At 73.2% G+C, this 110,304-nt stretch carries 104 protein-coding genes, 2 pseudogenes and 1 riboswitch (1 of these 107 only partly in view); of the genes and pseudogenes, 53 read left to right on the top strand and 53 right to left on the bottom strand.

Annotation, left to right across the window (positions count from 1 at the left end):
• Positions 1-181: 181 nt before the first annotated feature.
• On the bottom strand, positions 182-601 hold the full coding sequence (locus ASD33_RS06810; protein WP_056555013.1) for a hypothetical protein: 420 nt from the start codon (positions 599-601) through the stop codon (positions 182-184).
• A 133-nt stretch (positions 602-734) separates the two neighbouring features.
• On the opposite strand from ASD33_RS06810, the pseudogene ASD33_RS36095 reads away from it, so the two are divergent.
• Positions 735-1,025 (top strand): annotated as a pseudogene (locus ASD33_RS36095) (response regulator transcription factor); the annotation flags it as partial.
• Here the strand turns inward: ASD33_RS36095 and ASD33_RS36100 are convergent.
• The 5 genes from ASD33_RS36100 to ASD33_RS06835 all read right to left on the bottom strand — a co-directional run bounded on the left by ASD33_RS36100 (position 1,014) and on the right by ASD33_RS06835 (position 5,808).
• Complete coding sequence (locus ASD33_RS36100) at positions 1,014-1,400, bottom strand: STAS domain-containing protein (RefSeq protein ID WP_242426853.1); 387 nt, start codon at positions 1,398-1,400, stop codon at positions 1,014-1,016. The pseudogene ASD33_RS36095 and the gene ASD33_RS36100 sit on opposite strands and share 12 nt — an antisense overlap.
• 217 nt (positions 1,401-1,617) lie before the next feature.
• Positions 1,618-2,280: a response regulator transcription factor gene (locus ASD33_RS06820; RefSeq protein WP_242426854.1), complete on the bottom strand. Its 663-nt coding sequence runs from the start codon at positions 2,278-2,280 to the stop codon at positions 1,618-1,620.
• Positions 2,277-3,470 (bottom strand): sensor histidine kinase, encoded by a 1,194-nt coding sequence (locus ASD33_RS06825; RefSeq protein WP_056555019.1) that lies wholly within the window; start codon positions 3,468-3,470, stop codon positions 2,277-2,279. Before ASD33_RS06825 ends, ASD33_RS06820 begins: the two co-directional genes overlap by 4 nt.
• 266 nt (positions 3,471-3,736) lie before the next feature.
• A complete protein-coding gene (locus tag ASD33_RS06830; RefSeq protein WP_056555021.1) occupies positions 3,737-4,213 on the bottom strand; it encodes a nuclear transport factor 2 family protein in 477 nt (158 codons plus the stop codon).
• Positions 4,214-4,395: 182 nt separating this feature from the next.
• Complete coding sequence (locus ASD33_RS06835) at positions 4,396-5,808, bottom strand: aminopeptidase P family protein (RefSeq protein WP_056555578.1); 1,413 nt, start codon at positions 5,806-5,808, stop codon at positions 4,396-4,398.
• 149 nt (positions 5,809-5,957) lie between these two features.
• Here ASD33_RS06835 and ASD33_RS06840 point away from each other — a divergent pair, with 149 nt between their 5' ends.
• A complete protein-coding gene (locus ASD33_RS06840; protein ID WP_199863468.1) occupies positions 5,958-6,941 on the top strand; it encodes a LuxR C-terminal-related transcriptional regulator in 984 nt (327 codons plus the stop codon).
• Here the strand turns inward: ASD33_RS06840 and ASD33_RS06845 are convergent.
• Together ASD33_RS06845 and ASD33_RS06850 are read right to left on the bottom strand one after the other, a co-directional pair.
• Complete coding sequence (locus ASD33_RS06845; RefSeq protein WP_079044616.1) at positions 6,889-9,084, bottom strand: prolyl oligopeptidase family serine peptidase; 2,196 nt, start codon at positions 9,082-9,084, stop codon at positions 6,889-6,891. The two genes, ASD33_RS06840 and ASD33_RS06845, sit on opposite strands and share 53 nt — an antisense overlap.
• Positions 9,085-9,088: 4 nt before the next feature.
• Positions 9,089-9,637 carry an FABP family protein gene (locus ASD33_RS06850; RefSeq protein WP_056555028.1) on the bottom strand — a complete coding sequence of 183 codons (549 nt, stop codon included), beginning with the start codon at positions 9,635-9,637 and terminating at the stop codon, positions 9,089-9,091.
• A 427-nt stretch (positions 9,638-10,064) separates the two neighbouring features.
• Here ASD33_RS06850 and ASD33_RS06855 point away from each other — a divergent pair, with 427 nt between their 5' ends.
• From ASD33_RS06855 to ASD33_RS06875, 5 genes are all read left to right on the top strand, one after another.
• A complete protein-coding gene (locus tag ASD33_RS06855) occupies positions 10,065-10,934 on the top strand; it encodes an ABC transporter permease (RefSeq protein ID WP_079044617.1) in 870 nt (289 codons plus the stop codon).
• A complete protein-coding gene (locus ASD33_RS06860; RefSeq protein WP_056555031.1) occupies positions 10,907-11,638 on the top strand; it encodes an ABC transporter ATP-binding protein in 732 nt (243 codons plus the stop codon). The genes ASD33_RS06855 and ASD33_RS06860 overlap by 28 nt, the downstream gene beginning before the upstream one ends.
• A gap of 35 nt (positions 11,639-11,673) precedes the next feature.
• On the top strand, positions 11,674-12,699 hold the full coding sequence (locus ASD33_RS06865) for an ABC transporter substrate-binding protein (RefSeq protein WP_056555034.1): 1,026 nt from the start codon (positions 11,674-11,676) through the stop codon (positions 12,697-12,699).
• The gene (locus tag ASD33_RS06870) at positions 12,699-13,910 is read left to right on the top strand and encodes an LLM class flavin-dependent oxidoreductase (RefSeq protein WP_056555037.1); all 1,212 of its coding nucleotides are present in this window, start codon (positions 12,699-12,701) and stop codon (positions 13,908-13,910) included. The genes ASD33_RS06865 and ASD33_RS06870 overlap by 1 nt, the downstream gene beginning before the upstream one ends.
• 148 nt (positions 13,911-14,058) lie before the next feature.
• Complete coding sequence (locus ASD33_RS06875) at positions 14,059-15,168, top strand: NAD(P)-binding domain-containing protein (protein ID WP_056555039.1); 1,110 nt, start codon at positions 14,059-14,061, stop codon at positions 15,166-15,168.
• A gap of 12 nt (positions 15,169-15,180) precedes the next feature.
• Here ASD33_RS06875 and mltG read toward each other — a convergent pair whose 3' ends face one another.
• Both mltG and ASD33_RS06885 read right to left on the bottom strand, forming a co-directional pair.
• Positions 15,181-16,083, bottom strand: a complete 903-nt coding sequence (mltG, locus tag ASD33_RS06880) for an endolytic transglycosylase MltG (RefSeq protein ID WP_056555042.1) — start codon at positions 16,081-16,083, stop codon at positions 15,181-15,183.
• A gap of 287 nt (positions 16,084-16,370) precedes the next feature.
• Complete coding sequence (locus ASD33_RS06885; protein ID WP_056555585.1) at positions 16,371-18,239, bottom strand: ABC transporter ATP-binding protein; 1,869 nt, start codon at positions 18,237-18,239, stop codon at positions 16,371-16,373.
• A gap of 90 nt (positions 18,240-18,329) precedes the next feature.
• On the opposite strand from ASD33_RS06885, the gene ASD33_RS06890 reads away from it, so the two are divergent.
• From ASD33_RS06890 to ASD33_RS06900, 3 genes are all read left to right on the top strand, one after another.
• On the top strand, positions 18,330-18,809 hold the full coding sequence (locus tag ASD33_RS06890) for a MarR family transcriptional regulator (RefSeq protein ID WP_056555045.1): 480 nt from the start codon (positions 18,330-18,332) through the stop codon (positions 18,807-18,809).
• 74 nt (positions 18,810-18,883) lie between these two features.
• A complete protein-coding gene (locus tag ASD33_RS06895) occupies positions 18,884-21,808 on the top strand; it encodes an FAD-binding and (Fe-S)-binding domain-containing protein (protein WP_056555047.1) in 2,925 nt (974 codons plus the stop codon).
• Positions 21,809-22,066: 258 nt separating this feature from the next.
• Positions 22,067-23,491, top strand: coding sequence for a Gfo/Idh/MocA family oxidoreductase (locus ASD33_RS06900; protein WP_056555051.1), 1,425 nt, complete (start codon positions 22,067-22,069; stop codon positions 23,489-23,491).
• Between the two features lie 48 nt (positions 23,492-23,539).
• On the opposite strand, the gene ASD33_RS06905 is transcribed toward ASD33_RS06900, so the two are convergent.
• Positions 23,540-25,147: a peptide-N4-asparagine amidase gene (locus ASD33_RS06905; RefSeq protein ID WP_056555054.1), complete on the bottom strand. Its 1,608-nt coding sequence runs from the start codon at positions 25,145-25,147 to the stop codon at positions 23,540-23,542.
• Positions 25,148-25,340: 193 nt separating this feature from the next.
• On the opposite strand from ASD33_RS06905, the gene ASD33_RS06910 reads away from it, so the two are divergent.
• Complete coding sequence (locus ASD33_RS06910; RefSeq protein ID WP_056555057.1) at positions 25,341-27,146, top strand: ABC transporter ATP-binding protein; 1,806 nt, start codon at positions 25,341-25,343, stop codon at positions 27,144-27,146.
• Positions 27,143-28,924: an ABC transporter ATP-binding protein gene (locus tag ASD33_RS06915; RefSeq protein WP_056555060.1), complete on the top strand. Its 1,782-nt coding sequence runs from the start codon at positions 27,143-27,145 to the stop codon at positions 28,922-28,924. Before ASD33_RS06910 ends, ASD33_RS06915 begins: the two co-directional genes overlap by 4 nt.
• Positions 28,925-29,014: 90 nt before the next feature.
• Here ASD33_RS06915 and ASD33_RS06920 read toward each other — a convergent pair whose 3' ends face one another.
• Positions 29,015-29,806 carry a metal-dependent hydrolase gene (locus tag ASD33_RS06920; protein ID WP_056555064.1) on the bottom strand — a complete coding sequence of 264 codons (792 nt, stop codon included), beginning with the start codon at positions 29,804-29,806 and terminating at the stop codon, positions 29,015-29,017.
• Positions 29,807-29,876: 70 nt separating this feature from the next.
• Here ASD33_RS06920 and ASD33_RS06925 point away from each other — a divergent pair, with 70 nt between their 5' ends.
• Complete coding sequence (locus ASD33_RS06925) at positions 29,877-32,450, top strand: DEAD/DEAH box helicase (protein ID WP_079044618.1); 2,574 nt, start codon at positions 29,877-29,879, stop codon at positions 32,448-32,450.
• Positions 32,451-32,463: 13 nt separating this feature from the next.
• Positions 32,464-33,327: an acyl-CoA thioesterase II gene (locus ASD33_RS06930; RefSeq protein WP_056555069.1), complete on the top strand. Its 864-nt coding sequence runs from the start codon at positions 32,464-32,466 to the stop codon at positions 33,325-33,327.
• Between the two features lie 16 nt (positions 33,328-33,343).
• Here the strand turns inward: ASD33_RS06930 and ASD33_RS06935 are convergent, their stop codons facing one another.
• The 3 genes from ASD33_RS06935 to ASD33_RS06945 form a co-directional block, all read right to left on the bottom strand.
• Positions 33,344-34,414 carry an RNA ligase (ATP) gene (locus ASD33_RS06935; protein WP_056555070.1) on the bottom strand — a complete coding sequence of 357 codons (1,071 nt, stop codon included), beginning with the start codon at positions 34,412-34,414 and terminating at the stop codon, positions 33,344-33,346.
• A gap of 40 nt (positions 34,415-34,454) precedes the next feature.
• A complete protein-coding gene (locus ASD33_RS06940; RefSeq protein ID WP_056555071.1) occupies positions 34,455-35,246 on the bottom strand; it encodes a DUF2785 domain-containing protein in 792 nt (263 codons plus the stop codon).
• A gap of 103 nt (positions 35,247-35,349) precedes the next feature.
• Positions 35,350-35,577: a DUF6011 domain-containing protein gene (locus ASD33_RS06945; RefSeq protein WP_056555072.1), complete on the bottom strand. Its 228-nt coding sequence runs from the start codon at positions 35,575-35,577 to the stop codon at positions 35,350-35,352.
• Positions 35,578-35,613: 36 nt separating this feature from the next.
• Here ASD33_RS06945 and ASD33_RS06950 point away from each other — a divergent pair, with 36 nt between their 5' ends.
• Entirely contained in the window at positions 35,614-36,096 is a 483-nt protein-coding gene (locus ASD33_RS06950; protein ID WP_056555073.1) for a glutathione peroxidase, read from the top strand.
• The gene (locus ASD33_RS06955; protein WP_056555076.1) at positions 36,089-36,859 is read left to right on the top strand and encodes a putative protein N(5)-glutamine methyltransferase; all 771 of its coding nucleotides are present in this window, start codon (positions 36,089-36,091) and stop codon (positions 36,857-36,859) included. Before ASD33_RS06950 ends, ASD33_RS06955 begins: the two co-directional genes overlap by 8 nt.
• Before the next feature lie 56 nt (positions 36,860-36,915).
• Here the strand turns inward: ASD33_RS06955 and ASD33_RS06960 are convergent, their stop codons facing one another.
• From ASD33_RS06960 to ASD33_RS07020, 13 genes are read right to left on the bottom strand one after another with little or no spacing between them, the layout of a single operon-like run.
• Positions 36,916-37,701, bottom strand: coding sequence for a hypothetical protein (locus ASD33_RS06960; RefSeq protein ID WP_056555077.1), 786 nt, complete (start codon positions 37,699-37,701; stop codon positions 36,916-36,918).
• A 48-nt stretch (positions 37,702-37,749) separates the two neighbouring features.
• Positions 37,750-38,292 carry a nuclear transport factor 2 family protein gene (locus ASD33_RS06965; RefSeq protein WP_056555079.1) on the bottom strand — a complete coding sequence of 181 codons (543 nt, stop codon included), beginning with the start codon at positions 38,290-38,292 and terminating at the stop codon, positions 37,750-37,752.
• Positions 38,293-38,318: 26 nt separating this feature from the next.
• Positions 38,319-39,053 carry a hypothetical protein gene (locus tag ASD33_RS06970; RefSeq protein WP_242426855.1) on the bottom strand — a complete coding sequence of 245 codons (735 nt, stop codon included), beginning with the start codon at positions 39,051-39,053 and terminating at the stop codon, positions 38,319-38,321.
• Positions 39,050-39,565, bottom strand: coding sequence for a hypothetical protein (locus ASD33_RS06975; RefSeq protein ID WP_056555081.1), 516 nt, complete (start codon positions 39,563-39,565; stop codon positions 39,050-39,052). The genes ASD33_RS06970 and ASD33_RS06975 overlap by 4 nt, the downstream gene beginning before the upstream one ends.
• Positions 39,562-40,836: an MlaD family protein gene (locus tag ASD33_RS06980; RefSeq protein WP_056555084.1), complete on the bottom strand. Its 1,275-nt coding sequence runs from the start codon at positions 40,834-40,836 to the stop codon at positions 39,562-39,564. Before ASD33_RS06980 ends, ASD33_RS06975 begins: the two co-directional genes overlap by 4 nt.
• Positions 40,833-42,071 carry an MCE family protein gene (locus ASD33_RS06985; protein WP_056555087.1) on the bottom strand — a complete coding sequence of 413 codons (1,239 nt, stop codon included), beginning with the start codon at positions 42,069-42,071 and terminating at the stop codon, positions 40,833-40,835. Before ASD33_RS06985 ends, ASD33_RS06980 begins: the two co-directional genes overlap by 4 nt.
• Complete coding sequence (locus tag ASD33_RS06990; protein WP_056555088.1) at positions 42,068-43,093, bottom strand: MCE family protein; 1,026 nt, start codon at positions 43,091-43,093, stop codon at positions 42,068-42,070. The genes ASD33_RS06985 and ASD33_RS06990 overlap by 4 nt, the downstream gene beginning before the upstream one ends.
• Positions 43,090-44,136: an MCE family protein gene (locus ASD33_RS06995; RefSeq protein ID WP_056555591.1), complete on the bottom strand. Its 1,047-nt coding sequence runs from the start codon at positions 44,134-44,136 to the stop codon at positions 43,090-43,092. Before ASD33_RS06995 ends, ASD33_RS06990 begins: the two co-directional genes overlap by 4 nt.
• Positions 44,133-45,188, bottom strand: coding sequence for an MCE family protein (locus tag ASD33_RS07000; RefSeq protein WP_056555091.1), 1,056 nt, complete (start codon positions 45,186-45,188; stop codon positions 44,133-44,135). The genes ASD33_RS06995 and ASD33_RS07000 overlap by 4 nt, the downstream gene beginning before the upstream one ends.
• Positions 45,185-46,438, bottom strand: coding sequence for an MCE family protein (locus tag ASD33_RS07005; protein ID WP_056555095.1), 1,254 nt, complete (start codon positions 46,436-46,438; stop codon positions 45,185-45,187). Before ASD33_RS07005 ends, ASD33_RS07000 begins: the two co-directional genes overlap by 4 nt.
• 1 nt (position 46,439) lies before the next feature.
• The gene (locus ASD33_RS07010) at positions 46,440-47,246 is read right to left on the bottom strand and encodes an ABC transporter permease (RefSeq protein ID WP_056555096.1); all 807 of its coding nucleotides are present in this window, start codon (positions 47,244-47,246) and stop codon (positions 46,440-46,442) included.
• A gap of 5 nt (positions 47,247-47,251) precedes the next feature.
• Entirely contained in the window at positions 47,252-48,016 is a 765-nt protein-coding gene (locus tag ASD33_RS07015; RefSeq protein ID WP_056555098.1) for an ABC transporter permease, read from the bottom strand.
• On the bottom strand, positions 48,013-49,029 hold the full coding sequence (locus ASD33_RS07020; RefSeq protein WP_056555102.1) for an ATP-binding cassette domain-containing protein: 1,017 nt from the start codon (positions 49,027-49,029) through the stop codon (positions 48,013-48,015). Before ASD33_RS07020 ends, ASD33_RS07015 begins: the two co-directional genes overlap by 4 nt.
• A gap of 520 nt (positions 49,030-49,549) precedes the next feature.
• On the opposite strand from ASD33_RS07020, the gene ASD33_RS07025 reads away from it, so the two are divergent.
• The 4 genes from ASD33_RS07025 (at position 49,550) to ASD33_RS07040 (ending at position 54,336) form a co-directional block, all read left to right on the top strand.
• Positions 49,550-50,185 carry a hypothetical protein gene (locus ASD33_RS07025; RefSeq protein ID WP_056555105.1) on the top strand — a complete coding sequence of 212 codons (636 nt, stop codon included), beginning with the start codon at positions 49,550-49,552 and terminating at the stop codon, positions 50,183-50,185.
• Positions 50,186-50,261: 76 nt separating this feature from the next.
• Positions 50,262-51,911: a DUF6801 domain-containing protein gene (locus ASD33_RS07030; RefSeq protein ID WP_056555108.1), complete on the top strand. Its 1,650-nt coding sequence runs from the start codon at positions 50,262-50,264 to the stop codon at positions 51,909-51,911.
• 55 nt (positions 51,912-51,966) lie between these two features.
• Positions 51,967-52,908, top strand: coding sequence for a hypothetical protein (locus ASD33_RS07035; RefSeq protein ID WP_056555110.1), 942 nt, complete (start codon positions 51,967-51,969; stop codon positions 52,906-52,908).
• A 216-nt stretch (positions 52,909-53,124) separates the two neighbouring features.
• Complete coding sequence (locus ASD33_RS07040; protein ID WP_056555113.1) at positions 53,125-54,336, top strand: helix-turn-helix domain-containing protein; 1,212 nt, start codon at positions 53,125-53,127, stop codon at positions 54,334-54,336.
• A gap of 27 nt (positions 54,337-54,363) precedes the next feature.
• Here ASD33_RS07040 and ASD33_RS07045 read toward each other — a convergent pair whose 3' ends face one another.
• On the bottom strand, positions 54,364-55,737 hold the full coding sequence (locus ASD33_RS07045; protein ID WP_056555123.1) for a cytochrome P450: 1,374 nt from the start codon (positions 55,735-55,737) through the stop codon (positions 54,364-54,366).
• A 142-nt stretch (positions 55,738-55,879) separates the two neighbouring features.
• Between ASD33_RS07045 and ASD33_RS07050 the strand changes: the two genes are divergently transcribed.
• The gene (locus ASD33_RS07050; protein ID WP_056555127.1) at positions 55,880-56,374 is read left to right on the top strand and encodes a VOC family protein; all 495 of its coding nucleotides are present in this window, start codon (positions 55,880-55,882) and stop codon (positions 56,372-56,374) included.
• Between the two features lie 16 nt (positions 56,375-56,390).
• On the opposite strand, the gene ASD33_RS07055 is transcribed toward ASD33_RS07050, so the two are convergent.
• The 3 genes from ASD33_RS07055 to ASD33_RS07065 form a co-directional block, all read right to left on the bottom strand.
• Positions 56,391-57,332, bottom strand: coding sequence for a sigma-70 family RNA polymerase sigma factor (locus ASD33_RS07055; protein ID WP_056555129.1), 942 nt, complete (start codon positions 57,330-57,332; stop codon positions 56,391-56,393).
• Positions 57,333-57,342: 10 nt separating this feature from the next.
• Positions 57,343-58,533, bottom strand: coding sequence for an FAD-dependent oxidoreductase (locus tag ASD33_RS07060; RefSeq protein ID WP_056555131.1), 1,191 nt, complete (start codon positions 58,531-58,533; stop codon positions 57,343-57,345).
• 171 nt (positions 58,534-58,704) lie between these two features.
• Complete coding sequence (locus ASD33_RS07065) at positions 58,705-59,922, bottom strand: acyl-CoA dehydrogenase family protein (RefSeq protein ID WP_056555137.1); 1,218 nt, start codon at positions 59,920-59,922, stop codon at positions 58,705-58,707.
• Between the two features lie 164 nt (positions 59,923-60,086).
• On the opposite strand from ASD33_RS07065, the gene ASD33_RS07070 reads away from it, so the two are divergent.
• Complete coding sequence (locus ASD33_RS07070; RefSeq protein ID WP_056555142.1) at positions 60,087-60,737, top strand: TetR family transcriptional regulator; 651 nt, start codon at positions 60,087-60,089, stop codon at positions 60,735-60,737.
• 50 nt (positions 60,738-60,787) lie between these two features.
• Here the strand turns inward: ASD33_RS07070 and def are convergent, their stop codons facing one another.
• Positions 60,788-61,348 (bottom strand): peptide deformylase, encoded by a 561-nt coding sequence (gene def / locus ASD33_RS07075; RefSeq protein WP_056555145.1) that lies wholly within the window; start codon positions 61,346-61,348, stop codon positions 60,788-60,790.
• A 126-nt stretch (positions 61,349-61,474) separates the two neighbouring features.
• On the opposite strand from def, the gene ASD33_RS07080 reads away from it, so the two are divergent.
• The 5 genes from ASD33_RS07080 to ASD33_RS07100 all read left to right on the top strand — a co-directional run bounded on the left by ASD33_RS07080 (position 61,475) and on the right by ASD33_RS07100 (position 66,025).
• Positions 61,475-62,722: a MurT ligase domain-containing protein gene (locus tag ASD33_RS07080; RefSeq protein ID WP_056555148.1), complete on the top strand. Its 1,248-nt coding sequence runs from the start codon at positions 61,475-61,477 to the stop codon at positions 62,720-62,722.
• 19 nt (positions 62,723-62,741) lie between these two features.
• Positions 62,742-63,470 (top strand): glutamine amidotransferase, encoded by a 729-nt coding sequence (locus ASD33_RS07085; RefSeq protein ID WP_056555152.1) that lies wholly within the window; start codon positions 62,742-62,744, stop codon positions 63,468-63,470.
• 157 nt (positions 63,471-63,627) lie between these two features.
• Positions 63,628-64,653 (top strand): 6-phosphofructokinase, encoded by a 1,026-nt coding sequence (locus ASD33_RS07090; protein WP_056555155.1) that lies wholly within the window; start codon positions 63,628-63,630, stop codon positions 64,651-64,653.
• A gap of 104 nt (positions 64,654-64,757) precedes the next feature.
• Positions 64,758-65,708 carry a cytochrome c oxidase assembly protein gene (locus ASD33_RS07095; protein ID WP_056555157.1) on the top strand — a complete coding sequence of 317 codons (951 nt, stop codon included), beginning with the start codon at positions 64,758-64,760 and terminating at the stop codon, positions 65,706-65,708.
• Positions 65,709-65,812: 104 nt separating this feature from the next.
• The gene (locus tag ASD33_RS07100; RefSeq protein ID WP_056555160.1) at positions 65,813-66,025 is read left to right on the top strand and encodes a hypothetical protein; all 213 of its coding nucleotides are present in this window, start codon (positions 65,813-65,815) and stop codon (positions 66,023-66,025) included.
• Positions 66,026-66,035: 10 nt separating this feature from the next.
• Here the strand turns inward: ASD33_RS07100 and ASD33_RS07105 are convergent, their stop codons facing one another.
• Entirely contained in the window at positions 66,036-66,449 is a 414-nt protein-coding gene (locus ASD33_RS07105) for a hypothetical protein (RefSeq protein ID WP_056555164.1), read from the bottom strand.
• The gene (locus ASD33_RS07110) at positions 66,439-66,906 is read right to left on the bottom strand and encodes a hypothetical protein (RefSeq protein ID WP_056555166.1); all 468 of its coding nucleotides are present in this window, start codon (positions 66,904-66,906) and stop codon (positions 66,439-66,441) included. Before ASD33_RS07110 ends, ASD33_RS07105 begins: the two co-directional genes overlap by 11 nt.
• A 178-nt stretch (positions 66,907-67,084) precedes the next feature.
• Here ASD33_RS07110 and ASD33_RS07115 point away from each other — a divergent pair, with 178 nt between their 5' ends.
• Together ASD33_RS07115 and ASD33_RS07120 are read left to right on the top strand one after the other, a co-directional pair.
• A complete protein-coding gene (locus tag ASD33_RS07115) occupies positions 67,085-67,654 on the top strand; it encodes a sigma-70 family RNA polymerase sigma factor (RefSeq protein WP_056555168.1) in 570 nt (189 codons plus the stop codon).
• Complete coding sequence (locus ASD33_RS07120) at positions 67,651-68,427, top strand: zf-HC2 domain-containing protein (RefSeq protein ID WP_063991905.1); 777 nt, start codon at positions 67,651-67,653, stop codon at positions 68,425-68,427. The genes ASD33_RS07115 and ASD33_RS07120 overlap by 4 nt, the downstream gene beginning before the upstream one ends.
• Before the next feature lie 26 nt (positions 68,428-68,453).
• On the opposite strand, the gene ASD33_RS07125 is transcribed toward ASD33_RS07120, so the two are convergent.
• A complete protein-coding gene (locus tag ASD33_RS07125; RefSeq protein WP_056555173.1) occupies positions 68,454-69,479 on the bottom strand; it encodes a DUF3048 domain-containing protein in 1,026 nt (341 codons plus the stop codon).
• A gap of 78 nt (positions 69,480-69,557) precedes the next feature.
• On the opposite strand from ASD33_RS07125, the gene ASD33_RS07130 reads away from it, so the two are divergent.
• Entirely contained in the window at positions 69,558-70,277 is a 720-nt protein-coding gene (locus ASD33_RS07130; RefSeq protein WP_056555176.1) for a lysophospholipid acyltransferase family protein, read from the top strand.
• A gap of 64 nt (positions 70,278-70,341) precedes the next feature.
• A complete protein-coding gene (locus ASD33_RS07135) occupies positions 70,342-71,373 on the top strand; it encodes an NAD-dependent epimerase/dehydratase family protein (RefSeq protein ID WP_056555180.1) in 1,032 nt (343 codons plus the stop codon).
• 63 nt (positions 71,374-71,436) lie between these two features.
• On the opposite strand, the gene ASD33_RS07140 is transcribed toward ASD33_RS07135, so the two are convergent.
• The 8 genes from ASD33_RS07140 to ASD33_RS07175 all read right to left on the bottom strand — a co-directional run bounded on the left by ASD33_RS07140 (position 71,437) and on the right by ASD33_RS07175 (position 78,255).
• The gene (locus tag ASD33_RS07140; RefSeq protein WP_056555182.1) at positions 71,437-73,017 is read right to left on the bottom strand and encodes an alpha/beta hydrolase; all 1,581 of its coding nucleotides are present in this window, start codon (positions 73,015-73,017) and stop codon (positions 71,437-71,439) included.
• 175 nt (positions 73,018-73,192) lie between these two features.
• Positions 73,193-73,978, bottom strand: a complete 786-nt coding sequence (locus ASD33_RS07145) for an urease accessory protein UreD (protein WP_056555185.1) — start codon at positions 73,976-73,978, stop codon at positions 73,193-73,195.
• The gene (gene ureG, locus ASD33_RS07150) at positions 73,975-74,652 is read right to left on the bottom strand and encodes an urease accessory protein UreG (protein ID WP_056555194.1); all 678 of its coding nucleotides are present in this window, start codon (positions 74,650-74,652) and stop codon (positions 73,975-73,977) included. Before ureG ends, ASD33_RS07145 begins: the two co-directional genes overlap by 4 nt.
• Before the next feature lie 85 nt (positions 74,653-74,737).
• A complete protein-coding gene (locus ASD33_RS07155) occupies positions 74,738-75,403 on the bottom strand; it encodes an urease accessory UreF family protein (protein WP_056555200.1) in 666 nt (221 codons plus the stop codon).
• A complete protein-coding gene (locus ASD33_RS07160) occupies positions 75,403-77,124 on the bottom strand; it encodes an urease subunit alpha (RefSeq protein WP_056555201.1) in 1,722 nt (573 codons plus the stop codon). The genes ASD33_RS07155 and ASD33_RS07160 overlap by 1 nt, the downstream gene beginning before the upstream one ends.
• Positions 77,117-77,476: an urease subunit beta gene (locus ASD33_RS07165; RefSeq protein ID WP_056555202.1), complete on the bottom strand. Its 360-nt coding sequence runs from the start codon at positions 77,474-77,476 to the stop codon at positions 77,117-77,119. The genes ASD33_RS07160 and ASD33_RS07165 overlap by 8 nt, the downstream gene beginning before the upstream one ends.
• Before the next feature lie 14 nt (positions 77,477-77,490).
• Positions 77,491-77,793 (bottom strand): urease subunit gamma, encoded by a 303-nt coding sequence (locus ASD33_RS07170; RefSeq protein ID WP_056555205.1) that lies wholly within the window; start codon positions 77,791-77,793, stop codon positions 77,491-77,493.
• 183 nt (positions 77,794-77,976) lie between these two features.
• The gene (locus tag ASD33_RS07175; RefSeq protein WP_056555206.1) at positions 77,977-78,255 is read right to left on the bottom strand and encodes a type II toxin-antitoxin system Phd/YefM family antitoxin; all 279 of its coding nucleotides are present in this window, start codon (positions 78,253-78,255) and stop codon (positions 77,977-77,979) included.
• Positions 78,256-78,313: 58 nt separating this feature from the next.
• Between ASD33_RS07175 and ASD33_RS07180 the strand changes: the two genes are divergently transcribed.
• The 3 genes from ASD33_RS07180 (at position 78,314) to ASD33_RS07190 (ending at position 80,251) form a co-directional block, all read left to right on the top strand.
• Positions 78,314-78,937 carry an ATP-dependent Clp protease proteolytic subunit gene (locus ASD33_RS07180; RefSeq protein ID WP_079044620.1) on the top strand — a complete coding sequence of 208 codons (624 nt, stop codon included), beginning with the start codon at positions 78,314-78,316 and terminating at the stop codon, positions 78,935-78,937.
• 7 nt (positions 78,938-78,944) lie between these two features.
• The gene (locus ASD33_RS07185) at positions 78,945-79,250 is read left to right on the top strand and encodes a hypothetical protein (RefSeq protein WP_056555212.1); all 306 of its coding nucleotides are present in this window, start codon (positions 78,945-78,947) and stop codon (positions 79,248-79,250) included.
• A gap of 314 nt (positions 79,251-79,564) precedes the next feature.
• A riboswitch (cyclic di-AMP (ydaO/yuaA leader) is annotated at positions 79,565-79,771 on the top strand.
• A gap of 3 nt (positions 79,772-79,774) precedes the next feature.
• Positions 79,775-80,251, top strand: a complete 477-nt coding sequence (locus ASD33_RS07190; RefSeq protein WP_056555215.1) for a C40 family peptidase — start codon at positions 79,775-79,777, stop codon at positions 80,249-80,251.
• Between the two features lie 150 nt (positions 80,252-80,401).
• On the opposite strand, the gene ASD33_RS07195 is transcribed toward ASD33_RS07190, so the two are convergent.
• Together ASD33_RS07195 and ASD33_RS07200 are read right to left on the bottom strand one after the other, a co-directional pair.
• Positions 80,402-80,839, bottom strand: coding sequence for an ATP-binding protein (locus tag ASD33_RS07195; RefSeq protein ID WP_056555218.1), 438 nt, complete (start codon positions 80,837-80,839; stop codon positions 80,402-80,404).
• A 164-nt stretch (positions 80,840-81,003) separates the two neighbouring features.
• Positions 81,004-82,191, bottom strand: coding sequence for an 8-amino-7-oxononanoate synthase (locus tag ASD33_RS07200; RefSeq protein WP_056555221.1), 1,188 nt, complete (start codon positions 82,189-82,191; stop codon positions 81,004-81,006).
• 143 nt (positions 82,192-82,334) lie between these two features.
• Between ASD33_RS07200 and bioB the strand changes: the two genes are divergently transcribed.
• The 8 genes from bioB (at position 82,335) to ASD33_RS07240 (ending at position 89,886) form a co-directional block, all read left to right on the top strand.
• A complete protein-coding gene (gene bioB, locus ASD33_RS07205; protein ID WP_056555224.1) occupies positions 82,335-83,639 on the top strand; it encodes a biotin synthase BioB in 1,305 nt (434 codons plus the stop codon).
• A gap of 64 nt (positions 83,640-83,703) precedes the next feature.
• The gene (locus ASD33_RS07210; RefSeq protein ID WP_242426864.1) at positions 83,704-84,924 is read left to right on the top strand and encodes an adenosylmethionine--8-amino-7-oxononanoate transaminase; all 1,221 of its coding nucleotides are present in this window, start codon (positions 83,704-83,706) and stop codon (positions 84,922-84,924) included.
• A gap of 20 nt (positions 84,925-84,944) precedes the next feature.
• Positions 84,945-85,664 carry a dethiobiotin synthase gene (bioD, locus tag ASD33_RS07215; RefSeq protein ID WP_056555229.1) on the top strand — a complete coding sequence of 240 codons (720 nt, stop codon included), beginning with the start codon at positions 84,945-84,947 and terminating at the stop codon, positions 85,662-85,664.
• A gap of 35 nt (positions 85,665-85,699) precedes the next feature.
• Complete coding sequence (locus ASD33_RS07220) at positions 85,700-86,044, top strand: VOC family protein (RefSeq protein WP_056555232.1); 345 nt, start codon at positions 85,700-85,702, stop codon at positions 86,042-86,044.
• 10 nt (positions 86,045-86,054) lie between these two features.
• A complete protein-coding gene (locus ASD33_RS07225; protein ID WP_056555234.1) occupies positions 86,055-86,732 on the top strand; it encodes a class I SAM-dependent methyltransferase in 678 nt (225 codons plus the stop codon).
• Positions 86,733-86,818: 86 nt separating this feature from the next.
• Positions 86,819-87,247, top strand: a complete 429-nt coding sequence (locus ASD33_RS07230) for a GNAT family N-acetyltransferase (RefSeq protein ID WP_056555237.1) — start codon at positions 86,819-86,821, stop codon at positions 87,245-87,247.
• Between the two features lie 276 nt (positions 87,248-87,523).
• Positions 87,524-88,870: a hemolysin family protein gene (locus tag ASD33_RS07235; RefSeq protein ID WP_056555240.1), complete on the top strand. Its 1,347-nt coding sequence runs from the start codon at positions 87,524-87,526 to the stop codon at positions 88,868-88,870.
• A complete protein-coding gene (locus ASD33_RS07240) occupies positions 88,867-89,886 on the top strand; it encodes a hemolysin family protein (RefSeq protein ID WP_056555243.1) in 1,020 nt (339 codons plus the stop codon). Before ASD33_RS07235 ends, ASD33_RS07240 begins: the two co-directional genes overlap by 4 nt.
• A gap of 64 nt (positions 89,887-89,950) precedes the next feature.
• Here ASD33_RS07240 and ASD33_RS07245 read toward each other — a convergent pair whose 3' ends face one another.
• Positions 89,951-91,150, bottom strand: a complete 1,200-nt coding sequence (locus ASD33_RS07245; protein WP_079044621.1) for a maleylpyruvate isomerase N-terminal domain-containing protein — start codon at positions 91,148-91,150, stop codon at positions 89,951-89,953.
• Positions 91,151-91,214: 64 nt separating this feature from the next.
• On the opposite strand from ASD33_RS07245, the gene ASD33_RS07250 reads away from it, so the two are divergent.
• The 3 genes from ASD33_RS07250 to mug all read left to right on the top strand — a co-directional run bounded on the left by ASD33_RS07250 (position 91,215) and on the right by mug (position 94,091).
• The gene (locus ASD33_RS07250; RefSeq protein ID WP_056555246.1) at positions 91,215-91,997 is read left to right on the top strand and encodes an SGNH/GDSL hydrolase family protein; all 783 of its coding nucleotides are present in this window, start codon (positions 91,215-91,217) and stop codon (positions 91,995-91,997) included.
• A gap of 97 nt (positions 91,998-92,094) precedes the next feature.
• Positions 92,095-93,537 carry an adenylosuccinate lyase gene (gene purB / locus ASD33_RS07255; protein WP_056555249.1) on the top strand — a complete coding sequence of 481 codons (1,443 nt, stop codon included), beginning with the start codon at positions 92,095-92,097 and terminating at the stop codon, positions 93,535-93,537.
• A gap of 62 nt (positions 93,538-93,599) precedes the next feature.
• Complete coding sequence (mug, locus tag ASD33_RS07260; protein WP_056555252.1) at positions 93,600-94,091, top strand: G/U mismatch-specific DNA glycosylase; 492 nt, start codon at positions 93,600-93,602, stop codon at positions 94,089-94,091.
• A gap of 81 nt (positions 94,092-94,172) precedes the next feature.
• Here the strand turns inward: mug and ASD33_RS07265 are convergent, their stop codons facing one another.
• Positions 94,173-94,580 (bottom strand): hypothetical protein, encoded by a 408-nt coding sequence (locus ASD33_RS07265; RefSeq protein ID WP_056555255.1) that lies wholly within the window; start codon positions 94,578-94,580, stop codon positions 94,173-94,175.
• A gap of 207 nt (positions 94,581-94,787) precedes the next feature.
• On the opposite strand from ASD33_RS07265, the gene ASD33_RS07270 reads away from it, so the two are divergent.
• Entirely contained in the window at positions 94,788-95,945 is a 1,158-nt protein-coding gene (locus ASD33_RS07270) for an ROK family transcriptional regulator (RefSeq protein ID WP_056555258.1), read from the top strand.
• A gap of 117 nt (positions 95,946-96,062) precedes the next feature.
• Here ASD33_RS07270 and ASD33_RS07275 read toward each other — a convergent pair whose 3' ends face one another.
• The gene (locus ASD33_RS07275; protein WP_056555261.1) at positions 96,063-96,803 is read right to left on the bottom strand and encodes a GntR family transcriptional regulator; all 741 of its coding nucleotides are present in this window, start codon (positions 96,801-96,803) and stop codon (positions 96,063-96,065) included.
• A 297-nt stretch (positions 96,804-97,100) separates the two neighbouring features.
• A complete protein-coding gene (locus ASD33_RS07280; RefSeq protein ID WP_107103641.1) occupies positions 97,101-98,012 on the bottom strand; it encodes an RNA polymerase sigma-70 factor in 912 nt (303 codons plus the stop codon).
• A 148-nt stretch (positions 98,013-98,160) separates the two neighbouring features.
• Here ASD33_RS07280 and ASD33_RS33925 point away from each other — a divergent pair, with 148 nt between their 5' ends.
• Entirely contained in the window at positions 98,161-98,994 is an 834-nt protein-coding gene (locus ASD33_RS33925; protein ID WP_079044624.1) for an alpha/beta fold hydrolase, read from the top strand.
• Between the two features lie 474 nt (positions 98,995-99,468).
• Here ASD33_RS33925 and ASD33_RS36105 read toward each other — a convergent pair.
• Positions 99,469-99,873: pseudogene (locus tag ASD33_RS36105) on the bottom strand (EamA family transporter); the annotation flags it as partial.
• 173 nt (positions 99,874-100,046) lie between these two features.
• Here ASD33_RS36105 and ASD33_RS07290 point away from each other — a divergent pair.
• Positions 100,047-100,700: a M15 family metallopeptidase gene (locus ASD33_RS07290; RefSeq protein ID WP_056555266.1), complete on the top strand. Its 654-nt coding sequence runs from the start codon at positions 100,047-100,049 to the stop codon at positions 100,698-100,700.
• Here ASD33_RS07290 and ASD33_RS07295 read toward each other — a convergent pair.
• On the bottom strand, positions 100,676-101,707 hold the full coding sequence (locus tag ASD33_RS07295; protein ID WP_079044625.1) for a helix-turn-helix domain-containing protein: 1,032 nt from the start codon (positions 101,705-101,707) through the stop codon (positions 100,676-100,678). The two genes, ASD33_RS07290 and ASD33_RS07295, sit on opposite strands and share 25 nt — an antisense overlap.
• 111 nt (positions 101,708-101,818) lie before the next feature.
• On the opposite strand from ASD33_RS07295, the gene ASD33_RS07300 reads away from it, so the two are divergent.
• Positions 101,819-102,850 carry a saccharopine dehydrogenase NADP-binding domain-containing protein gene (locus ASD33_RS07300; RefSeq protein WP_056555269.1) on the top strand — a complete coding sequence of 344 codons (1,032 nt, stop codon included), beginning with the start codon at positions 101,819-101,821 and terminating at the stop codon, positions 102,848-102,850.
• Here the strand turns inward: ASD33_RS07300 and ASD33_RS07305 are convergent.
• The gene (locus tag ASD33_RS07305) at positions 102,741-104,213 is read right to left on the bottom strand and encodes a pentapeptide repeat-containing protein (protein WP_056555272.1); all 1,473 of its coding nucleotides are present in this window, start codon (positions 104,211-104,213) and stop codon (positions 102,741-102,743) included. The two genes, ASD33_RS07300 and ASD33_RS07305, sit on opposite strands and share 110 nt — an antisense overlap.
• Before the next feature lie 171 nt (positions 104,214-104,384).
• Here ASD33_RS07305 and ASD33_RS07310 point away from each other — a divergent pair, with 171 nt between their 5' ends.
• From ASD33_RS07310 to ASD33_RS07325, 4 genes are all read left to right on the top strand, one after another.
• Positions 104,385-105,887: a PLP-dependent aminotransferase family protein gene (locus ASD33_RS07310; protein WP_063991907.1), complete on the top strand. Its 1,503-nt coding sequence runs from the start codon at positions 104,385-104,387 to the stop codon at positions 105,885-105,887.
• A gap of 216 nt (positions 105,888-106,103) precedes the next feature.
• On the top strand, positions 106,104-107,714 hold the full coding sequence (locus tag ASD33_RS07315; protein WP_056555275.1) for an alkaline phosphatase D family protein: 1,611 nt from the start codon (positions 106,104-106,106) through the stop codon (positions 107,712-107,714).
• 69 nt (positions 107,715-107,783) lie between these two features.
• Entirely contained in the window at positions 107,784-109,196 is a 1,413-nt protein-coding gene (locus tag ASD33_RS07320; protein WP_056555278.1) for an SWIM zinc finger family protein, read from the top strand.
• Positions 109,197-109,273: 77 nt separating this feature from the next.
• Positions 109,274-110,304: the beginning of a DUF6493 family protein gene (locus tag ASD33_RS07325; RefSeq protein ID WP_242426856.1), read on the top strand. Its footprint extends 1,669 nt past the window's final position; the window shows 1,031 of its 2,700 coding nt (coding positions 1-1,031); it begins with the start codon at positions 109,274-109,276; the stop codon falls past the right edge of the window.

The following is a 110,304-nucleotide window of genomic DNA, read 5'->3' on the forward strand; positions in this document are numbered from 1 at the left end:
GCAGCAGACTCATCCCCACGGCCTTCGCGCTGAACGTGTGTGTTCCTTGGTCGGAGCACATGTTCAGACGAAGGCCGCTTCTACGTCCGGCGGATACCGCACCGAGTGATCAAGTACGACGCACCGTTCGACAGCGCACGTTAAAGATCAAGCTAGGAGCGGGACCCGCGCGGCCCCGTCGCTACAGTTCGTAGTCCTCGGCCAGCTCCTCCCAGGCGACGCCGCGGAGCGCGGGATCGGCGTCCTCGCCCGTCGGTACCTCCGGGGCGGGCTGGAACCAGGCGACGACGAGGGAGGAGCCGTCCATCGCCGGGTCGAGCGGCGCGGAGTCGAAGACGCCGACGCAGAACACGGAAGGCAGCACCTCGACGGGGCCGAAGGCTCCGGCGCGCTCGTCCGGGTACGCGCGGACCGGCGGAACGACGTGAACCGGCAGGGAGGAGTACGCGCGTTCGGCGTCCCGCTGAAGCCATTCGACCTTGCGGTCGTTGACTCGCTTGCACGGGTAGCCCTCCAGCATCCCCGCGTAGGTCGAGGACATCCGCAGCTGGGTGAGCCGGATCCGACGACCGGACGCGAGAACTATGTGACTCAGTGACATGCGGCCACCCTACGCACAGGATTCACGGGTGGCTTCCCTGAGGATCCGGTGGCCCGCGAGGCCCGCCAGGAGGAGGCCCGCCGGCGGGGAGACGCCGGGGCGTGGACCGCCAGGAGGGCTCCGGCGGCCACGCGGCGACGCCTCGGGCCCGGCGATCACCCGCCGGCTGGTGGAGCGCTTCGCCGCGTCCGCCGGGACGCCGACGGCGCCGCCCCGTGAGCTCGCCACGCTCACCCCGCGCGAACCGGAGGTGCTGGAAGCCCTCGCGCGCGGGCACAGCAACGCCGAGCTGGCCGTGCGGTTCGGGCTGAGTGAGGCGACGGTGAAGACCCATGTGGCCCGGATTTTGTCGAAGCTCCGGCTGCGCGACCGGGCCCAGGCCGTGATCGCCGCCTACGAGACGGGGCTCGTGTCACCGGGCTCGGAGGGGCGCGGGTCCACCGGGTACGCCGTCCCCCAGCCCCTCCGGCGGCCCGGCCTCCGGGCGCAGCACCTCGCCCAGCGCCGTCAGACGGATCAGCCGCAGGATCCACGGCTGGTCGCACAGGAGCCGCCAGCGCGCCCCGCGCCGGTGCACGCGCCCGGCGCAGTGGGCGAGGAGGCCGAGTCCGGTGGCGTCGCAGAAGGTGAGGCGCCGGATGTCGACCGTCAGGGCGTCGGACTCCCTGACGAGGGCGTCGAGCTCGGGCCGCAGGTGCCGCACCAGGACGAGGTCGAGTTCGCCCTGGAGGGCCGCGACGGTGTGACCGCCGGTCGAACGGACGACGAGGTACGGGTCATGACGGGGGATCAGCTGCATCGGACGCTCCACAGGGTGGCTCCATGTGTCGCTCCGAGAGTGACCGTCCCCCTTCCGGCAGGGACGTTTCGCCTCGGCCGCTGTCACCTGAATCGGTGAATACGGGGGCCACTTCCCCTCGTACGGGCGGTCGATGTGCGCACGGGATGCCGATACGGGGTGGGGCGCGTGCCCGGATACGCGTCCGGGTCCGCGGCCGTGCCCCGATCCGCGCCGTTCAGCCGGGCAGCGTCACGAGCCCCGTCTCGTACGCGGTGATCACCAGCTGGACCCGGTCCCTGGCGCCCAGTTTGGTGAGCAGGCGCGACACGTGCGACTTGGCGGTGGCCACGGTGATGAAGAGGTCCTCCGCGATCTCGGTGTTCGTCAGGCCGCGTCCGATGAGGGTCAGGACCTCCCGTTCCCGCTCGGTGATGCCCTCGACCGGCCGTGCGGAGCGCCGCGTGGGGCGCCCGACGAAGTCGGCGATCAGTCGGCGGGTGATCCCCGGCGCGATCAGCGCCTCGCCGCCGGCGACCACCCGGATCGCCGCGAGGATGTCGTTCAGCGCCATGTCCTTGACCACGAAGCCGCTCGCCCCGGCCCGCAGTGCGCCGTAGACGTGGTCGTCCTCGTCGAACGTGGTGAGGACGAGGACGCGCGTGGCGGCCGGCCCCTCGGTGATCAGGCGGGTGGCCTCGATCCCGTCCATGCCGGGCATGCGGATGTCCATCACCACGACGTCGGGGGCGAGTTCGCCGACCAGCTCGACCGCCTCGGCACCGTTCGCCGCTTCGCCGACGACCTCCAGGTCGGGGTGGTCGGCCATGACCAGGCGCAGGCCGGACCGCACCAGGGGCTGGTCGTCGGCGAGCACGATGCGCAGGGGGCCGGTGCTCACCGGGCCTCCAGCGGGGCCCGGTCGGGTTCGGCCAGCGGGAGTCGGGCCGTCACCCGGAAGCCGCCCTCGGCGCGGGTCCCGGCGCTGAACTCGCCGGACAGCAGGGCGACCCGCTCCCGCATGCCCACCAGGCCGAAACCGTGGGCCGGGCCGTTCCCCTCGGGGGCACCCCGCCCGGCGTCGACGACCTCCACGGTCAGCTCCTCGTCCCCGTAGTCGATGAGCACCCGGCAGTGTCCGGTGCCCGCGTGGCGGACCACGTTGGTCAGCGCCTCCTGAACGATACGGAAGGCGGACAGCTCGACATCGGCCGGCAGGGGCCGCTCCCGTCCGCCGCGGCGGACCTCCACGCACACCCCCGCGTCGGCCGTGGCCGCCGCCAGCCGGTCGAGGTCCGCGAGACCCGGCGAGGGCGCGAGGCCCGTGCCGCTCCCCGGGGCCGCCGCGTCCGGGTCCGTCCGGCGCAGTGCCGTCACGGTGCGCCGGAGGCCCGACAGGGTCTCCCTGCTGGTGGCCTCGATGGCCCGCAGCGCCTCACCGGCCTCCGTGGGCCGGGTCCGGACGACCTGGCCCGCCGCTCCGGCCTGGATGGCGATGATGCCGATGCTGTGCGCGACCATGTCGTGCAGTTCCCGTGCGATGCGCAGCCGTTCGGCGGTCACGGCCTCGGAGAGCTCCTGTGAGCGGAGCTCCGCCGCGTGTTCTCCGCGCTCGCGGACGAGCAGCCCGCCCGTACAGGCCGCGGCGGCCGCCAGGAGGGCGATGACGACGTTCACGACGAGGGTGTCCCCGTGCGAGAAGCCGGCGATGACGAGGAGCTGGACGACGAAGGACGCGGCCGCCGCGGCGACCGCCACCCGTCGGGCGCGGGTGGCGACGAGGAAGCCCAGGACGAGGTCCGCCGCGAGGAAGGAGAGGAACTGGCCCTGGTACGCGGCGGGCAGGCTCGTCCCTGCGGCGCCCGGGACGCCCACCACCACGAGGGTGGACCCGAGGAGCGTCAGAGACAGCGCCAGGAGGGGCCTGCGGCGCAGCACGCCGACGAGCAGGCTCGCCGCGAGCAGGGCCCCGGCCCCGTGGACCGTGCCCGAGGCGCGCGGGGCCCCTCCGATGAGCAGGGCCACCGCGAGGAGGTACAGGGCGGCTCCCGCCCAGGCCGTGAGGGCCGATCTCGTGCTCAGCGTGTCCATGCCGCGACACTATCCAGCCGTGATCTCCGCGGAATCCGCCCGTGGACCGACGCCCACGGGATGACCCGGATCGCCCCCGGGCGGGTACGGGGGTTCGCCGCGCGCGGTGGGGGTCCGTCAGCGGGTGGGCGACGCACGCGTGCGCGTACCCCGAGGCGGGGTCGGGCCGGATGCCGGCGTCCGGGCCCCGGCGCGTTGGAGACCGGCGGCGGTGAGCCCCGCGTTACCGGCGCCGACGACGACGGCGTCGAAGTCGCCGCCGCCGCTCACCGCCGGCCCTCGCCTCCGTCGCCGGTCTCCACGGCAGCGGCCTCCCCGTCGCCGGCCGCCGCGCCCGTCCCCGTGTCGCCGCTCGCGGCGAGGGCCTCCGCCGCGATGCGTTCGAACTGGGCGCCCATGGCGGCGGAGAGCGCCTGCGCGGCGGAGAAGGGCCTGACCATGACCATGAAGTCGTCGATCCTGCCCTCCTCGTCGAAGTGGAGGAAGTCGCAGCCGTTGATCTCCTTGTCCCCGACCTTCGCGGTGAAGACGAGCGCGTGGTCCCGGCCGTCCGCGCTCTCGATCTCGCGGACGTAGCGGAAGTCGGTGAAGACGCGGACGACCCCGCGCAGGATGGCGGCGGTGATGGCCTTGCCTGGATACGGGCGGAAGGCCACCGGGCTGGTGAAGACGACGTCCTCGGCGAGCATGGCCTCGATGGCGGCGTGGTCGCGGTGCTCCACGGCCTGACGGAACGGGTGCATGATGCGGCTCCATAGGCAACTTTTTGATTAGGTGCAGATGCATCTCATCGCATGTCCGCGTCGCCGTCCAGTGGTCGGCCCGTTCCGACCGCCGTGACACGGCGGATCGCCACCGGAAAGGGACGGGCGGCCGGGGCAGACCTCCCTCGGTCGCCCCGACCGCCCGCCCGGCTCTTCGCGGCTCAGCCGGCGAACCGCGCCATCCACGCCTCGACCTCGTCCGAGGAACGCGGCAGACCGGCGGACAGGTTCTCGTTGCCGTCCTCCGTGACCACCAGGTCGTCCTCGATCCGGACGCCGATGCCGCGCCACTCCTCCGGCACGGTCAGGTCGTCGGGCTGGAAGTAGAGGCCCGGCTCGACGGTGAGGACCATGCCCGGCTCCAGGACGCCGTCGACGTACTCCTCGGTGCGCGCCTGCGCGCAGTCGTGGACGTCCAGGCCGAGCATGTGGCCGGTGCCGGCCATGGTGAAGCGGCGCTGGAGACCCAGCTCGTACGCGCGGTCCGCGGGGCCCTCGATGAAGCCCCACTCGACGAGCCGCTCGGCCAGGTGGCGCTGGGACGCCTCGTGGAAGTCGCGGTAGGCGGCGCCCGGCTTCACGGCGGCGATGCCCGCCTCCTGGGCCTCGTACACCGCGTCGTACACCTTGCGCTGGACATCGGTGAAGGTGCCGCTGATGGGCAGGGTGCGGGTGACGTCGGCGGTGTAGAGGGAGTGGGTCTCCACGCCCGCGTCGAGCAGCAGCAGCTCGCCGGGGCGGACCGGTCCGTCGTTCTCCGTCCAGTGCATGATCGTGGCGTGGTCGCCCGCGGCGCAGATGGAGCCGTAGCCCAGGGCGTTGCCCTCCAGGCGCGCCCGGCGGAAGAAGGTGCCCTCGATCCAGCGCTCGGAGGTGGCGACCGCGCGGGAGAGCTCGCCGACGCAGTCGGTGAAGCCGCGGACGGTGGAGTCCACCGCCTTGCGCATCTCGCCGAGCTCCCACGCGTCCTTGACGAGCCGGAGGTCGCTGAGCGTGCCGTCCAGCTCGACGTCACGCTCCTCGTCGGTGGTGACGGCCGCTTCGAGGACGGGGTCGTGGCCGCGGACGATGCGGGTCGGGACGCCGTCGCCGGCGGCGAGGTCCTTCGCGAGGGAGCGGACGTCGCGGCAGGGCAGGCCGAGGACCGTCTCGTACTCGGCGAGGGAGGGGCGGCGGCCCATCCACAGCTCGGCCGTGTAGCCGATCCAGAACTCGTCGTTGTCCCGGCTGTCGCGGGGCAGCACGTAGCAGTACGCGTCGTGGCCGCCGTCGGCGCGGGGTTCGAGGACCAGGGCGCCGTCGCGGGCCTTGTCCCCGGTCATGTGGACGTAGCCGGAGTACGGGCGGAAGGGGTAGGTGTCGTCGTTGGAGCGGGTCTTCAGGTTGCCGGAGGGGATCACCAGGCGCTCGCCGGGGAAGCGGGCGGAGAGCTCGGCACGGCGCAGGGCCGTGTACGGGGCCTGCTCGGCGGGTTCGAGATCGTGCCGCTCGGTGTCCGCCCACCCGGTCCTCATCAGGGTGGAGAGTTCCTCGGAGACTCCTCCGTAGAGGCCGTTCTTGCGACCCTTCGCCACGTCCTGCTCCTTCTTCCGCATGGGTTCCACGGCCACCGGTCGTCGGCGGCAACCGGAAAGTACCGCTCACCGGCGACCCCGGGTGCCCAGGACCGCCAGTGGCACGAATCGGCCACGGCCGGGGAGCGGGCGCACCGATAATGGGCGTCATGGCGAACGAGAAGCTCGGTGAGGCCCTGCGGCTGCTGGGGATCGGTCCGGAGGCCGTCCGGGTCTACGGGAGGCTCCTGGACATGGGCCCGGCGCCCCTGAGCGCGATCGGCGCCGCCGCCGGTCTCGAAGGGGCCGCGCTGGGGGAGGCGTACCGCGAGCTCGTCGACTCCGGTCTGGCGAGCGCCGCCGAGGAGGGTCCCGACGTGGTGGCCCCGGTGCCGCCGGCCGCGGGCCTGGAGATCCTGGGGCGGCGGCGGGCGGCCGAGCTGGACGAGTCCCGGATCACGGTCGGGGGCGCGTTCGACTCGTTCCGCCGGCACCGGCTCGCCGGGTACCACGACCCGCTCGTGGAGGTCGTCACCGGGGACGCGATCGGGCTGCGGATGCGCCAGGCCTGGGCGAGCGCGCGGGAGCAGATCCGGCAGTTCGACTCGCCGCCGTACTTCCCGCTCGAAGGCGCCACGGACGACGCGCTGGCCACCCTCGCGCGGGGGGTGACGCAGCGGGTCGTGTACTCGCGGGAGTCCCTGGAGTACCCGGGGCAGCTGGAGAACGCCATCGAGCCGTGCGTGGAGGCCGGGGAGCAGGCCCGGGTGCTGCCCTCGGTGCCGGTCAAGCTGCTGATCATCGACGACGCGTACGCCCTGGTCGCGCTGGCGATACGGGAGACGGACGTCTACAACACCATGCTGGTGGTGCAGCCGTGCGGGCTGCTCTCGGCGCTCGTGGCGCTGTTCGAGCAGGGCTGGCAGAGCGCCCTGCCCCTGCACGGCCGCACGGCGCGGCCCGCCGCGCTGCTCCCGGCGGACCGCCGCCTGCTCCGGCTCCTCGCGGCCGGAGCGAGCGACGAGGTGATCGCGCGGGAGATCGGGGTCAGCCGCCGCACGCTGTTCCGCCGGGTGCAGATCCTGATGGCCCGCCTCGGCGCTACGAGCCGCTTCCAGATGGCGCTGCAGGCGCAGCGCGCGGGGTGGCTGTGAGCGGACCGGCCTCGTGCTCCCCTACGGGTGCGCCCTCCGGGGCTGTGGCGGCCGCCTCCCGTACGGGTACGCCCTCACGGGTGCCGGTCGCCGTCTCCCCCACGGGTACGCCCTCCGGGCCGGTGCGGGCGAGCCGCTGCCACAGGTAGGTGTGGACGAGCGCGCTGTTGTGCGCCGCCTGCTCGTTGTCGCCCGCGCCCGCGTGGCCGCCGCCCGTGTTCTCGTGGAACAGCACCGGGTGGCCCAGCTCCCGCAGCCGCGCCGCCGTCTTCCGGGCGTGCCCGGGGTGCACCCGGTCGTCGCGGGTAGAGGTCATCAGCAGGACCGGCGGGTACGCGCGGTCCGCCGCGAGCCGGTGGTACGGGGAGAGATCGTGCAGGTGGGGGCGGTCGGCCTCGTCGTCCGGGTCCCCGTACTCGGCGATCCACGACGCGCCCGCGAGGAGCTTGTGGAAGCGGGTCATGTCGAGCAGCGGCACCTGGGCGACGATCGCGCCGAACAGCTCGGGGTGGCGGGTGAGCATGGCGCCCATGAGCAGGCCGCCGTTGCTGCCGCCCCTCGCGCCCAGCATCGCCGGGGTGGTGATCCCCCGTGCGACGAGGTCCTCCGCGACGGCCGCGAAGTCCTCGAAGGCCCGGGGCCGTTCGGCGCGGAGGGCGGCCTGGTGCCAGTCGGGGCCGTACTCGCCGCCGCCCCGGATGTTGGCGATGACGTGGGTGCCGCCGCGCTCCAGCCAGGCCCGGCCCGTGACCGCCCCGTAGGACGGGGTGAGGGAGACCTCGAAGCCGCCGTACCCGTAGAGCAGGGTGGGGCCGGGGCCGGTGGCGGTGCGGTCGGGTCCGATGACGAAGTACGGGACCCGGGTGCCGTCCCGGGAGGTGGCGAAGTGCTGCTCGACGGCGAGACCGCCGGTGTCGAAGCGCTCCGGGGCCCGCTTGATGACCTCGGACCCGGCGCCGATCCGCCCGAAGCGGAGCGTGGAGGGCTGGAGGAAGCCGGACACGTCGAGGAAGTACTCGTCGGAGACGTCCGGGTCCGTGCCGAAGACGCTGACCGCCGACAGGGCGGGCACCCCGGCGAGCGGCTCGCGCGTCCAGCCGCCCTCCTCGGCGGGGGTCAGCACCTCGACATGGGTGCTGACGTCCCGCATCGTCTCCAGGACCAGGTGGTGCCGGGTCCAGGTGTGTCCGGCGAGCGCGGTCCGCGCGTCCGGCGTGAACAGCACCTCGTGGGTGCGGTCCCCCGCCAGGAACCCGTCGAAGTCGAACGCGAGCAGGGAACCCGTGGGGCGACCGAGCCACGCGGACTTCAGGGTGACGATCAGGTGCTCGCGGTGCGCGTAGGCGACGGCGTCGTCGGGCACGTCGATCCGTACGCTGCTGCCGTCGGGCCGCAGCAGACGGGTCTCGCTGCGGAAGAAGTCCACCGAGCGGCCGACGAACTCCCGCTCGAAGCCGGGCGTGGTGTCGCGGAAGCCCCAGGCGGCCACGTCGCCCCGCTCGGCCTCGAAGACGAGCGCGGCGTCCTCGACGGGGGTCCCGCGCCGCCATCTGCGGACCGTGCGCGGGTAGCCGGAGTCGGTGAGCGAGTCCGGCCCGGTCTCCGTGCCGACGAGGACGGTGTCGGCGCCGGCCCAGGAGATCCGGGTCTTGGCCTCGGGCAGCCGGAAGCCGTCCGCCACGAACTCCCTGGTGACAAGGTCGAATTCACGGACGACGACGGCGTCGCCGCCGTCGCGCGAGAGCCGCACGAGGGCCCGCTCGAAGTCGGGCCGCCGCACCCGCGCGCCGTCCCAGACCCACTTCTCGCCCTCGGCGTCGGCGAGCGCGTCGACGTCGAGGAGGACCTCCCACTCGGGCTCGTCCTCCCGGTACCGCTCCAGGGTGGTGCGCCGCCACACCCCGCGTACGTGCTCGGCGTCCCGCCAGAAGTTGTACAGGTACGCGCCCCGCCGCGCGGGGTAGGGAATCCGGTCCGAGGCGTCGAGCACCTCGCGCAGGCGCGTCTTCAGCGCCTCGAACCCGGAGTCGCCGGCCACGTCACGCGCGGTCTCGGCGTTCCGCTCGGCCACCCACGCGAGCGCGGCCTCGCCGGAGATGTCCTCCAGCCACAGGTACGGGTCGTCCTCGTTCGCCTTGTCCATGGCTCTACTGTCCACCCTCGCGCCGCAGCCGGGCCGCGAGGTGGTGCCCCAGGGGCCTGCCGACCGCCGCGAGGTCGTGGACGAAGTCCAGCGTGCCGTCGCCCGTGAGGGTGTAGCGCCGACGGCTGGCGTCGACCCGCTTGGCGGTGGGGGCGAGGGCGACCTCGTGACTGGTGAGGTCGATCGCGCCGTCCTCGGCGCGCCCGACGAGGATCTCCGCGATGCCGGTGGGCTGGGTGATCAGTGCCTCGATGTGGCCCTCCGGCTTGAGCCGCCACCAGCCGCTCTCGCGCGCGGCGGGCCGCAGCGGGGTCCCTTCGGCGTCGATCAGCCAGGCGCGGGCGTCGTAGTGGAGGAAGGGCCGCCCGTCGTGGCTGAAGGTGACCTCCTGAGCGTACGTGAACTCCTCGGCGAGCGTCGGGTACCCACCGCGCCCCCGGCCGGTCCAGACGCCGAGGAGTCCGGTCACCGGCGCGAGCAGCTCGTGCGGCGCGGGCGCCTCGTCCGCCCGGAGGGCGTCGGGGTAGGGGAACTTCCGGTCGCGGTCGGACATGTGCTGCGCTCCTGGGTCGAGACGTGGGCCGATGGGCAGCTTAGGCGGTGGCCCGCCCACCGGACCGGGAGCGCGGGCCCGGGGACGCGAGGCCTGGAACGCCGGGTCGGGAGCACGGGGCCGGGAGCAGCGGGCCGGGACCCACGGCGATGCGGGCGCGCGGCGGGGCGCCTCTCCGTCCATGGGGCGAGACGCCCGTTGACCCGGCGCGTCGGCGCCGCTACCTTCGCGCCATGTTGCGTACAGCCCTGCTCACCACGCGCGGTCACATCGACCTGCTGCGGGTGGCCTCCGCCGCGTGTCGCCGCGGTCGCTGACGCCCTTTCGCCCTCCCCTTCCTGACGCTCCGTCCGCCGTGCGCGCGTGCCCGCTCCGCGCCCACGGCCGCTGACGCGTACCCTCGCCCGCTCTCCTCCGGAGTCCCGCCATGACGGTCGACCATGCCCCACCCCCTTCACCGCCCGATATCTCGCCTTTGCCCGGACCGGACGTCGAGTCCCTGACGCCAGGCCGAGGCCCCGGCCGCGGCCGCCCCGCCGTACCCCGCCGGCTGCGCCGGACCGTCGGGCCGCTGCTCCTCCTGGCCCTGTGGCAGACCCTCAGCGCGACCGGGACGCTGCCCGCCGACGCGCTGGCCTCGCCGGGGACGATCGCCCGCGCCGGCGGCGAGCTGATCGGTGACGGGACCCTGCCGACCGCGATGGGCGTCTCCCTGCGACGGGTCGCCGCGGGACTGCTGCTCGGCGGGGCGGTCGGCATCGCGCTGGCCCTGCTGTCCGGCCTCTCGCGGCTCGGCGAGGACCTCGTCGACGCGCCCGTCCAGATGCTGCGGACCGTGCCCTGGGTGGGGCTGATCCCGCTGTTCATCATCTGGCTGGGCATCGGGGAGGCCCCGAAGGTCGCGCTGATCGCGCTCGGCGTCGCCTTCCACCTCTATCTGAACGTGTACGCCGGGATCCGCGGCGTCGACGCCCAACTCGTCGAGGCCGGGCAGTCCCTGGGGCTCGGCCGCTGGGGTCTGGTGCGGCACGTCGTCCTCCCGGGGGCGCTGCCGGGCGCGATGACCGGGCTGCGCTACTCGCTCGCCACGGCCTGGCTCGCGCTGGTCTTCGGCGAGTCCATCAACGCCGACGCGGGGATCGGCTTCCTGATGAACCAGGCGCGGGAGTTCTTCCGCACCGACGTGATCGTCGTCTGCCTGGTCGTCTACGCCTTCCTCGGCCTGCTCGCCGACGCCGTCGTCCGCACTCTCGAAAGGCTGCTGCTGCAATGGCGACCGACCTTCACCGGGCAGTGACCGTCCGGGGCCTCACCCGTTCCTTCGACGGACGCCCGGTCGTCGACGGGCTCGATCTGACCCTGCACGCGGGGCAGTTCACCGCGCTGCTCGGGCACAGCGGCTGCGGCAAGTCCACGCTGCTCCGGGTCCTCGCGGGGCTCGACCGGGAGATCTCGGGCACGGTGCTCGTGCCGCGCCGCCGCGCCGTGGCGTTCCAGGCACCGCGGCTGATGCCCTGGAAGCGCGTCTGGCGCAACGTCCTCCTCGGACTGCCGGGGAAGCCGGGTCGCACCGTCGCGGAGAAGGCGCTCGCGGAGGTCGGCCTCGGCAACCGCTCGGGCGCCTGGCCGAAGACACTGTCCGGCGGAGAGGCACAACGGGCCTCCCTGGCACGGGCGTTGGTACGCGACCCGGACCTGCTGCTGCTCGACGAGCCGTTCGGCGCGCTCGACGCGCTGACCCGGATCAAGGCCCAGCGGCTCGTGGCCGAGCTGTGGCAGCGGCGCGGCTGCACGGTCCTGCTGGTCACCCACGACGTGGACGAGGCGCTGCTGCTCGCGGACCGCGCCCTCGTCATGCGGGACGGCGTCATCGCGTACGACACGGCCGTCGATCTCGACCGCCCCCGCTCCCCCGGCGATCCCGCTCTCGCCCCGCTCCGGAGCCGTCTCCTCGCCGAACTCGGCGTGCACGAGGGCGAGTTCGCCGGACAGGCGGCCTGACCGATGACCGTTCCGTCCCCCGGGAAGAGAGACCAGTGAAGTCCTTCCGTCTGTCCACCGCCGCCCTGCTCGTACCGCTCGCGCTCCTCGCCTCCGCCTGCTCCGGCGCCTCCGCCGCGGGCCCGAACTCCGACGGCAAGGGTTCCCTCGTCCTGAACGTCGGCGACCAGAAGGGCGGCTCCGAGGCGCTGCTCCGGGCCGCCGGCGAGCTGGACGGCCTGCCGTACCGGATCACCTGGTCGACGTTCACCTCCGGCCCGCCCCTGCTCGAAGCGGTGAACGCCGGGGCCGTCGACATCGGTTCCGTCGGCAACACCCCGCCCGTCTTCGCCGCGGGCGCCGACTCGAAGATCACCGTGGTCTCCGCGACCCACGGCGACTCGGCGGGCGAGGCGCTGCTCGTCCCGAGGGACTCGCCCCTGCGCGGGGTGAAGGACCTGAAGGGGAAGAAGGTCGCCGTCGCCCAGGGCAGCTCCGCGCACTTCCAGCTGATCGCCTCGCTGGAGAAGGCCGGTCTGACGCTCGGCGACGTCCGGGTGACCCTGCTCCAGCCGGCCGACGCGCTGGCCGCGTTCACCACCGGCAAGGTGGACGCCTGGGCCGTCTGGGACCCGTACACCTCACAGGTCCTGCTCAGCGGCAAGGGACGGGTGCTCACCGACGGGCGAGGTCTCGTCAACGGCCTCGGCTTCCAGGTCGCCGCCCCCGCCGCGCTCGCGGACCCGGCGAAGGCGAAGGCCGTCGGCGACCTCGTCGAACGCCTGCGGCGGGCCCAGGGCTGGGTGTTCGAACATCCCGAGGAGTGGGCGAAGGTCTGGGCGAAGGAGACCGGCCTGCCGTACGAGGTGGCCCTGGCCGCCGTGAAGCGCAGCAACGGCACCCGCATCCCGGTGGCCCTCGACGACGCGGCGGTCGCCTCCGAGCAGCGGATCGCCGACACCTTCGCCGCGCTCGGGCTGATCCCGCGCACCTTCCGCTTCGCCGACTACGTCGACCGCCGTTTCAACAAGGACCTGCCGCCGTCCACCACCCCGGCGCGCAGCTACCGAAAGGCCTCCTGATGACCGTCCATCTGCACTGGTTCCTGCCGACCGGCGGCGACGGCCGGACCCTCGTCGACCGGCACGCCTACACCGACGGCGGGATCACCCGCGACCGCGCCGTGTCGGGGGTGCGGGCCCCCGACATCGACTATCTGATCCAGATCGCCAAGGCGGCCGAGCAGCTGGGCTTCGAAGCCGTGCTGACCCCGACCGGCACATGGTGCGAGGACGCCTGGCTGACCACGGTGGCGCTCGCCCAGCACACCGAACGCCTCAAGTTCCTGGTGGCCTTCCGGCCCGGGGTGATCTCGCCGGTGCTCGCGGCCCAGATGGCGTCCACGTACCAGCGGATCACCCGGGGACGGCTCCTCCTCAACGTGGTGACCGGCGGCGACTCCGCCGAGCAGCGCCGCTTCGGCGACCACCTGGACCACGACCGGCGGTACGCGCGCACGGCCGAGTTCCTCTCGGTGGTGCGGGGCGCGTGGGGCGGCCGGCCCTTCGACTTCGAGGGCGAGCACTTCCGGATCGAGGGCGGGCTGACCGCGCTGCCGCCGGACCCGCTGCCCGAGATCTTCTTCGGCGGCTCGTCGGCGGCGGCCGGCCCGGTGGCGGCGGAGCACGCGGACGTCTATCTGACCTGGGGCGAACCGCCCTGGCAGGTGAAGGAGAAGATCGACTGGATCCGGGGTCTCGCGGAGGAGCGCGGGCGGACCGTCCGCTTCGGCATCCGGCTGCACACGATCTCCCGCGACTCCTCGCGGGAGGCCTGGGCGACGGCGGACCGGCTGCTCTCCTATCTCGACGCGGAGACGGTCGCCGCCGCGCAGCGCGTCCTCGGCCGCAGCGAGTCGGTCGGCCAGCAGCGGATGCTGGCGCTCCACCGGGGCGGCTCCCTCGGCCGCGACCAGCTGGAGATCTCGCCGAACCTGTGGGCGGGGGTGGGTCTGGTGCGCGGTGGGGCGGGCACGGCCCTGGTCGGCAGCCACGCCGAGGTGGCCGACCGGATCGAGGAGTACCACAACCTGGGTGTGGAGCACTTCGTGCTGTCCGGCTACCCGCATCTGGAGGAGGCGTACTGGTTCTGCGAGGGCGTGCGGCCGGAGCTCGGGGCGCGCGGGCTGCTGCCGTCGCCCCCGGTCTCCCCGCTCCTCGGCGTCCCGGCCGCGAACGGCCGGCCGGCCTCGGCACCGGGGGGCGCGCCGCTGCTGGTGCCCGGCGGGCGGTAGACCCGGGAGCCGGGACCGCGCGGGGATGCCGGGCGCGGGCGTGGATGCCGGGCGCGGGCGGGGCACGGGGCACGGGAAGATCCGCGCCTCCGCCTCGGTTGGTAGAACCGTGAACGTCTTCGGGGCACAAGAGGTCGCGGCGGCAGAGGTGCGCGCCGTGGAGGTCGTCGTCATCGGTGCCGGGCAGGCCGGGCTCTCGGCCGCCTTCCACCTGTCCCGGTCCGGCCTGGAGCCGGACCGGGACTTCGTCGTCCTCGACCACGCCCCGCGGCCGGGCGGCGCCTGGCAGTTCCGCTGGCCCTCGCTGACGTACGGCAAGGTCCACGGAATGCACGCGCTGCCCGGCATGGAGCTGACCGGCGCCGACCCGGCGCGCCCCTCGTCCGAGGTGATCGGCGGCTACTTCGACACCTACGAGCGGACCTTCGGCCTGCGGGTGCACCGCCCGGTCGACGTCACCGCCGTCCGGGAGGGCGAGGGCGGCCGGCTGCGGGTCGAGACCTCCGAGGGCACGTACGCGACCCGGGCCCTGATCAACGCCACCGGCACCTGGGACCGCCCGTTCTGGCCCCGCTACCCGGGGCAGGAGACCTTCGGGGGGCGCCAGCTGCACACCTCCGGCTACCCCGGCCCCGAGGAGTTCGCGGGGAAGCGGGTGCTCGTCGTGGGCGGCGGGGCCTCGGGGACCCAGCACCTGATGGAGATCGCGGAGGTCGCCGCCGAGACGTTCTGGGTGACCCGGCGGGAGCCCGTCTTCCGCGAGGGCCCCTTCGGGGAGGCGGAGGGACGGGCGGCGGTGGCGCTCGTGGAGGAGCGGGTGCGGCGCGGACTGCCGCCGCAGAGCGTGGTCTCGGTGACCGGGCTCCCCCTCAACGACGCGATCCGCGCGGCCCGCGCGGGCGGGGTCCTGGACCGGCTGCCGATGTTCGACCGGATCACCCCGACGGGGGTGGCCTGGGACGACGGCCGGACGGTCGACGTGGACGTGATCCTCTGGGCGACCGGCTTCCGGGCGGCGATCGACCATCTCACCCCGCTGCGGCTGCGCGAGCCGGGCGGCGGCATCCGGGTCGAGGGGACGCGTGCGGTACGGGACGAGCGCGTCCACCTCGTCGGGTACGGGCCCTCGGCCTCGACGATCGGCGCCAACCGGGCGGGCCGTGCGGCGGTCTCGGACATCCGCCGCTTCCTGGCCGGCCACAGCGCGCGCCCGGCGGCGGACGCCGCGGACGAGCGGGCGGTCACGGTCGCGCGGTGACCAGGCTTCGGCTCAGCTCTTCTCCGCGCCCCGGCCGGCGTTGAACTCGGCCACGTTCGCCTGGTGGGCCGCGTAGTCGGCGGTGAAGCGGGTGTCGCCCGGGGCCACCGTGACGAAGTAGAGCCAGTCCCCGTCCGCCGGACGGATCACCGCGTCGAGCGCCTCGTCGCCCGGGTTGCCGATCGGCGTCGGCGGCAGGCCCTTGCGTGCGTAGGTGTTGTACGGGCTGGCGCTCCGGGTGTCCTCGTACGTGGTGTCCACGGTGCTGCGGCCCAGCGCGTAGTTGAGGGTCGAGTCCATCTGGAGGGCCATGCCCCGGGCCAGCCGGTTGTGGACGACCCGGGCGACCTTCGCCATGTCCTCCGGGTTGTCGGCCTCGGCCTGCACGATGCTGGCCGCGATCACCGTCTGGTAGACGCTGAGGCCGTGCGCCTTCGCCCCCTCGACGATCCGCGCGGCCCCGAACCGCTTGGCCGCGGTGTCCACCATGAAGCGCAGCAGCCCCTCGGGGGTGGTGGCGCCGACCACGGGATAGGTCGCGGGGAACAGATATCCCTCGGGGTTGCCGCCGGCGGCCGGGGGCAGCGCGAGGGTGGTGGCGGGTGCGGTCGCGGTCTTCCGTGCGGTCCCCTCGGGCAGTCCGAGGGCCCGGTCGACGGCCGTGTAGACCTGGCCGGCCCGCCAGCCCTCGGGGACGAGGAGCGCACGGGGCTGTTCGACGGCCGGTTCGCCCGTCGTCAGGAGCAGCGGGACGGTGACCGCGGCGGCGGCCGCGAGGACGGCGCCGAGGAGGAGTGCCAGCCGGCCGCGCCGGGTGAGGCGGGGGCGGCGGGGGCCCCGGGGCTCCCGGGGAAGGGAGGGAAGCCGGGAGCGGCGGCGTGGGGGTGCGTACGGTGACGGCGGCCGGTACGTCATGGCCGCACGCTAACCCGGCTCGAACCGGAATCCGGGGAACCGCGCACGCGGCGGCGCCGCCGACCCCCTGGGACGGGGGACCGACGGCGCCGGGCACTGCGATCGTCAGACGAGCCATCCCAGGAAGTGGAAGACGCCGGCGAGCAGGTTGGTGATGACGTTCATGGTGGTGATTCTCCTCGTACAGGTACATCAGTGGGACTGCGCGGTCACGGTCTGCAGCCCGTCGATCGCACAACGCAATCTTCCGACGCCGTACGGGAGTGGGGCAACGAATCCCGGAACGATCACACGTTCTGGGGAACAACCGCTCCCACGTTCGTTTGTTCGCCACCGTTCGGGGTCTCCAGGACGCTCCGTGCGTCCCGGCGGACCAGGGCGGCGTACCGCCCGTCCCGCGCGAGCAGCTCCTCGTGGGTGCCGCGCTCGGCGATCCGGCCCGCCTCCAGGACGACGATCTGGTCGGCGTCGCGGACGGTGGAGAGCCGGTGGGCGATGGTGATCGTGGTGCGGCCGGCCGAGAGGGCGTCGATGGCCTGCTGCACGGCGTGTTCCGTACGGGTGTCGAGGGCGCTGGTCGCCTCGTCGAGGATCAGCACCGGCGGGTCGCGCAGGATGGTCCGCGCGATGGCCAGGCGCTGCTTCTCGCCGCCCGAGAAGCGGTAGCCGCGCTCGCCGACGAGGGTGTCGTACCCGTCGGGGAGGGAGGCGATGTGCTCGTGGATCTGGGCGGCGCGCGCGGCGGCCTCGATCTCCTCGTCGGTGGCGTCCGGCTTCGCGAAGCGGAGGTTGTCGGCGACGGAGGCGTGGAACAGGTACGTCTCCTGGGAGACGACGCCCACCGCTCGGGCCAGGGTGTCGAAGTCCAGGTCGCGCACGTCGACGCCGTCGAGCGTGACGCGGCCGTCGGTGACGTCGTACAGCCGGGGCACGAGGTAGCTCAGGGTCGACTTGCCGGAGCCGGTGGGGCCGACGACGGCCAGGCTGCCCCCGGCGGGGACGGTCAGGTCGATGCCGTCGAGGGTGGCGCGGCCCTCGCCCTCGGGGTCGTACCGGAACACGACCTTCTCGAAGGAGACCTCGCCCCGGACCTCGGGGAGCCGGACGGGCTCGGCGGGCTCGGTGATGTCCACGGGCAGGTCGAGGTACTCGAAGATGCGCTGGAAGAGCGCGAGGGAGGTCTGCATCTGCACCCCGGTGGAGAGCAGGCTGACGGCGGGGCGGAAGAGGCCCTGCTGGAGCGAGACGAAGGCGACGAGCGTGCCGAGCGAGATCGTGGTGCCGCCCGAGCCGAGGGCGATGCCGGCGGCCCAGTAGATCAGGGCGGGCATGGCGGCCATGACGATGCCGATGGTGGACATCCGCCACCGCCCGGCCATGGAGGAGCGCACTTCGAGGTCGACGAGCCGCTCGGACTCCTCGGCGAAGGACTTGGTCAGCGAGTCGGCGCGGCCCATGGTGCGGCCGAGCAGGATGCCGCTGACCGAGAGGGACTCGGTGACGGTCGCGGCCATGGCCGCCATCTGCTTCTGGCGCTGGGTGGTGATCCGCTTGCGCTCGCGGCCCACGCGCCGGCTGATCCAGACGAAGACCGGCAGCAGGAGCAGCGAGACGAGGGTGAGGCGCCAGTCGAGGGCGAGCATGGCGACGACGGTCGCGACGACGGCGGTGAGGTTGGAGACGAGGGAGGTGGCCGTGGAGGTCACCGTCGCCTGCATGCCGCCGATGTCGTTGGCGATGCGGGACTGGACCTCGCCGGTGCGGGTCCGGGTGAAGAAGGCCAGCGGCATCCGCTGGAGCTGCTCGTACACCCCGGTGCGCAGGTCGTGCATGACGCGCTGGCCGACGGTGGTGGAGATCAGGGTCTGGAGCACGCCGAAGACGCTGGTCAGGACGGCGGTGGCGATCATGCCGAGGGCGAGCAGGGTGAGCAGCCCGGTGCGGCCCTGGGGGATCGCGGTGTCCAGGATCTCCTTGAGCAGGAAGGGCGAGGCGACCGAGACGAGCGAGGCGGCGCCGACCAGGAGGCCGACGAGCACGAGGCGCGCGCGGTAGGGGCGGAAGAGGCCGAGGATGCGCCGCAGCTGCGCGGGCTCCTTGGGCCGGTCGGAGTCGCGGGGCGGGGGCGTCCAGTCGGACTGGTCGTGGGGGCGCATGGGCTCCTTCGAGGGTGCGGTGATGTCGATGAGAGCATAGGTCATTGTTACCTATGCTCACAATGAACATGGTCCTGATATTGTTCCCGCATGACCACCTCCGCCGTCCCGACCGGATTCGACCGTTCGGGGGAACCCGACGCCGACGGCCTCCTCGCCGAGCAGCTCCTCCGGCTCACCCGGCGGCTGCACCGCATCCAGAAGCGCCACCTCGAACCGGTCGGCATCACCCCCGCCCAGTCCCGGCTGCTGCGGACGGTCGCCCACTTCGGCGAACCGCCCCGGATGGCCGACCTCGCGGCCCGCCTGGAAGTCGTCCCGCGTGCGGTGACCAGTCTCGTCGACGGACTCGAGGCGGTCGGCCGGGTCCGCCGGGTGCCCGACCCGAAGAACCGCCGGGTGGTCCGGATCGAGCTCACCGACGAGGGGCGCGCCACGCTGCGTGAGCTGCGCAGCGCGCGCCGGGCGGCCGCAGAGGACATCCTTGCTCCATTGACCGTCGAACAGCGCGAGGAACTCGGAGGTCTGCTGTCCGCCCTGGTCGACCCGGGTCCGGAGGGCGGCTGCTGACCCCCGGGGGTGGCCTGCCGCACCGGCAGGGGCACTCCCCGGGACCCGGGGGCGCGCCGAAGGGGAGCCGTCACATGCCGCTGCTTGAGCCGAACCCGCGGGCCCTGCGCCCCGGGACGAAGCGGACCCCGGCCCCGGACCGCGTGCCGGAGCTCCAGGCCCGGGGCACGCCGAGGCGGCTGCGCGAGGAGCTGACCGAGCTGCTGGGCCCGGAGAAGGTCCTGTCGAAGATCTCCGACCTGGTGCGTTACGCCTCGGACGCCAGCCCGTACCGCTTCGTCCCGCAGGCCGTGGTGGTCGCGGAGGACATCGACGACATCTCCGCGGTCCTGTCGTACGCGCACGGCAAGGGCCGCGAGGTCGTCTTCCGGGCGGCGGGAACCAGCCTCAACGGTCAGGCGCAGGGCGAGGACATCCTCGTCGACGTGCGCCGCCACTGGGTGGGCGTCGAGGTCCTGGACGGCGGTGCGCGCGCCCGGATCCGTCCCGGCACCACCGTCGTACGGGCCAATGCCGCGCTCGCCCCGCACGGGCGGGTCCTCGGGCCCGACCCGGCGAGCGCCATCGCCTGCACGATCGGCGGGGTCGTCGCCAACAACGCCTCGGGGATGACCGCGGGGACCACCCGGAACTCGTACCGGACCGTCTCCTCGCTCACCGTGGTGCTGCCGAGCGGGACCGTGGTCGACACGGCCGACCCGGACGCCGACGAGGAGCTGGCGCGCGCCGAGCCCCGGCTGTGCGCGGAGCTGACGGCGCTCAGGGCGGAGATCGAGGCGGATGCCGAGCTGACCGCCCGGATCCGGGCCAAGTACGCCATCAAGAACACCAACGGCTACCGGCTCGACGCCTTCCTCGACGGCACGACGCCGGTCGAGATCCTGCGCGGCCTCATGGTCGGCTCCGAGGGCACCTTCGGCTTCATCTCCGAGGTCGTCTTCGACACCCTGCCGCTGGACCGGGAGGTGTCCACCGCGCTGCTCTTCTTCCCTTCCCTGCCGGCGGCGGCGGAGGCCGTCCCCCTGTTCAACGAGGCCGGGGCGCTCGCCGTGGAGCTGATGGACGGCAACACGCTGCGCGCCTCGGTGAGCGTCGCGGGCGTGCCGGCGGACTGGGCGGAGCTGCCCAAGGAGACGGCGGCGCTCCTGGTCGAGTTCCGGGCGCCGGACGCGTCGGCGCGCGAGGCGTACGAGGCGAGGGCGCGGGAGGTCCTCGCCCGCCTCGACCTGGTGGCCCCGGTGCCCTCCGTGGAGAACGCGTTCACCCGTGACCCGGGGAGGATCTCCGGGTACTGGAAGGCCCGCAAGGCGTTCGTGACGGCGGTCGGCGGTTCGCGGCCCTCCGGGACGACCCTGATCACCGAGGACTTCGCGGTGCCGCCGGCCCGCCTCGCGGAGGCCTGCGCGACCCTGCTCGAACTCCAGGCGCGGCACGGATTCGACGCGGCCGTGGCCGGTCACGCGGCACACGGCAACCTCCACTTCCTGCTGGCCTTCGACGCGGCCGACCCCTCCGACGTCGAGCGGTACGCGGCGTTCATGGACGAGTTCTGCAAGGTGACGGTGGAGCGCTTCGACGGCTCGCTGAAGGCGGAGCACGCCACCGGGCGCAACATCGCGCCCTTCCTGGAGCTGGAGTGGGGCACGAAGGCCACCGAGCTGATGTGGCGGGTCAAGGAGGCGATCGACCCCGCCGGGGTGCTCGCCCCGAGGATCGTCCTGGACCGTGACCCGCAGGCCCACCTGCGCGGCCTGAAGACGATCCCGACGGTGGAGCCGATCGCCGATCCCTGCATCGAGTGCGGCTTCTGCGAACCGACCTGTCCCAGCGGCGACCTGACGACCACTCCGCGCCAGCGGATCGTGCTGCGCCGGGAGATGATGCGCCAGCCGGACGGCTCCCCCGTCGAGGCGCGCCTCCTGGAGTCGTACGGCTACGACGCCGTCGACACCTGCGCCGGGGACTCCACCTGCGGGCTGGCCTGCCCGGTCGGGATCGACACCGGGGCGCTGATGAAGGACTTCCGGCACCGGCGGCACTCCCCGCGCGAGGAGCGGATCGCCGCCCTGGCCGCGAGGAACTTCCGCGCGGTGGAGGCCTCCGCGCGCCTCGCGGTCGCCGCCGCCGACCGTATCGGCGACCGGGTCCTGGAGTCGGTGACGGGCCTCGCCCGCAGGGCCGTCCGCCCCGACCTCGTACCGGAGTGGCTGCCGGAGATCCCCGGCGCCGCGGCGCGGCGGCTGCCCCGCACGCACCGGCCCGCGGCCGCCGCCGTCTACTACCCGGCCTGTGTGAACCGCATCTTCGGGAACCCGGAGGGCGAGCCGGGCCCGTCGCTGCCCGAGGCGGTGGTCGCGGTGTCGGCGCGGGCCGGGCGGCCGGTGTGGATCCCCGAGGACGTGGCCGGAACCTGCTGCGCGACGATCTGGCACTCCAAGGGGTACGAGCGGGGCAACGAGGTGATGGCCAACCGGATCGTCGAGGCGGCCTGGGGCTGGACGGCCGGCGGCAGGCTGCCGCTGGTGGTGGACGCCTCCTCGTGCACGCTCGGCATCGCGCACGAGGTGGTGCCGTACCTCACCCCGGACAACCGGGAGCTGCACGCCGAGCTGACGGTGCTGGACTCGCTGGTGTGGGCGGCGGACGAGCTGCTGCCCCGGCTCGACGTGCGCCGCCGGGTCGGGTCCGCCGTGGTCCACCCGACCTGCTCGATGCGGCACCTGGGCGACGAGGACCGGCTGACCGAGCTGGCCGGGGCCTGCGCGGAGGAGGTCGTCGTCCCCGTCGACGCCGGCTGCTGCGCCTTCGCCGGCGACCGGGGGATGCTGCACCCGGAGCTGACGGAGTCGGCGACCGCCCGGGAGGCGGCCGAGGTCACCTCCCGGCCCTTCGACGCGCATCTCTCGGCCAACCGGATGTGCGAGATCGGGATGGACCGGGCGACCGGCCGTACGTACGGATCGGTGCTGCTGGCACTGGAACGCGCGACGCGCCCCTGACCGTACGTCAGTACGCCACGGGCTGACCGTCCGTCACCCACCCCAGAACGAAGGGCTTCTCACCCCGGCCGGTGAGGAGCCCTTCGCCTGTTCGGGTGACGCTGGGTGTTCGCTACGGCTCGACGCGAGATCCGGAACAGTAAAGTCCAACTACCCGTCGCGAGAGTCCTGTCGGCGCCCTTGCGCGCCGTCGGACACCAGGGCCAGGGTCCTGTGCGGGATTCATGAAACAGCCGTGCACACCGTCCGGGAGGTTCCATGAACGAGCAGCATCCGCACGTCCCGAGCCGCCGCGGGGTTCTCAGGAGCACCGCCGCGGCCGGCACCGGCCTCGGCATCGGCGCCCTCGGCGGCCTCGACGCGCAGGCCGCCACCGCGGCCGCGCCGGTGGCGTCACCGGCGACCGCCGCCGGATCCGCCACCGTCCCCCGGCGCCGCGGCGCCACCATGGCCGGGGTCCCCTTCGAGGGCCGTTCGACCGTCCGCGTCGGGCTGATCGGTCTCGGCAACCGGGGCAACGGCATGATCGGCCTCTATCTCGCGCTCCCGTGGGTGCGGGTGGTCGCCGTCTGCGACCCGGTCCGCGAGAAGGCCGAGCGGGCCGCCGCGAAGGTCGTCGCCGCAGGGCAGCCCGCGCCCGCCGTCTACACCCACGGCGAGCAGGACTACGAGAACCTGTGCGCCCGCTCCGACATCGACTTCGTCCATGTGGCCACGCCCTGGGACAGCCACTTCGCCGTCGCACGGGCCGCGATGCTGAACGGCAAGCACGTCGGCGTGGAGTGTCCGGTCGCGATGCGGCTGGACGAGCTGTGGGAGCTGGTGGACCTCTCGGAGCAGACCCGCCGCCACTGCATGCAGCTGGAGAACTGCTGCTACGGCCGGAACGAACTGCGGGTGCTGCGGATGGCGCACGCCGGCAAGTTCGGCCGGCTGCTGCACGGGGCGGGGGCGTACAACCACGACCTGCGGGGGCTGATGTTCTCCCCCACGTACTACGAGGGTCCGTGGCGCCGCCTCTGGCACACCCGGCTGCGCGGGGACCTCTACCCCAACCACGGCTTCGGGCCGGTCGCCAACTACATGGACGTCAACCGGGGCGACCGGGTGGTGAGCATCAGCAGCTTCGGCACCCCGGCGCTCGGTCTCGCCGAGTACCGGGCGGAGCACATGCCGCCCGGCGACCCGAGCTGGAAGGAGACCTACATCGAGAGCGACCGGACGATCAGTCTGGTCCAGACGGCCATGGGCCGGGTGATCCGCCTGGAGCACGACGTCTCCACCCCGCACCCGTACAGCAGGATCAACAGCCTGGGCGGTACGCGGGGCGTGTTCGAGGACTATCCCGAACGGATCTACATCGAGCCGGACCACCGGGACGACCAGTGGGGCGACTTCTCGGCGTACGCCGACGAGTTCGACCACTGGCTGTGGAAGGACCACGCCAACCCGCCGGGCGGCCACGGCGGCATGGACTACATCATGGTCTACCGCCTGATGCAGTGCGTGCGGCTGGGCCTCGTACCGGACTTCGACGTGTACGACGCCGCCACCTGGACGGCCCCGGTGCCGCTGAGCCACGCCTCGATCAAGGCGAACGGCGCGCCGCAGGAGATCCCCGACTTCACGCGCGGCGAGTGGCGCGGGGCCCGCGCGGGGATGGACTCGGCGCGGCCCGCCTGAGGCGTCCGGTGCCCGGCCCCCCTCGGCGGGGGCCGGGCACCGTCGTGTTCAGCAGCGCCGCAGGTCCTCGGTGAGCGTCCCCTGGACGGTCGTCAGGCTCCGGTCGTAGCAGCCCGCCGAGCCGTACAGCCGGTAGCGCTCGGTGGTGGTGCCGACCGCGTGCCGCTGGTCGCGCGGTACGCCCGTGGTGTACGTCGCGTCTCCGGTGTACGTGTCGTCGAGCCGCGACCAGGAGAGGCGTCGCCCGTCGCGTACGACGGTGGTGTCGGCGCGGTCCCCGAGGGTGAGGACCGTCCGCAGCCGGTCACCGGCGCCGATCGTCGTCTCGCCGTCCATCGTGTACGTCCGGTCGGTGCGGGTGACGGTCCGGCCGGAGGTGACGCTCTCCCGGTCGGTCCAGCGCGCGGTGAAGGCGTCCGGGTTCTCGTCCGGGCCCCAGCGGTGGACGGAGTCACCGGTGACGGTCCGGCTCACGGTGGTGTCGACCCGGCCGTGGGAGGTGTTCAGGTGACCGGCGACGGTGAGCCGGTGGCTCGCCTCCGTGTCGACGCGGTGCGGGGAACCCGCCGTGTAGACGGAGGAGTTGACCGGGGTGCTCTCCTCGTGGCGGTCCAGACCGCCGGTGACGACCTCGCTGCCCTCGTCCTGCCAGAGCAGCACGTTGGTCGGGGTGGACCAGCCGGCGAGGTCCGCCGGGACCCCGGCGACGGCGACCTCCACGCGGTGGGCCTTCCCGTCGTTGAGGAGGGCGGCGAAGGGGGTGAGGTCGTAGACGATCGGCTGGACGTCGAGGGCGCGCGGCGCGGGGGTGACGTACCAGAGGAAGGGGTTGGACCAGCCGCCGGTCCAGACCGTGGGGAAGGGGGCGGCGATGCCGGCGAGGCGTCCGTCGACGGAGACCCGGACCTCCCGGTGCGGTCCGTCGGTCGCCCGGCAGGAGTAGGGGGCGGCGTCGGGGACGGAGAGGTACCAGTACTCCTCGCAGCCGCCGCCGGAGCCGGTGGCGTACACCTCGGCGAGGACGCGTTCGGTGTTGCGCGGGGTGGTGAGGGTGGAGCCGGTGAGCGGGACCACCCGGTCGGGGGTGCCGGCGGCGGGCTTCACCCGGCCCTGGGCGGTGTGGAAGGTGAGCGTGACGCGGACGTCGATGACACCCGTGTAGGTCTCGTTCACGACATTGCCGATGAGCATCTCGACCGCCCCGGGGCGGCTGAGGGTGTCGCGGTAGCGGGTGACGTCCTTCTCGACGGACCAGGCGATGCCGTCGGGCGAGGGCTGGGGCGTGGAGGTGCGGAGGATCTCCACGCCGCCGACGGAGAGGTGGCCGAGCCGGTCGTACTGGCGGCCCTTCACCTTGCCTTCCAGACGCAGGACGACCTTGTTCCAGCGGGTGCCGCACTCCTTCGGCGGGGTGTAACTCCCCTGGTAGGGGGTGAAGTCGCGGAACTGGGCGGCGGCGAGGGTGACCTCGCAGCTGCGGGTTCCGGGAGTGTCGACGGGCGGGGCGGCGGTGACCGGGTCGTGCCAGTCGCTGGTGAACTCGGCGGGGGGCGTCGGGCCGTTCGGGCCCTCGGCGGCGGCCGGGTGCGCGGTGAGCAGGGCCCCGGCGGCCAGGACCAGGCCGCCGAACATGCTCATGATCTTGAGTGATCTCATGGGGCGGAAGTGAAGCGCGGTCGTGCGGCGCGGTCCAGAGGACGATGAGCGGACATGGCGCGATCTGTTCCCTCTTGGGGAAAATCGATTGCCGCTCCCCGGCGAGAAAGCGAACCTTGCACGGTTTCCACACCGCCGTCGCACACCCCCGGCGCGCGTTCCCCCAGACGAGACCCGGAGACCCTGGGACGCCATGCAGATTCGAGATCTTCCCTATGCCGACCCAGGGGTCCCCGATGTCCGTTCGGGCACCCGGTTCCTCGTCTGGCTCGGCCGTCAGCAGCTCGGCGGGCAGGTGAAGTCCCTGCTCTGGGGGCTGCTGCACCATCTGGGCATCGCCGGGCTTCCGCTCGGCATCGGCATCGCCGTGCAGGCCGTCGTCGACCGCGACGGCGGACGGCTCGCGCTCGCCGGGGTGCTGCTCGTGGCCCTCGGGGCCGCGATCTCCGTCGGTGACGTGATGCTGCACCGCACGGCCGTCACCAACTGGATCACGGCCGCCGCCCGGGTGCAGCAGCTCCTCTCCCGCAAGACCGCCGAACTGGGCTCCGTGCTGACCCGGCGGGTCGCGGCGGGCGAGGTGGTGGCCGTCTCCACCGGCGACGTCGAGAAGATCGGGTGGTTCGTCGAGGCCCTCTCCCGCTTCGCCGCGGCCGCCGTCGTCCTGGTGGTCGTCTGCGTGGGCCTCGTCGTCTACCAGCCCGCCCTGGGGATCCTGGTCGCCGTCGGCCTCCCGGTCCTCGCGCTGGCCGTGCTGCCGCTGCTCCCCCGCGCGACCCGCCGGGCGGACCTCCAGCGCGAGAAGGCGGGCCGGGCCACCGAGCTGGCCTCCGACACCGTCGCCGGGCTCCGGGTGCTGCGCGGCATCGGCGGCGAGGAGCTGTTCCTCGGCCGCTACCGCGCCGCCTCCCAGGAGGTCCGAGAGGCGGCCGTGCACAGCGCCCGGATGTGGGCGCTGATCGCCGCCGTCCAGGTCGTGCTGCCGGGCCTGCTGATGATCGGCGTCGTGGCGTACGGGACCCGGCTCGCGCTCGACGGGCGGATCGGGGTCGGCGAGCTGGTCACGGTCTACAGCGCCGTGGCCCTCACCCATCACGCCCTGCGCAACTTCGAGGAGATCGCGATGGCGTACTCCTTCTCGCGGCCCTCCGCGAAGCGGGCCGCCCGGGTCCTCGCCCTCAGCCGCACCGGCACGACCACGGCCGGGGACGGGGAGCGGAAGGCGACCGGCGACCTGTACGACCCGCTGACCGGGCTGCGCGCCCCGGCCGGCCTCCTCACGGCCGTGGTCTGCGGCGACCCGGACGTGGCCGGAAGGCTCGCGGACCGGCTCGGCGGCCACCCCGCCGAACCGGACGCCGACCACACCTCGGTGCTCCTCGGCGGGGTGCCGCTCGACGAACTCCCGCTGGCGGACGCCCGTACCGTCGTCCTCGTCCAGGACAAGGACCCGGTGCTGCTCTCGGGCACCCTGCGCGAACTGCTCGACGTGCCCGCCTCGGGCGCCGTCCCCGCCGAGGCGGCGCTCACCGCCGCCCGATGCGAGGACGTCCTCGACGCACTCGCCCAGGCCTCCGTCGACACCGACGGGGACCCGATGCGCACCCGCATCACCGAACGCGGCCGGTCGCTCTCCGGCGGCCAGCGCCAGCGGCTGGCGCTCGCCCGCTCGCTGGTGGCCGACCCGGAGGTGCTCGTCCTGGACGAGCCCACCTCGGCGGTCGACGCGCACACCGAGGCCGCCGTCGCCACCGGCATCAGGGAGCTGCGCAGGACGAGGACCACGGTGGTCCTCGCCTCCTCGCCGCTGCTCCTGGACCGCGCCGACCGGGTCGTCCTGGTGCACGAGGGGCAGGCGGTCGCCGTCGGCACCCACCGCGCCCTGCTCGCCTCCGAGCCCCGCTACCGCGCCGTCGTCACCCGCGAGACCGAGGAGGAGCTCGCCACCGCGTCCCGCGGCGCGGGCGAACTCGAAGCACTGGAAGGGGAATCGGCATGATCGGCCTGGCGCCTCCGGAGTACGACCCGGCGGCCCCGAAGACGGCGACGACGCTGCCCGTCGCCAGGACCGCCACCGTCCGCGGCTACGTCCGCGAGCTGCTGCGCCGGCACCGCCGGGCGTTCGCGCTGCTCATCGGGGTGAACGCGGTCGCCGTGATCGCCTCGATGGCCGGCCCGTACCTGCTGGGCTCGGTGGTGGACGGCCTCGCGGACGGGGCGCGTGACCTCCATCTGGAGCGCACGGTCGGACTGTTCGCGGTCGCCCTGCTCGTCCAGACCGTGTTCGTGCGCCTGGTCCGGCTGCGCGGCGCGATGCTCGGCGAGGAGATGCTCGCGGACCTCCGCGAGGACTTCCTCGTCCGCGCGGTCGGGCTGCCGCCGGGCGTGCTCGAACGGGCCGGGACGGGCGATCTGCTCTCCCGGATCACCACGGACGTCGACCGGCTCGCCAACGCGATGCGCGAGGCCGTGCCGCAGCTGGCCATCGGCGTCGTCTGGGCGGGGCTGCTGCTCGGCGGCCTCGCGGTGACGGCCCCGCCGCTGGCACTGGCCGCGCTGCTCGCCGCGCCGCTGCTGATCGTGGGCGCCCGGTGGTACTTCAAGCGGGCGCCGTCCGCCTACCGCGCGGAGTCCGCGGGGTACGCGGCGGTGGCCGCCGCCCTCGCCGAGACGGTCGACGCGGGCCGCACGGTCGAGAGCCACCGCCTCGGCGCCCGCCGGATCGCGCTGTCGGAGCGCCGGATCTCCGAATGGGTGGCGTGGGAGAGGTACACGCTCTTCCTGCGCTCGGTGCTCTTCCCCGTCGTCAACCTCACCCATACGACGGTGCTGTGCGCGGTGGTGCTGCTCGGCGGGGTGTTCGTGCTCCAGGGCTGGATCGACGTGGGGCAGCTGACCACGGGCGCGCTGCTCTCGCAGATGCTGGTGGAGCCGATCGGGATCGTGCTGCGCTGGTACGACGAGCTCCAGGTCGCCCAGGTGTCGCTGGCCCGGCTGGTCGGCGTCCGGGACATCGAGCCGGAGGCGGGCGACGCGGAGGTGCGGCCGGAGGGCCGGGCGGTCCGCGCGGACGAGGTCCGGTTCGGCTACCGCGAGGGCGCCGACGTGCTGCACGAGGTGTCCCTGACGGTCGCGCCGGGCACCAGGATCGCCCTGGTCGGCCCGTCCGGCGCGGGCAAGTCCACGCTCGGCCGGCTGCTCGCCGGGATCTACGCCCCGAGGACGGGCTCGGTCACCCTCGGCGCCGCCGAACTGGCCCGGATGCCCGCCGAGCGGGTCCGCGAGCACGTGGCCCTGGTCAACCAGGAGCACCACGTCTTCGTGGGCACGCTCCGCGACAACCTCCTCCTGGCCAGGGCCGGCGCCACCGACACCGATCTGTGGGCCGCGCTCACCGCGGTGGACGCGGAGGTCTGGGCCCGGGGCCTCGACGAGGGCCTGGACACCGAGGTCGGCTCGGGCGGCCGGTCGCTGACCCCGGCGCAGGCCCAGCAGATCGCGCTGGCCCGGCTGGTCCTGGCGGACCCGCACACCCTGGTCCTCGACGAGGCGACCTCGCTGCTCGACCCGCGCGCGGCCCGGCACCTGGAGCGCTCGCTGGGCCGGGTCCTGGACGGGCGCACGGTCGTGGCCATCGCGCACCGGCTGCACACCGCGCACGACGCCGATCTGATCGCGGTGGTCGAGGCGGGCCGGATCAGCGAGCTGGGCACCCACCACGAGCTGGTCGCGGCGGACGGGGCGTACGCGGCGCTGTGGCGGTCCTGGCACGGCTGACGTACGGGGGCGTACGAGGCCCCGCGAGGGCGTACGAGGAGGGGGCCCGCACCGGATGTCCGGCGCGGGCCCCCCTCTGTGTCGGACAGGCTAGAAGACCCCGAGCGCCGAGGCCCCGCCCACCCCGCCGAGGAGCATGAACACGGGCATCAGGACCTTCAGCTCGACCCAACTGCCGGCCCGGAAGCGCATGCCCTTCGGCGGGCCGATCGGGTACCAGCGCTTGCGGCCGACCGGGATGGGCCACAGGATCGGGCAGCCGGAGACCGTCAGGGCGTCGCCGATGTCGTGCACGAGGGCGCCGAGCACGATCGGGAGGCCCAGCCACAGGTATTCCTGGCCGGGTCCCGTGAAGAACCAGTCGGAGCCGTTGCCGGGCTTGTCGAGGACGCCCGCGAGGATCCAGGCGCTGGTGGCGCCGAGCAGCCAGACCAGCACGTCGCTGGACATCCTCGCGGCCCGCCACAGCAGGCCTTCCACGGCCAGGACCAGGTGGACGAAGAGGATCGCGAGGACCGCCCAGCGCCCGCCGGTGACGGCCGCGACGGAGGCGCCGCCGCCGATCAGGACCGCCCAGAGCCAGGTGTGGGTGAGGGTCCGGTGGCCGCCGGACCTGCGGGGATCGGCCGAGGAGCGGGTCGCCTTGTAGACGGCGTACGACAGCTTGTCGACGATCTCGCAGAGGCCCTTGGAGACCGGCCCGAAGGCGCGCGAGATGGTCGCCGACTTGTGGTCCAGGTCCGGGGCGAGGGCGGCGCCCGCGCAGATGAGCGCGCCGACGACGAGAACCGGCCAGGGCATCGGGTGGTCGAAGGCGGCCGCGGCCGCTCCGACACCCAGCCAGGCCGCCGCTCCGGACAGCGAATGCGCCGGTCCCATCATGGTTGGCCCGCCCCGTTTCTCCCGTGCCGGCGCTCAGTTGACGACCGGTCGACGGACGAGCCTATCGTTCGTGATCTTCGATCCGGTGGCCGGTTCCCTCATCCGAGCGGAATGCGGGCAAGATGGGGGCGTGACCCTTATCGATCAGCTGCCGCCGACCGCCGACCCCGACGCCCTCTTCGAGGCCTTCTCCTCCTGGGCCGAGGACCGGGGCATCACGCTCTACCCGGCCCAGGAAGAGGCGCTGATCGAGGTCGTCTCCGGGGCCAACGTGATCCTTTCCACGCCCACCGGATCGGGAAAGTCGCTGGTCGCGGCGGGTGCGCACTTCACCGCGCTCGCGAATGACCAGGTGACCTTCTACACCGCGCCGATCAAGGCGCTGGTGTCGGAGAAGTTCTTCGACCTGTGCAAGCTCTTCGGCACCGAGAACGTCGGGATGCTGACCGGCGACGCCTCCGTGAACGCGGACGCCCCGGTGATCTGCTGCACGGCGGAGGTGCTGGCCTCCATCGCGCTGCGGGACGGCAAGTACGCCGACATCGGCCAGGTCGTCATGGACGAGTTCCACTTCTACGCCGAGCAGGACCGCGGCTGGGCGTGGCAGATCCCGATCCTGGAACTCCCCCAGGCACAGTTCATCCTCATGTCGGCGACGCTCGGCGACGTGTCGATGTTCGAGAAGGACCTGACCCGGCGCACGGGCAAGCCGACCTCGGTCGTCCGCTCGGCGACCCGGCCGGTGCCCCTCTCGTACGAGTACGAGCTGACGCCGATCACGGAGACGCTGACCGAGCTCCTGGAGACCAAGCAGGCGCCGGTCTACATCGTGCACTTCACGCAGGCGCAGGCGGTCGAGCGCGCACAGTCGCTGATGAGCATCAACATGTGCACGCGCGAGGAGAAGGACAAGATCGCCGAGCTGATCGGCAACTTCCGCTTCACCACCAAGTTCGGGCAGAACCTCTCGCGTTACGTCCGCCACGGCATCGGCGTGCACCACGCGGGCATGCTGCCGAAGTACCGGCGGCTCGTCGAGAAGCTGGCGCAGGCGGGCCTGCTGAAGGTGATCTGCGGGACGGACACGCTCGGCGTCGGCGTGAACGTGCCGATCCGCACGGTGCTCTTCACCGCCCTGACGAAGTACGACGGCAACCGGGTGCGCACCCTGCGGGCCCGTGAGTTCCACCAGATCGCGGGCCGGGCGGGCCGGGCGGGCTTCGACACCGCCGGCTACGTCGTGGCGCAGGCCCCCGAGCACGTCATCGAGAACGAGAAGGCGCTCGCCAAGGCCGGCGACGACCCGAAGAAGCGCCGCAAGGTGGTCCGCAAGAAGGCCCCCGAGGGCTTCGTCGCCTGGAGCGACACCACCTTCGAGAAGCTGATCGCCGCCGAGCCCGAGCCGCTGACCTCCCGCTTCAAGGTCACCAACATCATGCTGCTCTCGGTGATCGCGCGGCCGGGCAACGCCTTCGAGGCGATGCGCAAGCTCCTGGAGGACAACCACGAGCCGCGCAAGGCCCAGCTGCGGCACATCCGCCGGGCCATCGCGATCTACCGCTCGCTGCTCGACGGCGGTGTGGTGGAGCAGCTGGACACCCCGGACGCCGAGGGCCGCACGATCCGGCTGACGGTCGACCTCCAGCAGGACTTCGCGCTGAACCAGCCGCTGTCGACGTTCGCGCTGGCCGCCTTCGACCTGCTGGACCCGGAGTCCCCCTCGTACGCCCTGGACATGGTGTCCGTGGTCGAGTCGACGCTCGACGACCCGCGCCAGATCCTCGCCGCGATGCAGAACAAGGCGCGCGGCGAGGCCGTCGGGCAGATGAAGGCGGACGGCGTCGAGTACGAGGAGCGGATGGAGCGGCTCCAGGACATCTCGTACCCGAAGCCGCTGGAGGAGCTGCTCTGGCACGCCTACAACGTCTACCGGAAGTCGCACCCGTGGGTCGGTGACCACCCGGTGTCGCCGAAGTCGATCATCCGCGACATGTACGAACGGGCTCTGACCTTCACCGAGTTCACCTCCTGGTACGAACTCTCGCGGACCGAGGGCATCGTCCTGCGGTACCTCGCGAGCGCGTACAAGGCGCTCGACCACACCATCCCCGACGACCTGAAGACCGAGGACCTGGAGGACCTGATCGCCTGGCTGGGCGAGATGGTGCGCCAGGTGGACTCCTCGCTGCTCGACGAGTGGGAGCAGCTGGCCAACCCGGAGGTGCAGACCGCCGAGGAGGCCCAGGAGAAGGCCGACCAGGTCAAGCCGGTGACGGCCAACGCCCGCGCCTTCCGGGTCCTGGTGCGCAACGCGATGTTCCGCCGGGTGGAGCTGGCCGCGCTCGACAACCTGTCCGCGCTGGGCGAGCTGGACGGCGAGGCCGGCTGGGACGCCGACGCGTGGGGCGAGGCGATGGACGCGTACTGGGACGAGTACGACGACCTCGGTACGGGGCCGGACGCGCGCGGCCCGAAGCTGCTGAACATCGAGGAGGACGCGGCGCACGGGCTGTGGCGCGTCCGGCAGACCTTCGCCGACCCGAACGGCGACCATGACTGGGGCATCAGCGCGGAGGTGGATCTGGCGGCCTCCGACGAGGAGGGCCGCGCGGTCCTCCGCGTGACGGCCGTCGGACAGCTGTAGAGGAGTACGCGTCGTGACCAATCCCGCCGAGAGCCTGGTCGCCCTGCTCGACCTGGAGCGGATCGAGGTCGACATCTTCCGCGGGCGCAGCCCGCAGGAGTCGCTGCAGAGGGTCTTCGGCGGGCAGGTCGCCGGGCAGGCCCTGGTGGCGGCCGGCCGCACCACGGACGGCGACCGGCCGGTGCACTCGCTGCACGCCTATTTCCTGCGGCCGGGGCGGCCGGGGGTGCCGATCGTGTACCAGGTGGAGCGGGTGCGGGACGGGCGCTCGTTCACGACCCGCCGGGTCACGGCCGTGCAGGAGGGCCGGACGATCTTCAACCTGACGGCCTCCTTCCACCTGCCGGAGGAGGGTGCCTTCGAGCACCAGCTGCCGCCGCGGCACATGACGGAACCGGAGAGCCTGCCGAGGCTCGCGGACGAGATCCGCGACCACCTGGGCGCGCTGCCGGAGGCGCTGGAGCGGATGGCCCGCCGGCAGCCCTTCGACATCAGGTACGTGGAGCGGCTGCGCTGGAGCAAGGACGAGGTCGGGGGCGCGGACCCGCGCTCGGCGGTGTGGATGCGGGCCGTGGGGCCGCTGGGCGACGACCCGCTGGTCCACACCTGCGCCCTGACGTACGCCTCGGACATGACGCTGCTCGACGCGGTCCGCATCCCCGTCGAGCCGCTGTGGGGCCCGCGTGGTTTCGACATGGCGTCGCTGGACCACGCGATGTGGTTCCACCGGCCGTTCCGGGCCGACGAGTGGTTCCTCTACGACCAGGAGTCCCCGATCGCCACGGGCGGCCGGGGACTCGCGCGGGGCCGGATCTACGACCGTGAGGGCCGGCTGCTCGTGTCGGTGGTCCAGGAGGGCCTGTTCCGCAAGCTGTGAGCGGCGCCGGGGGCGGTCACTCGTACTCGGTGCCGCCCTTGCGGGTCAGATAGGCCGGGCTGACCGCCTTCGCGATGGCCCGGCCGCCGAGGACGGGGCTGTGGCGCTCGGTGGCGGCCCGGACGACGACCCCCTCCCGCAGGTGCGTCGCGCGGCCGGAGACGGTCTCCCGGCCGTCGGCGTGCGCGAGGACGGTGTCCAGGTCGTACGGGCCCGCGTACAGCCTCGGGACGAGCGGGACCTCGCCCGGCTCCAGGACCTCGGCCGGGTCCAGCCAGCGCACCTGGCCGTCGATCTCGGCGGAGACGTCGAACAGCGCGTACCCGACGGTCTCGGAGCGGGCGTCGGCGCCGTACGCGAGGTCCTGCACCCCGGAGCCGTACACCTCGCCGAAGAGGCCGACCCGGCGGGCGCCGAGCCGTCGCGCCAGCCGCTCGGCGACGGCGGCCAGGCCGTGGCCGCGGACCGCCCGCCAGTACAGGTTGCGCGGGTCCTCCCGGAGGGCGAGGCCCTTGGCGCCGAAGCCCTTGGACGTGACCTGGACGCGGCCCTCCTCGGCGAGGTGGGTCAGCAGACAGGCCGTGCCGTGCAGCTTCTCCGTCAGGACGACGGGCTCGCCGGGCTCGAAGACGTCCGGGTAGCGCTGGAGGTTCTCGATGTCGACCCAGGGCAGCAGGTCGGGCGCGGCCTCCACCTCTCCGCTCATCGTCGGCGGTATCGGCGGCACCCACTTGACGATGCCGAGCGCCTCCGCGAAGTCGGTCCCCTCGGCGGCGGCCGACACCAGGTCGGTGTCCGCGAGCGCGCGGGGGCGGCACACGATGCCCTGCGACAGCTCGCCGCGCAGCCGTACCGCCTTCACCCGGTCCGCCTTCCCGCCGACGAGCCGTCCGGTCAGTCCCAGTTCCTCGATGAGCGGGGCGGGCAGCACCGCCTGCTCCGGGATGTAGACGGCGGCGTCGCCGGTCCGGTAGGCGCCCTTGGCGACGACGGCCCGGTAGAGGCCGACCTGTGCCAGTTCCAGGGCGTCGGCGTCGGGGTGGGGATGAACGGTCAGGACTTCGGCGGTGACGCGCAGGGTCGACATGTTCGGGGCTCCCGTGGCTGGGGTTTCGCTGGGCTTTCGGTCAGCGTCTGACGATCCGGTCGAGGACGGCGGCGACGCCGGACTTGACCGCCTCGCGGTGGTGGAGGGGTTCCTGGGGCAGCTCGCTCGTGGGGCGGACGCCCCGGTCGGCGAGGAGGTACAGCAGGCGCAGCGTGCGCAGGCAGTTGCTGAGGTGGGCGGGCACGGGGGTGCTGACGCGGTCGGCGCCGAAGCGGTCGGCGATCGGTTCGAGCCAGTCGACGGAGTCGCTCTCGCTCAGGTCGGTGCGGGTGAGGACCAGGGCGACGGCCCGTGCCAGGCGGTCGTCCTCCAGCTGGTCGTAGACGTGGTCGGTGGGCGCCGTCAGCCGTGCGGCGGCAAGGTCCAGCATCCGCGTCGGTGCCACCTCGGGGTGGCGGCCGAAGGTGCCGAGCAGGTCCGCGCCGTGCGCCACCGCGTGCAGCCAGCCGAGCGTCCCGTCGTGGCCGCGCAGGTCCCGTTCGGCCGGGTACCACTGCTCGAACGCGTCCACCCAGCCGGTCTCGAAGTCGCCCGCGGACACCAGCATGTCCAGCACCAGGGGCGCGAAGGTGCGGGCCTCGACCCGGGGGTCGGTGAACCGGGCCGCCATCTCGTGCCCCAGCTCCAGCCGCCGGGGCGCCGGGATGGTCCCGCGCTCGATCCAGGTCGCGAGGACGCCGTACGGCTCGCCGTCCCGGACCAGGGGATCGGGATCCGCGAGGGCGCGGGACAGCTCACGGACGAGGTCGTCCATGGGGGCGTCGGCGGGCACCGCGCAGTCGGTGGCCGCGACCTTCTTCCAGTCGATCATGGAGGGCAGCGTAGGTCGCCGTCCGTGCCGCGCGCCTGCGAATTATGTCCGGGAAGGCCGGTCGACCCGCGGGATCCTCGGAGTCACCCGCGTTCCCGGCACCCTACGAGGGCGGCTGGTCGATGCCCGGGAGGGTGTCCTGCTCCACCTCGTGGCGGCGGGTCCGGATGTCCGGGGCCGGCGGGTGCAGTTTGGCGTCGCAGGTCGGGCCGAGACCGGTGCGACGGGAACCGGCCCCGGTGAGGGGCCGGCCGCAGAGCCGGCAACGCACCGGCCGGGCCACCGCCCCGGATGCGGAATCGATCGGGATTGCCAGTGGTTCGTCTCCCATGCTGAGATCAAACCCTATTCCCCCGAGGAGCTGTGCATGAGCCTGTACGACATCCCCCTGAAGACCCTGGCCGGCGAACCGGTCTCCCTCGCCGACTACCGGGACCGCGCGGTCCTCGTCGTGAACGTCGCCTCCAAGTGCGGGCTCACCCCGCAGTACGTGGGTCTGGAGCGGCTGCAGAAGGAGTACGGCGAGCGCGGCTTCACCGTCCTCGGTGTGCCCTGCAACCAGTTCGCGGGCCAGGAGCCGGGCAGCGCCGAGGAGATCCGGACCTTCTGCTCGACGACGTACGGCGTGTCCTTCCCCCTCCTGGAGAAGACCGACGTCAACGGCGAGGACCGCCACCCGCTCTACGCGGAGCTGGTGAAGATCGCCGACGCCGACGGCGAGGCCGGTGACGTGCAGTGGAACTTCGAGAAGTTCCTGATCGGCCGCGACGGCCGGGTCACCCGTTTCCGGCCGCGCACCGAGCCCGACGCCCCCGAGGTCGTCTCCGCGATCGAGGCCCAGCTTGTCTGAGATAGGCGTCGTCGAGCGGCTGCGCGCCGCGGGCTGTGTCTTCGCCGAGGAAGAAGCGGCGATGCTGCTCGCTGCGGCGGCCGGACCCGGCGAACTCGACCTGATGGTCGAGAGGCGGGCCTCGGGCCTGCCGCTGGAACACGTCGTGGGCTGGGCCGAGTTCGCCGGGCTGCGGATCGAGGTCGACGGCGGGGTGTTCGTCCCCCGGAGGCGTACGGAGTTCCTCGTCGAGCACGCGGTGGGACTGGCCCGGCCCGGCGCCGTCTGCCTCGACCTGTGCTGCGGCTCCGGCGCCGCGGGCGCCGTGTTCCTCGACCGGATCGAGGGCGCGGAGGTGCACGCCTCGGACATCGAGCCGGCGGCGGTGGCCTGCGCCCGGCGGAACGTCGAGCCGCGCGGCGGCCGGGTGTACGGGGGCGACCTGTTCGACCCGCTGCCCGCGGACCTGCGGGGCCGGGTCGAGGTGCTCGTCGCCAACGTGCCGTACGTACCGACCGAGGAGGTCGGACTGCTGCCGCCCGAGGCGCGCGAGCACGAGCCGCTGGTCGCCCTGGACGGCGGCCCGGACGGGCTCGACGTGCTGCGCCGGGTGGCGGCGGAGGCGCCGCGCTGGCTGGCGCCCGGCGGGCATCTGCTGGTCGAGACGAGCGAGCGGCAGACCGGCCCGGCGCTGGAGGCGGTCTCCGCGTCCGGCCTGGAGGCCCGGATCGTGAGCTGCGAGGAGATGTACGCGACCGTCCTCGTCGCCACCTGGAAGGGGTGACGGACAGCTCGGTCCCGTCACCCCTTCCGGATGCCCGGCGGCGGCCCGGGGGCGGCTCAGCGGCCGAAGGTGTCGATGTTCTCGATGAGCCAGCGCCCGTCGCGGAGCACGACGTCGACGGCGAACATGGCGCCCGCGTAGACCCCCTGGTCCTCGGCCTTCGGCTGTTTCCCTCCGGCGGCCTTGCCGGGCCCCGCCGTGCTGACGCTGCTCTGGTCGGCGTAGACCAGGACCCGGGCGCGGTCGTCGTCGATCCGCTCGACCGCGCTGTCGGTGACCACCGTGGTGATCACCGACTTCCGCTGGGCCGCCTTGGCGAGCACCCCGGCGAGCAGCGTCCGGTGCTGGGCGACGGCCTTCCCGGTGAGGAGGGTCTTCCCGGCCCGCTCGAAGGGGGCGGTGTCGGCGTGGTCGTAGGAGAAGAGCGCCGCCACGGCCGCGGCGGTCTGCCCCTTGATCTCGCTGGTGCGGGCCAGGTCGGTGAGGGCCGTGTTTCCGCGCACGGGGTCGTCGCGGAGCGCCTCCGCCCTGCTGTACGCGAGTCCGGCGAAGCCGCCGAGGAGGAGCGTCAGGACGCACAGGACGACGAGCGGCACGAGGGGACGGGGCCGGGCCTTCGCCGCGTCCCCCTTCGGCTCGTCGGCCGCGGCCCGCTCGGGCGCGGCCGACGGCCGCGTGCGGGTCCGGGGGGCGGGCTCGGTCAGGAGTGCCACCGGCGTACGGGACCGGCCGCCGCCGGACGGCCGGGACCCGACCTCCTCGGTGGCGGGGGCGGCGGCCGACTGGTCGGCGAGGGCCTGGCGGCGGCGCTGGCGGTTGAGGTGGTGGCGGGGCGTCGGCATCGTGCGGTGTCCTTTCGGGGGCGGGCGGCTCTCGCGGTGCGGCCGGGGTCAGCCGGTCGACGAGCCGCCCACGGGGGCCTGCCCCAGACCACTGAGCTTCCACTGGCCGTCGGCGCGGGTGAGTTCGCCCAGCATCCGGCTGTCCTTCTCCGTGCTCTTGCTGTCGGGCGTGGTGACCGTGATACGCAGGGCGACGAGCAGCCGGGCCCGCCCCGCGCGGTCGTCGAGTTCGGTGACGGCGCCGGACAGCACCCGCGCCGTGGTGACCGTCTTCGCCGTCTTCACCTGGTTGGTGAACTCGGCCCGCCCTTCGACCAGTTGCTTGTGCAGTTCGCCCGTGGTGGAGGACTCCCAGAGGTCGATCCCCTGGTCCACCCGCCGGTGGTCGAGCGTGTTGAGGTTCTGCACGGCCTGCTCCCCCGCCGCGAGCGCCCGGTCGCGTTGCAGGGCGTACGCGGCGGAGTCGTCGTGCGCGGCGGCGTACCAGTCCCGGCCCGCCCAGGCCGCGAACCCGCCCGCGACGAGGGTGAGCACGAGGGCCACGGCCAGGGCCGGGCGGATGCCCGCCGGAGTGCGGACCGCGCGTGTCATGGGGTGCTCCCGTCTCCCGCTCATCCTCAGCGGGCCTTGATGTCGACGATCAGCCACCGGTCGCCCCGGAACTCCGCGGTGACGGTGAGCTGGGCCGCGGCGGAGGTGGCGGCGGCCCCGTCCCGCCGCGAGGTCTGGTCGAGGAACACGAGGAGACGCGCGGTGGTCCCGTCGAGTTCGATCACTCCGGTGCGGACGGCCTGGGTGCTCAGGGTGATCTTCTGCTGGACCAGACTCGCGCGGACCTGGGCGAACAGCTCCTCGTACTGCCGGGCGGCGCGGCCCCCCAGCACGTTTCCCGCGGAGCGTTCGGCGGCGTCGGTCCGGGCGGGGGTGTAGGAGAAGATCCGGGCGAGGCCCTCTCCGACGTCACCGCCGACCCGGGCGGTGGCGGCGGCGTCGGTGAGCGCCTGGTTGCGCGCCGCCGGGGTGGAACGGAGCTGGTGGGCGCCGTAGAAGAACGCGCTCCCGCCGAGGAGCAGGGCGACGACGCCGGTGGCGAGGGCGGCCCGGCGCCAAGTGACGGTGAGGCGGCCCCGGTCGGCCGGGGCTCCGGCCTCCTCGTCGGACGGGCCGGCCGCCTCGTCCTCCGGCTCGGTCGCCTTGCCGTCCGGGTCGGTCGCCCGGCCCGTCGGCTCGGGCGCCTCGCCGCTCGGCGCGGACTCCTCGACCGAGGGCTCGGGCGTCTCGTCGGGGGTGTCCGCCGTCTCGTCCCGGGTGTCGGTCGTCCGGTCGGTCGTCCCGCGCAGCAGTCGCGTCACTCGTCCTCGCTCTCCTGGGCACCGGCGACGGGGACCGCCGTCAGCGCCGCCACCCTCCACGTGTTCTCGTCCGTGCGCGTCAGGACGGCCTCCAGGCGCTTGCGGTCGGTGGTCGCGGCGGCGGCTCCGCGCGGGGTGACGTCGACGCGTACGGTCGCGATGAGCTTCGCCGTACCGGCTCGGGTGTCGAGCGCGGTGAGCGCGGCCTCGGTGACCGTGGCGCGCGCGGAGGCGCCCGCCGCGGGCTCGGTGCGGCCGAGTTCGGTGCGGAGCGGCCCGGTGGAGGCCTCGCGCCAGGCGCGGATGCCCGCTTCCGCGCGCTCGCGGGTCGAGGCGTCGAGCGTGTTCAGGACCGTGACGCGGCTCCTGCCCTCGGCGAGCGCGGTGTCCCGCTCGCGGCCGAAGGCGAGCTCCTGGTCGGTCCGGGCCTGCGCGTAGCTCCACGCGCCGGTCCCGCAGAAGCCCAGGGCGACGGCGAGGGCGGCGGCGCCGAGGATCCGGGCCCGGTTCATCGTGCGCTCCCGGTGTTCAGGCCGAGGAGTCCGGCCATGTCCGTCGGACCGCCGTTCTGGCCCGGCAGGGCGAGGGCGCCGGGCAGCGGGGCCCGCTCGCCCGCGGTGGTGCGGGCGCTGCCCGAGGGGAGGGAGCCGGGCCGGGCCGGATCGGGTACCGGGCCGCCCTTCGGCGCGTGCGCCGAGCCGCGTACGTTCACCCCGGACGCGGCGGAACCCGTGCAGGAGGCCCGGGTGTTGAGAGCGGGCGCGGTCCCCAGGTCGAGGCCGTTGCGGTAGCGCGTGGCGCCGTATCCGGAGGTGCAGGGCAGTGGCTTGAAGAAGGTGACGGCCATGCCGAAGTTCACCCGTCCCCCGTCGACGGCGGTGGCTCCGGCGGAGACGGCCGCCGGGTACTTCACGAGCAGTTCCTCCATCCCGCGCTGCCGGGTGACGGCGAGCTGCGAGGTGGTCAGGAGGTTGGCGAGGACGACGCTCAGGCTCGGGTCGAGGTCGCGGAGGAGACCGCTGACCTGGCCGGTCGCGTCGGGGGTGACGGCGAGGAGCCGGCGCAGGTCGGCGTCGGAGCCCTTGAGGGTGGCGGCGAGGTCGCGGGCTCCGGTGGCGAAGTCCCGGATGGCGCGGCTCTCGTCGGCCTGGGTGCGCAGGACGACCTCCCCGTCGTCGATGAGCCGGGTGGTGGCGGGCAGCGAGGTGTCGGCGGCCTCGACGAACCGGCTGCCGCTGTCGAGGAGGACCTGGAGGTCGTCGCCGTGCCCTTCGAAGGCCTTGCCGAACTCGTCGACGACCGTGCGCAGGGAGTCCAGCGGCACGGAGGAGGCGAGGTCGTTCATGCTGGCGAGGACGTCGGTGACGGGGGCCGGTACCTCGGTGTCGGCCTGTTCGATGCGGGCGCCGTCGGCGAGGTAGGGGCCGTCGTCGCTCTCGGGGCGCAGGTCGATGTACTGCTCGCCGACGGCGGAGAGCCCGGCGACCACGGCCCGCGCGTCGGCGGGGATCCGGGGCGCCGAGTTCTTGATGCGCAGTTCGGCCACGACGCCGTCTGCGGTGAGGTCGATGTCGCCGACGCGTCCCACGGAGACGCCCCGGTAGGTGACGTCGGAGTGGGTGAACAGGCCTCCGGTGCGGGCGAGATGGACCCGGACGGTGTAGTGGTCGGCGACGCCCGCGTAGCGGCCGAGGTCGGCGTAGCGGACGCCGACGAAGCCGAGGACGAGCACGGCGATGACGAGGAACGCGAGGTTCTTCAGCCGTACGGTTCGGGTGATCACCGGCTCTCGCCTCCGTCCTTCGAGGGGGTGGCCCGGCCGGTCGTGCCGGTTCCCGGGGTGCTGCCCGACGCGACGGCGGGCAGCGGCAGGACCGATTCCCCGTCGCGGGCGGCCCCGCCCGTCGCGGGCCGCTGCCGGCCGGCGGGTGCGGGGGTGGTCGGGGCGGGCGTGGGCTCGGACCTGGGGATCAGCGGCGGGATGACCTCGGTCCCCGGGGTCGCGGCGAGGTGCAGATAGGTGTTGAGGTAGTCGCCCTTGATGCCCTTCATCACCTCGTCGGTGAAGGGGTAGGTGAGCAGCACCTGCAGGGAGTCGGGCAGGTCGGCCCCGGCGTCCGCGAGGGCGGTCAGGGTCGGCGCGAGGGCCTTGAGGTCGGCGACCATGTCCTTCTTGCTGGCGTCGACGGTGGTGACGGCGACCCCGGACAGGGTGTCGAGGGCGCGGAGCATGGTGAGCAGGGAGCCCCGCTGGTTCTCCAGGGTCTTCAGGCCGGGCGAGAGGCCCGTGAGGACGGTGTCGACGTCCTTCTTGCGGCCGGCGAGGGTGGCGGAGAGCCGGTTGACGCCGTCGAGGGCGCGGGTGATGTCGCCGCGGTGCGCGTCCAGGGTCGTCACCAGGGTGTTGACCCGGTTGAGCATGGAGCGGACCTCGGGTTCGCGGCCGCCGAGGGCCGCGTTGAGTTCCCGGGTGATGGTCTTGAGCTGGTTGACGCCGCCGCCGTTGAGCAGCAGGGACAGGGCGCCGAAGACCTCCTCGACCTCGGTGTTGCGGCTGGTGCGTGCCAGCGGGATGACGCTGCCGTCGGTGAGGGGCGCGCCGGCGCGCTTCCGCGGGGCGACGAGCTGGATGTACTTCTCGCCGAGGAGGCTGGACTGTTCCAGCCGGGCGCCGGCGTCGGCGGGCAGCCGTACGTCGCCGTTGATCTTCAGGGTGACGCGGGCGGACCAGGTGCCGTCGCCCAGCTCGATGGCGGTGACGCGGCCGACGGCGACGTCGTTGACCTTGACCGCGGACTGGGGCACGAGGCTCAGTACGTCGTCGAGTTCGGCGGTCACCGTGTAGGGGTGGGAGCCGAGGTCGGCGCCGCCGGGCAGCGGGAGGTCCTCGATGCCGTCGAAGCGGAAGGGGTCGGCGGGGAGCGCGCCGAGGACGACGGCCAGGCCGAGGCCGAGCGCGATCACTCCGGCGGCGCCGGCCCCGGCGGCCTTCCCGGAGGGCAGGGTGGCGCGTCTCACCGCTCCCCCTTTCCGGTGCTGGTCGAGTCCACGCCGGTCATCGGCAGCGGGAGCAGGGGTCCGCCCGCGCTGATCTCGTTGAGGTTGGCGCGGCCGTCGAGGGTGCGGGTGGCCGGGTTGTAGACGTTGACGACGTTCCCGGCGGCGAGCGGGGCCACGTCGAGCGCTTCCGCGAGGGAGGCGCGCTGGTCGACGAGGGTCTGGGTGAGGGGGACGAGCCGGTCGATGTTCTTCTTCAGTTCGCCGCGGTTGTCCTTGATGAAGGTCTTGACCTGGGCGAGGGCCTTGCCGAGTTCCTTGAGGGCGCCGGCGAGGTCGTCCTTGTTCTCGGCGAAGTAGCCGACGACCTCGTCCAGGCGTTCCTGGGCGGTGCGGACGTCGCCGTCCTTGTTCTTGAGCATGGTGGTGAAGGTCTGCAGCTGGCTGAGGGTGGTGAACAGCTTCTCGCTGCTGCCGTCGAGGGTCTTGGCGGCCTTGCCGAACTCCTCGATGGAGGTGCCGATGGCGGTGCCGTTGCCCTTGAGGTTCTTCGCGCCGGTGTCGAGGAGCGCGGAGAGGGCGCCGGTGGAGTTGGCGCCGTCGGGGCCGAGCGCCTTGCCGAGCTCGGTGATCGAGGCGTACAGCTGGTCGATCTCGACGGGGGTGCGGTTGCGGGAGGCGGGCAGTTCGGCGCCGTCGGCGAGGGCGGGGCCGGTGCTGTACGCGGGGGTCAGCTGGACGTAGCGGTCCGCGACGATGCTGGGGGCGACGACGAGGGCCCGCGCGTCGGCGGGGACGCGTACGCCTTCGTCGAGGCGGAGCCGGACGCGGACCCGGGTGCCCTGCGGCTCCACGGACTCGACCTCTCCGACCCGTACGCCGAGGACGCGCAGGTCGGAGCCGGCGTAGATGCCGACGGCCCGGTCGAACCAGGCGGTGACGCGGGTGCCGTCGTCGCCGAGGACGCGTACGGCGACGAGACCGCAGGCGGCGAGCACCGCCAGGGCGAGGCCGGCGACGAGGGGTTTCCTGGCTCTGTTCATCGTTCACCGCTCCCCTTGGCCGTCGCCTTGGTCCGCGGCGGCATGCATCCGGTCTTGGGCTGCGAGGCTTCGGGCAGATAGGTACGGGGCACGACGCCGCAGAGGTAGCTGTCGAACCAGCGGCCGCTGCCGAGGGTGTTGCCGACGAGCCGGTAGTACGGGCCGATGAGTGCGAGCGTCTTGTCCAGCTGGCCGCTGTTCTTCTCCAGGACGCCGGTGACGCGGCTGAGGGCCTTCAGGGTGGGGCCGAGCTGCCGGTCGTTGTCGCCGACGAGGCCGCTGAGTTCGGTGCCCAGGTCCCGGCTGCCCTTGAGCAGGGCGCGGATGGCGTCGCGGCGCTTCCTCAGCTCCCCGAGCAGCGAACCGCCGTCCTCCAGGAGGATCTCGAAGCTGGACTTCTTGTCCTCCAGGGTCTTGGTGAACTTCTTGCTGTTCTCCAGGAGCCGGGCGAGTTCGGTGTCGCGCTTGGAGACGGTCTTCGACAGCTCGGACAGGCCGGTGGCGGCGTTGCGCACGTGCGGCGGGGAGTTCTTGAAGGTGTCGGAGATCGTCTCGAAGCTCTGCGCGAGCTTCGCGGTGTCGATGGCGTCGACGGTGCCGCTGAGGTCCTGGAAGGCCTGGGTGACGTCGTACGGGGAGGTCGTGCGGGTCTGCGGGATGCGGCTGCCGGGGTCCTGCGGTGCGGAGCCCAGCGGGTCGACCGCGAGGTACTTCTCGCCCAGCAGGGTCTTGATGGCGATGGCGGCCGTGGACCGGTCGCCGATCCAGGCGTCGCCGACCTCGAACGTCACCTTGACCTTGGGTCCGTCGAGGGCGACTCCGGTGACCTTGCCGACCTTGACGCCGGCGATGCGCACCTCGTCGCCGGTGTCGAGTCCGGCGGCCTCCGTGAAGTCGGCGCTGTAGGCGGTGTCGCCGCCGACGAGGGGCAGCCGTTCCACGTTGTACGCGAGGGCGGCGACGAGGGCGAGGAGGAGCAGTCCGACGACGGCGACGGCGACGGGGCTGCGTTCCTTCACCGGCTTGAAGAGGCGGGGGCTCATCCGCGGCACCTCGCTTCGGTCACGGCGATGCCGGTCGGCGGCTTCGAGCCGTCGGAGGTTCCCACGCCGCTCACGCGCGCCTCGCAGAGGTAGAGGTTGAACCACGATCCGTAGGAGGACAGCCGTGCCAGGGCGGTCAGCTTGCCGGGGGTGTTGGCGAGGAACGCCTCCAGGCGGGGCGTGTGGTCGCCGAGGGTGCCGGAGAGCCGGCCGAGTTCGCGGATGTCCTTCTTGAGGGGGGCGCGTCCCTCCTGGAACAGTCCGGCGGTCGTCGTGGTGAGGTCGCCGATGGCACGGACCGCCTCGCCGAGGGGTTTGCGGTCGGTGTTGAAGCCGGTGACGAGTTTCTGGAGGGTGACGACGAGGTCCTTGAAGCCGGCCTCGCGGGTGTTGAGGGTGGAGAGGACGGTGTTGAGGTGGGTGACGACCTCGCCGACCACCTTGTCCTTCGCTGCCACCGTCTTCGTGAGGGAGCCGATGTGCGTCAGGAGGCTGTCGACCGTTCCGCTCTCGCCCTGGAGGACCTGCACGAGCGAGCCGGCGAGGTCGTTCACGTCGGCCGGCGAGAGCCCCTCGAACAGGGGCTTGAAGCCGTTGAACAGGAGGGTCAGATCGAGGGCCGGCGTGGTGCGGCTGAGCGGGATGGTGTCCCCGCTCCGGAGGGCGCCGGTGACCTCGCCGCTGCCGCGGCCGAGGGAGACGTAGCGCTGCCCGACCATGTTGAGGTACTTGACGGCGGCGGTGGCCGAGCCGGGGAGCTCCCGGTCCTCGCGGACGGTGAACGTGACCTGGGCGGTGCGCCGTTCGACGACCCGGACGTCGGTCACCTCGCCGACCTTGACGCCCGCGATGCGCACCGAGTCGCCCTCGACGAGCCCGGTGACATCGGTGAACAGCGCCTTGTAGGAGCGTGTTTCGGAGCCGACGCCGGTGTTGGCGATGCTGAAGCCGAGCACGGTGGTGGCGAGCGCGGTGACCAGGACGAACGCGAGGGACTTCAGCAGGGTCCCGGTGAGGCCGCGTCGTCGGGTGTGGCTGGGCGGGTTCGTCATCGCAGGGTCACCTCCGCTCCACGGAACGCGGGTCCGGCGAGCAGGCTGCTCCAGTCCGGCAGGTCGCCGGGCCGCTTCTTCGCCGCGGGGGCGAGGAGTTCGTTGACGAGGTCGTTCTCCTGCGGGGAGTTGGCCGGGCCGAGGTGCTGGTCGGCCGCGGCGGAGGCCCGCGCGGCGGGTGCGGCGGGGACGCCCAGGTAGGGCACGGGGTAGCAGCGGGGGCCGCCGCCCGATCCGTAGGAGGGGGTGTCGCGGCCGGGGACGTACGCCCCGCGCGAGGGGACGGTGGTGATGTCGACGTGCAGTCCTGGCCGGTCGGTGCCCTTGCCGAGCGCCTTGTCCATGGCGGGCACGAACTGGGCGAGGGTCCGCAGGGTGCAGGGGAAGGACGGGGAGTACTCGGCGAGCAGCTCCAGGGTGGGCCTGCTCGTGGCGCTGAGCCGGATGATGTTGTCCTTGTTCTGCCGCAGGAACGCGGTCAGGTCCTGGGCCGTGCGGGTGGTGGCGCCCAGGGTGCCGGCGAGCTGCTCCTCCTGCGCGGCGAGGGTGCCGCTGGTGGTGGTGAAGTCGGTGAGCGCCGTGACGATGTCCGGGGCGGCGTCGGCGTAGAGGTGGCTGACCTTCACGAGTTCTTTCAGATCACGGGTGAGGGTGGGCAGTTGGGGGTTGAACTCGCGCAGGTGCGCGTCGAGCCGGGCGAGGGTGGTGCCCAGCTGGTCGCCGCGTCCCTCCAGGGCCTGCGAGACGGCCGACAGGGTCGCCGACAGCTTCTGCGGCTGGACGGCGGTGAGCATCGGCAGGACGTTGTCGAGGACCTGCTGGAGTTCGACGGCGTTGCTGGAGCGGTCCTCGGGGATGACGGCGCCGGGGCCCAGCGGTCGCGCCGAGGGGCTCTCGGGCGGTACGAGGGCCACGAAGCGTTCGCCGAAGAGCGTGGTGGGCAGCATCTGCGCGCGTACGTCGGAGGGGACGTGCTCCAGGGTTCCGGGGCGCATGGCGAGGGTGAGGCGGGCTCCGCCGTCGACGGCGTCGATCCTGCGGACCTCGCCGATGACGACGCCGCGCAGTTTCACCTCGGCGCCGAGGTGCATCTCGTTGCCGATGCTGCCGGCCTGGACGACGACCGGGTCGGACTCGGTGAAGCTCTTGTCGTAGACGGCCACCGCCAGCCAGGCCAGCAGGGCGGGCACCAGCAGGAAGACGACGCCTGCGGACCGGCGGCGCAGGGTCTCGGCACGGGAGTCGCTCATCTCACCCCGCCACCTTCACGGTCGTGGTCGCGCCCCAGAGGGCCAGCGACAGGAAGAAGTCGGTGACGCTGATCAGCACGATGGCGTTGCGCACGGAGCGGCCGACGGCGATGCCGACGCCGGCGGGGCCGCCGGAGGCACGGAAGCCGTAGTAGCAGTGGGCGATGATCACCATCACGCTGAAGATCAGCACTTTGAGCACCGAGAGGAGGACGTCCGTCGGCGAGAGGAAGAGGTTGAAGTAGTGGTCGTACGTCCCCTGGGACTGGCCGTTGAAGAGGACCGTCACGTAGCGGGAGGCCAGGTAGGAGGAGAGGAGGCCGATCGCGTACAGCGGGACGATGGCGACGACGCCCGCGATGATGCGGGTGGTGACCAGGTACGGCATGGAGCGGATGCCCATGCCTTCGAGGGCGTCGACCTCCTCGTTGATCCGCATGGCGCCGAGCTGGGCGGTGAATCCGGCGCCGACGGTGGCGGAGAGGGCGAGGCCCGCGACGAGCGGGGCGATCTCACGGGTGTTGAAGTAGGCGGACACGAAGCCGGTGAAGGCGGCGGTGCCGATCTGTTCGAGGGCGGCGTGGCCCTGGAGGCCGACGACGGTTCCGGTGAACAGGGTCATCGCGATCATCACGCCGATGGTTCCGCCGATGACGCCGAGGCCGCCGGAGCCGAAGGCGACCTCGGCGAGGAGCCGTTGCACCTCTTTGAGGTAGCGGCGCAGGGTCCGCGGTATCCAGAGCAGGGCGCGGACGTAGAAGAGGAGCTGGTCACCGGACCTGTCGAGCCAGACGAACGGGGAGGCCATCGCCCTCAGCCTCCCTTCGGCGGGACGATCTGCAGGTAGATGCCCGTCAGCACCATGTTCACGAAGAACAGCAGCATGAAGGTGATGACGACGGACTGGTTCACTGCGTCGCCGACCCCCTTGGGGCCGCCGCGGGGGTTGAGTCCGCGGTAGGCGGCGACGATGCCCGCGATGAACCCGAAGATCAGGGCCTTGAGTTCGCTGATGTAGAGGTCGGGCAGCTGGGCGAGGGCGGAGAAGCTGGCGAGGTACGCGCCGGGGGTGCCGCCCTGCAGGACGATGTTGAAGAAGTAGCCGCCGAGCGTGCCGACGACGGAGACCATGCCGTTGAGGAGCACGGCGACCGCCATGGTGGCCAGGACGCGCGGGACGACGAGGCGCTGCACGGGCGAGACGCCCATGACCTCCATCGCGTCCAGTTCCTCGCGGATCTTGCGGGAGCCGAGGTCGGCGCAGATGGCGGAGCCGCCGGCGCCGGCGATCAGCAGGGCGACGATGAGCGGGCTGGCCTGCTGGATGACGGCGAGGACGCTGGCACCGCCGGTAAACGACTGGGCGCCCAGCTGCTGGGTGAGCGAGCCGACCTGGAGCGCGATCACGGCGCCGAAGGGGATGGAGACGAGCGCGGCCGGGAGGATGGTGACGCTCGCGACGAACCAGAACTGTTCGGCGAACTCCCGGAACTGGAAGGGCCGGCGGAAGACGGCCCGGGTCACCTCGGCGGCGAGGGCGAAGAGGCGGCCGGTCTGCCGCAGCCCACCGGTGATCACGAGCCGCTCCCTGTGATCCGCTCCCGCTTGGGCAGGGTGTACGCCGCGTCGTCCTTGGCGTAGGTGTCGCGGATGGCGGCCTGGGCGGCCGGCGGGAGCCGGTCGAGCATGCCGAGGACGCGCTCCCTGCGGCGGCCGACCGCCGCGCGCGGCGGGAGGCCGGGCGAGGGTTCCAGCTGCGGGACGATCACGCGGGGCGCCACCGGCCGGGCGGCGGGGTTGTCCAGCTCGGCGGCGAGCAGGGCGGCGTCCTTCTCCTCGGACATGCCGATGGGGCCTTCGCGGCGGCCGGCGAGGAACTGGGTGACGACCGGTTCGTCGCTGGTGAGGAGGACTTCGCGCGGTCCGAAGGTGACGAGGTTGCGCCGGAAGAACATCCCCATGTTGTCGGGGACGGTGGCGGCGATGTCGAGGTTGTGGGTGACGATCAGCATCGTCGCGTCGATCCGCGCGTTGAGGTCGATGAGCAGCTGGGAGAGGTACGCGGTGCGGACCGGGTCGAGCCCGGAGTCCGGCTCGTCGCAGAGGACGATCTGCGGGTCGAGGACGAGCGCGCGGGCCAGTCCGGCGCGCTTGCGCATGCCTCCGCTGATCTCGCCGGGCAGCTTGCCCTCCGCGCCCAGGAGGCCGACGAGATCGATCCGCTCCATCACGATGCGGCGGATCTCGGACTCCCGCTTGCGGGTGTGCTCGCGCAGCGGGAAGGCGATGTTGTCGAACAGCGTCATGGAGCCGAAGAGGGCCCCGTCCTGGAACATGAGGCCGAAGAGCTTCCGGGTCTCGTAGATGTCCCGTTCGGGGCTGCTGACCATGTCGACCCCGTTGATGAGGACACGGCCCTGCTGCGGCTTCAGCAGCCCGATGAGCGATTTCAGGAAGACCGTCTTACCGGTTCCGGAAGGGCCGAGCATGACGCTCACCTCTCCGGCCGGCAATGTCAGCGTCACGTCCTGCCAGATGTTCTGCTTGCCAAAGGACATGGTCAGACCCTCAACGACTACTTCGATTCCCATACCACCTCCAGCAAGCGTGTGTCGGGTGTGCGCCGCGGGCGCACGTTAAGCCGGAACGGATCACCCGGACAATAGGTGTGGCGCAAAATCCTTGATCCGCTCCGGCATTTGTCACCGTGGAGACAAAGTCGGATTCGACTTTTGTCTCCACGGAGACAGAGTGCCGCGCCGACCTGCGACTCAGCGTCGGCCCGGGGAACGCTACGGCCGAGTAACCTTCCTCGGCAATACCGGATTCCGACTTTTCGCGGGAGGGGGCCGATTGGCCATCCATGCTCCCGGTTGATCGATCATAATTGTCGACATTACGCACCTTGGAACCAAGGGGATTCTCGCCATCGCTCACCCACTTGACAGGCAATGCGACCTCTTCAAAGAATCATGGGCTCTGCCATTGTTCAGCTAAGTTTCCCGCAAGTAACGTCTGGTTTCGCGGCCGAGAATCGCTGGGCCGCCGGCCGCTCTCCACCCCCACCGCGGCCATCTCTGCCGGTCAATCCCCAAGGAGCGTCCCAGAGCCATGAAGAAGCCGATCAGAAACCTCGCCGTCGTCGCCGGAGCCGCCTCGGCCGCGTTCGTCCTCGCCGTCAGCCCCGCCTCCGCGGTGGCCTCCACGGTCTGGACGGTCAACCCCAGCCCGGCCAGCTTCACCGCGACCAACAGCGGGAACATCGTCCTGAGCGTCAACGGCATCGCCATGACGTGTACGAAGTCGAACGCCTCGGGCACGATGCAGAGCGCCACCGGCAACCCGGCGACGGTCGGATCCATCAGCTCCATCGCCTTCGGCGTCAGCGGCACGCCCTGCACCAGCGTCCTGGGCAACGTGACCACCGTCCCGACCACCCCCTGGACGATCGTGGCGCAGGACTACACCGCCGCCACCGGCGTCACCAAGGGCTACATCGGCAACGTCGACGCCACGGTGACCGTCGGCGCCTGCGTCTTCCGCGTGACGGGCAAGGCCTCCAGCACGTACACCAACTCGACCGGCAAGCTCACCGTCGCCAGCACCTCGGGCGAGCTGAACGTCGTCTCGTCGACCAACTGCGGCTCCGCCGTCCCGGTCGGCGCGAAGCCGCTCTTCACCGGCTCCTACCTCGCCAAGGTGTCGGGCACCACCACCATCCCGACGATCGTCGGCTCCAACCCGTAAGGACGCGGGCTGTCCGCACCCCGACCGTCCTCACCCCTTTCGCGCCCGCGCGCGCACGATCCGAGCGGAGCACCAGATGAGAGGCCAGCGAGCCGCCCTGCGCACTTCCCGCGCCCCCGCGCGCGGCGCGGCGATCGCCGCACTCGTGGCACTCGCCCCCCTTCTCCCCGCGGCGGCCGTGGCCCTGGGCTCGCACGAGGTCGACGCCGAGATCCCGTATCTCTGCACCCTGCCCTCCGGCCCGCAGCCCGCGACGGTGCGGATCAGGGCCACCCTCCCCGAACGGGCCGCCGTCGGCGAGGAGATCCGGCCCACCGACGTGACCACGACGCTGGAGCTCCCGGCCGCGGCCGTGGCCGACCTCGTCGCGCTGAAGGCCGCCACCGTCCGCGCGGAGACACAGCTCACGGTCGGCGCGGCCCAGAACGGACAGGCCACGGAAGCCGTCTGGCGCGGCACGGCGGAGCCCCTCGCCGTCCCCGCCGAAGGACCCCTCGCGCTCACGACGACCGGCGACGTCCCGATCCTGACGACGGACACCGCGGGCGACCTGGCCCTCACCGCCGGGGGCCTGGCCGTGGACCTCGCGCCGAGCACCGCCGACGGCGCGGCCACCACTCCCGCCGCGCTCTCCGTCGGCTGCGTCCCCGGCCAGGACGCGCAGGACCGCACCCGGCTCGCCACGGTCCCGGTCGGGACCGGCGTCCCCGGCGGAGAACCGAGCACGCCGCCCGCCTCGCCGTCCGGCCCCGTCCCGCCCTCCTCCTCGTCCCCCGTGCCCGGGCCGGACGCCCCGACGGCGCCGGTGACCGAGGGCGGGAAGGGCCAGGACGGTACGGGCGGGACGACGGACGGCCCGGCCGGGAAGGGCCCGCAGGCCGGACCCCAGGTGGAGGACGGCGCGAAGGCCGCCGACGCGAACACGCCCGGCACCTCGTCGGGCCGCCGTGTCGCGCCGCCCTGCGTGACCGAGAAGCCGACCCCCACGTCCTTGTCGGCGTACATCACCGGCTACTCCAACGTGCGGAAGCTGAACGGCGCCTCGCTCATCCCGCTCTCCTGCGTCCAGATCGAACAGGGCACACCGGAGATCGAGTTCCGCCCGGACGGCACCCTGCACCTGGTCCAGAAGTCGGTGGGCGGCCTCTCCTACCAGGGGCGCCAACAGTCCCCGCCCTTCGAGTCCACCTTCCTGACCTTCGGCTTCGCCCCGGTCACGGCGACGATGGTGCTGGAGCAGACGGGCCCCATGAGCGTCGAGTCGGACATCCTCCTCGTCTTCCCCGACAACATCGCGGAGACCTACATCCGGGTCCCCCTGGTCCTGCGCGTCCTCGACGTCCGGGTCAACGGCACCCGGCTGGACGTCGGCCCCTCCTGCCGCACGGCGAAGCCGATCACCTCCCCCGAGCCCCAGCCCGCCAAGTACCCCGGGGACCACATGGTCCTCCTCGGCAAGGGACAGCTCATCAACGGCACCGACGCCACCGGATACGTCCTCACCGGCGGCGGCCCGCTCACGGGCGAGGTGGACATCCCCGCCTTCAAGGGCTGCGGCGCCGGCGGCGAGAACCTCGACCGGCTCCTCACCGCCTCCATCTCCGGGTCCGGCAACTACATCAAGCAGACCCAGGGCCAGACCTGCGCCGTGGGCGTCGAGGTGCCCACCGAGGGCCAGTGCACCGAGGACCGTCAGCCGTACGTGGTCCCCAAGCCCGAGCGCTGAGCCCGCGCACCCACCGCTCCCCCTTCTCCGCTCCTCCCAACGGAAGGCACCCGCCATGCCCCTCGTCTCCTCCCGCACCCGCCTCGCCACCCTCTCCGCCCTCACCGCGCTGGGCGCCTTCGTCTCCGTCGGCACGGCGACCGCGGCCTCTCCCCAGCTGAACGGCTCCTGGGCCCCGTTCGACCGCTGCCCGGTCGACGCCCCCGCGATGCTCGCCGCCGACGGCCTCGACCAGGCGCCGCAGTGCGTGTCCTCCTCGTCCGCCAGCGGCTCCATCAAGCTCGGCAACACGACCGTGGTCACCGGGAGGACGAACCTCCAGATCGGCGTGATCCAGAACGCCGACGGCACCAACACGGTCGTCGGGCCGCCCGCCGGCTCGCTCATCGCCGACTCCGCGACCGTCCCCGGCGGCCTGCTCGGGCTGATGTGTCCGAGCGACATCCCGTTCATCACCGACATCTGCCGGCAGCTGACGGACGCGAACCTCAACAAGATCACGGCCACCGTGGAATCGGTCGGCACGCCCTCGCAGTTCGACCAGATCGCGGGCGTCCTCACCGACATGCCGATCGTGCGGATCCCGGTCCGCATCCACCTCCAGAACCCGTTCCTCGGCAGCAACTGCTACATCGGCACGGCGTCCAACCCGATCATGCTGCGCCCGAGCAACCTCACCTCCCCCGACTTCTCCGTCGAGCGCTTCAACGGCGACGGCACCCCGAACGAGGAGGGCGACCTCAGCCGCCTGAACATCCTCGGCTCCACCCAGACCGACAAGACCTTCGCCGTCCCCGGCGCCAGCGGCTGCGGCCTGGGGCTCGGCCTGGTCAACGGCGCGGTCAACCTCAAGACCGGGCTGCCGGCCGCCGCCGGGAAGAACAGCATCACGCTCAACAACACCCAGACCTACCTGACCGGTCTCTACGCCCCCGGCGTCGCCGCGCCCGACGCCGGCAAGGTCTTCGCTCAGAACTGGCACTCTGCCGTCAAGTAACGGCCACCCAGGGGCGATTACCGGCCGAGTCGACTCCACAGAGCCCTGCGGGCGGATCTACTCCTGCTCAAGTTGTGTACAGCACACAGCAGTTGTCCTAGCTTCAGCAGTCAACGTCGGTACGTAACCGACGGCAACGGCGGCGCCCTCCGCACCAGGTCGGGCGCCGCACCGCCGCTCCCCCACCGGTCACGTAGCAGAGCAAGGGATCGGTTCATGCCCGCAACCACACAGACACCGCACATCGGTGAACCGCTCGATCCACTCCCCCGGGAGTTCGCCGCCCTGATGAGACCGGAGATCCCGGGCCTGATCAAGGAGATCGGCGTGGAGGTCCAGCGGGCCTACCCCGTGTACGCCCACCTCTTCAAGGGACCCCACTCGGACGCGATCCGGCTGGGCGTGGAGCAGGCGCTCGCGGCGTTCGTGGAACGGGTCGCGGACCCCGGGCGGAACTCGGCGCTCCGGGACGAACTGCTGCGCAAGTTCGGCCGGGTGGAGGCCTACGAGGGCCGGGACCTCGACACCCTGCAGGGCGCGTACCGCCTCGGCGCGCGCATCGCGTTACGGCGGGCCAAGAGCATCGGCCGCACGTACAACCTCTCCCCCACGCTGATCCTGGCCTTCGCCGACGCCCTCTTCGCCTACGTCGACGAACTGGAGTCCCTCTCCCGCGAGGGCTATCTGATGGTCCAGGCCCGAGCGGTGACCGATGTGGCGGCGCTGCGAAGACAGTTGCTCCACCTCGTCGTCGCCGGCCCCCCGCTCCCCCGGGCCACCATCGCCGAACTGTGCCAGGAGGCCTCCTGGCAGCTCCCCTCCGAATGCACCCTGGTGGCGCTCCGGCCCCCGGTCGCCGAACTCGTCCAGGCGGCCCTCGACCGTGACGTCCTCGCCGACCTCACGCTCCCCGAGCCGCACCTGCTCATCCCCGGCCCGCTCACCTCCGAGCGCCTCGCGATGCTCGGCTCCGCCCTGGCCGGCACCCCCGCCGCCATCGGCCCGACCGTGCCGGCCGCGCAGGCCGCGCACTCCATCCGCTGGGCGCGGCGCGTCCTCCAGCTCATCGACGACGGCATCGTGCCGGACGCCCCCGTCGTGCACTGCGAGGACCACCTGACAACGTTGTGGCTGCTGTCCGACCCGGCACTCGTCGCCCATCTCACCCGGCGCGAACTGGCCCCGCTGGACAGTCTGTCCGGCACCCGGCGGGAGCGGCTGATCGAGACGCTGCGCGTCCACATCTCGACCCGCGCCCCCGCCGAACAGGTCGGCGAGATGCTGGGCGTGCACGCCCAGACGGTCCGCTACCGCCTGCGGAACCTGGACAACCACTTCGGCGACCGGCTGCTCGACCCCGACCACCGCTTCGCGCTCGAAGCGGCCCTCCGCTCACTGCACCTCCAGAACGGGAAACGGGCGGACTGAGCCCGCGCCGGGCGGCCGCCCGCGGTCCTACGCCCGACGGGGACGGAGGCGGCAGCGGGCCGGGCCGGCCGCCTGGAGGGTGATCGCGGACGTGACCGGCACCTCGGTGTCGATCGCCTCGAAGTCGTACCGCTGGAGGAGCATCGCGAGGGCGATCACCGATTCCAGCATCGAGAAGTGCTGGCCGATGCAGGCGCGCGGACCGCCGCCGAAGGGGAACCAGGCGTACCGGGGGCGGGCCGCCTCCGCCTCGGGGGTGAAGCGGTCCGGGTCGAAGCGCTCCGCGTCCTCCCAGTAGTCCGGGTGGCGGTGGGTGACCCAGGGAGCGACGATCACGTCCGCGCCGGCCGGGATGGTGACGCCGCCGACCTCGGTGGCGGCGACGGCGCGGCGCCCGATGACCGGGGCGGCCGGGAAGAGCCGCATGGCCTCCTTGAGGACCCGGGTGACGTACGGCAGCGCGTCGAGGTCTGCGGCGCCGGGGTCCCTGCCTTCCAGCACCCGGTCGACCTCCTCGTGGGCCCGCTTGCGCTCCTCCGGGTGGAGGGCGAGCAGGTGGAGGGCGAAGCCGAGGGAGGTGGCGGTGGTCTCGTGCCCGGCGAGCAGGAAGACGAGGACCTGCTCGCGCAGTTCGGTCGCGTCGAAGCTGCCGTCCTCGGCGCTCTCCGCCTCCACGAGCAGGGTGAGGAGGTCGTCGCCGTCGCCGGGGGCCCGGCCGGCGCCCCGGCGTTCGGCGATGATGCGGTCGCAGACCTCGTACAGCGCCCGGTGGACTCCGGCCGCGCGGCGGTTGCCGGGGGTGGGCCAGTCGCGGGGCACGTTGAGCGGGGAGTAGCCCCGGCGCAGCACGTAGGCGCCGAGTTCCGGGAAGCTCTTCTCGACGATCTCGACGGCTTCGTCGACGTCGGTGCCGAAGAGGATGCGGGCGACGGCGCGCAGGGCGAGGCGGGCCATCTCCTGGAGGACGTCGACGGATTCGGCGCCGCTGTCCTGCCACTCCCCGGCGAGGTGGGCGACCTCGGTGGCGACGGCCGAGGCGTAGCCGTCGACGCGGCGGCGGGTGAAGAGGGGCTGGACGAGCCGGCGCTGACGGAGGTAGTCCTCGTCCTGGCTGGTGAGCAGGCCGTTGCCGAAGGACTCGCGTACCTCCTGGTAGAAGGCGTTGTCCTTGCGGAAGTTGGCCGATTCGCCGGCGAGGACCTGCTGTGCGCCGTCGGCGGAGAAGACGCCGTACACGGTGGCGCGGATGCCGGGCGGTCCGGCGGATATGCGGACCACGTCGCCGTGCTCGCGCCGGGCTCGCAGAAAGGTCGCCAGGGAGTCGTTCTTGAGGTCGAACAGGGAACCGAGCAGGGGCAGTCCCGCGAGTTCGGGTGCTTCGGTACCGGTGGTGACGGTCATGGACGGTTCCCCTCGGTCGGCGGATGCGCAGCGATTGTCCCGCAGCAAGTGACTCACGGGTAGATCCGTCCGAACAGCGGTCCGAATCTGGCCGGTTGGCTCGAACAGGGCGATTGTCAGTGCCGTCTGCGAGGCTCGGAGGATGGAGCGAACCGTCCCGCCGGCACCGTCCGAGCGACCCGAGATGACCCTGCAACTGACCATCGACTGTGCCGAGCCGCAGCGGCTGGTGCCCTTCTGGCTGGAGGCCCTGCGGTACATCCCCGATCCGCCGCCCGCGGGCCACGCCACCTGGCGGGCGTACTGGGAGGCGATCGGCGTCCCCGAGGACGAGCTGGCCGACGGTGCCGGAGAGCTGCCGGAATCCATCGTGGACCCCGAGGGCGTGGGCCCGCGCGTCTGGTTCCAGCAGGTGCCCGAGCCGAAGACCGTCAAGAACCGCGTCCATCTGGACCTCAAGGTCGGCGGCGGCCGTGACGTCCCGCTGGCCCTGCGCCGGGAGCGGGTCGACGGCGAGGTGGCCCGCCTGACGGCCCTGGGCGCGACGATCCTGTACGCGATGGACGAGCCCAACGGCATGGACTACTACGCGGTGGTCCTCCAGGACCCGGAGGGCAACGAGTTCTGCCTCGTATGAGAGCGGGGGGCGCCGGTCACCAGGCGTGAACGGCCGGCGGCGCGTCGGGCCCGCAGCGCCGCCAGGCCTCGCCGAGTCGCGCGAGCCGGCCCGCGGCGGCGATCCCGCACAGGGACGCGACCCGGCCGCCGACGACCTCGAACGCCACGGCGCCCACGACCCGGTCGCCGACCACGGCGAGGACGGCCGGGGAGCCGTTGACCCGCACGATGTGGAACGCGGGTGAGCCCCCGGCCAGCCGCCGCTTCGCCGCCGTGGGCCGGAAGCCGGCCCGTACGTACGAGGCGACGCGCTCGGGCGTCGTGTACCGCAGCAGCCGCCGGGCGAGGCCGGCGCCGTCCGAGACCGCCGTCACGTCGGCGGTGAGCAGCGCCACCAGCCGCTCGGTACGCCCCGAGGCCGCGGCGGCGAGGAACTCCTCGACGACCCGGCGCGCGGACGCGGGGTCGACCTCCTCGCCCCGGCGGCGCTCGGCGGCGATCCTGACCCGGGCCCGGTGGACGTGCTGCTGGCTGGCGGACTCGGTGATGTCGAGGATCCCGGCAATCTCGGCATGGGGGTACGAGAAGGCCTCGCGCAGCACATAGGCGGCGCGCTCGACGGGCGAGAGGCGCTCCATGAGGGTCAGTACGGCCAGGGAGACCGATTCGCGCTGCTCGAAGGTGGCGGCGGGGCCGAGCATCGGGTCGCCGTCGAGCAGCGGCTCGGGCAGCCAGGCCCCGGCCGCGCGCTCGTGGCGGGCGTGCGCCGAGCGGAGCCGGTCGAGGCAGAGATGGGTGACGACCTTGGTCAGCCAGGCCTCCGGCACCTCGATCCGCGCACGGTCCGCGGCCTGCCAGCGCAGGAAGGCGTCCTGCACGGCGTCCTCGGCGTCGGCTGCCGAGCCGAGCAGTCGGTAGGCGAGCGACGCCAGCCGTCCCCGGCCTGCCTCGAACCGCTCGACGGTGTCAAGGTCCATGGGGCTCAGGCTAGACGGCGACGCGCTCGGCGGACCGGTCCGGTGCCGTGGTCGGGCCGCGCCTGCGCTTCGGCATGCCGAAGGTCGGGTGCGCGATGCCCCACGAGGCCCCCTTGAGCACGGCCGACTTGAGCCGCGCGGCGGGCCTGCCGCCCAGGTACCAGGACTTCGAGCGGGCGTCCCCGTCGACCATCTGGAAGATCGCGTCCCGCCGTCCGAGGCTGATGTGGTTGCCGTGGTGGGTGAGCGCGACGGCCGGGATCTCACCGCCTGTCAGACGCGCGATGATCGCGGCGGTGGCCCGCATGTTGGTGAGCCCGGCCGAGGCGCAGGACATCGGCAGCGGCCGTCCCTTGCCGTCGATCGCGTAGGCGCAGTCACCAGCGGCGTAGACGTCCGGGTGGGAGACCGAGCGCATGCTCCCGTCGACGACGATCCGGCCGGTCGCGGAGACCTCCAGTCCGGCGGCGGCCGCGAGGGGGTGCACGGCGAAACCGGCGGACCACACGGTCACGTCGGCCGGGAGGGAGGTGCCGTCGGCCGTGAGTGCCCGCGCCGGCTCGACGGCGGTGATGTCGGTGTGCTCGTGGACGGTGACGCCGAGCCGGTCGAACGCCCGGCGGAGGTGGCGGCGGGCCTTCGGGGAGAGCCAGGCGCCCGGTTCACCGCGGGCGGCGAGCGCCACCGTGAGATCGGGCCGGGACTCGGCGAACTCGGTGGCGGTCTCGATGCCGGTCAGCCCCTCACCTACGACGAGCACGGTCCCGCCCGCGCTCAGGTCCGCCAGGCGCTCGCGCAGCCGCAGCGCCGAGTCCCGGCCGGTCACGTCGAAGGCGTGCTCGGCCACGCCCGGGACGCCGTGGTCGGCGACGGAGCTGCCGAGCGCGTGGAGCAGCGTGTCGTACGGCAGCTCGCGGGCGCCCTCGCCGCCCTCCACGGCGACGGTACGGCGCTCAGGGTCGATGCCCGTGACCCGTCCGAGGCGCAGCCGCACCCCGGTGCCCGCGAACACCTCGTCGAGCGTGCGGACCGCGAGGTCCTGGCCGCTCGCGAGCTGGTGGAGCCGCATCCGCTCGACGAACTCGGGCACGGCGTTGACCACGGTGATCTCGGTGTCGGCGGGCGAGAGCCGCCGGGCGAGGTTCCCGGCGGCGAAGGCCCCGGCGTAGCCGGCGCCGAGGACGACGATGCGGTGCTTCATGGCGTTGCTCCTGTCTCGTTCGCGTGTGCCTTGAACGAGACGGCGCCCCGGTTCCTGACAGGGGCCGGGTGTGACCCCGGTCACCGCGCCGGGACGGGTTCCGGGCGCGGGCCGGGGTGCCGCGACGCCGCCGGATCGCGTGGGCGATCCGGCGGGGTCAGGCGGCTCGGGTCACTTCGCCAGGGCGCGGCTGATGACCATCCGCTGGATCTCGCTGGTGCCCTCGAAGATCGTGTAGATGGCCGCGTCGCGGTGCATCCGCTCCACCGGGTACTCGCGGGTGTAGCCGTTGCCGCCGAGGATCTGGATGGCCTGGGCGGTGACCTTCTTGGCGACCTCGCTCGCGTAGAGCTTCGACATCGAGCCCTCGGCCGAGGTGAAGGGCTTGCCCGCCGTCGCCATCCAGGAGGCGCGCCAGACGAGGAGCCGGGCCGCGTCGATCTGGGTGGCCATGTCGGCGAGCTGGAAGGCGACGCCCTGGTTCTCGATGATCGGGCGGCCGAACTGGACGCGGGTCTTCGCGTAGTCGAGGGCGACCTCGTACGCGGCGCGGGCGGTGCCGACGGCCATCGCGCCGACCGCCGGGCGGGAGGCCTCGAAGGTGGCCATGGCGGCGTTCTTCACGCGCTCGCCGCCCCCGGCCTTCGCCTTCTCCCGGGCGCGGGCGAGGCGCTCGTCGAGCTTCTCCTTGCCGCCGAGGAGGCAGCCGCCGGGGACACGGACGTCCTCCAGGACGACCTCGGCGGTGTGGGAGGCGCGGATGCCGTGCTTCTGGAACTTCTGGCCCTGGGAGAGGCCCGGAGTGCCCGGCGGGACGATGAAGGAGGCGTGCCCCTTGGAGCCGAGTTCGGGGTCGACGACCGCGACGACGACGTGGACGTTGGCGATGCCGCCGTTGGTCGCCCAGGTCTTGGTGCCGTTGAGCACCCACTCGTCCTTGGCCTCGTCGTAGACGGCACGGGTGCGCATGGAGGCGACGTCCGATCCGGCGTCGGGCTCGGACGAGCAGAAGGCGGCGACCTTGACGTCGTCGGCGTCGCCGTACATCTGCGGGATCCAGGTGCCTATCTGCTCCTCGGTGCCGTTGGCGAGGACGCCCACGGCGGCGAGGCCGGTGCCGACGATGGAGAGCGCGATGCCCGCGTCCCCCCAGAACAGCTCCTCCATCGCCATCGGGATGCCGAGGCCGGTCGGGTCGAAGAACTGCTGGGCGTAGAAGTCGAGGGAATAGATGCCGAGCTTGGCCGCTTCCTGGATGATCGGCCAGGGGGTCTCCTCACGCTCGTCCCATTCGGCGGCCGCGGGCCGCATGACATCGGCGGCGAAGCCGTGCAGCCAGTCGCGGACCTGCTTCTGGTCCTCGTTGAGTTCGAGCGTGAACTCGCCCATACTTTCCCTCCCAGCAGTACGTTACTTCCGGTAACACCAGTCTGTTACCGGTGGGTAGAGGCTGTCAACCTGCGGTGGGACGGTTCGGCCCGACCGGCACCGGACGGCGACCGGGTGTTACGTTGCGAAGCCTCACGGAAACGCACGGGCGGGGAGACACGCTGATGGACATCGCACACCGGACCACCGACCGGCAGACGCCCGCCGAGCAGCGGCGGCGCGAACTGCTGGAGGCGGCGGACCGGGTGGTGCTCCGGGACGGCCCCAAGGCCTCCATGAACGCGATCGCGGCCGAGGCGGGCATCACCAAGCCGATCCTCTACCGCCACTTCGGCGACAAGGGCGGCCTGTACCGCGCCCTCGCCATCCGGCACACGGACGCCCTCCTGGCCGCACTGCGGTCCGCCCTGGACGCGCCCGCCCCCGACCGCCGCCGCCGCGTCGAGGCCACCCTCGACACCTACCTCACCTCGATCGAGGCGATGCCCCAGGTCTACCGCTTCCTCATGCACCCCGCGGAGGAGCCGCACCAGACCGAGCAGGGCTTCGACGTCGGCCGGCACTCCGCCCCGCTGCTGCGCCGCATGGGCGAGGAGCTCGGCCAGGTCATCGCCGAGCGCGTCGACCTGGGCCCCGGCGCCGAGGTCCAGGCCCGGATCTGGGGGCACGGGATCGTCGGCATGATGCACGCGGCCGGCGACTGGTGGCTCGGCGAGCGCCCCTGCTCCCGCGCGGAACTCGTCCGCAGCCTGGCGGACCTCCTCTGGGGCCGGCTGGCCGCGGCGGACGACCTGCCGGGCGGACCGGGCTTCTGACCCCGGGGCCGGGGCCCGAGCACGGAGCCCGGCCGTCGGAGCCCGGCCGCTCAGCCCTCCAGTACCGACGCCTTCGTCCCCCACGGCTCCTTGCGGATCGCCCGGAGCAGACGTGACTTCCGCCACCCCGTGACGTGGTCCGCGTAGACCCCGCCCTCCAGGTGGTCGGTCTCGTGCTGGAGGCAGCGGGCGAAGAATCCGGTGCCCTCGATCCGTATCGGCGTGCCGTCCACGCGGACGCCCTCCACCACCGCCCGGTCGTGACGGGGCGTCGGGGCCTCCAGGCCCGGCAGCGACAGACAGCCCTCCGGGCCGCGCACCACGTCGCCGTCCGCCGCCACCAGGCGCGGGTTCACCACATGGCCCAGATGGCGGGTCTCCTCGTCGTCCGGGCAGTCGTAGACGAAGACCCGCAGGCCCACGCCGACCTGGTTCGCCGCCAGACCCACGCCGTTCGCCGCGTACATCGTGGCGAACATGTCCTCGACGAGCCGGACCAGTTCGGGGCCGAAGTCGGTGACGGGCTCGCAGGGACTGTGCAGCACGGGGTCGCCGAGCAGAGTCATCGCTCGGACGAGGCCGGAACTGCCGGGGATGGGGCGGTTTCGCATGGCCGTAAGGGTACGGTCCGCCGTGACCTGGCTGTTTCCCGCGGCCGCTCGGCGGTGCCGCTGTTCGGGCTGCTGGCCGGATCTCGATAGGCTGAGCCCGGACCGACGCAAGGAGGAACAAGAGAGATGTCAGGACACCCCGGTAATCCAGAGCCGCTGTCGCCGCGCGCCAAGCTGGCCGTGACGGCGGGCAGGGCCGCGGCCGCGGTGTCGCGTGCGGCGGGGCGCGGCAGCGGATCCGTGATCGGCGGCAAGGTGGCGCTGAAGCTCGACCCCGACCTCCTGGGCCGGCTCGCACAGCATCTGGACGTCGTCCTGGTGTCGGCGACGAACGGCAAGACGACGACGACCCGGCTGATCGCGGAGGCCCTGCGCGCCGCCGGCCCCGTCGTCTCGAACGCGCTCGGCGCCAACATGCCCGCCGGGATCACCTCGGCGCTGGCCGGCGGCACGGACTCCAAGTACGGCGTGATCGAGGTCGACGAGAAGTACCTCGCCGGCGTCGCCCGTGACACCACGCCCAAGGTCATCGCGCTGCTCAACCTCTCCCGCGACCAGCTCGACCGCGCCGCGGAGACCCGGATGCTCGCCGAGAAGTGGCGCGAGGGCCTCAACGGCACCAAGGCCGTGGTCGTGGCCAACGCCGACGACCCGCTCATCGTGTGGGCCGCCTCCTCCTCCCCCAACGTGGTGTGGGTCGCCGCCGGCCAGGAGTGGAAGGACGACGCCTGGTCCTGCCCCGCCTGCGGCGGTGTGATGCAGCGTCCGGGCGACGACTGGTTCTGCGGCGAGTGCGGCTTCCGCCGTCCCGCCCCGAGCTGGGCGCTCAGCGGCGACCACGTGCTCGACCCGCACGGTTCGGCCTGGCCGATCCGGCTCCAGCTGCCCGGCCGCGCCAACAAGGCGAACGCCGCCACCTCGGCCGCCGTCGCCGCCGTCTTCGGAGTGCCGCCGCAGGTGGCCCTGGAGCGCATGTACCAGGTGCAGGCCGTCGCGGGCCGCTACGACGTGGTCTCCTTCCAGAACCGCGACCTGCGCCTGCTGCTCGCGAAGAACCCGGCCGGCTGGCTCGAGACCTTCTCCCTCATCGACGGGCCGCCCGCCCCGGTGATCCTCTCCGTGAACGCGCGGGGCGCCGACGGCACGGACACCTCCTGGCTGTGGGACGTGGACTACGGCCGGCTCGCCGGCCACCCGATCATGGTGATCGGCGACCGCCGGCTGGACCTCGCGGTCCGCCTGGAGGTCGCGGGTGTGGACTTCCGCGTCTGCGAGACGCTGGACGAGGCCGTCTCGATGGCCCCGCCCGGCCAGATCGAGCTGATCGCCAACTACACCGCCTTCCAGGACGTCCGCCGCCGCGTCGGCAACTGACCCGTAGAGGACATGCAGCATGAGTGACAGCAGCCTGCGCCTGGTCTGGGTCTACCCGGACCTGCTCAGCACCTACGGCGACCAGGGCAACGTCCTGGTCGTGCAGCGCCGCGCCGAGCAGCGCCGCCTCAGCGTCGAGCGCGTCGACGTCCGCAGCGACCAGCCGATCCCGACCTCCGGCGACATCTATCTGATCGGCGGCGGCGAGGACCGTCCGCAGCGGCTCGCGGCCGAACGGCTGCGGCGGGACGGCGGCCTGAGCCGGGCCGCCTCCAACGGCGCGATCATCTTCTCGGTCTGCGCCGGCTACCAGATCCTGGGCCACGAGTTCATCAACGACCTCGGCGAGCGCGAGGCCGGCCTCGGTCTCATCGACGTGATCTCGACCCGTGGCGAGGGCGAGCGCTGCGTCGGCGACGTCCTCGCGGACATCGACCCGCAGCTGGGCCTCCCCCAGCTGACGGGCTTCGAGAACCACCAGGGCATCACCCATCTCGGCCCGACGGCCCGGCCGTTCGCCCGGACCGTCTACGGCAACGGCAACGGAACCGGCGACGGCACCGAGGGCGCGTACAACGACACCGTCTTCGGTACGTACATGCACGGCCCCGTCATGGCCCGCAACCCGCAGATCGCGGACCTGCTCCTGAAGCTGGCCCTCGACGTGAACGCGCTGCCGCCGACCGACGACCGCTGGTACGAGGCGCTCCGCGCCGAGCGCATCGCGGCCGCCTCGCAGCCCGCCTGAGTCAGCCCCGCACCACCGCCGGTCCCTCGTACGAACGTACGTTGTCCACTGTGCGGACATCCGGTTCGGCCCCGCCACCCTGCGGCGATAGGGTGGCGGGAATCCAGCCGGACGACGTGGTCCGGGAGTCGGCCCACGTTGCAAAGGTTTTTGGGCTATGCGCATTGGCGTGCTCACCTCCGGCGGAGACTGCCCCGGTCTGAACGCTGTCATCCGATCCGTCGTGCACCGCGCCGTCGTCGACCACGGCGACGAGGTCATCGGCTTCCACGACGGGTGGCGTGGCCTCCTGGAGTGCGACTACCGCAAGCTCGATCTGGACGCGGTGGGCGGCATCCTCGCCCGGGGCGGCACCATCCTCGGCTCCTCGCGGGTCCAGCCCGCGCACCTGGTCGGCGGCGTCGAGCGGGCCAGGGGCCACGTGGCCGACCTGGGGCTCGACGCGATCATCCCGATCGGCGGCGAGGGCACCCTCAAGGCGGCGAACCTCCTCTCCGAGGCGGGCCTCCCGATCGTCGGCGTCCCGAAGACCATCGACAACGACATCGCCTCCACCGACGTCACCTTCGGCTTCGACACCGCCGTGACCGTCGCCACCGAGGCCCTGGACCGGCTCAAGACCACCGCCGAGTCCCACCAGCGCGTCCTGGTCGTCGAGGTCATGGGCCGTCACACCGGCTGGATAGCGCTGCACTCCGGCATGGCGGCCGGCGCGCACGCCATCGTGGTCCCCGAGCGGCCCTTCGACATCGACGAGCTGACCGCCCGGGTCGGCGAGCGCTTCGAGGCCGGCAAGCGGTTCGCGATCGTCGTCGTGGCCGAGGGCGCGAAGCCCGCCGAGGGCTCCATGGACTTCAAGACCGCCGGCACCGACATCTACGGTCACGAGCGCTTCACCGGCATCGCCAACCAGCTCTCCGCCGAGCTGGAGCGGCGCCTCGGCAAGGAGGCCCGCCCGGTCATCCTGGGTCACGTCCAGCGCGGCGGCACCCCCACCGCGTACGACCGCGTCCTCGCCACCCGCTTCGGCTGGCACGCGGTCGAGGCGGCGCACCGGGGCGAGTTCGGCATGCTGACCGCGCTGCGCGGCACCGAGATCACCATGGTTCCGCTGGCCCAGGCCGTGGAGACCCTCAAGACCGTCCCGGCGGACCGCTACGCCGAGGCCGAGTGCGTGCTCTGACGGACGCCTTCGCGTGACATCCGCCCCCGGTCGCAGCAGCGGCCGGGGGCGGTTCTAGTCTGGTGCGGACAACAAGCGCGAATCGGGCTCCAGGAGTGCACACGATGGATCACAGCGGGCACGGCATGACCACGGATCTGCCGCCGTTCACGCTGGGTCGGGGCCTGGAGTTCTCGCCCGACCTCTTCTTCCTGATCGGCTGCCTCGCGGGGCTCGGGCTGTACGGGTGGGGCGTGGCGCGGCTGCGGCGGCGCGGGGACGCCTGGCCGGTCAGCCGGACGGTGTTCTTCACGGTCGGCGTGCTGACGATCGCGCTCGTGATGTGCACCAAGCTCAACGACTACGGCATGGTCATGTTCAGCGTGCACATGGTGCAGCACATGGTGATCTCGATGCTGTCGCCGATCCTGCTGCTGCTCGGCGCGCCCATCACGCTGGCGCTGCGGGCGCTGCCGGTGGCGGGGCGGGGCTCCACGGGGCCGCGCGAGCTGCTCCTGAAGCTGCTGCACAGCCGGTACATGAAGGTGATCACGCACCCCGGTTTCACGATCCCGATGTTCATCGCGAGCCTCTACGCGCTGTACTTCACGCCGCTCTTCGACTTCCTGATGGGCTCGAAGGCGGGCCACATCGGGATGATGGTGCACTTCCTGATGGTGGGCGTGGTCTTCTTCTGGCCGATCATGGGCGTCGACCCGGGGCCGCACCGGCCGGGGTACGTGATGCGGATGCTGGAGCTGTTCGCGGGCATGCCGTTCCACGCCTTCTTCGGCATCGCGCTGATGATGGCCACGGAGCCGATGGTGAAGGCCTACGAGAACCCGCCGGCCTCGCTGGGGATCGACGTGCTCACCGACCAGAACGCGGCGGGCGGCATCGCCTGGGCGTTCAGCGAGATCCCGTCCGTGCTGGTGCTGATCGCGCTGGTCTACCAGTGGTACCACTCCGAGCAGCGGCAGGCGGTCCGTATGGACCGGGCCGCCGACCGGAACGGGGACAAGGAGCTGGAGGCGTACAACGCGTATCTCGCCTCGCTCCAGGCCCGCGGCCGCTGATCCCGGCGCACGCCGGAGCGTCCCGGGAGTAGCGCGCGCCCCCCTTCCGGGGTCACGATGGGCTGGACGGCTTCCGCGACCTCGGTCGGGAGGAGGGCGGACACATGTCCGGTCCCACGAAGACGATGGCGGTGCTCACGGCCGCCGCGCTGGTGCTGACGACGGCGTACACGGTGGCGCTCGGCAGCAGCGGCTGGCTCTGGTTCGGCTGGGTGGTGCTCGGCGTGGTGACGATCGGGATGGCCGCGTCGGACAGCACCGCCCCGCCCGCCCCACGTCCCCGCCCACCGGCGGGGACCGGGCCCGCGCATCCCTGACCGCGGCGGGTCACCCGCCGGTCGCGCGGCGGGGGAAGCCGCGTGCGGTGGCGAGGGCGAGGACGGTCAGGACGACGACGCCCGCCGACTCGACGACGATCGTCGGCAGGACCAGTTCCGCGTCGAGGGACTCCTCGAAGCCGAAGAGTCCGGTGGTGAGGCTGACGACGAGACCCGCGAGCGTGCCGGCGGTGAAGAGCGCGCCGAGCGCGGCCGGGACGGCGAGGTAGCGGGTCGGTGCGGCCAGCAGGGCGAGCGTCAGCAGGGCGCCGCCGATGGCGTTGAGCAGGAACAGCACGCCGATCGTCGCCAGGTCGCGGTAGCCGGTGTCCCACAGACGGAGGTGGATGGCCGCCATCGCCGCCGTCAGACCGGCGCCGGCCAGGCGCAGCGCGAGGACGCTCCGGGCCCGTTCAGTAGCCATGGCCCGTCGGGCTCTCGTTCACCGGTCCCCCGGTACCTCCCACGGTGATCTCGGTCTTCATGCCCAGGTCCTTGTGTCCGTCGACGGGGCAGTAGATCTCGTACGTGCCCGACTTCAGCGTCACGGTCAGCTTCGTGCTCTTGCCGGGGTCCACGTTCGGCGAGCGGTGCTCTCCGCCCGGGCCCTCGACCGCCAGGGCGTGGACGTGGTGGCCGATGTTGTTGACGACGAAGGTGTAGCCGCCTGCCTTGAACGTGTTCTGCGACAGCGCGATGTGGAAGTCGGAGAGGTCCGCGGTCACCTGGGTGGTGCCCGTCGTGCTCTGTGCCGGTGGTGCGGTGCTCGGTGGTGCGGTGTTCGCAGACCCGCCGCCGCTCCCGCAGGCCGCCAGCAGCCCGGTGAGCCCTGCGGCCGCCAGACCGAGCGCCACGCGGCTCCGCGTGTGTGTTCCTGTCATCACTCCGCCCTCCGCCTGTTCTCGTTCTTGGGGATTTCCGTTCCGCAGGGGGTACGGACGAGCGGCGCGGAGGGATTGCGCGGGGCCGGAGGAGGAGAATGAGGGGGTGTTTCCGCACGGATCCGGATCCGGCGCAATCCCCTGGGGGCGGCGGAACGTATCCAGGGGTGTGCGGAGCATGGGGATGTCACTCGGGCACGCGCCGGACGAGGCGCTGCTGTCCGGCCTGACCACGGGAGATCCCGAGATCGCCGTCGCGTTCGTGCGCCGTTTCCAGCGCACGGTGTTCGGTGTCGCGGTCGCCGTCGTCGGTGACACCCAGCTCGCCGAGGACATCGCGCAGCAGACCTTCGAGCGGGCCTGGCGTCATGCCTCGGTCTACGACGCGCGGCGCGGTTCGGTGCGGACCTGGCTGACGACCATCGCCCACAACCTCGCGGTCGACGCGGTCCGGGCGCGCCGGGCCGATCCCGTGGCGCCGGAGGATCTGGACGCCCTGCTCGACGTCATGACCGACACCCCCGAGGACCGGGCCCTGGCCGCCGAGACGGCGGCCGGGCTCGGGACCGCCCTGGCCCGGCTGCCGAGGGAGCAGGCCCGGGCGCTGGCGCTGGCCGCGATCTACGGGATGACGGCGCGGGAGGTCGCCGACTTCGAGCACATACCGCTGGGCACCGCGAAGACGCGGATCAGGACGGCGCTGCGGAAGCTGCGGACGGCATGGGGAGCCGAGGTGAACCGGCGATGAGCGAGGGCATGAGCTGCGAACGGCTGAGGGAGCTCGACGCCGAACTGGCGCTGGGTGTGCTCCCGGCGCGGGAGCGCGCGCTCGCGGTCGCGCATCTGGACCGCTGCGCCGCGTGCCGGGAGCACATCGCGCGGCTGGCTCCGCTCGGCGACGGCCTGCTGGGGCTGCTGCCCGGCTCGGAGCCGCCGGTGGGCTTCGAGAGCCGGGTCACCGCACGGTTCGGGGAGCTGTTCACCGAACGGTTCGGCACCCGCCCGGAGCAGACGGGACGGCCGGAGCGCGCGGAGGACGCCGGGCACGTCGGGCGGTCCGGCCCGGCCGGGCGGCCCCCGGGGCGGCGCCGCCTCCTGCGGCCGCGGCTCGCGGCGGCAGGCGCCGCCCTCGCGGTCGCCTGCGGCTTCGGCGGCTGGGCCGTGGGCACCGCCGTCACCGAGCCGCCGGTGGCCTCCGCCCCGGCGCACAGCGCTCTGATGGAGGCGGCCCTGATCGCCGACGGCCACGAGGTCGGCCGGATCTTCGCCCACGCCGGTGCGCCGGGCTGGGTCTACATGTCCGTCGAGCTGGGGGGACGCGACGGACCGGTGCGCTGCCGCCTCGAACGTACCGACGGCAGCGCCGTTCCCCTCGGCACGTTCGCCCTCAAGGGCGGGTACGGGTACTGGGGCGCGCCGGCCGTGGTGGACCCGGCGACGGTGTCCGGCGCCCAGCTCCTCGCTCCCGACGGCTCGGTCCTGGCCACCGCGCGGTTCCCGTCGGCGGTGGAGACCTCGTGACGCGCAGACCCCGCCTGCCGGCTTTCCTAGCCGTTCGGGGCCAGTACCACCCAGATCTGTCCCGGTGCGAAGGGGAGCGGCTTGCCCGCCGGGGTGGTGAACGTGGTGCCGGAGGCCGCCGTGGGGCGGGACCAGTGGGCGTCGTACGACCGGCCGTCCCGCAGCACCTGTGCCGTACCGCTGCCGACGCTCTCGGTGTACGGGGACACGCTGCCGAGGAAGTCGTGGAAGCGTGAGGAACGGATGTTCACGTGCTGGACGACGACCGTCGCGGGCTTCAGCGGTCCCGCGTCGGTGGTGCGGGCGGCCCGCCCGTCCATCGCGACCCGCCAGTCCTTCTCCGCCGTGTTCCAAGTGAAGGTGTAGCGGGCGGCGGGATAGCGGACGGTGCGTGCCCGGACGGGGGTGCCGTCCTCGGGAGCGGGCCCGAAGCGGAAGCCGATGTCCCGGGAGAGGCCGGCGTCGGGGGCCGCGGCCAGGGCGCGGCCGGGCAGCAGGTACAGGTTGTGGGGCGCCGGTCGCGCGGAGCTGCGGACGAAGGCCCGGGGTGCGTCCTCCTGCGGCAGCGGGTGCAGCGGGGCGGCCTGGAGGAGGGGTTTCAGGGCGGTCTGGGAGCCGGAGTAGGCGAGTGCGGGGGTGCCGAACTGGGCGAGGAGTTCGATGTCGGACTCGCGGGCGCTGCGGACGGGTCCGGTCCGGTCGGGGAGGCGGGAGGAGTAGACGGCGAGGAGCCGGGTCACGCCTCCCTCGACCTGTTCGACGTAGACGAGGTCGGCGGAGCCGAGGCCGGTGTGGGGGCGGGCCGCGGCCACGTTGTCGATCTTGACGGCGAGGACGGGGGCGGGTTTCGCCGGGAGTCCGGTGAAGGGCGAGCGTCCGGTGGGGACCGGGGCGGTGGGAGCGGGGCTCGTGGTGGCGGGCGTGGGGGTCGGGGTGGGGGTCGGTTCGGGCGTACCCGGGTGGGAGCAGCCGTACAGCCCGGCCGCCGTCAGCGCGCACAGCAGTGCGGTGAGGACGCGGCCGGGGCGCCTGGACCCTCGCTCGTCGGTCATGGTGACGCTCCCCCACCAGTGGACCACGGGGCCGCGCGCCGATACAACGGGTGGACGGACGACGAACGGGGGTCGCGGATGTTCTACCACCTGATGAAGCACGTACTGCTCGGACCGCTCCTGAGGCTGCTCTTCCGGCCCCGGATCGAGGGTCTCGAGCACATCCCGGAGGAGGGTGCGGCGATCGTCGCGGGCAACCATCTCTCCTTCTCGGACCACTTCCTGATGCCGGTGGTCCTGGACCGGCGGATCACCTTCCTGGCGAAGCAGGAGTACTTCACCGGGCCGGGGGTGAAGGGGCGGCTGACGGCGGCGTTCTTCCGGGCCGCCGGCCAGATCCCGGTGGACCGGTCGGGGAAGGAGGCGGGGCGGGCCGCGATCCGGGAGGGGCTGGGGGTGCTGGACCGGGGCGAGCTGCTCGGCATCTATCCGGAGGGGACGCGTTCGCACGACGGGCGGCTGTACAAGGGCAAGGTGGGGGTGGCGGTGATGGCGCTGACGGCGGGGGTGCCGGTGGTGCCCTGCGCGATGGTGGGGACCTTCGAGATCCAGCCGCCGGGGAAGGTCGTGCCGAGGATCCGCCGGGTCACCATCCGGTTCGGGGAACCGCTGGACTTCGCCCGGTTCAGGGGTTCGGCCGGTGAGAAGGCGGTGGTCCGCGCGGTGACGGACGAGATCATGTACGAGATCCTGCGGCTGTCCGGGCAGGAGTACGTGGACGAGTACGCGGCGGTGGTGAAGGCCGCGGCGGAGGAGGACGGGCGGTCGGCGCGAAAGTTCCCCGGCGGGGAACGCTGAGGGCGGATCCGCGCACGGCGCAATCCTCTGGGCCGCCGCGTCCGCCGCCCGTAGCGTCGCGTCCATGAGCAAGGGAAGCGCGTTCGTGCTGGGTGGATCGGGACAGGTGGGGAGGGCGGCCGTGCGGGCCCTCCTCGCGGACGGCTGGGAGGTGACGGCCGCCTCGCGGGGCGGCGGCAGGGACGACGGCTGGCCGGACGAGGTCCGGTCGGTCCGGCTCGACCGGGGCGAGGAGGGCGCGTTGGCGTCCGCGCTCGGCGACGGCACGGACGTCCTGGTGGACATGGTGGCGTACGACGCCGGGCACGCCGCCCAGTTGACCGGGCTCGCGGACCGGATCGGCTCGGCGGTGGTGATCTCCAGCGGGGCCGTGTACGAGGACGAGCGGGGGCGAAGCTTCGACACCCAGGACCGGTCGGACGGCTTCCCGCGCTATCCGGTGCCGATCCCGGAGTCCCTGGCGACGGTGGCGCCGGGCGACAGCACGTACGGCACCCGGAAGGTCGCCCTGGAACAGCGGCTGCTCGCGGCGGGCGAGGCGCTGCCGACGACGCTGCTGCGGGCGGGCGCGATCCACGGTCCGCACTGCCCGGGTCCGCGTGAACTGTGGTTCGTGAAGCGGGCGTTGGACGGACGGCCGGTGCGCCTGCTCGCGTACGGCGGGACCTCGCGGTTCCATCCTGCCCATGTCGACAATCTGGCGGAGCTGATCCGGCTGGCGGCGGCGAAGCCGGGCAGCCGGGTACTGAACGGCGCGGACCCGGAGGCGCCGACGGTGGCCGAGATCGGGGCGGCGATCGACGCGGTCCTCGGCGCCGAGAGCGAGACGGTGCTGATCGAGGGGGCGCCGGACGGGCTCGTGGGCCTCACTCCCTGGACCTCGGAACATCCGATCGTCTACGACATGACGGCGGCGGAGCGGGAGTTGGGCTACCGGCCGGTGGTCTCGTACGCCGCGTCGCTGCCGGAGACGGTCGCGTGGCTGAGCGAGCGGGTGGCGGGGCGGGAGTGGCGGGAGGTCTTCCCGGGTCTGGGGAAGTACGGGGTGGACTTCTTCGACTACGCGGCGGAGGACGCCTGGCTCGCCTCGCACTGAGACGGCGGAGAGGGGCGGGCCGTCGGACGGCCCGCCCCTCTCCTCACCCGGATGCGGGCGGTGTTACGGCTGCGGAGTGGCGTGCGGGGCGCACGTCTGGTCCGTGGCGTCGACCTTGCCGGTCAGCAGGTAGGTCTCGACCTTGGCGTTGAGGCAGGGGTTGACCAGGTTGGTGATGCCGTGCGAGCCGGCGTCCTTCTCCGTGATCAGTCGCGAGCCCTTGAAACGCTTGTGCAGCTCGACGGCGCCGGCGTACGGGGTGGCGGCGTCACGCTCGGACTGGGCGATGAGCACCGGCGGGAGGCCCTTGCCGGTCTTCACCTCGGTCGGGCGCTGGCGCGGGGCGGACCAGGTGGCGCAGGGGAGGTTCATCCACGCGTTGGCCCAGGTCATGAAGGGGTACTGCTCGTGGAGGCGGGTGTTGTCCCGGTCCCACTTCTTCCAGCTCGTCGGCCAGGCGGCGTCGTTGCACTCGACCGCGGTGTAGACGGCGTTGCCGTTCTCCGAGGAGATGTTGCCGGCGGTGTCGGTGAGGTCGGCCGCGGCGTTGTCGATCAGCGGCTGCGGGTCACCGGCGGCGTAGGCGCTCCAGGCCTCGGCCACCAGGGCCCAGGTGGAGTCGTAGTACGGGGCGTTCTGGAAGAAGCCGATGAGCTCCGCAGGGCCGACCTTCCCGCCGAGCGGGGCCTTCTTGGCGGCGGCGCGCAGGGTCACCCACTGCTGCTGGACCTCCGCCAGGGTGTCCCCGAGGTGGTAGGTGGCGTCGTTCTGGGCGACCCAGGTCATCCAGTCCTTGAGGCGGCCCTCGAAGGCGATGTCCTGGTCGAGGTTGACCTCGTACCAGATCTTCCGCGTCGAGGGGTTGACGACGCTGTCGAGGACCATGCGGCGGACGTGGCTCGGGAAGAGCGTGCCGTAGACCGCGCCGAGGTAGGTGCCGTAGGAGACGCCGACGAAGTTGAGCTTCCGCTCGCCGAGGGCGGCGCGGACGACGTCGAGGTCACGGGCGGTGTTGGGGGTGTTCATGAAGGGCAGCAGGTCGCCGCTCTTCTCCGCACAGCCCTTGGCGTAGTCGGCGGCGAGCTTGCGCTGCGCGAGCTTGTCGGCCTCGCTGTCGGGGACCGGGTCGAGCTTCGGGCCCTTGACGAAGTCGGTCGGGTCGACGCAGGAGATGGGGGCCGACTTGCCGACGCCGCGCGGGTCGAAGCCCACGAAGTCGTAGGCCTTGGCGGCGTTCGCCCAGATCGCGTTCTTCGTGGTGACCCGGCGGGGGAAGCGGAGGCCGGAGCCGCCGGGGCCGCCCGGGTTGTAGAGGAGCGCGCCCTGGCGCTCGGCGGGGGTGCCGGTGGACTTGATCCGGTCCACGGCGATCTTGATCTTCTTGCCGTTGGGCTTCGCGTAGTCGACGGGCACGCTGACCCAGCCGCACTCGATCGGCTTCTCCAGGCCCCAGTCGGCCGGGCAGTCCTGCCAGTCGATGCCGGTCTGGGCGGCGCGGGCGGCGGCGACGGCGACGCCGATCGACTCCGCGTCGCGCAGGTGGCGGTTGCTGTCGGCGTTCGCGGCCGGGGCGGCGAGCGCGCCCACGACGAGCGTGCCCGCTATCAGAGTGCCGGCCGAGCCGAGCACCGCTGTGCGTCTCACATGTCCTCCCCCAGTGGGCGCCGCCCCCGTGGCAGCGCCGCGTGTTGGTTGTCGGGGGATCCTTTCGCCCCGGGGGCTCCCGATGAAAGGGCGAACACGTGTTTCTTTGCCGAACCAATAACCGGTGAACGGTGTACCGCTGAGCGGTGACCTCACCGGGGCCCCTCAGAAACGGTCAGAACGGGGCGAGTTCGGCCAAAGCCCTGTCGAGCAGGCGGCGCAGCACGAGCGCGTCCGGTGCGACCGCGGTGGCGAGGGCTGCGGGTCCGGCCAGCGGGGTGACGGCGGCGTGCTCCCCGAACAGCCGGGACTCCACCGGCTTGTCGGCGAACGCCGGGTCGACGACGAGGAGTTGGCCGGTCGCCCGGTGCCCGCCGAGCACCGCGCCGCCGTCCCAGCCGCCGGGGGCGCCGGGCCCGAAGGCCAGTTCCTGGTCGAGCAGGGGCCGTCCGGCCCGGCGCACGGTGAGCCGGGTGACGAGGGTGCCGGGCGGTTCGCCGTGGCGGCCGAGGATCTGCTCCTCACGGAGGACCAGCCGCGCCGTGGGAGCGAGCTCGACGACGGTCCGCATCCGCAGGTCCGACCCCCGGACGGAGACCATCTGCTCCGGCAGCCAGCGGAGCACGCCCCCGTCGCCGACGGTGATCCGCACGTCGTACGCGGCGGGCTCGGCGCTCCGGCCGGGCAGCGCGAGGGTGGCGGCCGCGGAGTCGACCAGGAGCCGGGCCCCGTCGCACACCTCGGTCTCGATCGCGAGCCGGTCACCGCCGAGCGGGGCGCTCATCGCCCCGACGACGGTGACCCGGGTGTACGGACCGGGGGCCTCCCCGTACGGACCGGCGGGCCCGGCGGGCGGACCCGCGGCCCGGGTGCGGCGCAGGGCGAGGGGGCCGTCGCCGACCAGGAGCGGCAGCCCCCCGTCGGCGTCGGCGCGGATCCGGGCCGTGGCGCGCAGGCTCACGCGGTCCAGGCCCCGAGCTGGGCGCGGACCCAGTCCGCGACGGGCGCGACGCCGTTCTCGGCCCGCAGCGAGGTGAAGGCCACGGGCAGTTCGCCGCGCTGCGCCTTGGCGTCGCGCGCCATCCGCTCCAGGTCGGAACCCACGTAGGGGGCGAGGTCGGTCTTGTTGACGACGAGGAGGTCGGCGGTGGTGACGCCGGGGCCGCCCTTGCGCGGGATGTCGTCCCCGCCGGCCACGTCGATGACGAAGATCTGGGCGTCGACGAGCCCCTTGGAGAAGGTGGCGGTGAGGTTGTCGCCGCCGGACTCGACGAGGATGAGGTCGAGCGGCCCGACCGCCTCCTCCAGGTCCTCGACGGCTTCGAGGTTGGCGGAGATGTCGTCGCGGATGGCGGTGTGCGGGCAGGCGCCGGTCTCGACGGCCTGGATGCGCTCGGGCGGCAGGACGGCGTTGCGGAGCAGGAACTCGGCGTCCTCGCGGGTGTAGATGTCGTTGGTGACGACGGCGAGGGAGAGGGTGTCGCGCAGGGCCCGGCAGAGGGCGGCGACGGTGGCGGTCTTGCCGGAGCCGACCGGACCGCCGAGTCCGATGCGCAGGGCGCGGCGGGTGCCGTCGGGGCGGTGGGCGTCGGCGGAGACGGCACCGCGGTGGTCGTGGGAGTGGTCGAGGTGCATGGGGCGGCTCCAGCGATGCTCGGACGTGGTCTCGGACGTGGGTGCTCAGGAGAGGGGGCTCAGGAACGGGTGCTCACGAGTGGCCTCAGGACGCGAAGAGGCGGACGGGCCAGGCCGCGTGCTGTTCGGCGGTGATGTCGAGGAGGGGTGCGGAGGCCGCGGGCAGGGCGTCGATGCCCCGCCGGGCGGCGGCGGCGGCCTCCTCGGCGACCCGGTCCATGGCGGGGGCGAGCCGGGCGAGGACGGCGGTGGCCTGGAAGGGGTCCAGGCTCAGCAGCCGGACCGTGGCGGTGGCGGGGCCGCTGACCGTCTCGTACGCGACGCAGTGCGCGGCGTCCTCGGGGCCGAGCCCTGCGGCGCGGGCGGCGGTTCCGAGGACGACGGGCTGGTGGGCGCCGCGCGGGAACGCGGCGGCGAGCGCGTCGAGTTCGGGACCCGGCCAGGCGGCGCGGGCCGCCCGCATCATCTGCCGGCCCAGCTTGCGGGCGGCGGCGCGGAGGGCCGGCGAGGGGGTGCGCGCGTCGGCGGCCGCGTCGAGCGCGTAGGGGTCGTGTCCGAGCGCCGCCGCGGCGGCGAGGGCCGCCGCGGTGAGGCCGCTGGTGTGCAGCCGGCCGCGGCAGAAGGCGGCGAGACTCGCCGCGTCCGTGATCCGGCCCGCCGCCACGGCGGCCTCGGCCCCGCCGGAGTGGGCGTGCCCGCCGGCGGGGAAACGCCCGTCGGCGAGCACGAGGAGGGCTGCGCGACTCGTCATCAGAAGAGGAAGTAGCGCTGGGCCATGGGCAGTTCGGCGGTGGGGGCGGGTTCGACCGCCTCGCCGTCGATGGTCACCGTGAAGGTGTCGGCGTCGACCTCGACCCGGGGCAGCGCGTCGTTCTCCCGCATGTCCGCCTTGGTCACCCGCCGGGTGTTGCCGATCGCGGTGAACTCCTTGTTCACACCGAGCCGCTGGGCGATGTCGTCCTCGATCGCCGCCCGGGCGACGAAGTTGACCGAGCCGGACGCCGCGGCCCTGCCGAGCGCGCCGAACATGGGACGGGGCAGCACCGGCTGGGGAGTGGGGATGGAGGCGTTGGCGTCCCCCATCTGCGCGTACGCGATCTGCCCGCCCTTGAGGACGACGAGCGGCTTCACCCCGAAGAAGGCGGGCTCCCACAGGACCAGGTCGGCGAGCTTGCCGGGCTCGACCGAGCCGACGAGGTGGTCCATGCCCTGGGCGACGGCCGGGTTGATCGTGTACTTGGCGACGTAGCGGCGCGCCCGGTGGTTGTCGGCGCGGCCGTCGCCGGGCAGGGCGCCGCGCCGCTTCTTCATGACGTGGGCGGTCTGCCAGGTGCGCATGATCACCTCGCCGATCCGGCCCATGGCCTGGGCGTCGGAGGAGATGATCGAGATGGCCCCGAGGTCGTGCAGGACGTCCTCGGCGGCGATGGTGGAGGGCCGGATGCGGGACTCCGCGAAGGCGAGGTCCTCGGGGACGGCCGGGTTGAGGTGGTGGCAGACCATCAGCATGTCGAGGTGTTCCTCGATGGTGTTGACGGTGTGCGGCCGGGTCGGGTTGGTGGAGCTGGGCAGGATGTACGGCTCGGAGACCACCGTGATGATGTCGGGGGCGTGCCCGCCGCCGGCGCCCTCGGTGTGGTACGCGTGGACGGTGCGGCCGGCGATGGCGGCGAGGGTGTCGCCGACGAAGCCCGCCTCGTTCAGGGTGTCGGTGTGGATGGCGAGCTGGGCGCCCGTCTCCTCGCACACGTCCAGACAGGCGTCGATGACGGCGGGGGTGGCGCCCCAGTCCTCGTGGATCTTGAATCCGAGGGCCCCGCCGCGCAGCTGGGAGTGCATGGCCTCGCGGGACATCGTGTTGCCCTTGCCGAGCAGGCCGATGTTGACGGGGAAGGTGTCCAGGGCCTCGAACATCCGGGCCGTGTGCCAGGGGCCGGGGGTGACGGTGGTGGCCTTGGTGCCCTCGGCGGGTCCCGTACCGCCGCCGACGAGGGTGGTGACGCCGGTGGCGAGGGCCTGCTCGACGACGGTCGGCGAGATGAAGTGGACGTGGGTGTCGACGGCTCCGGCGGTGACGATCCGGCCGTTGCCGACGATGATCTCGGTCTCGGGGCCGATCACCAGGTCGGGGTGGACGCCGTCCATGGTGTCGGGGTTGCCGGCCTTGCCGAGGGCGGTGATCCGGCCGTCCCGGATGCCGATGTCGGCCTTGACGATCCCCCAGTGGTCGATGACCACGACGCCGGTGATCACGGTGTCGGGGGCGCCCTCGGCGCGGGTGGTGCGGGCCTGCCCCATGGACTCGCGGATGACCTTGCCACCGCCGAATACGGCTTCGTCGCCGGCGCGGCCGGGGCCTCCGCTGCGGTCCTCCTCGATCTCCACGAGGAGGTCGGTGTCGGCGAGCCGGACGCGGTCGCCGGTGGTGGGGCCGAACAGGTCGGCGTGGACGGCGCGGTGGAGGTCAGGCACGGTCGCCGTCCTTGTCCTGGGCAGTGGTGTCGAGGGAGCCGGCGGAGTCGAGGGGGCCGGCGATCTCGCCGCGCAGGCCGGGGACGATCCGGCGGCCCGCGAGGGGGACGAGCTCGACCTCGACCGGGATGCCGGGTTCGAAGCGGACGGCGGTGCCGGCGGCGATGTGCAGCCGCTGTCCGCGCGCGGCGCCGCGGTCGAACTGCAGACCGGGGTTGACCTCGGCGAAGTGGTAGTGGGAGCCGACCTGGACGGGCCGGTCGGCGGCGTTGAGCACGGTCAGACGCGTGACGGGGCGCCCCTCGTTGAGGGCGACGGGGCCGTCCGCGTACAGGATCTCTCCGGGGATCATCGGCGGCGCCCCGTTCAGATGATCGGGTCGTGGACGGTGACGAGCTTGGTGCCGTCCGGGAAGGTGGCCTCGACCTGGACGTCGTGGATCATCTCGGGGATGCCGTCCATGACGTCCGCGCGGGTGAGCACCTTGCGGCCGGAGGCCATCAGCTCGGCGACCGTGCGACCGTCCCTGGCACCTTCGAGGACATGGGCGGTGAGCAGCGCGACGGCCTCGGGGTGGTTGAGCAGCACACCGCGGGCCCTGCGCTTCTCCGCCACGTCCGCCGCCACATGGATGAGCAGGCGTTCCTGTTCGTGCGGGCTCAACTGCACTCTTCCACCTCACAGTCGTCTGCCGGGAGAGACCCCGGACAGCTGCGGACCCTACCGACCGTCAACACCTTGTTGAACTGCGGAGATGCGGTACGCGAGCAGACATTGCACGTTAGGGCGGAAGTTTTTCCGGCTCGTTAACTGTGTCTTTGCGTTCCCATGATCGTCGGACCGGTCGCGCGCTCAGGAGACGCCGGGCTCGCGGTGGTGGGCGGCGATGCCGAAGCGGCCCTGTTCGCCCGGAGCGGAGTCGACGGAGCGCAGGCCGGAGACCGTACTGACCACCTGCTCGTCGGCGGGCTTCTCCGCCGCCTCGAGTTCTTCCAGGTCAGCGGCGGAGACCAGGGCGACGAGGGGCTTCCCGTGGCGGGTGACCACGACGCGCTCACCGCCGTACACGACGCGGTTGATGAGGTCGGCGAGCTCAGCCCGCGCTTGCGTCACCGGGATCTCGTAGGTCATGCTCCCCATCTTACGGCCTGTACGTCCTGTACATTTTTTACAGATGGAGGTGCCCGCCATGGATGCTCGCCACGTCCTGCCCGAGTTCACGGAGCGGACCAGCTACGGAACCCGGACCCTCGACCCCTACTCCAAGCTCCTCGAATCCCGGATCGTCTTCCTCGGCACGCCGATCGACGAGATCTCCGCCAACGACGTGATCGCCCAGCTCCTCCACCTCGACCACGCGGCTCCGGGACAGGACCTCTCGCTCTACATCAACTCCCCCGGCGGCTCCGTCACCGCCATGACCGCGATCTACGACACCCTCCGCTCGCTCCACTGCGACGTGGAGACCACCTGCCTCGGCCAGGCGGAGTCCACCGCCGCCGTCCTGCTCGCGGCGGGGACGCCGGGCAAGCGCGCGATGCTGCCCGGCGCCCGGATCACGCTCCGGCAGCCCGCCGTGGACGAGCCGCTCCAGGGGCAGCTCAGCGACCTCGACCTGCACGCCAGCGAACTCCTCCGCCTGCGCGCCCTGATGGCCGGGATCCTCACCGAGCACACCGGGCAGCCGCGCGAGCGGATCGACGCCGACCTCGACCGCCTCACGGTCCTGGACGCGCCGGCGGCCCTCGCGTACGGCCTGGTGGACCATGTGATCACGAGCCGGCGGGACTCCGTCGGCCCCTCGGAGCGGTGAGCCCGCCGTGGTCCCCGAACTGCCGCCGCTGCCCGCCCTGACGCGGGCCGAGGGCGAGTTCGTCGACGCGTACCTCGAAGTCGTCGACCTCCTGGGGAGGATCAACCCCGCCAGGGGCACCCACACCTACGGGGCGCTGCGCGCGGCGCAGGCCCTGGTCGGGCGGGCCGAGGCGCTGCGCGAGGCCGTGACGCTGATGCACGCGCGGGGCGAGAGCGAGGTGCACGCGGACACCTTGGCGCGCGCCCTGCGAGTGTTGGACGGGGAGCGCAGAACCGGCCGCGTCACCGTCCCGGAAGCACGGGCGAGTTGACATTCCGGCGTGCCGTGTCCAGGTCCGGACGGCCGACACGAACCGCAGAATCGATCCCCCGTTCGGCGTAGTCGACGCGTCGACATATGTGCCGGGTGAGTTGCACAGCAGGTGTACGCATCTGGCGGAATCGGGCGTTCCACCCCTGGTGCGGGGCTCGTCGGCCAAACCTCCGACGATCACGAAAGCATCCTGTCCACCCGAATGGATCAGTCGTGAGGAGCCTCACATATCGCCGTTTCAGCTCGGATTTCGCCCTGTGTGTAGGTCAAGATCCCTGTCGACGACAAGCCCCCGCCGCCGCGGCGGGGCGGTCCGGGCGGACGCCGAGTCCTGCCGCTGTCCCGGATGTCTGGTCGACAGGAGTGGATCGGCAGGAGTGGAGGACCCGATTCAGACGGGGCGTACGCGCTGTTCCGGCAGCGAGGCCGTCCCTTGGGGTGAAGCCGCGGAAGCGGCCGGGCATCTTCGCCAGCCCGAACCCGACAGGTCATCCTTCGCAGGCGGCTGACGAAGGGTTGCGCATGACCGCGCAGATGCACGTCCCGTCCCTGCTGTCCCGGGCCGGAGCCGTCTCGGCTCTCACCCTCGCCGCCGTCGGCGGCACGCTGCTCGCACCAGGTGCGGCATCGGAGGCCCAGGCAGCGACGACCTACGCGAACAAGGCACTGAGCGTCGCCGCGTCCAAGAAGGGAGCCCCGTACCGGTACGGGAGCACCGGGCCCACGAGGTTCGACTGCTCCGGTCTGACGCTCTACGCGTACAAGAAGGCGGGCAAGTCGCTGCCCCGCACCGCGCAGCAGCAGTACAACAGGACCCGGCACATCTCCGCCGGCAGCAGACAGAAGGGGGACCTGGTCTTCTTCCACTCCGGCGGAAGGGTGTACCACGTGGGGATCTACGCCGGGAGCGGCAAGATCTGGCACTCGCCCAAGACGGGCTCCTGGGTGAAGCTCGACAGGATCTGGTCCTCGAAGGTCTACTACGGCCGCGTCCGCTGACCGGACGGCCGTAGCGGTACGACCCCGAGGGGTGCGGTGGCGCCGCCGCACCCCGGCACGGGCCTTCCGGACGTGGACCTGGGTCGCGTCCGGCACACAGCGCCGTCCGCGCAGGCCGGGCAGGCCGGGCCGGGCCTTCCCGGCGAGGAGCTAACAGCTCGCGAGCGGGACCGTCGTCCACGGGAGGGTGATCCGGACCGTCTTCCCGCCCTCCTCGGTCGGGGCGACCGAGAGACGGCCGCCCGCCTCCGCCGCCAGCGAGCGGATGATGACCATGCCCCGGCCGTTGTCCTGCTGGACTGCCGCCGGGAGACGGCGCGGCCAGCGCGGATGGCTGTCGGTGACGCCGATGTGGAGGCGCTCCTCGCGCTCCAGGCGGACGTCGACCGTGAACGTGGGCGACTGACCGAGGGTGTGCAGCACGGCGTTGGTGGCCAGTTCCGAGACCATCAGACGGATCGCGTCCGCGAGGTCGTCGGCCCCGTCGAGGCCCCATCCGTCGAGCACCTCCGCGACGAACCGCCGGGCCGTGGGGACCGAGGCGGGCTCGCTCGGCAGAGTGACGGATGCTTCCTGGTGATCGGCCATGGCGACGCTGTCCCTTTCCCGCCGGGGCCGCTGCCCCGGATTGCGCTTCGGGCGTCAGAGTGGCACCGATCGGACCACGCCGGGCGGCGTTCCACCAAGATATGTCCCCATCTGTCGCCCGAAGCGGTGAACTCTGCGGCCCGGGAACCCCCTTGGGCCGCCCGTCACCCCTGCGGTCCGGCCGGCGCCGTCCGCAGGATCGTCGCCACCGCGCGCTCGATCTGCGCGTCCGTCAGATCGGCCCGCGCGGTGAGCCGCAGTCGCGAGATGCCGTCCGGCACGGACGGCGGCCGGAAGCAGCCGACGGCAAGACCCTGCTCGCGGCAGTCCGCCGCCCAGCGCAGAGCCGCCTCCGGGGAGGGCGCGCGCACCGAGACGACGGCCGCGTCGGGCCGGGCCGCCGTGAGGCCCGCCTCGGTGAGCAGCCGGTACAGGGTGGTGGCAACGGTACGCGCCCGCTCGGCGAGGTCCGGTTCGGCGACCAGCAGCCGGAGGCTCGCGAGCGCGCCGCCCGCGGCGGCGGGGGCGAGCCCGGTGTCGAAGATGAAGGTGCGGGCCGCGTTCACCAGGTGCTCGATCACCCGGGCCGGGCCGAGGACGGCGCCGCCCTGGCTGCCGAGGGACTTGGAGAGGGTCAGCGTGGCCACCACGTCCTCGTCGCCCGCGAGTCCCGCCTCGTGGAGGGCGCCCCGGCCCCCTTCGCCGAGGACGCCGAGGCCGTGGGCGTCGTCCACGACGAGTCCGGCGCCGTGCGCGCGGCAGGCGGCGGCCAGCCACGGCAGCGGGGCCTTGTCGCCGTCGACGGAGAAGACGGAGTCGGTGACGGCCAGGGCCCGCCGCCCGGGGTGCGCGGCCAGCGTCTTGGCGACGGCCTCGGGGTCGGTGTGCGGGACGACGGCCGTCTCGGCGCGCGCGAGGCGGCAGCCGTCCACGATCGAGGCGTGGTTGGAGGCGTCGGAGACGATCAGGGAGTCCCGGCCGCCGAGCGCGGTCAGCGCGGCCAGGTTGGCGGTGTAGCCGGAGGAGAAGACGAGCGCGGCCTCGAAACCGCAGAACTCGGCGAGTTCGCGTTCGAGACGGGTGTGCAGCCGGGTGGTGCCGGTGACGAGCCGGGATCCGGTCGAGCCGGCGCCCCAGCGCACGGCCGCCTCGGCCGCGGCCTCGGTGACCTCCCGGCGGCGGGTGAGCCCGAGGTAGTCGTTGCTCGCCAGGTCGAGCAGCTCCGACTCGGCGGCCCGGGGCCGCAGCGTACGGACCAGACCGGCGTCGGCCCGGCGGCGCGCCTCGGCGTCGGTCCAGTCGAAAGCGGTACGGCGCGGGCCCGCGTCCCGTGCCTCCTCGGCCTGTGACATACGGCGATCCTTTTGTAGGCAGCGCACAGACCCTAGCCGGAGCATGCCGAGGTCGGGATGTGGTCATCCACACACCCCGATCGGAGTCGTTTGTTCGGATCCTCCTTGGCCGAGGGGTGGGCGGTAGGCCAGGATCAGCGGTTATGGACCTGCTGAACACGCTGGTGGAGAAGGGGCTGCGGCGCGAGCTGCCGACCCGTGAAGAAGCGCTCGCCGTGCTGGCGACCTCAGACGACGAACTGCTCGATGTGGTGGCGGCGGCCGGCAAGGTGCGCCGCCAGTGGTTCGGGCGGCGGGTGAAGCTCAACTACCTGGTGAACCTGAAGTCGGGGCTGTGCCCCGAGGACTGCTCGTACTGCTCGCAGCGGCTCGGCTCCAAGGCCGAGATCCTCAAGTACACCTGGCTGAAGCCGGACGAGGCCTCCCAGGCGGCGGCCGCCGGTGTCGCGGGCGGCGCCAAGCGGGTCTGCCTGGTGGCGAGCGGCCGCGGTCCGACGGACCGGGACGTCGAGCGGGTCGGCAGGACCATCGAGGCGATCAAGGAGCAGAACGAGGGCGTCGAGGTCTGCGCCTGCCTCGGGCTGCTCTCGGACGGCCAGGCGGAGCGGCTGCGGGACGCCGGCGCCGACGCGTACAACCACAACCTGAACACCTCCGAGGCGACGTACGAGGGGATCACCAAGACCCACACGTACGCGGACCGGGTGGACACCGTGCAGAAGGCGCACGCCGCCGGTCTGTCGGCCTGCTCGGGTCTGATCGCGGGCATGGGCGAGTCCGACGAGGACCTCGTCGACGTCGTGTACGCGCTGCGCGAGCTCGACTCGGACTCGGTGCCGGTCAACTTCCTCATCCCCTTCGAGGGGACGCCGCTCGCCAAGGAGTGGAACCTCACCCCGCAGCGCTGCCTGCGGATCCTCGCGATGGTGCGGTTCGTCTGCCCCGACGTCGAGGTCCGGATCGCCGGCGGCCGTGAGGTGCATCTGCGCTCGATGCAGCCGCTGGCCCTGAACATCGCGAACTCGATCTTCCTCGGCGACTACCTGACGAGCGAGGGCCAGGCCGGCCAGGCCGACCTGGACATGATCGCGGACGCGGGCTTCGAGGTGGAGGGCGCGGGCACGACCACGCTGCCGAAGCACCGCGCGGACGCGCTCGCGGCGGCGGGTGCGACGGGCGGCTGCGGCGCGAAGGCCACGGCGGGCTGCGGCTCCGAGGCCTCCGCCGACGGCGCGGGCTGCGGCTCCCACGCGGAGGCGGGCGGCGGCTGCGGTCCCTGCGGCGGCCACGCGGCGCCGGAGTCCTCCGAGGCCCCGACGGCGTCCGAAGCCCCGACGGCTCCGGTGGTTCCGGCGGCTCCGGCGGCTCCCGCCGCGAACGAGCCCCGGCCGGACCTGGTCGCCGTGCGCCGCCGCGGCGCCGGCACGGACCTCGCCCCGAACGCGTAACGCCGTGCGCAACGACGAACTCCTCGGCCTGGACCGGGCGCACGTCTGGCATCCGTACGGCCCCATGCCCGGCCGTACGGACCCGCTGGTCGTCGCGTCCGCGTCCGGGGTGCGCCTCCGGCTCGCCGAACCCGCCGAGGGTCAGACCGAGTTGATCGACGGCATGTCGTCCTGGTGGTCGGCGGTCCACGGCTACAACCACCCCGTGCTCAACGACGCGGTGCGCGACCAGCTGGACCGGATGAGCCACGTCATGTTCGGCGGGCTCACCCACGAACCCGCCGTGCGGCTCGCCGCCCGGCTCGTCGAGATCACCCCCGAGCCGCTGCGGCACGTCTTCCTCAGCGACTCGGGCTCCGTCTCGGTCGAGGTCGCGGTCAAGATGTGCCTCCAGTACTGGCGTTCGCTCGGGCGCCCCGAGAAGCAGCGGCTGCTCACCTGGCGCGGCGGCTACCACGGCGACACCTGGCAGCCGATGTCCGTGTGCGACCCGCAGGGCGGGATGCACGAGCTGTGGTCGGGCGTGCTCCAGACGCAGGTGTTCGTGGACGCCCCGCCGGCCGGGTACGAGGAGTCGTACGCGGAGCTGCTGCGGTCCGAGATCGGGAGGCACGCGCACGAACTGGCCGCGGTGATCGTGGAACCGGTGGTGCAGGGCGCGGGCGGGATGCGTTTCCACGACCCGGAGTACCTGCGGGTGCTGCGGGAGGCCTGCGACGCACACGACGTGCTGCTCGTCCTCGACGAGATCGCCACCGGCTTCGGGCGTACGGGCACGCTGTTCGCCGCCGACCAGGTGGGCGTCTCCCCCGATGTGATGTGTCTGGGCAAGGCGCTGACCGGCGGCTACCTGTCGATGGCGGCGACGCTCTGCACGAGCCGGGTCGCCGACGGGATCTCGCGGGGCGAGGTCCCGGTCCTGGCGCACGGGCCGACCTTCATGGGGAACCCGCTGGCGTCCGCCGTGGCCTGCGCCTCGATCGACCTGCTGCTCTCCCAGGACTGGGAGGTCGAGGTCAAGCGGATCGAGACCGGGCTGCGGGCCGGGCTCGCCCCGGCCGCCGGCCTGCCGGGCGTGCGCGAGGTACGGGTGCTCGGCGCGATCGGGGTCGTACAGCTGGACCACGAGGTCGACATGGCCGCGGCGACGCGCGCGGCGGTCCGGGAGGGCGTGTGGCTGCGCCCGTTCCGTGACCTGATCTACACGATGCCGCCGTACGTGACCGGCGACGAGGACCTGGCCCGGATCTGCGCCGCCGTACGAGCGGCCGCGGCGGCGGGCTGAACGGAAGGACTGGGACAGCAGTGGGAATCGTCGTCGTCAGCGGGACCGGCACGGAGATCGGCAAGACGGTGGTGACGGCGGCGGTGGCCGCCGTGGCCACCGCCGCCGGCCGGTCGGTCGCCGTCCTCAAGCCCGCGCAGACGGGGGTCGGGCCGGACGAGGCCGGGGACGCGGCCGAGGTCGTCCGGCTCTCCGGCGCCGTGGGCCACGCCGAGCTGGGCCGCTTCCCGGAGCCGCTGGCCCCCGGCACGGCGGCCCGGCGGGCCGGGCTCGCGCCGGTGGGGCCCCGGGAGGTCGCCGAGGCGGCCAGGAAGCTGGCCGCCTCGCACGACCTGGTGCTCGTGGAGGGGGCGGGCGGGCTGCTCGTCCGCTTCGACGAGGAGGGCGGCACGCTCGCGGACGCGGCGGCGCTGCTCGGCGCACCGGTCCTGGTGGTCGTCCCGGCCGGGCTGGGGACGCTCAACTCGACGGCCCTGACGGCCGAGGCGCTGAGGGCACGCGGGATCGAGCAGCTGGGCGTGGTGGTCGGCAGCTGGCCGGACGCCCCCGACCTGGCCGCGCGCTGCAATCTGGCGGACCTGCCGGAGGCGGCGGGCGCCCCGCTGCTCGGGGCCGTACCGGAGGGGTCGGGGGCGCTCGACCCGGCCGGGTTCCGGGCGGCCGCCGACGGCTGGCTGGCGCCCGCGCTCGGCGGCCACTGGGACGCGGCGGCGTTCCGGGAGCTGTTCGCCGCCGAATGAGCCCCGGCCGGAGGGTGACTCCGTAGGCTGGGGGCATGCGCGCTCACGTTCAGGAGATCGTCTTCGACTGTGCGGGTCCCCCGGCGCTCGTCCGCTTCTGGGCCGGGCTCCTCGGCGGTTCCCCGGTGGACCGGAGCGAGGACTGGTCGTACGTGGACCCGCCGGGGTTCGTACGCCTCGCCTTCCAGCGGGTGCCGGAGGGCAAGGCGGTGAAGAACCGCGTCCATCTCGACCTGGAGGTGGAGGACCCGGTCACGGCGGCCGCGGAGGCGCTGCGGTCGGGCGCCGCCCCGGTCGGAGACCCCGTCACGGACGAACAGGGCACCTTCCAGGTCATGCGGGACCCGGAGGGGAACGAGTTCTGCTTCGTGACGGTCTGAGGAGGCTCCGATGACACCGTCGCACGCCGCGCCGCCGCCCCCGTCGTCCCCCGCGCCGCATGTGCACCATCCGCTGTTCGCCCGCTTCTACGCCCGGCTCAGCGTGTCCGCCGAGACCAAGGGCGGGCTCGGCGAGCTGCGTGCGGAGCTGCTCGCCGGGCTGTCGGGCCGGGTGCTGGAGATCGGCGCCGGGAACGGGCTCAACTTCGCGCACTACCCCGAGGGAGTCACCGAGGTGGTGGCCGTCGAGCCGGAGTCCCGGCTGCGCCGGCTCGCCCAGGAGGCCGCGCGCGGAGCGCCGGTCCCGGTGACCGTCCTGCCGGACACGGCGGAGGCCCTCCCTCTGGAGGACGCCTCCTTCGACGCGGCCGTCGCCTCCCTCGTCCTCTGCACGGTACGGAACCTGCCCCGGGCCCTCGCGGAGCTGCACCGGGTGCTGCGCCCCGGCGGGGAGCTGCGCTTCTTGGAGCACGGGCTGGCGGACACGCCGGGCCTGGCGCGCGTGCAGCGGGGTCTGGACCGGACGGTCTGGCCGCTGCTCTTCGGCGGCTGCCACACCTCGCGCGCCCCGCTCGTGGCGATCGAGGCGGCCGGATTCACGCTGGGCCCGTACCGCTCCTTCGACATCCCCGAGAAGGGCCCCCGACTGCCGTCCTCCCCGTGCGTGCTGGGCGTCGCGCAGCGCTAGGGGGTGCTCCCGTCCCTCGGCGGGGGCGTGTCTCTCCCCTCGGAACCGCGTTGCACGGGCAGCTCCCCGCCTGATGGGATCCGGCCATGATCGATCTGCGGATACGTGCTGCCACCCCCGACGACGCCGAGGCCGTCCTCGCCTTCTGGCGGGAGTCCGCCAAGGGGACGTCGATCTCGGACGACGTGCACGGGGTGATCCGGCTGGTCGAGCGCGACCCGGAGGCGCTCCTCCTGGCCGTCGACGACGACGGCCTGATCGTGGGCTCCGTCATCGCGGGCTGGGACGGCTGGCGCGCCTCCCTCTACCGGCTCGCCGTGCTGCCCTCCCACCGTCGGCGCGGCATCTCGACGATGCTTCTGAAGGCGGCGGAGGAACGATTCGTCGCCCTCGGCGGACGACGGGCCGACGCCATGGTCCTGGAGGCCAACGAGACCGGGCACCAGCTGTGGACGGCCGCCGGCTACGGCCGCGAGGACCGCTGGCGCCGCTGGGTGAAGCCGCTCACCGGCTGAGCCGCCGGCGCCTCCGGGCCGGGGGTGACCGGCACCGCGGCACCTGAAGCGAAGGGGATCGACACATGCAGCAAAGGGGTGATCACCACGCCGCTTTTGCCGATCCTTTACCATGGTCTCTCCACACGTCCCGACGACCGAAAGGTGTGAGCGTCCGCCCATGGGCGAGCCTCCCAGTAGTACGGATCCCCGTACCGGATCCGGAAGCACCGGCTCCAACAGTCGACACCGAGCGTTCCTCCTCCCCCTGGCTGATCATGGGACGGAGGTGAACCGATGACCGAAGTGCTTCTGCTCCTCCTGGCGCTCCTGCTCGCCGTGGCGTGCGGCGCCTTCGTCGCGGCCGAGTTCTCGCTGACCACGGTCGAGCGCGGCGAGCTCGAAGCCGCCGCCGGGCGCGGCGAGCGCGGCGCGGCCGGGGCCCTCAAGGCCGTCAGGTCGCTCACCTTCCAGCTCTCCGGCGCCCAGTTGGGCATCACCGTCACCAACCTGGTGGTCGGCATGCTCTCCGAGCCGTCGATCTCCAAGCTGATCCGCGGCCCGCTCGAAGACCTCGGCTTCTCCGAGTCCGTGGCCTCCTCGGTGGCACTGGTCCTGGGCACCGCCCTGTCGACCGTCGTCCTGATGGTCGTCGGCGAGCTGGTCCCGAAGAACTGGGCGATCTCCTCGCCGCTCGCGGTCGCGAAGGTCGTCGCCACCCCCCAGCGGGTGTTCACGGCCGCCTTCAAGCCGTTGATCAGCCATCTCAACAACACCGCCAACCGGGTCCTGCGCCGCCTCGGCATGGAGCCGACCGAGGAGCTGGCCTCCGCCCGCTCCCCGCAGGAGCTGGTGGCGCTCGCCCGGCACTCCGCCAAGGAGGGCGCCCTGGAGGCGGACACGGCCGAGCTGTTCGTCCGCACCCTCAACCTGGCCGAGCTGACCGCAGAGAACGTGATGACGCCCCGCGTCCAGGTCACCGCCCTGGAGGTGCAGGCCACCGCCGAGGACGTCGCCAACGCGACCCGCGCGACCGGCCTGTCCCGCTTCCCCGTCTACCGCGGCAACCTCGACTCGGTCGTCGGCATCGCGCACATCAAGGACGTGCTCGCCATACCGGCCGCGGAGCGCCCGCACCGCCGGATCGGGGAGCTGCTGCGCGAGCCGCTGCTCGTCCCCGAGACCCTCACCGTGGACCGTCTCCTGGACCGGCTGTCCGGGAAGCAGACGATGGCCGTGGTCATCGACGAGTACGGCGGCACGGCCGGGGTCGCGACCCTGGAGGACATCGTCGAGGAGGTCGTCGGCGAGGTCCGCGACGAGCACGACCCGCACGAGACGCCGGACCTGGCGCGGGCGGGCGAGGACGCGGACGGCCGCGAACTGTGGTCCGCGGACGGCGCCGCCCGTACCGACCAGGTGGGCGCGATCGGACTGCGCGTCCCGGACGGCCCGTACGAGACGCTCGCCGGTGTCCTCGCCCATGAGCTGGGCCGCATCCCGGCCGTCGGCGACAGCGTGGAGCTCGCCGGATGGCGGCTCGACGTCGTCGACTCCTCGGGCCGGCGCGCGGCGCGCGTGCTGCTGCACGCCCCCGCGCACGACACCGCGCACGAGAACGAGACCGGGGAGGCCGGCCGATGATCGCCGTCCAGCTGTTGATCGGCTTCCTCACCCTGGTCGTCAACGCCTTCTTCGTCGGCGCCGAGTTCGCCCTGATCTCGGTCCGCCGCAGCCAGATCGAGCCGCTGGCCGAGGCCGGGAACCGGCGGGCGCGCAGCGTCATCTGGGGCCTGGAGCACGTCTCCGCGATGCTCGCGGCGGCCCAGCTCGGCATCACGCTCTGCACCCTGGTGCTCGGCATCGTCGCCGAGCCGGCCATCGCGCACCTGCTCGAACCGGTCTTCGACGCGGTCGGCGTGCCGGAGGGCCTGGTCCACCCGATCTCGTTCGTGATCGCGCTGAGCGTGGCCACGTACCTGCACATGCTGCTGGGCGAGATGGTCCCGAAGAACATCGCGCTGGCCGAGCCCACGCGCACCGCGCTGCTCCTCGGCCCGCCGCTGGTGGGGCTCTCACGGGCGCTGCGGCCGGTGATCTTCGCGATCAACGCCTTCGCGAACGCGCTGCTCCGGCTGTTGCGGGTGGAGGTCAAGGACGAGGTCGCGGCGACCTTCTCGGACGACGAGCTGGCCCGGATGGTCACCGACGCCGGTGACGCCGGACTCCTCGACGACCGCGCCGCCGAGCGGCTGCACGACGCCCTGGAGCTGGGCCGGCGCCCGGTCCGGGACGTCGTGATGCCGGCGGAGAAGGTGGTGTACGCGCAGGTCGGCACCACTCCCGAGGAGCTGGAGGCGCTGGCGGCGCGGACGGGCTTCTCCCGTTTCCCCGTCGTCGACACCGACCACCGCATCCTGGGCTATCTGCACGTCAAGGACGCCCTGGACGTCACGCCGCGCGACCTGCCGTTCCCCGTGTCCGCGCTGCGGCCGATCGCCCGGGTCCGGGCGGCCACCCCGCTCGACGACGTCCTGACGGCGATGCGCCGCAGCCGGACCCATCTGGCGGCCGTCCTCGACGAGGACGGCAAGCCGGCCGGGCTCGTCACGATGGAAGACGTCCTGCGGGAACTGGTGGGCCGCCCGGCGGCGCCGTAACCGGACGACGCGGGACACGCACACGAGGGGCCCCGGAATCTCTTCCGGGGCCCCTCGGCGTGGGTCAGAGCGCGGTGGCCGCCAGCCAGGCGTCGAGCAGGTCCGCGTCCCCCGAACGGTCGAAGCGGGGGTCGTCGGCGGCGTATCTGCGGTGCAGGAGCAGCAGCAGGTCCCCCGTACCGCCCTCGACTTGCACGGCGGGCGCGCCCGGGTCGGTCCGCGGCCCGCGCGCCCAGGTGAAGCCGCCCCCGCCGAGGGTGAGCGTCCAGGCGGTGTCCGCGTCGCGGGCCGCGAGGCGGATGACGGCGCCGTCGCGGTCGAGCTGGGCGAGCGGTTCGGCGGTCCACGGTATGTACGGGAGGTCGGCGAGGAGGTGGTCGACGGCGTCGGCGGCCGTAAGGGGGTCGATCGGGCCCGGTTCCCCGCCGAGCGCGATCTCGGCGTCGGCGAGGTGCACCAGCGACTCGCGGAGCAGCCGGCGGGGGTAGGAGCGCACGCGCGGGTCCGCGCCGGGGGACCAGACAGGTCCGTCGGGGTCGGCGGCGCGGAGGGTCGCCGCGAAGGACCCGGCGCCGGTGACCAGCCAGTCGGGGTACGCGGCGGGCTCCGCCGGAAGGTCGAGCGGCACGTCCTCGGGCCGTACGCGCACGGTGGCCCGCGTCCACACCAGGTGCTCGGCCCAGCGGTGCCCGGCGCCCAGGTGCCGGGTGAGGTCCGCGAGCGTCCAGCCGGGGCAGGTGGGGACGGGGGTGGCGGGGTCGGCGCCCCGGACGGCGGCGGCGAAGCGCAGGGCGTGGGCGGCCACGGCGTCGCAGGCGGCGGCGTGGGGGTCGGTGCCGGGGGCGCCCGGGGAGTCGGGGCCGGGATCGACGGGGGTCGTCTCCGGGGAGGCGGGGTGGGCGCCGCCGGAGGTCGCACCCGGGAAGGCGCGGTGCAGGCCGGCAGAGGCCGTGCCCGGGGCGACGGGCCGGGGCACCACGTGAGAGGCGGCGTCCGGGGCGTCCGGCTCCCCCAGGCCGAAGGTCTCCGGGAGCAGGAGCAGCTCGTCCCGGTCGGGGCCCTCCGGCCGTCGCAGCGCCACCTCGCGGAACAGTCCGTCGAGGGCGCGCCGGTCGGCCGCCGGGAGTCCGGCGAGCGTGTGGCCGGTGCTCTCCAGCCATTTCACGGCGATGTCGGGGTCGAGGACCTCGTCGTCGCAGGTCGCCACCGCCGTCACCAGCTCGGCCAGGGCCTCGGCCAGTGCGCCCGTCAGCGCGTCGGTCATCGGGTCTCCCCTCCCGGGTCCTCCACGGCACCTCTCGCATACCGCGCGGTATGATCGCTCCGCCATGGAGATCAATGCCACGTACAACAGTCTCGTCGCCGTCGGCGACAGCTTCACCGAGGGTATGTCGGACCTGAAGCCCGACGGTTCCTACCGCGGCTGGGCGGACGTCCTCGCGGGCCGTCTCGCCTCCCGCGCCCCCGGCTTCCGCTACGCGAACCTCGCGGTGCGTGGGAAGCTCATCGGGCAGATCGTCGAGGAGCAAGTCGACCTGGCCGCAGGCATGAAGGCCGATGTGGTGACCCTGGTCGGCGGCCTCAACGACACCCTCCGCCCCAAGGTCGACATGGTCCGGGTGCGGGACCTCCTCACCGAGGCAGTGGAACGCCTCACACCGGCCTGCGGACAGCTGGTCCTGATGCGGAGCCCGGGCCGGAACGGCCCCGTCATGGAGCGCTTCCGCCCCCGGATGGAGGAGCTCTTCACCCATGTCGACGAGCTGGCCGCCCGGCACGGTGCCCTGGTCGTGGACCTGTACGGCGCCCCTTCGCTCGGGGACCAGCGGATGTGGGACGTGGACCGGCTCCATCTGACCGCCGACGGGCACCGGCGGGTCGCCGAGGCGGTGTGGCAGACCCTCGGCCTCCCGCCCGAGGAGGACTGGCGGACGCCGCTGCCCCCGTCGGCGCCGCCCGGCTGGGCGAGCAGGCGGGTCGCCGACGCCCGGTTCGCCCGGGAGCACCTGGGGCCGTGGATCGGCCGCCGGCTGACGGGCCGCTCGTCCGGGGACGGCCGGGCACCGAAGCGTCCCGAGCTGCTGCCGTACGAGCCTCCGGCCGTCCCGTAGCGGACGCGCCGGGCCCGCGGGTGACCTGCGTCTCGTAGCAAGCTCCATACGGGACCGTGGCGCTGGCCTGCAGAAACCGCCAGTAGAATCTGTCCACGTGACTGCTGTGACTGCGAAGCCCCGCATCCCCAACGTTCTGGCCGGCCGCTACGCCTCCGCGGAGCTCGCCGTCCTCTGGTCCCCCGAGCAGAAGGTGAAGCTGGAGCGTCAGCTCTGGCTCGCCGTGCTGCGTGCGCAGAAGGACCTCGGGATCGAGGTTCCGGAGGCCGCGCTCGCCGACTACGAGCGCGTGCTCGACCAGGTCGACCTCGGCTCCATCGCCGAGCGCGAGAAGGTCACCCGGCACGACGTGAAGGCCCGGATCGAGGAGTTCAACGCCCTCGCCGGCCACGAGCACGTCCACAAGGGCATGACCTCGCGCGACCTCACCGAGAACGTCGAGCAGCTGCAGATCCGGCTCTCCCTGGAGCTGATGCGGGACCGTACGGTCGCCGTCCTCGGCCGCCTCGGCAAGCTCTCCGCGGAGTACGCGGAGCTGGTCATGGCGGGTCGCTCGCACAACGTCGCCGCCCAGGCCACCACCCTCGGCAAGCGCTTCGCGACGGCGGCGGACGAGCTGCTCGTGGCGTACGGCCGCCTCGAGGAGCTGCTCGGCCGCTACCCGCTGCGCGGCATCAAGGGCCCGGTCGGCACCGCGCAGGACATGCTGGACCTGCTCGGCGGCGACGCCGGCAAGCTCGCCGACCTGGAGCAGCGGATCGCCGGTCACCTCGGCTTCGCCCACGCCTTCACCTCGGTCGGCCAGGTCTACCCGCGCTCGCTCGACTACGACGTGGTGACCTCGCTGGTGCAGCTGGCCGCCGCCCCGTCGTCGATCGCCAAGACGATCCGCCTGATGGCGGGCCACGAGCTGGTCACCGAGGGCTTCAAGCCCGGCCAGGTCGGTTCCTCGGCGATGCCGCACAAGATGAACACCCGCTCCTGCGAGCGCGTCAACGGCCTGATGGTCATCCTGCGCGGCTACGCGTCGATGACCGGCGAGCTGGCCGGTGACCAGTGGAACGAGGGCGACGTGTCCTGCTCCGTGGTCCGCCGGGTCGCGCTGCCCGACGCGTTCTTCGCGCTGGACGGCCTCCTGGAGACCTTCCTGACCGTGCTCGACGAGTTCGGCGCCTTCCCGGCCGTCGTCGCCCGCGAGCTCGACCGCTACCTGCCGTTCCTGGCGACCACCAAGGTCCTCATGGGCGCGGTGCGCGCGGGCGTCGGCCGCGAGGTCGCCCACGAGGCGATCAAGGAGAACGCGGTGGCCTCCGCCCTCGCGATGCGCGAGCAGGGCGCCGAGCGCAACGAGCTGCTCGACAAGCTGGCCGCCGACGAGCGCATCCCGCTGGACCGGGCGCAGCTCGACGAGCTGATGGCGGACAAGCTGTCCTTCACCGGTGCCGCCGCCGACCAGGTCGCGGCCGTCGTCGCACGCGTCGAGGACATCCTGAAGCAGCACCCCGAGGCCGCCGCCTACACCCCCGGCGCGATCCTCTGACCGGGACCCCCCGGTTCACCAAGGAGCAGCTGGAGGCCGCCCTCGACCGCGTCGTTCCCGACGTGGTCGCGGGCGGCCTTTCGGTGTTGTTCTGCGGGATCAACCCGGGTCTCATGACGGCGGCGACGGGCCACCACTTCGCCCGCCCCGGCAACCGCTTCTGGCCGGTGCTCCATCTGTCCGGGTTCACTCCGCGGCAGCTGCGGCCGGACGAGCAGGAGGAACTCCTTGCGTACGGCCTCGGGATCACGAACGTGGTGGCGCGGGCGACCGCGCGGGCCGACGAACTGACCCGTGAGGAGTTCCGCGAGGGCGGGCGGATCCTGTCCGCGAAGGTCGAGCGGCTGGCGCCGCGCTGGCTCGCGGTCGTCGGCGTCACCGCGTACCGCACGGCCTTCGACGAGCCGAAGGCCGTCATCGGGCCGCAGCGGCGGACGATCGGCACCACCCGGGTCTGGGCGCTGCCGAACCCGAGCGGTCTCAACGCGCACTGGACGGCGGCGACGATGGCCGAGGAGTACGCCCGGCTCCGGGAGGCCGCACAGGCCGCCTGACCGCTGTCCCGCCCGGGCCGCCCGGGTCCGTCCGGGTCCGTCCGACCGGGCCCGGTTGTCTCAGGGGCAGGTCGGGTCGTCTCAGGGCAGGTCGACGGTGGTCACCACGGCGAGGAGCTGGAAGGGCAGTTCCTTGTCCCACTGGGAGACGCCGAGGCCGATCCAGGCCCCGTCGACCCGCCACAGGACCAGGTCCGGGGTGTGGCAGCTGAGCGTGGACCAGGGCTCGGGTATCGACTCGCCCTCCATGCTCCGCTCCAGGACCGGGCCGAGGAGGAGTTCCCTCGGTTCGCCCCAGCGCCCGGTGAGGAGGACGGCGAGGCCGTCGCGTTCCGCTTGGTACTGGTCCTCGGCGATCTCCCGGCCCGTGCCGTCGTCCTCCCAGAACTCCTCGCTGGTCGCGAGTTCCGCCAGGTGGAACCCCGGCCCGCCGTCGAATCCGCGCGCGCGGAGCGAGTCGATCGCCGTGAGATGGTCTGCCGTGGTCATGGACCCAGTAAAGCGTCCACCACTGACAGTTGGCGCCGCGTCAGGTGCGGCGGGCGGTCGCGGGAGCGACGGCGGGGCGGCGCGCGCGGGGTGGGCGGCCGGGGCGCGGCCGGTGCGGGCCGGAGGCGGGGCGGGGGCGGCACTCGCCGCGACCGGGCCCATTGAGTACCATCCGCCGGAGAGGTGCACGAGCTGGGAGGACACACTGTGGGGCGGCTGACCGGCGGGGATCCGTCTCTGCTGCGGCGGATCAACTCCGCGGTGGTACTCCATGCCCTGAGGGGCGCCGACGCGCCGACGCTCACGGACCTGACCCGGATCACCGGCCTGTCGCGGCCCACGGTCGAGGGTGTCGTCGAGGGGCTCATGGAGGGTGGTCTCGTCGTCGAGGCGGCGCCCGAGGAGGGCGAGGCCCGGCGCCAGGGGCGCCCGGCGCGGAGGTTCCGCTTCCGCGCGGAGGCCGGTCATCTGCTCGGCATCGAGATCGGTCCGCACCGGGTGGCCGCACTGCTGTCCGGTCTGGACGGGCGGATCATCGGCGCCGGTGCGCGCGAGGTGTCGGAGTCGGCGCCCGAGGACGAGCGCCTCGACCGGGTGCGTACGGTCGTGGCCGACGTGCTGCGCAGGGCCGGGGTCGCCCGGTCCAATCTGCGGGCCGTCGGCGTCGGCACCCCCGGCATCGTGGAGGCCGACGGCACGGTCCGGCTCGGCACGGCGCTGCCGGGCTGGACGGGTCTCGCGCTGGGCGAGCGGCTGCGGCGCTCCTTCCGCTGCCCGGTGATCGTGGAGAACGACGCGAACGCGGCGGCCGTCGCCGAGCACTGGAAGGGTGCCGCGACCGACTCCGACGACATCGTGTTCGTGCTCGCGGGGCTGAGCCCGGGGGCCGGTTCGCTGATCGGCGGCCGGCTGCACCGCGGTTTCGGCGGTGCGGCCGGCGAGATCGGCGCCCTGCACCTGCTCGGCCGGGGCGTCACCCCCGAGCATCTGCTCTCGACCACCGACGAGCCCTTGCACCCGCTGGACGAGCAGGCGGTCGCGGAGGTCTTCGCGCTGGCCAAGAAGGGCGACGCGCGGGCCGAGGCGGCGGTGGAGCGGTTCATCCAGCGCCTCGTGCACGACGTGGCGGCGCTGGTCCTGGCGATCGACCCCGAGCTGGTGGTGGTCGGCGGCTGGGCGGCCGGTCTGGACGGTGTGCTCCAGCCGCTCCGGGAGGAGCTGGCACGGTTCTGCCTGCGGCCGCCGCGGGTGGTGCTGTCCCTGCTCGGCGAGGCCGCGGTGGGCACCGGCGCACTACGGCTCGCCCTCGACCACGTCGAGGAGCAGCTCTTCGCCGTCGACGGCACGGTGACGGCCCGCCGCTAGCAGGTCCGTACGACGACACGGTGACGGCCTGCCGCCGGCGGTTCCGTACGACGACACGGTGACGGCCCGCCGCCAGGGGTTCCTGGTGGCGGGCCGTCGGCCGGTGTTCGTGGGGTGTTACGAGGCCATGACCAGGTCGACCGAGTCACCGAAGGTCAGGCGGCAGGTGTCGGCGCGGTAGGTCGCCACGGAGACGGCGGCGGTACGCCCTCCGGAGAGGTAGCGGGTCGTCACCACGAGCACGGGCGCACCGGGCAGTCGGTCGAGTTCCTTTGCGTCGTCGGCGCGGGCGGAGCCCAGTTCCACCGAGCGGTCCTGGCCGTCGAGCGCGAGGTGCTGGAGTTCGCGCAGCACGGCGCGGGCGCGGGCCGGTCCCGCGGGCGCGTCGATGGCGCTGAGGCCGGGCACGGAGCCTTCGGGCACGTAGAGCAGCTCGGCCGCGACGGGCTGGCCCTGGCTGACGCGGAGGCGGCGCACGATGTGCACCCGCTCCTCGGCGCCGCTCTCCAGGACGCGCGCGACGGCGGCCGGGGCCACGTCGGCCGCGGAGTCCAGGGCCTCCCAGGCCTCGTCTCCGACGCCCGGCCAGGCGTGCTGGGTGGTGGAGACGTCCACGCCGACGCGCGGCGGGGCGACCGTGGTGCCGACGCCGCGACGGCGCTGCAGTCGGCCTTCCAGCTCCAGCTGCTCCAGGGCCTGCCGGAGCGTGGCACGGGCGACGCCGAAGCGGGCCGCCAGCTCGCGCTCGTTGGGCAGGATCTCCCCGACGGCGAAGTCCGAGTCGAGCGCTTCGCCGATCACTGTCTTGAGGTGCTGATACTTCGGTTCCGGTACCGATGCCAGCTGCGTGGTCCCCACCCTGATCCTCCGCAATTCGCCGTGTCCCGCGGCGTTTTTCCGCGCCCTTGTTTATTAAAGGTTCCTGCACTAACTCTGCGACCATAAGGCGAGCCACCCCCTTGGTCAAGACCAATCCTCCGCCGAACGCCCCCGAATGTGACCCTCTGACCTAGATCGTTCACAGGACGTTCGCGCCCCCGTGTGCCCCGCGCAGCAAAAGGCCCCGCCTCCCGGGGTGGGAGGCGGGGCGAGTTCCGGCCGATCGGCGCGATCCGGTCGGTGGGGGCGTGGGAGCGCCCTGTGGTGCGCCGAGCGTCAGAGTCCGGCGGCGTCCTCGGCGTCCGAGGGGTCGGCCAGGCCCTGGAGCTTGTCGGGGTTGCGGATGATGTAGACGCACTGGACGCGGCCGTCGCGGACCTCGATCTGGACGAGGGTGTCGACCCGTCCGCCGTCGAGGGCGAGCAGCGCCGGGGCACCGTTGATCTCGGCGAAGCGCAGCTCGAAGCGCTCCTCGGCCCGGAACGAGGTGGCGGCGAGGAAGCGGCCCACCTTGTCGGCGCTCTCCACGATCCGCAGCGGCGTCTTGGCCTTGCCGCCCGCGTCGCCGACGAGGCGCACGTCCGGGGCGAGCAGGGCGAGGAGTCCGCCGAGGTCGCCGCCCGCGGCGGCGGCCAGGAAGCGTTCGGTGAGGTCGCGGCGTTCGACCGGGTCGACGTCGTAGCGGGGCCTGCCCTCGTCGACGTGGCGCCGGGCGCGCCCCGCGAGCTGGCGCACGGCCGCCTCGGAGCGGTCGAGGGCGGTGGCGATCTCCGCGAACGGGAAGCCGAAGGCCTCGCGCAGCACGAACACGGCCCGCTCCAGGGGAGAGAGCGATTCGAGGACGACCAGGACGGCGAGGGACACGGAGTCGGCCAGCAGGGCCCGCTCGGCGGTGTCGGGGGCGGACGGGCCGAAGTCGGTGACGACCGGCTCGGGCAGCCACGGTCCGACGTAGGACTCGCGGCGCACCTGCGCCTGCCGGAGGCGGTCGATGGCGAGCCGCGTCGTGATGCGTACGAGGAAGGCACGGGGCTCGCGGACGTCCGCCCGGTCCTCGGCGGTCCAGCGCAGCCACGCCTCCTGGACGACGTCCTCCGCGTCGGCGGCGCGGCCGAGCATCCGGTAGGCGACGCCGAGGAGCATCGGGCGGTGTTCCTCGAAGAGTTCGGTCAGGGTGTCGGTCGGAATCTCGGTGTGCACCGGTCCATCCCAGCCCACCGGGGGCGCTCTGTCCAGGCCGGTCCGGACAGTTTCGGGCGGGGGCTTGAACTCCAGGCTACTCATCGGTAATTCTCGTTGACTGGACGTCTGATGAGCTTCAGGACAGGGAGTCCGCATGCCCGCACGGATCACGTTCCCGATCGAGACCCCGGCGGGCCCCCGCACGGCGGCCCTCATGTACGAGCGCCGGGGCGCGGGCGAGCCGCTGCTGCTCCTGCACGGCATCGGGCACCACTGGCAGGCCTGGGAACCCGTCCTGGACGTCCTGGCGGCCGACCGGGACGTGATCGCCGTCGACCTGCCGGGCTTCGGCGCCTCCGACGCGCTGCCCGAGGGGTGCCCGTACGACCTGCCCACCGTCGTGGGCGTGCTCGCCGCCTTCTGCGAGGCCGTCGGCGTCGAGCGCCCGCACGTGGCGGGGAACTCGCTCGGCGGACTGCTCGCCCTGCGGCTCGGCCGGGAGAAGCTGGTGCGCTCGGTCACCGCCCTCTCCCCCGCCGGCTTCTGGTCGGAGGGCGAGCGGCGGTACGCCTTCACGACGCTGCGCGCGATGCGGGGCGCGGCCCGCTCGCTGCCGGTGCCGGTGATCGAGCGCCTCTCCCGTACGTCCGCCGGGCGCTCGGTGCTCACCAGCACCATCTACGCGCGCCCGGGGCGCCGTTCACCCGAGGCCGCCCGTGCCGAGACGCTCGCGCTGCGCGGCGCCACCGGCTTCCGGCAGACCCTGGCCGCCGGCGGGAACGTGCGGTTCCGTGAGGACGTCACCTCGGTACCGGTCACCGTGGCCTGGGGCAGCCGCGACCGGCTGCTCCTCCCCCGGCAGGGTGTCCGCGCCAAGCACACCATCCCCGGCGCGCGGCTCGTCCGGCTGCCCGGCTGCGGCCACGTGCCCATGAACGACGACCCGGCTCTCGTCGCGCGGGTGATCCTGGACGGCAGCGCCGGCTGAGGCGCGCCGCCGTGCGAAGAGGCCGGTGCCGACGGCGGCGCCGGCCCCCACCAGGAGGCTGCCCGCCGCCTGCGGGAGGCCGAAGGACCCACCCCCGACCATGACGGCGCTCAGGGCGGCGGCGATCGGGATGGCTCCGGTGAAGAGGGTGGCCCGCTCCATGCCGACGCGCTGGACGCCCATGTAGAACAGGACGAAGCCGACCACCGTCGCGAGGGCCGCCTGCCAGACCAGGGCGCCGGTCTCCACCGCCGTCGGCATCCGGACGAATCCGGCACCGTCGACGACCAGCCCCACGAGGGCCGCCTCGACGGCGCCGACCCCGCAGACGGCGGCCGTGAGCAGCTTAGGCCCGAGCAGCCGGAGCACCGGGACGGCGAGGACCGTGAAGCCGACCTCGCCCGCGAGCGCGGCCACCGACCAGCCGATGCCGGCCGGGTCCGTCCGCCCCCAGCCCTGTACGGCGAAGGCACCGGCGGCGACGAGGAGCGCCCCGTACAGCACGGCGGGGGCGGGCCTGCGTCCCTCGGTCAGCGGGACCAGGACGGCGACGACGACGGGGGCGCAGCCGACCAGGACGCCGGGCACGGCGGGTTCGGCGGTCCGCTCGGCGGCGAGGACCGCCAGGTTGAAGCCGACCATGCCGACCCCCGCGAGGGCCCCGAGCCGGAGCCAGTGACGGGCGGTCAGGACCCGCAGCGGGGCGAGCCCGCCGCGCCCGAGCAGGGGGAGCAGGAGCAGACAGGCGGCTCCGTAGCGCAGTGCCTGGCCACCGGCGTACGGATAGGCGCCGAGCAGGCTGTTCGCGGTGAAGGAGGCACCGACGAGGGCGTAGGCGAGGGTCACCAGGAGGACCCCGCGCAGGGCGTTGGCGTTCATGACTCCGACGCTAGGAACGGCGGCGGCCCCGGTGAAGGTCCACTTCCGTCACGCCATCGGGGACCACTTCGGACCGGCTCTGTCGTGGGTACGCGCCGCCCCCTGGTCCGACGGGCGGGGTCCGGGGGGGGATCGGGTCCGGCGGGCCGGATGCCCTGCGGCATGATCGGGTCATGACCAAGATCGTGCTGATGTCGGACCCGCGGGTGGCCGCCGTACCCGTCGCCGAGTGCGGTGAGCGCCTCGTGGACGTCCGTCGTGGTGGTGCGCTGCTGGTGGACACCCGTAAGCAGGACCCGGCGGACGCCTTCGCGTACCTGCGGGAAGGCGTGCTGGACCGGTTGGTCGAGGCGCAGGCGAAGCTGCCGCGGGGTCTGCGGCTGCTGTTCGTCGAGGGGTACCGGCCGCCTTCGCTCCAGCGGGAGTACTTCGAGGAGTACGCCGGTCAGCTGCGGGCCGCCCACCCCGACTGGTCCGGTGCGCGGATCCACTCGGCGGCCAGCCGGTACGTGTCGCCGCCCGACATCGCCCCGCACAGCGCCGGCGCGGCCGTGGACCTCACCCTGGCCGACGCCGACGGCCATGAGCTGGACCTGGGCACGCGCATGAACGCGGACCCGGAGGAGAGCGGGGGCGCCTGCTACACCGACGCCGCCGGCATCGGCGAGGAGGCCCGCGCGCACCGCGAACTCCTGGGCTCCGTGCTCACGGCCGCGGGACTGGTGAACTACCCCACGGAGTGGTGGCACTGGTCCTTCGGGGACCGCTACTGGGCCCTGGCGACGGGAGCCGCCGCGGCCCTCTACGGCCCGAAGGAGATCGGCTGATCCGGGAGTTCGCCGCCGGCCGGAACGCTCCCCGGGTCCGCCTGCGCCAGGTGCGCGCCGGACGGGCCGGTGCGGGTGCGGAAGGTGCGGCGGTAGGTGTCGGGGGGCACGCCCACCGTGCGGTGGAAGTGGCGCCGTAGCGTCGCGGCCGTGCCCATGCCGGTGGCGGCCGCGACGGACTCGACGCTGTCGTCGGTGGACTCCAGCAGCTCCTGCGCGTGCCGGATGCGCTGGATCAGCAGCCACTGCAGCGGGGTGGTGCCGGTGACCGCCCGGAAGTGGCGGCCCAGGTGGCGCGAGCTCATCCCCGCCCGGCGGGCCAGGTCCTCCACGGTCAGCGGCTGCTCCAGCCGTTCGATGGCCCAGGGCAGCAGCGCCGCGAGCGGGTGGTCGTCCCGGACGGGCACCGGGGCCGTGACGAACTGGGCCTGGCCGCCCGCGCGGTGCGGCGGTACGACCAGGCTGCGCGCGATCGTGTTGGCGACCGCGGAGCCGTGGTCGAGCCGGACCAGGTGCAGGCACAGGTCCATCGCGGCGGCCTTGCCCGCGGAGGTGAGGACGCTGCCGTCGTCGACGTAGAGCACGTCCGGATCGACCTCCACCCGGGGATGACGGGCCGCCAGCGCCTCGGTGTGGGCCCAGTGCGTGGTCGCCCGCCGGCCGTCCAGGAGCCCGGCGGCGGCCAGCACGAACGCGCCCGTGCAGAGGGACGCCACCCGCGCGCCCGCCTCGTGGGCCGCGCGCACCGCGTCGACCAGTTCGCCGGGCGGGTCCTCGTCGGCGTCGGCGAGCGCGGGGACGATCACCGTGCCGGCCCGTGCCAGCAGGTCGAAGCCGCCGTCGGGGTCGAGCCGGAACCGTCCGACGCGCACGGCGTCCGCTCCGCACAGGGCGACGTCGTACCAGGGGTCCGGTGCCCCGGCGGGGGCGGTGCCGAAGACCTCGTACGCCACGGACAGCTCGAAGTGACGCATTCCCTCGGTGACGGCCAGCGCGACGGTGTTCACGTCCGGAATTGTACGCAGCACGTCGTTCCGGACACTCGTCGGGGACGCCCGGCGGCGCCAGGATGATCACGACGGAATCGTTCGGGAACAGCGCGAGTACAGGGAGAAGTCATGGAATCGGGACGCACGGTGACGGTGTTCGGCGCCTACGGGCACACCGGGCGGTTCGTGGTCGCGGAACTGCTCGACCGGGGGTTCGTCCCGGTCCTCTCCGGCCGGGACGCGGACAGCCTCCGGAGCCTGGCGGAGTCCCGTCCGGGGCTCGACGTGCGGCCCGCGTCGGTCGACGACCCGGCCTCCCTCGACCGCGCGCTGGCCGGTGCGGCGGCCGTGATCAACTGCGCGGGGCCCTTCGCGGCGACCGGCGCCCCCGTGATCGAGGCCGCGCTGCGTGCCGGAATCCCGTACGTGGACGTGGCGGCCGAGATCGAGGCCAACGTCGACACGTTCGCGGCGTTCTCGGACCGGGCCCGGGCGGCGGGAACGGTGATCGTGCCCGCGATGGCCTTCTACGGCGGCCTCGGCGATCTGCTCGCCACCGCGGCGATGGGCGACTGGACCTCGGCCGACGAGGCCCATGTCGCGTACGGGCTGAGCAGTTGGCACCCCACGGCCGGGACGCTCGCCGCGGGCAAGGTCTCCCGGGAGCGGCGCGACGGCCGGCACGTCCGCTACACCGGCGGGCGGCTGGAGTACCACGACGACGCGTTCTCGGTCCTGGAGTGGCCCTTCCCCGCCCCGATGGGCGCGCGGCCGGTCATCGGGGAGTTCACCATGGCCGACGTCGTGACCATCCCCAGCCATCTGGCGGTCCCCGAGGTCCGCACGTACATGGCGGTCGACGCCGCCCAGGACCTGTCGGCACCGGACGCCTCGGCGCCGGCCGCGGTGGACGGGCGCGGCCGGTCCGCGCAGACCTTCCTCGTGGACGTCGTGGTGCGTTCCGGGGACACGGAACGGCGGGCCGTCGCCACCGGCCAGGACATCTACGCCGTCACCGCGCCCCTCGCGGTGGAGGCGGTCGACCGGATCCTCACCGGCCGGACGAGGACGACCGGTGTCGCGTCGGCGGGCGAGATCTTCGACGCCCGGGACTTCCTCGGGGCGCTGTCCGCGCACCTCTCCGTCGAGCTGAACCCGTAAGGGGAGTCCGGACGCGGGCGGGCGGGGCGCGCGGGTGGGCGGGGCGCGCGGGTGGGGCGCGCGGATGGGTCAGGGGTGGGGCGGGGCGGAGGGGAGCCCGCGGGTGCCGCAGATCGGCGCGGGTCAGGTCGGCCCCGCGCAGGTCCACGCGGGTGAGATTCGCGCTCTCCGAGACGGTGCCGGCGACGACCCTCGCCTGCAGGGACGGGTCGGCGGCGCTGAACCGGGCGCCCCGCAGACGGGCACCGACCAGGGACGCACCGGTCAGGTCCGCGTCGGCCAGGATCGCGTCCACCAGGGCGGCCCCGGTCAGGTTCGCCCCGGTGAGGTCCGCGTCCCAGAGCACCGCACCGGTCAGATCGGAGGACTTCACGGGCAGGGGAGTGTCCGTCGCCCCCAGGAACGTCCCCCGCAGGACGGCGCCGCTGAGGTCCGCCCCGGCGAGGTTCGTCTCCAGGACGTTCGCGTCGGTCAGGTCCGCCAGGCCCAGATCGGCCTCGCGGAGGTCGACGCGCAGGAGTTGTGCCTCCCGCAGGGAGGCCTCGGCGACGAACGCGCTCCGCAGGTCCACCCCCGACAGCTCGGCGTGGCGCAGGTCCGCGCCTTCGAGGTTCACGTACGAGAACGGTGCACGCGTACGGGGGAACGCGCCGCCCTCGGGGATCTTCGCGATCTCCCTGAAGTTCCAGGTGGAGAGGGCGAGTCCGCGGAGGTCCGCCCGGTTCCAGTCGACCTGCGCGTCGCCGTCGTGCCGGGCCGATCGGTGGGCCAGGACGTTCACGACGGCGGCGACGTCGGTGGACGGGCGGCGGGGCTCGGCCGCCGCGCGAGCCACGGGCGCGGGTGCCTCGGCCGGGGCCGGTGCCTGCGCGGGTGCCTCCGCCGGTTCCTTCGCGAAGCCGGTCGGCGGGACGCTCGCGTGGCGCCGTACGTACGCCGAGAGGACCAGGACGATCCTGGGCTGGTCGCGCGGGGAGTCCTGCATGATGCGCTGGAGGGCGTAGATGCCGCCGAAGCGGACGTCCAGCGACGGGGACCCGAGGTTGCCGATCGCGTCGTTGAACCGGCTCGTGAGCTGAGCTTGTTCGGTGACCCGCACCTCCCGCCAGGTGAAGAGCAGCGCCACCAGGGCGGCGAGACCGGGCAGGACGGCGACCAGGAGTACGGGCCACTGGGAGCGGCCGGAGGGGGCGGGGGCGGTGGTGCTGGGGGCGGTGGCTCCGGAGTCGTTGCTTCCACCGGTCCCCGTTCCGGCGGAGTCGTCGGCGTCCTCGCGGCGGCGCCGCAGCCGAAACCGCCGTCGCCGGGCCCCGTTCGGGTCTCCGATCCGGGCCTGCCGTCCGCCGGGCGTGCGTCCCTTCACCCGTCCATGGCAGTCGACGGGCCCCGCGACGGCCGGACGCCACACCGCCGGTACACCCGATCGACGAAGCGGCCGCTCCCGTCCGCCCTCGTGTCCCGGACCGGCATCATGGACCCCGGCCGGAACGCCGACGAGCGGACCGGGAGCGGGACGGCGGAGGGGGCCGACGACATGACGAGCCACGGGCAGATGGCCTGGGAACTGCTGCTGCCGGCCGTGGGGGCACCGGCGCGGCGGCGCGGCAGGGCCCTTCAGGAGGCGCTGCGCGAGGCGGTGCGCTCCGGGCGGCTCGCGGCCGGGACCCGGCTGCCGTCCACCCGTGAACTCGCGGCCGACCTGGGTGTCTCCCGGGGGCTCGTCACGGAGGCGTACGAGCAGCTCACCGCCGAGGGGTACCTGCGCAGCGGCCGGGGTTCGGGCACCTGGGTGGGTGACGCGGCGCGGGGCCGGATCGCCGTACGGGCCGGGGAGACCGACGGGGGCCCCGGAAACGCCGACGGTACACGCGCGCGTGGCGGCGGGGTTCCGGACCCGGGTACGCACGCGCGTGGCGCCCGTGGGACGGCGCACGCGGTGCCGGACGTCCGGGTGGACTTCCGTCCCGGGACACCCGACCTGTCGCTCTTCCCCAGGGCCGCCTGGGCGGCGGCGCAGCGCGCCGTCCTGGCGCGGCTCCCCCATCCGTCGCTGGGATATCCGGACCCCCGGGGTCTGCCCGAGCTGCGGGAGGCACTGGCCGGGATGCTGACCAGGCGGCGGGGCGTGGTGGCGGACCCTGAGCGGCTGGTGGTCTGTTCGGGGGTGGCGCAGGCGTCGACGCTGCTCGGGTTCGTGCTGCGCGCGCGGGGGCTCGACGCGGTCGGCGTGGAGGACCCGGGCAGCCCGGAGCACGGGCGGCTGTTCGCCTCGACCGGCCTGGACACGGTGTGGCTGCCGCTCGACGAGGAGGGGCTGCGGCCGGACGCGCTCTCCGCGTCGGGGGTGCGGGCGGTCGTCGTGACGCCCTCGCACCAGTTCCCGTCCGGGATCAGCTGGTCGGCGGAGCGCCGCGCCGTGCTGCTCGACTGGGCGCGGGAGGTCGACGGGTACGTCCTGGAGGACGACTACGACGGCGACTTCCGGTACGACCGGGCGCCCGTCGGCGCGCTCCAGGGCCTCGATCCGGAGCGGGTCGTGTACGCGGGTTCGGTCAGCAAATCGCTCGCACCCGGTCTGCGGCTCGGCTGGATGCTCGTCCCCGAGGCGCTCCTCGACGAGGTCGTCGAGCGCAAGCGGACGATGGACCTCGGCAACCCGGTGCTCGATCAGGCGGTGCTGGCCGAGCTCGTGACGCGGGGCGGCTACGACCGCCAGCTGCGCCGCTGTCAGCGCGCCTACCGGGAGCGGCGGGACGCCCTCCTCACCGCGCTCGCGGAGCACCTGCCGGGCACGCGGGTGAGCGGCATCGCGGCCGGACTGCACGTCATCGCGCGCGTACCGGGGCGTTTCGGCCCCCCGGAGCAGTTCCTGGCACGGGCGGCGGAGGCCGGGGTGGCACTGCGGCCCCTGGAGGAGTACGGCACGACACGACCCACGGACGGGGACGTACGCCTGGTCATCGGCTACGCGCACCTGGCGCCGTCGGCGGTGGAGAAGGGCATCCGGCTGGTGGCGGAGGCGGTCGGGGGCGGGTGAGGAACGGGTACGGGCCCGGCGTGCACCATCGGCCCGTACGGCAAGACACGCGCGCGTGGGTCCGGCCCCGCACGACCGGCCCGTACTCCGCCACATGCCCGAGGCCCTGCGCCGCGGTCGATCTGTTCACGCGGGGTTCGTGTGCGCGCCGTTCCCGGGCGTTAGGCATGGGGCGACGCTCCGCCCCCGCCCGGACCCCGCCTCGGAGGCCCTTTCATGTCCCTTCCCGTACCCGGCAGTTCCCCCGCCACCGGCCCCTCCCTCTCCCCCGCCCGCCGCAACGTGCTGCGCGGCTCGCTGGCCGCGTCCGCCGCGCTCGCCCTCGGCGGAGCCCTTCCGGCGGCCCCGGCGTTCGCGCTGTCGGGGCGGCCCCGCGCCGAGTGGGGTGTGCAGACGGGTGACGTCACGACCTCGTCGGGGCTGGTGTGGGTGCGTTCGGACCGCCCGGCGCGGATGCTCGTCGAGACCTCGGCGACCGACTCGTTCCGGCGGGTGCGCCGTCACCACGGGCCGCTGATCGGCGCGGGCACGGACTTCACCGGCACCACCGCGCTGCGCGGCCTGCCGGCCGGGGAGCAGGTCCACTACCGCGTGACGCTCGTCGACCCCGACGACCCGCGCCGGTCGGGCGAACCGGTCCTGGGCACCTTCCGGACCGCTCCCGAGCGCCGCAGGGACGGCGTCCGCTTCCTGTGGTCGGGTGACATCGCGGGGCAGGGCTGGGGCATCAACCCGGACATCGGCGGCTTCCGCGCGTACGAGGAGATGCGCCGTCTCGACCCGGACTTCTTCCTGTGCAGCGGCGACTCGATCTACGCCGACGGCGTCATCCAGCCGAGCGTCACCCTGCCCGACGGGCGGATCTGGCGGAACGTCACGACGCCTGAGAAGTCGAAGGTCGCGGAGACCCTCGACGACTACCGGGGCAACTTCCGGTACAACCTGCTCGACCACAACGTCCGGGCGTTCAACGCCCAGGTGCCGTCGGTGGTGCAGTGGGACGACCACGAGGTGCGCAACAACTGGTACCCGGGGCAGATCCTGGACGACGCGCGCTACACGGAGAAGGACGTGGACGTCCTCGCCTCGCGCGCGCTGCGCGCCTTCGGCGAGTACACGCCGGTCTCCACGCTCCACGCGCGCGGAGACGGGCGCAAGGGCCGGATGCACCGCGTGGTCCGGTACGGGCCGCTGCTCGACGTGTTCGTGCTCGACATGCGCTCGTACCGGAACGCCAACTCGCCGGGCCGGCAGGCCGACGACACCACCGGAATCCTCGGCGCCGAGCAGTTGGCCTGGCTGAAGCGGGAACTGGCCGCGTCCACCGCCGTGTGGAAGGTGCTCGCCGCGGACATGCCGCTCGGTCTGGTCGTGACGGACGGCGCGGCGAACTTCGAGGCCGTGGCGCAGGGCGACCCCGGCGCCCCGCTCGGCCGGGAGCTCCAGATCGCGGAGCTGCTGCGGTTCGTCAAGCACCGGCGGATCACCGGCACACTGTGGCTGACGGCGGACGTGCACTACACCTCGGCGCAGCACTACGCGCCGGAGCGGGCGGCGTTCCAGGACTTCGCGCCGTTCTGGGAGTTCGTCTCGGGGCCGCTCGCGGCGGGCGGCTTCCCGGCGAACGCGCTGGACGCGACCTTCGGTCCGGAGCGGGTGTTCGTCCGGGCGCCGGAGCGGGCGAACGTGTCGCCGATGGAGAGCCCGCAGTACTTCGGCGAGGTCGACATCGACGGCCACAGCGGGGAGCTGACCGTGCGTCTGCGGGCCGAGGGCGGGACGGTGCTGTTCAGCAAGGTCCTCCAGCCGGGCCGCGTCGGACAGTAACGCCTGGTCAGGGCCGGTACGGAGGTGCTGCCCGGATGATTGTCAGTGCCGGGTCCTAATGTCGTTCCCATGACGCGATCCGTACAGGCACTCGCCTATGTCCGCCCGTCGGCCCTGGAGTCCACGGGCTCCGGCCGGCTGCTCGGTCTGGAGACGGCGGGGGGTCTCACGCCCCGGGGGGCCGAGGCCCACCCCCGTTTCTTCTCCGGCTTCCTGGCCGCGCCGCAGATCGCCGCGCGCGGGCTGCTCGCGGTGGCCGACGTGGCGGCGGCCCGCTACCACCAGCGGACGCGGCCGGGGTCACTGGACCCGGTGGTGACGGGGAACGGCGACCGGCTGCGGTTCGAGTCGTTCTCCGGCTGCGGCGGGGTGTACGCGCGTCTGGACGTGCTCGACGAGGGCCTCGGCGGTACGGAGACGGGGCACGGCACGACCAACGTCGACGTCAACGACCCGCTGCGCGACGCGCTGTCGCGGATGACCGGGGACGATCCGCTGCATCTGCGGGTGGGCCCCGAGGAGATGGCGGTGACCACCCTCGCCGGTTCGGTCGTGGAGAAGAAGGTCCCGCTGCCGGACCGCTGGCTGCGGGGCTTCGCCGAGGCGCAGGTCGCCTCGGCCCGGTTCGATCTGCGGGCTGAGCTGACCGGGGCGGAGGCCGTCCGCTTCCTGCGTTCCCTGCCGCGCGGCCAGGCCCGGGGGCGCGGCCCGCTGTGGATCGCGCAGTCCGGCCGGAGCCTGCGTCCGACGACCCGGCCGGGAGCGGGCGCGGTGTGCCTCCCGGGCCCCGATCGGCTGGTCGCCCTGGAGCGGGTGCTGCGGCACGCGACGGGCCTCCGGGTGTACGGCCCGGTACCGGACGGCGCCTTCGCCACGGCGAGCGCCTGGGAGGTGACCCTTCCGGGGATGCGGCTGACGCTGACCCTGTCGCCCGACCCCGCACGGGGGTTCTCCGGCGAGGGCGGGGTCCTGGAGGCCCTCGCGACGGACGAGGCGGCACAGGACGCCGAGCTGGTCTCGGTCCTCCTGGCCTGGGAGCCGAGGATCGACACGGCCGATCTGGCGGCGCAGGCGGGGCTCACCGTCGACCGGGTGCGCGCGGCGCTGACCCGGCTCGGTACGGCGGGCCGGGTGGGGTACGACGTGGCCGACGCGGCCTACTTCCACCGGGAGCTGCCGTACGACGCGGACCGTGCGGAGCGCCACAATCCGCGCCTGGTGACCGCGCGCCGGCTGGTCGCGGAGGGTGCGGTGGAGCTGGACGGGGACCTGGCGACGGTGGCCTCGGGTGACCGGCACTACCGGGTGCGGGTGTCGGACGGGGTGATCGCCTGCACCTGTGCGTGGTGGGCGGACCACCGGGGGCGGCGGGGGCCGTGCAAGCATGCGCTCGCCGTCCGGATGGTCCGGCGGGGTGTGGGAGCGGCCAGGGACACCGCGCTGGAAGCGGCGTCGGGCCCGGCTGCGGGAGCGTCGCGATGACCGGGAACAGTACGCGAGGCACGGAAGGCACGACGGCGACACCGTCGACGGACAGGGCCACAGGGGCGGAGAAGGTCATGGGGGCAGGGAAGGTCATGGGGGCGGAGGACGTCATGGGGATCGAGAAGCTGATCGAGGCGGTGCGTGAGGGGAAGGCCTCCGAGGTGCCCGAGCTGCTGCAGCCGCTGGGCGCGGCCGAGCGGAAGGCGGCCCTCCCGCGGCTGAAGGAGCTGCGCACCGAGGTGCGTTCCCTGGACGGGATCCGTCCGAACGAAGCGGACCGGATCCGGCGCGCGCTGTACGTGGCGGGAGCGGGCTGTCACACGGGCGCCGCAGCGGCGGCGTCCTGGCTCGGCGGGCGCGATCTGATGCCGTGGCGCTCGGAGGGCAGCGCGCTGGCGCTCCGGGCGGTCGGTGACCGGACTCCGGAGTGGCTGGCGGAGGTGGCGGGCCGGCTCGCCGCCCGCCCCGCCGTGGCGGAGCAGAGCTACGGGATGATCCGGGGCCTGGTCGAGCGGTCGGGCCGCCCGACGCCCGCGACGGACGGCTACGTCCTCGCCTGGACGCGGGAGATCGGTACCGTTCGCCATCACGCGGAGAGGCCCGAGGGGCCCACGCTCCTGGAGCGGCTGAGGCGGGACCCGCAGTCGCCGGTCCTCCTGGTCCACGCCCTCTCGATGCCGGAGACCCCCGAGCCGTTGACCTGGGCGGTCCCCGACGACTCCCCGGAGCACTGGCCCACGGCCGCGGTGGCGCTGGTCGGAGAGGGAGTGCTCGACCGCGCCGCGGTCGTGGACGCCGCCGCCTCCCGGCTGCTCCGGGGCGGCCGTCCCCGTGACCTGAGGTTCCCCATGGACGTGCTGCGACTGGTCGAACCGACCCCGGCGGAATTCCTGGAGCGGGTCCCGGACCTCGTCGGGATGGCGGCGGACTCCCCGTCGACGGTCGCGGGGTACGCGCAGGAGGCCCTGGCGGGCCTCGCGGCCGACGGGACGCTGCCGACCTCCGCTCTGGCCGAGATGACGAGTGCGGTGCTCTTCCGCACCGAGAAGAAGCTGGTCCGGGCTCAGCTGGCCCTGGTGGGCAGGGTGCTGGCACGGGAGCCCGG

This window comes from Streptomyces sp. Root1304, assembly GCF_001426405.1.
Classification (GTDB): Bacteria; Actinomycetota; Actinomycetes; order Streptomycetales; family Streptomycetaceae; genus Streptomyces.

What these genes read in the sequence shown, in the direction of transcription:
- ASD33_RS07200 (WP_056555221.1), bottom strand. Translation starts at nt 82,191, where the DNA reads ATGTCACAGGCCGAGGAGGCACGGGACGCGGGCCCGCGCCGTACCGCT.
- ASD33_RS06860 (WP_056555031.1), top strand. Translation starts at nt 10,907, where the DNA reads ATGGCGACCGACCTTCACCGGGCAGTGACCGTCCGGGGCCTCACCCGT.
- ASD33_RS07040 (WP_056555113.1), top strand. Translation starts at nt 53,125, where the DNA reads ATGCCCGCAACCACACAGACACCGCACATCGGTGAACCGCTCGATCCA.
- ASD33_RS06945 (WP_056555072.1), bottom strand. Translation starts at nt 35,577, where the DNA reads ATGGGAGACGAACCACTGGCAATCCCGATCGATTCCGCATCCGGGGCG.
- ASD33_RS07005 (WP_056555095.1), bottom strand. Translation starts at nt 46,438, where the DNA reads ATGAGCGACTCCCGTGCCGAGACCCTGCGCCGCCGGTCCGCAGGCGTC.
- ASD33_RS07025 (WP_056555105.1), top strand. Translation starts at nt 49,550, where the DNA reads ATGAAGAAGCCGATCAGAAACCTCGCCGTCGTCGCCGGAGCCGCCTCG.
- ASD33_RS07110 (WP_056555166.1), bottom strand. Translation starts at nt 66,906, where the DNA reads ATGACAGGAACACACACGCGGAGCCGCGTGGCGCTCGGTCTGGCGGCC.
- ASD33_RS07130 (WP_056555176.1), top strand. Translation starts at nt 69,558, where the DNA reads ATGTTCTACCACCTGATGAAGCACGTACTGCTCGGACCGCTCCTGAGG.
- ASD33_RS06885 (WP_056555585.1), bottom strand. Translation starts at nt 18,239, where the DNA reads ATGCGCCCCCACGACCAGTCCGACTGGACGCCCCCGCCCCGCGACTCC.
- ASD33_RS07095 (WP_056555157.1), top strand. Translation starts at nt 64,758, where the DNA reads ATGGATCACAGCGGGCACGGCATGACCACGGATCTGCCGCCGTTCACG.
- ASD33_RS06960 (WP_056555077.1), bottom strand. Translation starts at nt 37,701, where the DNA reads ATGCCGACGCCCCGCCACCACCTCAACCGCCAGCGCCGCCGCCAGGCC.
- ASD33_RS07300 (WP_056555269.1), top strand. Translation starts at nt 101,819, where the DNA reads ATGGAATCGGGACGCACGGTGACGGTGTTCGGCGCCTACGGGCACACC.
- ASD33_RS07290 (WP_056555266.1), top strand. Translation starts at nt 100,047, where the DNA reads ATGACCAAGATCGTGCTGATGTCGGACCCGCGGGTGGCCGCCGTACCC.
- ASD33_RS07120 (WP_063991905.1), top strand. Translation starts at nt 67,651, where the DNA reads ATGAGCGAGGGCATGAGCTGCGAACGGCTGAGGGAGCTCGACGCCGAA.
- ASD33_RS07180 (WP_079044620.1), top strand. Translation starts at nt 78,314, where the DNA reads ATGGATGCTCGCCACGTCCTGCCCGAGTTCACGGAGCGGACCAGCTAC.
- ASD33_RS06940 (WP_056555071.1), bottom strand. Translation starts at nt 35,246, where the DNA reads ATGATCGACTGGAAGAAGGTCGCGGCCACCGACTGCGCGGTGCCCGCC.
- ASD33_RS33925 (WP_079044624.1), top strand. Translation starts at nt 98,161, where the DNA reads ATGCCCGCACGGATCACGTTCCCGATCGAGACCCCGGCGGGCCCCCGC.
- ASD33_RS07155 (WP_056555200.1), bottom strand. Translation starts at nt 75,403, where the DNA reads ATGACGAGTCGCGCAGCCCTCCTCGTGCTCGCCGACGGGCGTTTCCCC.
- ASD33_RS07175 (WP_056555206.1), bottom strand. Translation starts at nt 78,255, where the DNA reads ATGACCTACGAGATCCCGGTGACGCAAGCGCGGGCTGAGCTCGCCGAC.
- ASD33_RS07000 (WP_056555091.1), bottom strand. Translation starts at nt 45,188, where the DNA reads ATGACGAACCCGCCCAGCCACACCCGACGACGCGGCCTCACCGGGACC.
- ASD33_RS07105 (WP_056555164.1), bottom strand. Translation starts at nt 66,449, where the DNA reads ATGGCTACTGAACGGGCCCGGAGCGTCCTCGCGCTGCGCCTGGCCGGC.
- ASD33_RS07245 (WP_079044621.1), bottom strand. Translation starts at nt 91,150, where the DNA reads ATGACCGACGCGCTGACGGGCGCACTGGCCGAGGCCCTGGCCGAGCTG.
- ASD33_RS07225 (WP_056555234.1), top strand. Translation starts at nt 86,055, where the DNA reads ATGACACCGTCGCACGCCGCGCCGCCGCCCCCGTCGTCCCCCGCGCCG.
- ASD33_RS07080 (WP_056555148.1), top strand. Translation starts at nt 61,475, where the DNA reads ATGTCAGGACACCCCGGTAATCCAGAGCCGCTGTCGCCGCGCGCCAAG.
- ASD33_RS07020 (WP_056555102.1), bottom strand. Translation starts at nt 49,029, where the DNA reads ATGGGAATCGAAGTAGTCGTTGAGGGTCTGACCATGTCCTTTGGCAAG.
- ASD33_RS06830 (WP_056555021.1), bottom strand. Translation starts at nt 4,213, where the DNA reads ATGCACCCGTTCCGTCAGGCCGTGGAGCACCGCGACCACGCCGCCATC.
- ASD33_RS06995 (WP_056555591.1), bottom strand. Translation starts at nt 44,136, where the DNA reads ATGAGCCCCCGCCTCTTCAAGCCGGTGAAGGAACGCAGCCCCGTCGCC.
- ASD33_RS07210 (WP_242426864.1), top strand. Translation starts at nt 83,704, where the DNA reads ATGCCCGGCCGTACGGACCCGCTGGTCGTCGCGTCCGCGTCCGGGGTG.
- mltG (WP_056555042.1), bottom strand. Translation starts at nt 16,083, where the DNA reads ATGACGTACCGGCCGCCGTCACCGTACGCACCCCCACGCCGCCGCTCC.
- ASD33_RS06950 (WP_056555073.1), top strand. Translation starts at nt 35,614, where the DNA reads ATGAGCCTGTACGACATCCCCCTGAAGACCCTGGCCGGCGAACCGGTC.
- ASD33_RS06855 (WP_079044617.1), top strand. Translation starts at nt 10,065, where the DNA reads ATGACGGTCGACCATGCCCCACCCCCTTCACCGCCCGATATCTCGCCT.
- ASD33_RS06975 (WP_056555081.1), bottom strand. Translation starts at nt 39,565, where the DNA reads ATGAACCGGGCCCGGATCCTCGGCGCCGCCGCCCTCGCCGTCGCCCTG.
- ASD33_RS06920 (WP_056555064.1), bottom strand. Translation starts at nt 29,806, where the DNA reads ATGATGGGACCGGCGCATTCGCTGTCCGGAGCGGCGGCCTGGCTGGGT.
- ASD33_RS07240 (WP_056555243.1), top strand. Translation starts at nt 88,867, where the DNA reads ATGATCGCCGTCCAGCTGTTGATCGGCTTCCTCACCCTGGTCGTCAAC.
- ASD33_RS07055 (WP_056555129.1), bottom strand. Translation starts at nt 57,332, where the DNA reads ATGGACCTTGACACCGTCGAGCGGTTCGAGGCAGGCCGGGGACGGCTG.
- ASD33_RS07070 (WP_056555142.1), top strand. Translation starts at nt 60,087, where the DNA reads ATGGACATCGCACACCGGACCACCGACCGGCAGACGCCCGCCGAGCAG.
- ASD33_RS07125 (WP_056555173.1), bottom strand. Translation starts at nt 69,479, where the DNA reads ATGACCGACGAGCGAGGGTCCAGGCGCCCCGGCCGCGTCCTCACCGCA.
- ureG (WP_056555194.1), bottom strand. Translation starts at nt 74,652, where the DNA reads ATGCACCTCGACCACTCCCACGACCACCGCGGTGCCGTCTCCGCCGAC.
- ASD33_RS06870 (WP_056555037.1), top strand. Translation starts at nt 12,699, where the DNA reads ATGACCGTCCATCTGCACTGGTTCCTGCCGACCGGCGGCGACGGCCGG.
- ASD33_RS07115 (WP_056555168.1), top strand. Translation starts at nt 67,085, where the DNA reads ATGGGGATGTCACTCGGGCACGCGCCGGACGAGGCGCTGCTGTCCGGC.
- ASD33_RS07010 (WP_056555096.1), bottom strand. Translation starts at nt 47,246, where the DNA reads ATGGCCTCCCCGTTCGTCTGGCTCGACAGGTCCGGTGACCAGCTCCTC.
- ASD33_RS06810 (WP_056555013.1), bottom strand. Translation starts at nt 601, where the DNA reads ATGTCACTGAGTCACATAGTTCTCGCGTCCGGTCGTCGGATCCGGCTC.
- ASD33_RS06825 (WP_056555019.1), bottom strand. Translation starts at nt 3,470, where the DNA reads ATGGACACGCTGAGCACGAGATCGGCCCTCACGGCCTGGGCGGGAGCC.
- ASD33_RS07165 (WP_056555202.1), bottom strand. Translation starts at nt 77,476, where the DNA reads ATGATCCCCGGAGAGATCCTGTACGCGGACGGCCCCGTCGCCCTCAAC.
- ASD33_RS07135 (WP_056555180.1), top strand. Translation starts at nt 70,342, where the DNA reads ATGAGCAAGGGAAGCGCGTTCGTGCTGGGTGGATCGGGACAGGTGGGG.
- ASD33_RS07035 (WP_056555110.1), top strand. Translation starts at nt 51,967, where the DNA reads ATGCCCCTCGTCTCCTCCCGCACCCGCCTCGCCACCCTCTCCGCCCTC.
- ASD33_RS06890 (WP_056555045.1), top strand. Translation starts at nt 18,330, where the DNA reads ATGACCACCTCCGCCGTCCCGACCGGATTCGACCGTTCGGGGGAACCC.
- ASD33_RS06845 (WP_079044616.1), bottom strand. Translation starts at nt 9,084, where the DNA reads ATGGACAAGGCGAACGAGGACGACCCGTACCTGTGGCTGGAGGACATC.
- ASD33_RS07220 (WP_056555232.1), top strand. Translation starts at nt 85,700, where the DNA reads ATGCGCGCTCACGTTCAGGAGATCGTCTTCGACTGTGCGGGTCCCCCG.
- ASD33_RS07235 (WP_056555240.1), top strand. Translation starts at nt 87,524, where the DNA reads ATGACCGAAGTGCTTCTGCTCCTCCTGGCGCTCCTGCTCGCCGTGGCG.
- ASD33_RS07190 (WP_056555215.1), top strand. Translation starts at nt 79,775, where the DNA reads ATGACCGCGCAGATGCACGTCCCGTCCCTGCTGTCCCGGGCCGGAGCC.
- ASD33_RS06935 (WP_056555070.1), bottom strand. Translation starts at nt 34,414, where the DNA reads ATGTCGACCCTGCGCGTCACCGCCGAAGTCCTGACCGTTCATCCCCAC.
- ASD33_RS07265 (WP_056555255.1), bottom strand. Translation starts at nt 94,580, where the DNA reads ATGACCACGGCAGACCATCTCACGGCGATCGACTCGCTCCGCGCGCGC.
- ASD33_RS07085 (WP_056555152.1), top strand. Translation starts at nt 62,742, where the DNA reads ATGAGTGACAGCAGCCTGCGCCTGGTCTGGGTCTACCCGGACCTGCTC.
- def (WP_056555145.1), bottom strand. Translation starts at nt 61,348, where the DNA reads ATGCGAAACCGCCCCATCCCCGGCAGTTCCGGCCTCGTCCGAGCGATG.
- bioB (WP_056555224.1), top strand. Translation starts at nt 82,335, where the DNA reads ATGGACCTGCTGAACACGCTGGTGGAGAAGGGGCTGCGGCGCGAGCTG.
- ASD33_RS07030 (WP_056555108.1), top strand. Translation starts at nt 50,262, where the DNA reads ATGAGAGGCCAGCGAGCCGCCCTGCGCACTTCCCGCGCCCCCGCGCGC.
- ASD33_RS07195 (WP_056555218.1), bottom strand. Translation starts at nt 80,839, where the DNA reads ATGGCCGATCACCAGGAAGCATCCGTCACTCTGCCGAGCGAGCCCGCC.
- ASD33_RS07090 (WP_056555155.1), top strand. Translation starts at nt 63,628, where the DNA reads ATGCGCATTGGCGTGCTCACCTCCGGCGGAGACTGCCCCGGTCTGAAC.
- ASD33_RS36100 (WP_242426853.1), bottom strand. Translation starts at nt 1,400, where the DNA reads ATGCAGCTGATCCCCCGTCATGACCCGTACCTCGTCGTCCGTTCGACC.
- ASD33_RS06915 (WP_056555060.1), top strand. Translation starts at nt 27,143, where the DNA reads ATGATCGGCCTGGCGCCTCCGGAGTACGACCCGGCGGCCCCGAAGACG.
- ASD33_RS07065 (WP_056555137.1), bottom strand. Translation starts at nt 59,922, where the DNA reads ATGGGCGAGTTCACGCTCGAACTCAACGAGGACCAGAAGCAGGTCCGC.
- ASD33_RS07320 (WP_056555278.1), top strand. Translation starts at nt 107,784, where the DNA reads ATGACGCGATCCGTACAGGCACTCGCCTATGTCCGCCCGTCGGCCCTG.
- ASD33_RS06900 (WP_056555051.1), top strand. Translation starts at nt 22,067, where the DNA reads ATGAACGAGCAGCATCCGCACGTCCCGAGCCGCCGCGGGGTTCTCAGG.
- ASD33_RS07250 (WP_056555246.1), top strand. Translation starts at nt 91,215, where the DNA reads ATGGAGATCAATGCCACGTACAACAGTCTCGTCGCCGTCGGCGACAGC.
- ASD33_RS07315 (WP_056555275.1), top strand. Translation starts at nt 106,104, where the DNA reads ATGTCCCTTCCCGTACCCGGCAGTTCCCCCGCCACCGGCCCCTCCCTC.
- ASD33_RS06910 (WP_056555057.1), top strand. Translation starts at nt 25,341, where the DNA reads ATGCAGATTCGAGATCTTCCCTATGCCGACCCAGGGGTCCCCGATGTC.
- ASD33_RS07230 (WP_056555237.1), top strand. Translation starts at nt 86,819, where the DNA reads ATGATCGATCTGCGGATACGTGCTGCCACCCCCGACGACGCCGAGGCC.
- ASD33_RS06840 (WP_199863468.1), top strand. Translation starts at nt 5,958, where the DNA reads ATGGCGAACGAGAAGCTCGGTGAGGCCCTGCGGCTGCTGGGGATCGGT.
- ASD33_RS06990 (WP_056555088.1), bottom strand. Translation starts at nt 43,093, where the DNA reads ATGAACAGAGCCAGGAAACCCCTCGTCGCCGGCCTCGCCCTGGCGGTG.
- ASD33_RS07050 (WP_056555127.1), top strand. Translation starts at nt 55,880, where the DNA reads ATGGAGCGAACCGTCCCGCCGGCACCGTCCGAGCGACCCGAGATGACC.
- ASD33_RS06895 (WP_056555047.1), top strand. Translation starts at nt 18,884, where the DNA reads ATGCCGCTGCTTGAGCCGAACCCGCGGGCCCTGCGCCCCGGGACGAAG.
- ASD33_RS06905 (WP_056555054.1), bottom strand. Translation starts at nt 25,147, where the DNA reads ATGAGATCACTCAAGATCATGAGCATGTTCGGCGGCCTGGTCCTGGCC.
- ASD33_RS07100 (WP_056555160.1), top strand. Translation starts at nt 65,813, where the DNA reads ATGTCCGGTCCCACGAAGACGATGGCGGTGCTCACGGCCGCCGCGCTG.
- ASD33_RS07045 (WP_056555123.1), bottom strand. Translation starts at nt 55,737, where the DNA reads ATGACCGTCACCACCGGTACCGAAGCACCCGAACTCGCGGGACTGCCC.
- ASD33_RS07310 (WP_063991907.1), top strand. Translation starts at nt 104,385, where the DNA reads ATGACGAGCCACGGGCAGATGGCCTGGGAACTGCTGCTGCCGGCCGTG.
- ASD33_RS06850 (WP_056555028.1), bottom strand. Translation starts at nt 9,637, where the DNA reads ATGTCCGACCGCGACCGGAAGTTCCCCTACCCCGACGCCCTCCGGGCG.
- ASD33_RS06965 (WP_056555079.1), bottom strand. Translation starts at nt 38,292, where the DNA reads ATGACACGCGCGGTCCGCACTCCGGCGGGCATCCGCCCGGCCCTGGCC.
- ASD33_RS07060 (WP_056555131.1), bottom strand. Translation starts at nt 58,533, where the DNA reads ATGAAGCACCGCATCGTCGTCCTCGGCGCCGGCTACGCCGGGGCCTTC.